This window comes from Caballeronia sp. PC1, from assembly GCF_021353155.1.
Classification (GTDB): domain Bacteria; phylum Pseudomonadota; class Gammaproteobacteria; order Burkholderiales; family Burkholderiaceae; genus Caballeronia; species Caballeronia cordobensis.
This window is the reverse complement of record NZ_JAJUBH010000003.1, coordinates 228,263-342,894: the sequence shown is the minus strand read 5'-3', so window position 1 is coordinate 342,894 and position 114,632 is coordinate 228,263. Positions and strand designations below refer to the sequence as shown.

At 63.7% G+C, this 114,632-nt stretch carries 101 protein-coding genes and 3 pseudogenes (1 of these 104 cut by a window edge); 51 read left to right on the top strand and 53 right to left on the bottom strand.

The window, feature by feature from the left end; all coding sequences use genetic code 11:
* Positions 1-72: 72 nt before the first annotated feature.
* The 8 genes from LY284_RS26205 to LY284_RS26170 are packed head-to-tail and all read right to left on the bottom strand — an operon-like array spanning position 73 to position 8,308.
* The gene (locus tag LY284_RS26205; protein ID WP_233388908.1) at positions 73-1,710 is read right to left on the bottom strand and encodes an AMP-binding protein; all 1,638 of its coding nucleotides are present in this window, start codon (positions 1,708-1,710) and stop codon (positions 73-75) included.
* Between the two features lie 13 nt (positions 1,711-1,723).
* Positions 1,724-2,119, bottom strand: coding sequence for a RidA family protein (locus LY284_RS26200; RefSeq protein WP_233388905.1), 396 nt, complete (start codon positions 2,117-2,119; stop codon positions 1,724-1,726).
* Complete coding sequence (locus LY284_RS26195) at positions 2,116-2,568, bottom strand: thioesterase family protein (RefSeq protein WP_045459692.1); 453 nt, start codon at positions 2,566-2,568, stop codon at positions 2,116-2,118. Before LY284_RS26195 ends, LY284_RS26200 begins: the two co-directional genes overlap by 4 nt.
* Entirely contained in the window at positions 2,565-3,743 is a 1,179-nt protein-coding gene (locus LY284_RS26190; protein ID WP_233388903.1) for an acyl-CoA dehydrogenase family protein, read from the bottom strand. The genes LY284_RS26195 and LY284_RS26190 overlap by 4 nt, the downstream gene beginning before the upstream one ends.
* Before the next feature lies 1 nt (position 3,744).
* Positions 3,745-4,590, bottom strand: coding sequence for an enoyl-CoA hydratase family protein (locus LY284_RS26185; RefSeq protein WP_233388901.1), 846 nt, complete (start codon positions 4,588-4,590; stop codon positions 3,745-3,747).
* Positions 4,591-4,604: 14 nt separating this feature from the next.
* Entirely contained in the window at positions 4,605-5,162 is a 558-nt protein-coding gene (locus LY284_RS26180) for a MarR family winged helix-turn-helix transcriptional regulator (protein ID WP_014251809.1), read from the bottom strand.
* Positions 5,159-5,920 (bottom strand): SDR family NAD(P)-dependent oxidoreductase, encoded by a 762-nt coding sequence (locus LY284_RS26175; RefSeq protein WP_233388900.1) that lies wholly within the window; start codon positions 5,918-5,920, stop codon positions 5,159-5,161. Before LY284_RS26175 ends, LY284_RS26180 begins: the two co-directional genes overlap by 4 nt.
* Before the next feature lie 3 nt (positions 5,921-5,923).
* Positions 5,924-8,308 (bottom strand): bifunctional salicylyl-CoA 5-hydroxylase/oxidoreductase, encoded by a 2,385-nt coding sequence (locus LY284_RS26170; protein ID WP_233388898.1) that lies wholly within the window; start codon positions 8,306-8,308, stop codon positions 5,924-5,926.
* A 209-nt stretch (positions 8,309-8,517) separates the two neighbouring features.
* Between LY284_RS26170 and LY284_RS26165 the strand changes: the two genes are divergently transcribed.
* The 3 genes from LY284_RS26165 (at position 8,518) to LY284_RS26155 (ending at position 12,809) form a co-directional block, all read left to right on the top strand.
* A complete protein-coding gene (locus LY284_RS26165; RefSeq protein ID WP_233388896.1) occupies positions 8,518-10,611 on the top strand; it encodes a pyridoxamine 5'-phosphate oxidase family protein in 2,094 nt (697 codons plus the stop codon).
* Between the two features lie 138 nt (positions 10,612-10,749).
* Positions 10,750-12,315 (top strand): methyl-accepting chemotaxis protein, encoded by a 1,566-nt coding sequence (locus LY284_RS26160; protein ID WP_233388893.1) that lies wholly within the window; start codon positions 10,750-10,752, stop codon positions 12,313-12,315.
* A gap of 23 nt (positions 12,316-12,338) precedes the next feature.
* Complete coding sequence (locus tag LY284_RS26155; protein ID WP_077160517.1) at positions 12,339-12,809, top strand: bacteriohemerythrin; 471 nt, start codon at positions 12,339-12,341, stop codon at positions 12,807-12,809.
* A gap of 22 nt (positions 12,810-12,831) precedes the next feature.
* Here the strand turns inward: LY284_RS26155 and LY284_RS26150 are convergent, their stop codons facing one another.
* On the bottom strand, positions 12,832-13,137 hold the full coding sequence (locus LY284_RS26150; protein WP_233388891.1) for a DUF2681 domain-containing protein: 306 nt from the start codon (positions 13,135-13,137) through the stop codon (positions 12,832-12,834).
* A gap of 135 nt (positions 13,138-13,272) precedes the next feature.
* On the opposite strand from LY284_RS26150, the gene LY284_RS26145 reads away from it, so the two are divergent.
* The 8 genes from LY284_RS26145 (at position 13,273) to LY284_RS26110 (ending at position 23,270) form a co-directional block, all read left to right on the top strand.
* Positions 13,273-13,992 carry a FadR/GntR family transcriptional regulator gene (locus LY284_RS26145; RefSeq protein ID WP_053571924.1) on the top strand — a complete coding sequence of 240 codons (720 nt, stop codon included), beginning with the start codon at positions 13,273-13,275 and terminating at the stop codon, positions 13,990-13,992.
* Between the two features lie 99 nt (positions 13,993-14,091).
* Positions 14,092-14,859: an SDR family oxidoreductase gene (locus tag LY284_RS26140; RefSeq protein WP_233388889.1), complete on the top strand. Its 768-nt coding sequence runs from the start codon at positions 14,092-14,094 to the stop codon at positions 14,857-14,859.
* Positions 14,860-14,887: 28 nt separating this feature from the next.
* Positions 14,888-16,198, top strand: coding sequence for an MFS transporter (locus LY284_RS26135; RefSeq protein WP_233388887.1), 1,311 nt, complete (start codon positions 14,888-14,890; stop codon positions 16,196-16,198).
* Between the two features lie 4 nt (positions 16,199-16,202).
* Positions 16,203-17,450 carry an enolase C-terminal domain-like protein gene (locus tag LY284_RS26130; RefSeq protein WP_233388885.1) on the top strand — a complete coding sequence of 416 codons (1,248 nt, stop codon included), beginning with the start codon at positions 16,203-16,205 and terminating at the stop codon, positions 17,448-17,450.
* A gap of 188 nt (positions 17,451-17,638) precedes the next feature.
* The gene (locus LY284_RS26125) at positions 17,639-19,984 is read left to right on the top strand and encodes an alkaline phosphatase family protein (RefSeq protein ID WP_077160520.1); all 2,346 of its coding nucleotides are present in this window, start codon (positions 17,639-17,641) and stop codon (positions 19,982-19,984) included.
* Between the two features lie 168 nt (positions 19,985-20,152).
* Entirely contained in the window at positions 20,153-21,619 is a 1,467-nt protein-coding gene (locus tag LY284_RS26120) for a cytochrome-c peroxidase (RefSeq protein ID WP_233388883.1), read from the top strand.
* 80 nt (positions 21,620-21,699) lie between these two features.
* Positions 21,700-22,368 carry a hypothetical protein gene (locus LY284_RS26115; RefSeq protein ID WP_233388881.1) on the top strand — a complete coding sequence of 223 codons (669 nt, stop codon included), beginning with the start codon at positions 21,700-21,702 and terminating at the stop codon, positions 22,366-22,368.
* Positions 22,369-22,376: 8 nt separating this feature from the next.
* Positions 22,377-23,270, top strand: a complete 894-nt coding sequence (locus tag LY284_RS26110) for a 2OG-Fe(II) oxygenase (protein WP_233388879.1) — start codon at positions 22,377-22,379, stop codon at positions 23,268-23,270.
* A 23-nt stretch (positions 23,271-23,293) separates the two neighbouring features.
* Here LY284_RS26110 and LY284_RS26105 read toward each other — a convergent pair whose 3' ends face one another.
* Positions 23,294-24,064, bottom strand: a complete 771-nt coding sequence (locus LY284_RS26105; protein ID WP_233388877.1) for an IclR family transcriptional regulator — start codon at positions 24,062-24,064, stop codon at positions 23,294-23,296.
* A 163-nt stretch (positions 24,065-24,227) separates the two neighbouring features.
* Here LY284_RS26105 and LY284_RS26100 point away from each other — a divergent pair, with 163 nt between their 5' ends.
* The 4 genes from LY284_RS26100 (at position 24,228) to LY284_RS26085 (ending at position 29,006) form a co-directional block, all read left to right on the top strand.
* Positions 24,228-25,211, top strand: a complete 984-nt coding sequence (locus LY284_RS26100; RefSeq protein ID WP_233388875.1) for a hydroxymethylglutaryl-CoA lyase — start codon at positions 24,228-24,230, stop codon at positions 25,209-25,211.
* Positions 25,208-26,482, top strand: coding sequence for a CaiB/BaiF CoA-transferase family protein (locus LY284_RS26095; protein WP_233388872.1), 1,275 nt, complete (start codon positions 25,208-25,210; stop codon positions 26,480-26,482). Before LY284_RS26100 ends, LY284_RS26095 begins: the two co-directional genes overlap by 4 nt.
* An 83-nt stretch (positions 26,483-26,565) precedes the next feature.
* Entirely contained in the window at positions 26,566-27,873 is a 1,308-nt protein-coding gene (locus tag LY284_RS26090; RefSeq protein ID WP_014251826.1) for an MFS transporter, read from the top strand.
* A 2-nt stretch (positions 27,874-27,875) separates the two neighbouring features.
* Positions 27,876-29,006: an amidohydrolase gene (locus LY284_RS26085; RefSeq protein ID WP_233388870.1), complete on the top strand. Its 1,131-nt coding sequence runs from the start codon at positions 27,876-27,878 to the stop codon at positions 29,004-29,006.
* A 15-nt stretch (positions 29,007-29,021) separates the two neighbouring features.
* Here the strand turns inward: LY284_RS26085 and LY284_RS26080 are convergent, their stop codons facing one another.
* On the bottom strand, positions 29,022-29,912 hold the full coding sequence (locus tag LY284_RS26080; protein WP_233388867.1) for a LysR family transcriptional regulator: 891 nt from the start codon (positions 29,910-29,912) through the stop codon (positions 29,022-29,024).
* A gap of 149 nt (positions 29,913-30,061) precedes the next feature.
* On the opposite strand from LY284_RS26080, the gene LY284_RS26075 reads away from it, so the two are divergent.
* Together LY284_RS26075 and LY284_RS26070 are read left to right on the top strand one after the other, a co-directional pair.
* Complete coding sequence (locus tag LY284_RS26075; protein ID WP_233388864.1) at positions 30,062-31,504, top strand: amidase; 1,443 nt, start codon at positions 30,062-30,064, stop codon at positions 31,502-31,504.
* A gap of 57 nt (positions 31,505-31,561) precedes the next feature.
* Positions 31,562-33,011 (top strand): annotated as a pseudogene (locus LY284_RS26070) (short-chain fatty acid transporter).
* A gap of 76 nt (positions 33,012-33,087) precedes the next feature.
* Here the strand turns inward: LY284_RS26070 and LY284_RS26065 are convergent.
* The 4 genes and pseudogenes from LY284_RS26065 to LY284_RS26050 all read right to left on the bottom strand — a co-directional run bounded on the left by LY284_RS26065 (position 33,088) and on the right by LY284_RS26050 (position 38,146).
* A pseudogene (locus LY284_RS26065) lies at positions 33,088-34,394 on the bottom strand (MFS transporter).
* On the bottom strand, positions 34,391-34,909 hold the full coding sequence (locus tag LY284_RS26060; protein ID WP_233388862.1) for a GAF domain-containing protein: 519 nt from the start codon (positions 34,907-34,909) through the stop codon (positions 34,391-34,393). The pseudogene LY284_RS26065 and the gene LY284_RS26060 overlap by 4 nt, the downstream one beginning before the upstream one ends.
* 27 nt (positions 34,910-34,936) lie before the next feature.
* On the bottom strand, positions 34,937-36,334 hold the full coding sequence (locus tag LY284_RS26055) for an MFS transporter (RefSeq protein WP_233388860.1): 1,398 nt from the start codon (positions 36,332-36,334) through the stop codon (positions 34,937-34,939).
* A 27-nt stretch (positions 36,335-36,361) separates the two neighbouring features.
* A complete protein-coding gene (locus LY284_RS26050; protein WP_233388858.1) occupies positions 36,362-38,146 on the bottom strand; it encodes a gamma-glutamyltransferase family protein in 1,785 nt (594 codons plus the stop codon).
* A 159-nt stretch (positions 38,147-38,305) separates the two neighbouring features.
* Here LY284_RS26050 and LY284_RS26045 point away from each other — a divergent pair, with 159 nt between their 5' ends.
* Together LY284_RS26045 and LY284_RS26040 are read left to right on the top strand one after the other, a co-directional pair.
* On the top strand, positions 38,306-38,992 hold the full coding sequence (locus LY284_RS26045) for a FadR/GntR family transcriptional regulator (protein WP_014251835.1): 687 nt from the start codon (positions 38,306-38,308) through the stop codon (positions 38,990-38,992).
* Between the two features lie 41 nt (positions 38,993-39,033).
* Positions 39,034-39,198, top strand: a complete 165-nt coding sequence (locus tag LY284_RS26040) for a hypothetical protein (protein ID WP_233388854.1) — start codon at positions 39,034-39,036, stop codon at positions 39,196-39,198.
* 95 nt (positions 39,199-39,293) lie between these two features.
* Here the strand turns inward: LY284_RS26040 and LY284_RS26035 are convergent, their stop codons facing one another.
* The 3 genes from LY284_RS26035 to LY284_RS26025 all read right to left on the bottom strand — a co-directional run bounded on the left by LY284_RS26035 (position 39,294) and on the right by LY284_RS26025 (position 44,159).
* Positions 39,294-41,003 (bottom strand): alpha-keto acid decarboxylase family protein, encoded by a 1,710-nt coding sequence (locus LY284_RS26035; RefSeq protein ID WP_233388852.1) that lies wholly within the window; start codon positions 41,001-41,003, stop codon positions 39,294-39,296.
* Positions 41,004-41,031: 28 nt separating this feature from the next.
* The gene (locus LY284_RS26030) at positions 41,032-43,095 is read right to left on the bottom strand and encodes a DUF4387 family protein (RefSeq protein WP_233388850.1); all 2,064 of its coding nucleotides are present in this window, start codon (positions 43,093-43,095) and stop codon (positions 41,032-41,034) included.
* A 125-nt stretch (positions 43,096-43,220) separates the two neighbouring features.
* Entirely contained in the window at positions 43,221-44,159 is a 939-nt protein-coding gene (locus LY284_RS26025; protein WP_233388848.1) for a LysR substrate-binding domain-containing protein, read from the bottom strand.
* 232 nt (positions 44,160-44,391) lie between these two features.
* On the opposite strand from LY284_RS26025, the gene LY284_RS26020 reads away from it, so the two are divergent.
* Both LY284_RS26020 and LY284_RS26015 read left to right on the top strand, forming a co-directional pair.
* Positions 44,392-45,087, top strand: a complete 696-nt coding sequence (locus tag LY284_RS26020; RefSeq protein ID WP_233388846.1) for a response regulator transcription factor — start codon at positions 44,392-44,394, stop codon at positions 45,085-45,087.
* Between the two features lie 45 nt (positions 45,088-45,132).
* Positions 45,133-45,699, top strand: a complete 567-nt coding sequence (locus LY284_RS26015) for an FcoT family thioesterase (protein WP_083973283.1) — start codon at positions 45,133-45,135, stop codon at positions 45,697-45,699.
* A 35-nt stretch (positions 45,700-45,734) separates the two neighbouring features.
* On the opposite strand, the gene LY284_RS26010 is transcribed toward LY284_RS26015, so the two are convergent.
* A complete protein-coding gene (locus tag LY284_RS26010; protein WP_233388844.1) occupies positions 45,735-46,175 on the bottom strand; it encodes a type II 3-dehydroquinate dehydratase in 441 nt (146 codons plus the stop codon).
* A gap of 4 nt (positions 46,176-46,179) precedes the next feature.
* The gene (locus LY284_RS26005) at positions 46,180-47,523 is read right to left on the bottom strand and encodes an MFS transporter (protein WP_375294296.1); all 1,344 of its coding nucleotides are present in this window, start codon (positions 47,521-47,523) and stop codon (positions 46,180-46,182) included.
* A gap of 126 nt (positions 47,524-47,649) precedes the next feature.
* Between LY284_RS26005 and LY284_RS26000 the strand changes: the two genes are divergently transcribed.
* Positions 47,650-48,435 (top strand): IclR family transcriptional regulator, encoded by a 786-nt coding sequence (locus tag LY284_RS26000; RefSeq protein ID WP_233388842.1) that lies wholly within the window; start codon positions 47,650-47,652, stop codon positions 48,433-48,435.
* A gap of 12 nt (positions 48,436-48,447) precedes the next feature.
* Here LY284_RS26000 and LY284_RS25995 read toward each other — a convergent pair whose 3' ends face one another.
* Positions 48,448-48,960: an SRPBCC family protein gene (locus tag LY284_RS25995; protein ID WP_233388840.1), complete on the bottom strand. Its 513-nt coding sequence runs from the start codon at positions 48,958-48,960 to the stop codon at positions 48,448-48,450.
* A complete protein-coding gene (locus LY284_RS25990) occupies positions 48,938-49,306 on the bottom strand; it encodes a helix-turn-helix transcriptional regulator (RefSeq protein WP_041733191.1) in 369 nt (122 codons plus the stop codon). Before LY284_RS25990 ends, LY284_RS25995 begins: the two co-directional genes overlap by 23 nt.
* 189 nt (positions 49,307-49,495) lie before the next feature.
* Between LY284_RS25990 and LY284_RS25985 the strand changes: the two genes are divergently transcribed.
* Entirely contained in the window at positions 49,496-50,242 is a 747-nt protein-coding gene (locus tag LY284_RS25985) for an SDR family oxidoreductase (protein WP_014251847.1), read from the top strand.
* A gap of 61 nt (positions 50,243-50,303) precedes the next feature.
* Positions 50,304-51,218: a transcriptional regulator GcvA gene (gene gcvA, locus LY284_RS25980; protein WP_233388838.1), complete on the top strand. Its 915-nt coding sequence runs from the start codon at positions 50,304-50,306 to the stop codon at positions 51,216-51,218.
* A gap of 3 nt (positions 51,219-51,221) precedes the next feature.
* Here the strand turns inward: gcvA and LY284_RS25975 are convergent, their stop codons facing one another.
* On the bottom strand, positions 51,222-52,313 hold the full coding sequence (locus LY284_RS25975) for a LacI family DNA-binding transcriptional regulator (RefSeq protein WP_233388836.1): 1,092 nt from the start codon (positions 52,311-52,313) through the stop codon (positions 51,222-51,224).
* A 238-nt stretch (positions 52,314-52,551) separates the two neighbouring features.
* Here LY284_RS25975 and LY284_RS25970 point away from each other — a divergent pair, with 238 nt between their 5' ends.
* The 10 genes from LY284_RS25970 (at position 52,552) to LY284_RS25925 (ending at position 61,662) form a co-directional block, all read left to right on the top strand.
* Positions 52,552-53,412 (top strand): ABC transporter permease, encoded by an 861-nt coding sequence (locus LY284_RS25970; protein WP_231927997.1) that lies wholly within the window; start codon positions 52,552-52,554, stop codon positions 53,410-53,412.
* 69 nt (positions 53,413-53,481) lie between these two features.
* A complete protein-coding gene (locus tag LY284_RS25965) occupies positions 53,482-54,489 on the top strand; it encodes an ABC transporter substrate-binding protein (protein WP_233388834.1) in 1,008 nt (335 codons plus the stop codon).
* 13 nt (positions 54,490-54,502) lie between these two features.
* Complete coding sequence (locus LY284_RS25960) at positions 54,503-55,027, top strand: MaoC/PaaZ C-terminal domain-containing protein (RefSeq protein WP_233388832.1); 525 nt, start codon at positions 54,503-54,505, stop codon at positions 55,025-55,027.
* The gene (locus LY284_RS25955) at positions 55,024-55,875 is read left to right on the top strand and encodes an ABC transporter ATP-binding protein (protein WP_053571956.1); all 852 of its coding nucleotides are present in this window, start codon (positions 55,024-55,026) and stop codon (positions 55,873-55,875) included. The genes LY284_RS25960 and LY284_RS25955 overlap by 4 nt, the downstream gene beginning before the upstream one ends.
* 22 nt (positions 55,876-55,897) lie before the next feature.
* Complete coding sequence (locus LY284_RS25950; protein ID WP_233388829.1) at positions 55,898-56,692, top strand: enoyl-CoA hydratase/isomerase family protein; 795 nt, start codon at positions 55,898-55,900, stop codon at positions 56,690-56,692.
* Between the two features lie 16 nt (positions 56,693-56,708).
* Positions 56,709-57,449: a hypothetical protein gene (locus tag LY284_RS25945; protein WP_233388827.1), complete on the top strand. Its 741-nt coding sequence runs from the start codon at positions 56,709-56,711 to the stop codon at positions 57,447-57,449.
* 31 nt (positions 57,450-57,480) lie between these two features.
* Positions 57,481-58,332 carry a fumarylacetoacetate hydrolase family protein gene (locus tag LY284_RS25940; RefSeq protein WP_233388825.1) on the top strand — a complete coding sequence of 284 codons (852 nt, stop codon included), beginning with the start codon at positions 57,481-57,483 and terminating at the stop codon, positions 58,330-58,332.
* A gap of 69 nt (positions 58,333-58,401) precedes the next feature.
* On the top strand, positions 58,402-60,024 hold the full coding sequence (locus tag LY284_RS25935; protein WP_233388823.1) for an acyl CoA:acetate/3-ketoacid CoA transferase: 1,623 nt from the start codon (positions 58,402-58,404) through the stop codon (positions 60,022-60,024).
* Positions 60,021-60,824: a shikimate dehydrogenase gene (locus LY284_RS25930; RefSeq protein ID WP_233388821.1), complete on the top strand. Its 804-nt coding sequence runs from the start codon at positions 60,021-60,023 to the stop codon at positions 60,822-60,824. Before LY284_RS25935 ends, LY284_RS25930 begins: the two co-directional genes overlap by 4 nt.
* A gap of 22 nt (positions 60,825-60,846) precedes the next feature.
* Positions 60,847-61,662, top strand: coding sequence for an IclR family transcriptional regulator (locus LY284_RS25925; RefSeq protein ID WP_233388818.1), 816 nt, complete (start codon positions 60,847-60,849; stop codon positions 61,660-61,662).
* A 20-nt stretch (positions 61,663-61,682) separates the two neighbouring features.
* Here the strand turns inward: LY284_RS25925 and LY284_RS25920 are convergent, their stop codons facing one another.
* From LY284_RS25920 to LY284_RS25880, 9 genes are all read right to left on the bottom strand, one after another.
* Positions 61,683-62,519, bottom strand: a complete 837-nt coding sequence (locus tag LY284_RS25920) for a 3-ketoacyl-ACP reductase (protein WP_233388816.1) — start codon at positions 62,517-62,519, stop codon at positions 61,683-61,685.
* Positions 62,498-64,105, bottom strand: coding sequence for an acyl CoA:acetate/3-ketoacid CoA transferase (locus LY284_RS25915; protein ID WP_233388814.1), 1,608 nt, complete (start codon positions 64,103-64,105; stop codon positions 62,498-62,500). The genes LY284_RS25920 and LY284_RS25915 overlap by 22 nt, the downstream gene beginning before the upstream one ends.
* 79 nt (positions 64,106-64,184) lie before the next feature.
* A complete protein-coding gene (locus LY284_RS25910; RefSeq protein ID WP_233388811.1) occupies positions 64,185-65,054 on the bottom strand; it encodes an aldo/keto reductase family oxidoreductase in 870 nt (289 codons plus the stop codon).
* Positions 65,055-65,261: 207 nt separating this feature from the next.
* Complete coding sequence (locus LY284_RS25905) at positions 65,262-66,566, bottom strand: MFS transporter (protein WP_053571963.1); 1,305 nt, start codon at positions 66,564-66,566, stop codon at positions 65,262-65,264.
* Positions 66,567-66,650: 84 nt separating this feature from the next.
* The gene (locus tag LY284_RS25900; protein WP_077161305.1) at positions 66,651-67,520 is read right to left on the bottom strand and encodes a class II aldolase/adducin family protein; all 870 of its coding nucleotides are present in this window, start codon (positions 67,518-67,520) and stop codon (positions 66,651-66,653) included.
* Positions 67,521-67,633: 113 nt separating this feature from the next.
* Positions 67,634-68,542: a LysR family transcriptional regulator gene (locus LY284_RS25895; protein ID WP_077160552.1), complete on the bottom strand. Its 909-nt coding sequence runs from the start codon at positions 68,540-68,542 to the stop codon at positions 67,634-67,636.
* A 116-nt stretch (positions 68,543-68,658) separates the two neighbouring features.
* Entirely contained in the window at positions 68,659-69,096 is a 438-nt protein-coding gene (locus LY284_RS25890; protein ID WP_233388809.1) for a hypothetical protein, read from the bottom strand.
* A gap of 1 nt (position 69,097) precedes the next feature.
* The gene (locus LY284_RS25885; RefSeq protein ID WP_233388807.1) at positions 69,098-71,062 is read right to left on the bottom strand and encodes an RICIN domain-containing protein; all 1,965 of its coding nucleotides are present in this window, start codon (positions 71,060-71,062) and stop codon (positions 69,098-69,100) included.
* Positions 71,063-71,085: 23 nt separating this feature from the next.
* Positions 71,086-71,691, bottom strand: a complete 606-nt coding sequence (locus LY284_RS25880) for an SCO family protein (RefSeq protein ID WP_233388805.1) — start codon at positions 71,689-71,691, stop codon at positions 71,086-71,088.
* 454 nt (positions 71,692-72,145) lie between these two features.
* Between LY284_RS25880 and LY284_RS25875 the strand changes: the two genes are divergently transcribed.
* Positions 72,146-73,807: a PQQ-binding-like beta-propeller repeat protein gene (locus LY284_RS25875; RefSeq protein WP_053572149.1), complete on the top strand. Its 1,662-nt coding sequence runs from the start codon at positions 72,146-72,148 to the stop codon at positions 73,805-73,807.
* 170 nt (positions 73,808-73,977) lie between these two features.
* A complete protein-coding gene (locus LY284_RS25870) occupies positions 73,978-76,725 on the top strand; it encodes a DUF2235 domain-containing protein (protein WP_233388804.1) in 2,748 nt (915 codons plus the stop codon).
* Positions 76,726-76,736: 11 nt separating this feature from the next.
* Here LY284_RS25870 and LY284_RS25865 read toward each other — a convergent pair whose 3' ends face one another.
* The 15 genes from LY284_RS25865 to tssG form a co-directional block, all read right to left on the bottom strand.
* Positions 76,737-77,552 (bottom strand): amidohydrolase, encoded by an 816-nt coding sequence (locus LY284_RS25865; protein ID WP_233388802.1) that lies wholly within the window; start codon positions 77,550-77,552, stop codon positions 76,737-76,739.
* Positions 77,549-78,556, bottom strand: coding sequence for a hydroxyacid dehydrogenase (locus LY284_RS25860; protein WP_233388800.1), 1,008 nt, complete (start codon positions 78,554-78,556; stop codon positions 77,549-77,551). Before LY284_RS25860 ends, LY284_RS25865 begins: the two co-directional genes overlap by 4 nt.
* Positions 78,553-79,614 (bottom strand): LacI family DNA-binding transcriptional regulator, encoded by a 1,062-nt coding sequence (locus tag LY284_RS25855; RefSeq protein ID WP_233388798.1) that lies wholly within the window; start codon positions 79,612-79,614, stop codon positions 78,553-78,555. The genes LY284_RS25860 and LY284_RS25855 overlap by 4 nt, the downstream gene beginning before the upstream one ends.
* A 19-nt stretch (positions 79,615-79,633) precedes the next feature.
* Positions 79,634-81,529, bottom strand: a complete 1,896-nt coding sequence (locus LY284_RS25850; RefSeq protein ID WP_233388796.1) for a TRAP transporter large permease subunit — start codon at positions 81,527-81,529, stop codon at positions 79,634-79,636.
* Positions 81,530-81,545: 16 nt separating this feature from the next.
* Entirely contained in the window at positions 81,546-82,577 is a 1,032-nt protein-coding gene (locus tag LY284_RS25845; protein WP_233388794.1) for a TRAP transporter substrate-binding protein, read from the bottom strand.
* A 168-nt stretch (positions 82,578-82,745) separates the two neighbouring features.
* The gene (locus LY284_RS25840; RefSeq protein WP_233388792.1) at positions 82,746-83,735 is read right to left on the bottom strand and encodes a HEAT repeat domain-containing protein; all 990 of its coding nucleotides are present in this window, start codon (positions 83,733-83,735) and stop codon (positions 82,746-82,748) included.
* Entirely contained in the window at positions 83,732-84,592 is an 861-nt protein-coding gene (locus LY284_RS25835; protein ID WP_233388790.1) for an ABC transporter ATP-binding protein, read from the bottom strand. Before LY284_RS25835 ends, LY284_RS25840 begins: the two co-directional genes overlap by 4 nt.
* The gene (locus tag LY284_RS25830; RefSeq protein WP_233388788.1) at positions 84,589-85,401 is read right to left on the bottom strand and encodes an ABC transporter permease; all 813 of its coding nucleotides are present in this window, start codon (positions 85,399-85,401) and stop codon (positions 84,589-84,591) included. Before LY284_RS25830 ends, LY284_RS25835 begins: the two co-directional genes overlap by 4 nt.
* A 7-nt stretch (positions 85,402-85,408) precedes the next feature.
* Entirely contained in the window at positions 85,409-86,827 is a 1,419-nt protein-coding gene (locus LY284_RS25825; RefSeq protein ID WP_233388786.1) for an ABC transporter substrate-binding protein, read from the bottom strand.
* Positions 86,828-86,841: 14 nt separating this feature from the next.
* Positions 86,842-87,087: a ferredoxin family protein gene (locus LY284_RS25820; protein WP_014251881.1), complete on the bottom strand. Its 246-nt coding sequence runs from the start codon at positions 87,085-87,087 to the stop codon at positions 86,842-86,844.
* A gap of 11 nt (positions 87,088-87,098) precedes the next feature.
* Positions 87,099-88,838, bottom strand: coding sequence for a fumarate reductase/succinate dehydrogenase flavoprotein subunit (locus LY284_RS25815; protein ID WP_053571976.1), 1,740 nt, complete (start codon positions 88,836-88,838; stop codon positions 87,099-87,101).
* A gap of 160 nt (positions 88,839-88,998) precedes the next feature.
* The gene (locus tag LY284_RS25810) at positions 88,999-89,778 is read right to left on the bottom strand and encodes a GntR family transcriptional regulator (protein WP_053571977.1); all 780 of its coding nucleotides are present in this window, start codon (positions 89,776-89,778) and stop codon (positions 88,999-89,001) included.
* Between the two features lie 79 nt (positions 89,779-89,857).
* The gene (locus LY284_RS25805) at positions 89,858-90,328 is read right to left on the bottom strand and encodes a VOC family protein (protein ID WP_233388784.1); all 471 of its coding nucleotides are present in this window, start codon (positions 90,326-90,328) and stop codon (positions 89,858-89,860) included.
* A 32-nt stretch (positions 90,329-90,360) separates the two neighbouring features.
* Positions 90,361-91,488 (bottom strand): aminotransferase class V-fold PLP-dependent enzyme, encoded by a 1,128-nt coding sequence (locus LY284_RS25800; protein WP_233388783.1) that lies wholly within the window; start codon positions 91,486-91,488, stop codon positions 90,361-90,363.
* Positions 91,489-91,795: 307 nt separating this feature from the next.
* Complete coding sequence (gene tssG / locus LY284_RS25795; RefSeq protein ID WP_233390949.1) at positions 91,796-92,851, bottom strand: type VI secretion system baseplate subunit TssG; 1,056 nt, start codon at positions 92,849-92,851, stop codon at positions 91,796-91,798.
* Positions 92,852-93,029: 178 nt separating this feature from the next.
* Between tssG and tssF the strand changes: the two genes are divergently transcribed.
* The 3 genes from tssF to LY284_RS25780 are packed head-to-tail and all read left to right on the top strand — an operon-like array spanning position 93,030 to position 96,921.
* The gene (tssF, locus tag LY284_RS25790; RefSeq protein ID WP_309243214.1) at positions 93,030-95,690 is read left to right on the top strand and encodes a type VI secretion system baseplate subunit TssF; all 2,661 of its coding nucleotides are present in this window, start codon (positions 93,030-93,032) and stop codon (positions 95,688-95,690) included.
* On the top strand, positions 95,671-96,654 hold the full coding sequence (locus LY284_RS25785; RefSeq protein ID WP_233388778.1) for a hypothetical protein: 984 nt from the start codon (positions 95,671-95,673) through the stop codon (positions 96,652-96,654). The genes tssF and LY284_RS25785 overlap by 20 nt, the downstream gene beginning before the upstream one ends.
* A 12-nt stretch (positions 96,655-96,666) precedes the next feature.
* Positions 96,667-96,921, top strand: a complete 255-nt coding sequence (locus LY284_RS25780; protein ID WP_233408745.1) for a PAAR domain-containing protein — start codon at positions 96,667-96,669, stop codon at positions 96,919-96,921.
* Between the two features lie 693 nt (positions 96,922-97,614).
* On the opposite strand, the gene LY284_RS25775 is transcribed toward LY284_RS25780, so the two are convergent.
* Positions 97,615-98,589 (bottom strand): helix-turn-helix domain-containing protein, encoded by a 975-nt coding sequence (locus LY284_RS25775; protein WP_233388773.1) that lies wholly within the window; start codon positions 98,587-98,589, stop codon positions 97,615-97,617.
* Between the two features lie 109 nt (positions 98,590-98,698).
* Between LY284_RS25775 and LY284_RS25770 the strand changes: the two genes are divergently transcribed.
* Entirely contained in the window at positions 98,699-99,943 is a 1,245-nt protein-coding gene (locus tag LY284_RS25770) for a DUF1479 domain-containing protein (protein WP_233388772.1), read from the top strand.
* 29 nt (positions 99,944-99,972) lie between these two features.
* Here LY284_RS25770 and LY284_RS25765 read toward each other — a convergent pair whose 3' ends face one another.
* Positions 99,973-100,119 (bottom strand): hypothetical protein, encoded by a 147-nt coding sequence (locus LY284_RS25765; protein ID WP_156903251.1) that lies wholly within the window; start codon positions 100,117-100,119, stop codon positions 99,973-99,975.
* 349 nt (positions 100,120-100,468) lie between these two features.
* Between LY284_RS25765 and LY284_RS25760 the strand changes: the two genes are divergently transcribed.
* Positions 100,469-100,858, top strand: coding sequence for a hypothetical protein (locus tag LY284_RS25760; protein WP_045459836.1), 390 nt, complete (start codon positions 100,469-100,471; stop codon positions 100,856-100,858).
* Between the two features lie 43 nt (positions 100,859-100,901).
* Positions 100,902-102,002, top strand: coding sequence for an AI-2E family transporter (locus LY284_RS25755; RefSeq protein WP_233388769.1), 1,101 nt, complete (start codon positions 100,902-100,904; stop codon positions 102,000-102,002).
* Between the two features lie 28 nt (positions 102,003-102,030).
* Here LY284_RS25755 and LY284_RS25750 read toward each other — a convergent pair whose 3' ends face one another.
* Complete coding sequence (locus LY284_RS25750) at positions 102,031-103,782, bottom strand: SulP family inorganic anion transporter (RefSeq protein WP_233388767.1); 1,752 nt, start codon at positions 103,780-103,782, stop codon at positions 102,031-102,033.
* A gap of 225 nt (positions 103,783-104,007) precedes the next feature.
* On the opposite strand from LY284_RS25750, the gene LY284_RS25745 reads away from it, so the two are divergent.
* The gene (locus LY284_RS25745; RefSeq protein WP_233388766.1) at positions 104,008-104,691 is read left to right on the top strand and encodes a CBS domain-containing protein; all 684 of its coding nucleotides are present in this window, start codon (positions 104,008-104,010) and stop codon (positions 104,689-104,691) included.
* Positions 104,692-104,718: 27 nt separating this feature from the next.
* Here the strand turns inward: LY284_RS25745 and LY284_RS25740 are convergent, their stop codons facing one another.
* Complete coding sequence (locus LY284_RS25740; protein ID WP_233388763.1) at positions 104,719-105,210, bottom strand: GNAT family N-acetyltransferase; 492 nt, start codon at positions 105,208-105,210, stop codon at positions 104,719-104,721.
* Between the two features lie 94 nt (positions 105,211-105,304).
* Here LY284_RS25740 and LY284_RS25735 point away from each other — a divergent pair.
* Positions 105,305-106,222 (top strand): annotated as a pseudogene (locus LY284_RS25735) (LysR family transcriptional regulator); the annotation flags it as partial.
* Here LY284_RS25735 and LY284_RS25730 read toward each other — a convergent pair.
* Entirely contained in the window at positions 106,137-107,570 is a 1,434-nt protein-coding gene (locus LY284_RS25730; RefSeq protein ID WP_233388761.1) for an LLM class flavin-dependent oxidoreductase, read from the bottom strand. The pseudogene LY284_RS25735 and the gene LY284_RS25730 overlap by 86 nt on opposite strands.
* A 349-nt stretch (positions 107,571-107,919) precedes the next feature.
* Between LY284_RS25730 and LY284_RS25725 the strand changes: the two genes are divergently transcribed.
* From LY284_RS25725 to LY284_RS25705, 5 genes are all read left to right on the top strand, one after another.
* On the top strand, positions 107,920-108,867 hold the full coding sequence (locus tag LY284_RS25725; protein ID WP_077160573.1) for a TauD/TfdA family dioxygenase: 948 nt from the start codon (positions 107,920-107,922) through the stop codon (positions 108,865-108,867).
* A 14-nt stretch (positions 108,868-108,881) separates the two neighbouring features.
* Positions 108,882-109,895: an ABC transporter substrate-binding protein gene (locus LY284_RS25720; protein WP_233388759.1), complete on the top strand. Its 1,014-nt coding sequence runs from the start codon at positions 108,882-108,884 to the stop codon at positions 109,893-109,895.
* A gap of 19 nt (positions 109,896-109,914) precedes the next feature.
* The gene (locus LY284_RS25715) at positions 109,915-110,715 is read left to right on the top strand and encodes an ABC transporter ATP-binding protein (RefSeq protein ID WP_233388757.1); all 801 of its coding nucleotides are present in this window, start codon (positions 109,915-109,917) and stop codon (positions 110,713-110,715) included.
* Positions 110,716-110,736: 21 nt separating this feature from the next.
* Positions 110,737-111,528 (top strand): ABC transporter permease, encoded by a 792-nt coding sequence (locus tag LY284_RS25710; protein ID WP_233388755.1) that lies wholly within the window; start codon positions 110,737-110,739, stop codon positions 111,526-111,528.
* A 107-nt stretch (positions 111,529-111,635) separates the two neighbouring features.
* On the top strand, positions 111,636-111,986 hold the full coding sequence (locus LY284_RS25705) for a DUF3088 domain-containing protein (RefSeq protein ID WP_077161312.1): 351 nt from the start codon (positions 111,636-111,638) through the stop codon (positions 111,984-111,986).
* A 53-nt stretch (positions 111,987-112,039) separates the two neighbouring features.
* Here the strand turns inward: LY284_RS25705 and LY284_RS25700 are convergent, their stop codons facing one another.
* Positions 112,040-113,029, bottom strand: a complete 990-nt coding sequence (locus LY284_RS25700) for a sulfonate ABC transporter substrate-binding protein (protein ID WP_233388751.1) — start codon at positions 113,027-113,029, stop codon at positions 112,040-112,042.
* Between the two features lie 266 nt (positions 113,030-113,295).
* Between LY284_RS25700 and LY284_RS25695 the strand changes: the two genes are divergently transcribed.
* On the top strand, positions 113,296-114,117 hold the full coding sequence (locus LY284_RS25695) for an ABC transporter substrate-binding protein (protein WP_233388749.1): 822 nt from the start codon (positions 113,296-113,298) through the stop codon (positions 114,115-114,117).
* 32 nt (positions 114,118-114,149) lie between these two features.
* A protein-coding gene (locus LY284_RS25690; protein WP_233388747.1) for an amino acid ABC transporter permease crosses the window boundary here: on the top strand, positions 114,150-114,632 show its 5' portion. It continues 249 nt past the right edge of the window; the window shows 483 of its 732 coding nt (coding positions 1-483); the start codon lies at positions 114,150-114,152; its stop codon lies beyond the right edge, outside the window.

Genomic DNA, 114,632 nt, shown 5'->3' with positions numbered 1-114,632 from the left:
GCTCGGAAGAGTGGGCGAGCCGCCTCGCGGCGGGCGTGAGCCATACTCTACCAAGCAAACATTTTTTCGGCGCTACAGGGCGCGCAATGCGAAGCGCTTGAGCTTGCCCGTCTCCGTGCGCGGCAATGCATCGAGGAACGTGACGAGACGCGGATACTTGTACGGCGCGACAGTGCGCTTCACGAACGCCTGCAACTCGGCGATCAGCGCGTCGTCGCCCGTGAAGCCCGCATTGAGCACGACGAACGCTTTCACGACTTGCCCGCGCGTGTCGTCGGGCACGCCGATCACGCCGCACTCCGCGACCGCTTCATGCTGCATCAGCACGCTTTCGACTTCCGGCCCGGAGATGTTGTAGCCCGCCGATACGATCATGTCGTCGGCGCGCGCCTGATAGAACACGTAGCCGTCCGCATCGATCATCACGGAATCGCCCGGCAGGTTCCAGCCGTCGCGCACGAACTTCGACTGGCGCTCGTCGGCGAGATAACGGCAGCCGGTCGGGCCGCGCACCGCGAGCTTGCCGAGCGTGCCGGGCGGTACCGGCTGCATGGCGTCATCGACGGCCTGCACGATGTAACCCGGCACCGCGCGTCCGATCGCGTGTTCGCGCACGTCCGTTCCCGCCGACGCGATGAAGATGTGGATCATCTCCGTGCCGCCGATGCCGTCGATCATCTCGATGCCGCTCGCCTCGCGCCACAATGCGCGCGTCGAGTCCGGCAAAGCCTCGCCGGCCGATACGGTCTTCGCGAGACTCGATATGTCGAAGCGGCCGACGAGCGGGGCCATTTGCCGGTAGAACGTCGGCGCGGTGAACATGATCGTCGCGCGAAAGCGTTCGACGGTCTGCAGCAAGGTCTCGGGCGTGAGCTTTTCGAGCAGCACTGTCGAGGCCCCGGCACGCAGCGGAAAGCACAGCAGGCCGCCGAGCCCGAACGTGAACGCGAGCGGCGGCGTGCCGCAGAAGACATCGTCCGCCGTGGGCTTCAGGATGTGACGCGGGAAGAGATCGCACATGGCGAGCACGTCGCGATGAAAATGCATGCAGCCCTTCGGCGCGCCCGTGGTGCCGCTCGTGAACGCGATGAGGCAGACATCGTCGGCGGCGGTATCGCAGGCATCGAAACGATCGGGCTTCGACGCCGCAAGCGATTCGAGCGAACCGGGCGCATCGTCGTGAAAATAAAGCACTTGCGCGAGCGCTTCGCAATGGAACTCGTCGCCTGGCTTCGTGCAGCGCGCGAGCTCTTCGGTCAGGCGCACGTCGCATAGCGCCGCCGTGATCTGCGCCTTGTCGGCGATCTGCTTCAGTTCCTTCGCGCGCAGCAGCGGCATGGTCGGCACGACGACGAGACCCGCCTTCAGCGCCGCGAAGAACGCGACGGCCATCTGCAGCGTGTTCGGGCCGCGCAACAGGATGCGGTTGCCGGGGCGCAAGCGCATCTCGTCGACAAGCACATGCGCGCTGCGATTCACGAGCGCGCGCAATTCGCGATAACTCGTGGCGTGCGGCGTGCCGTTGACATCGGACCAGATCGCGGGGCGATCGCCCTGTCCGTTTTCGATCGCGCGATCCAGCAGTTCCGTCGCGCAATTGACGCGCGCGGGATAGGTCACGTCCGCGTTGTCGAGCATCAATACCGGCCATTGCTCCTGCGGCGGCAGATGATCGCGCGCGAACGTATCGACGTGTGCTGACCGTTCCATCGTGCTCTCCGCTTCAGTTGGGGATGACAGCCGTGGCTTCGATTTCCACCAGTGCGTCGTCTTCGATGAGCGCGACGACCTGCACCGCGCTCATCGCGATGTCGTAATCGCCGATCAGTTCGCGAAACGCCGCGCCGATTTCCTTCGCCGCCGCGAGATAGGCGCGCTTGTCCGTGACGTACCACGTCATGCGCACGAGATGCGCGGGCTCGCCGCCCGCTTCGCGCAGCACCGCGACGACATTGCGCAAGGCCTGCGCCGCCTGCGGGCCGAACTCCTCGCTGACGAAGCGCGCCTGTTCGTCCCAGCCGATTTGCCCCGCGATATACACCTGCGTGCCGCGCACGGCGACGCCGTTCGCGTAGCCGCGCGGCTTGATCCAGCCCGAAGGCAGAAGCGTTTTTTTCATGAGCGTGTCTCCTCTTGCATGACGCGGCTCGTGCCCGGCGCGAACTGCTCGATTGCGCGGGCGATGTCGCCGGGAATGTCGATCGAACGGCCATCGTCGAGCGATGTCGTCACCAGAACCTGCTTTGCGCGAAAGCGCACTTCGCCGCCGCAATGACAGACGATGTCGATGCGGATCGAGCGCTGGCCGACCGTATCGACGGCGAGCGCGAGCGTCACCGTTTCACCCATGCGGCTCGGCCGCGAGAAGTCGCAATTGAGCTTCACGATGGGAAGCCCGACGCGGCGCGCCGAAATCATGTGCGCATAGTCGATGCAGAGCGCCTCGTTGAACCAGTCTTCGACGAGCGCATTCGTCATCACGAGGTATTGCGGGAAATAGACGATGCCGGCCGGATCGCAATGCCCGAAACGGATGCGCACCGGCATGTCGAAGGTGGGCTTCGTCATCGACGTTCCCCGTGCGCTTTCAGCAGGTCGCGCCCGACGATCAACTGCTGAACTTCGGTCGCGCCTTCGTAGATGCGCAACGCGCGAATCTCGCGATACAGCGATTCGACCGCCATGCCGCGCGTCACGCCGAGACCGCCCCATAGCTGCACGGCCGCGTCGATGACCTGTTGCGCGCCTTCGCTCGCGTGCCACTTCGCCATGGCGGCTTCGCGCGTCACGCTTTCGCCCTGATCGCGCAGCCACGCAGCGCGATAGACGAGCAGCGCGCTCGTGTCGATGGTCAGCGCCATCTGCGCGAGCTTCGCCTGCGTGAGTTGAAAATCGCCGAGTGTCTGGCCGAACATCTTGCGCGATGCGGCGCGATCGAGTCCTTCCTGCATCGCGCGGCGTGCGAAGCCGAGCGATGCGGCCGCCACCGACGTGCGGAAGATATCGAGCGTGCGCATGGCGATCTTGAAGCCTTCGCCCGCCGCGCCGAGCATCTGGCTGCGCGGCACGCGCGCGTTGTCGAAATGCAGGCGCGCAAGCGGATGCGGCGCGATCACGTCGATGCGTTCGGCGATCCGCAAGCCGGGCGTGTCGGCATCGACGGTGAACGCGCTGATGCCGCGCGCGCCCGGCGCTTCACCGGTGCGCGCGAACACGACGTAGAAGTCGGCGATGCCGCCGTTCGAAATCCACGTCTTGTCGCCGTTCAGCACGTAGGCGTCGCCGTCGAGGCGCGCATCGACCGACATCGCCGCTACATCGGAACCGGCGTCAGGCTCCGACAAGGCGAACGCCGCCAATGCCGTTCCCTTCGCGACACGCGGCAAATAGCGCTCTTTTTGCGCATCGGTGCCCGCAAGCGAGATCGCGCCCGAGCCTAAGCCTTGCATCGCGAAAGCGAAATCGGCGAGGCCGTCGTGCTTTGCGAGCGTTTCGCGCAACAGGCACACGGCGCGCGTATCGATGGTGTCGTTCGATGCGCCGTAGCGCGTGCCGCCGATGCAATGCGTGAGCCAGCCCGCATCGCCCAGCATGCGCACGAGGCGCTTGCACGTGGCGTCGGTGTCGGCGTGATCGACGTGCTTCAAGTGTTCGGCGGCCCATGTATCGACGGCGCGCGCGAGTTCGCGATGCCGTTCGTCGAAGAACGGCCACGCGAGCGCGCTATGAAGATCGGCGTTCAATTCAGTCTCCTTCGAACACGGGCCGTGACTTTGCCGCGAAGGCGCGATACGCGCGCTCGAAGTCGCGCGTGCTCATGCAGATGGCTTGCGCCTGTGCCTCGGATTCGATCGCTTCGTCGATGCTCATGCTCCATTCCTGATGCAGCATCTTCTTCGTGATGCCGTGCGCGAAGGTCGGCCCCGCGACGAGTTCGGAGGCGAGTTTCGCGGCTTCGTCGAGCAAGGTTTCAGGCGGGCAGAGACGGTTATAGAAGCCCCAGCTATGGCCTTCGTCTCCGCTCGCGGCGCGACCCGTGTAGAGCAGTTCCGCCGCGCGTCCCTGGCCGATGATGCGCGGCAGGATCGAGCACGCGCCCATGTCGCAGCCCGCGAGACCGACGCGCGCGAACAGGAACGCGAGCTTGCTGCGCGCCGTGCCGAGCCGCATGTCGGCGGCCATCGCGAGGATCGCGCCCGCGCCCGCGCACACGCCGTCCACGGCCGCGATGACGGGCTGCGGGCAATGACGCATCGCCTTCACGAGATCGCCCGTCATGCGCGTGAAGAGGAGCAGTTCCGGCATCGGCAGATCGATGAGCGGCGCGATGATTTCATGCACGTCGCCGCCGGAGCAGAAGTTCTCGCCCGCGCCGTGAATCACGATGGATTTCACATCGGTCGCATAGGCAAGCTGGCGAAACAGGTCGCGCAACTCCGCATACGATTCGAAGGTCAGCGGATTCTTGCGCTCGGGCCGGTTCAGCGTGATGGTCGCGACGCCGTTCGCCGCGGACCAGCCAAAATGCTTCGCGCGATAGCCGGCGAGCGTCGTTCTGTTTCCGGCAAGAAGGGCATTCGATGATGTCATTGTCGTCGTCTCCTTCAGTCTTTCAGCGTTTTCAACAGATGCTGTTTCAGCTTGCCGAGCCGCTGATGCGTCTGCGATTTCTCGTTCAGTTCGAGGCCGCCGAACATTTCGACGACCCATTGCTCATGCGCGGTCGCCATCTTGTCGAACGCGGCGCGGCCTTGCGGCGTTAAGCGCACGCTGATCGAGCGGCGGTCGTTCGGATCGGTATAGCGCGATACGAGGCCTTCCTTTTCGAGCTGATCGGTGATGCCCGTCACGTTGCCGCCCGTGACCATCATGCGGCGCGAGAGCTCGGTCATCTTCAGACCTTCGGGATGGCGTTCGAGCTGCGCCATCAGATCGAAGCGCGGCAAGGTCGTATCGAACTCGGTGCGCAGGCGCTTGCGCAGTTCGGCTTGCACGAGGTTCGTCGTGGTCAGCATGCGCAGCCACAGGCGCAGTCCCATGTGGCTGTCGACGCCCGTGCTCATCTCCAGATCGACGACGTTGTCCGCCGGTTTTTCGACACCCTTGCGCGGCGTCTTCGGCTCGGCGGCGGCCGTCTTTTTGTTGCGTGCGGCGTGGGTCACGTGACTTCTCCACCTGATACGGAAATGGATTGGCCGTTCATCGCGCCAGAGCCGGGCGCGCATAGCCAGAGCACGGCATGGGCGACTTCTTCCGGCTGCACGAAGCGGCGTTGCGGGTTGTGGCGCGCGAGCGCATCCCGTGCGTCCTGCTCGCTGCGCGATGTCTTCGCCATGATCTGATCGAGCGATTCGCGCAGCAGCTCGGTTTCGGTATAGCCGGGGCAGACCGCGTTGACCGTGATGCCCTTGGTCGCGACCTCGAGCGCGAGCGCGCGTGTCAGACCGATGACGCCATGCTTCGCCGCGCAATAAGCGGCGACATAGGCATAGCCGATTTGCCCCGCGGTGCTCGCCACATTCACGATGCGGCCATAGCCACGTTCGAGCATCGAAGGCAAGGCGGCGCGGGTGCAGAGGAACACGCCGGTCAGGTTCACGTCGAGCATGTTTTGCCAGAGCGCGGTGTCGGTCTGCGTGAAGGGCGCGGCGCGCGCGTGGCCCGCGTTGTTCACGAGAATATCCACCGGGCCTGCGCGGGAGAACGCTTCGTTCACGGCGGCTTCATTCGTGACATCGACGCTGATACACGCGACATCGCGAAACGCATGCATCGCGTCGCGCTGCGCTTCGAGACGCGCGATATCGCGGCCCATCAGCGTGACGCGCGCGCCCGCTTGCGCGAGCGCCACCGCGCACGATGCGCCGATGCCGCTGCCGCCGCCCGTCACCACCGCATGTTTGTTGGCAAGCGCAGTCATGGCTTATACCGTTCCTTCGGCGCGTTGCGCCCGTTCTTGCGGCGTCAGGCGCGCGTTGTCGGCGGCCATTGCGCGTTCGCGTTCCAGATTGCGTTCGAGCTGCGATTTGGCGGCGGCGTATTGCTTGGGCCACGCGATATCGAAGAAGCCGATTTTCGCGGCTTCGTTCAAGGTCCACGCCGGATTCGCGAGATGCGGACGCGCCACCGCGCATAGATCCGCGCGTCCCGCCGCGATGATGCTGTTCACGTGATCCGCTTCCGATATCGCGCCGACCGCGATCGTCGCAATGCCCGCTTCGTTGCGGATGCGATCGGCGAACGGCGTCTGGAACATGCGGCCGTACACGGGCTTTTCTTCCTTGCTGACCTGACCGGACGACACGTCGATCATGTCCGCGCCCGCGGCCTTGAATGCGCGTGCGATCTCGACGGCATCGTCGGGCGTGGTGCCGCCATCGACCCAGTCGTGCGCGGAAATGCGCACCGACATCGGCTTGTCTTGCGGCCAGACTGCGCGCATCGCCTTGAAGACTTCGAGCGGATAGCGCAGCCGATTTTCGAGCGAGCCGCCGTATTCGTCGGTGCGATGATTGGTGAGCGGCGACAGGAAGCTCGACAGGAAATAGCCGTGCGCGCAGTGCAGTTCGAGCCAGTCGAAGCCGGCCTGCGCGGCCATTTCCGTGGCGCGCACGAATTGCGCCTCGATCTCGCGCAACTCGTCGCTCGATGCCTCGTGCGACCACTGGCTCACATCACGCAAGTACTGTTGCGGCGATGCGGAGACGAGCGGCCAGTTGTTATCCGCAAGCGGCTGATCGATGCCTTCCCAGCTCACGCGCGTCGAAGCCTTCGCGCCCGCATGACCGAGCTGCATGCCGATCTTCGCGTCCGATTGCGCGTGCACGAAATCGACGATGCGCTTCCACGCGTCGAGATGCGCCGGCGCATACATGCCGGGGCATCCCGGCGTGATGCGCGCTTGCGGCGACACGCATGTCATCTCCGTCATGACGAGCGCCGCGCCGCCCATCGCGCGCGCGCCGAGATGCATGAGGTGATAGTCGCCCGCGACGCCATCGAGGGCGGAATACTGCGCCATCGGCGAGACGACGACTCGGTTCTTCAGCGTGATCCCGCGCAGCGTGAAGGGCGTGAACATCGGCGGAACGGAACGTTGCTGCGCGTTGCGTTCGATGCCCGCGCGCGCGGCGAGCCAGTCTTCGAACGAGGCGAGATAGCGCGCGTCGCGTTCGCGCAGGTTTTCATGCGAGATGCGTTGCGAGCGCGTGAGCAGCGAATACGCGAACTGCTCCGGCGCAAACGAGGCGTAGCGGTCCACATGCTCGAACCATTCCGTCGAATTGCGCGCGGCGTTCTGAATGCGCAGCACGTCGATGCTGCGCACTTGCGTGTAATGCGCAAGCGCGCCTTCGAGATCGCCGGACTGCTTCGCGAACGCCGTGTCGATGCTGTTGGCGAGCTCGATCGAGTCTTCGAGCGCGAGCTTCGTGCCCGAGCCGATGGAGAAGTGCGCGGTGTGCGCGGCATCGCCCATCAGCACGATGGGGGTGCGCTTGCCGGTCGCGTTGTCGCGCCAATGCACCCATTCGCGGTTCACGACGCGCGGAAAGCGAATCCATTGCGCCGAGCCGCGCAGATGCGTGGCGTTGGACATCAGCGCGTGGCCGTCGAGATACTGTGCGAATAGCTTTTCGCAGAACGCGATGCCTTCTTCCTTGCTCATGTCGGCGAGGCCTGCCGCGCGCCATACGCGCTCGGGCGCTTCGACGATGAACGTCGATGTGCTGTCGTCGAAACGATAGGCATGCGCCTGAAACCAGCCCCATTCGGTCTTTTCGAACGCGAAGGTGAAGGCGTCGAAGCATTTGTTCGTGCCGAGCCACACGAAGCGGCAATCGCGCATATCGATGTCGGGCTGATATGTCGAGGCGTATTTCTGGCGGATGGCGCTGTTCGCGCCGTCGCTCGCGATGATGAGATCGGCTTCGTAGTCCTCGTCGTTCACGACATGTGTTTCGAAGACGAGCTTGACGCCGAGTTCTTCGCAGCGCGCTTGCAGAATGTTCAGCAGACGCTTGCGGCCGATGCCGCAGAAACCGTGACCGGACGAGCGGATCGTGCTGCCGCCAATATGGACTTCGATGTCGTCCCAGTGGTTGAAGGCATCGAGAATGGCGTCGGCGCTTTGCGGGTCGGCTGTGCGAAGGTTGCCGAGCGTCTGGTCGGAGAAGACCACGCCCCAGCCGAAAGTGTCATAGGGGCGGTTGCGTTCTACGACGATGATGTCGTAAGACGGGTGGCGGCGCTTCATTAAAAGGCCGAAATACAGGCCCGCCGGGCCCCCGCCGATACAGACGATACGCATGGTTGATCTCCGACCGTGTCTCCTCGAATCGATAATTTAGGTTTAGATAGTTTAGATGTCAAGTAAATGATTTCGTATGCGGATTGAATGAGTGACTTTTCGTCCCGTTTGTTCTCGAATGCAGAAGAATGAATTCTTCGGAGCGGCCGTTCTATCCGGAAGCCCGGGTCGTTAGAGTGGCTCCATCTGCTGAAATCCGGGAGTCAAGCATGTCGAACGTGCCATCATCGCCAGGTTGGGGACTGGATCAATCTCCGTTCCATGAGGGAGAGTTGGCCGTCCAGGAACGGGTGGGTGTCCGCGAAAAGATGGCAGCGGTAAGCCGGCACGTCGTAAGGCACTACCTGACCGAGCAGCACCGCGAATTCTTCGGCCTGCTTCCTTATATCTTCGTTGGCTCTGTGGACGCGCAAGGACGGCCGTGGGCTTCGATCCTGCTGGGGAACGCGGGGTTCATGCACGCAAGCGAACCCACGACGATCACGATCGAGGCGCAGCCGCTCCATGGCGACCCGCTCGTCGAGAACCTTCGCATGGGAGCGGAGATCGCCATGCTCGGCGTGCAACTCCACACGCGCAGACGCAATCGATTTTTCGGCACGGTCACGAGCTTGAAGGATGGCGAATTCACGATCGGAGTCCGGCAGACGCTCGGGATTTGCCCGCAATACATTCAGGGGCGCGAGCCCGTCTTTCACCGCGATCCGTCGGTAAGCACGGCTTCGCCCGTGCATCGCAATCAGCGCATCGATAAAGCGGTGCGGGCGATCATCGAAAGCGCCGATACCTATTTCGTTGCGTCGGCCAATTTGCGCGAGAGCGATGGTGTTGCCCGTGGGGCCGACGTATCCCATCGCGGCGGCCGGCCAGGCTTCGTGCGTATCGATGACGACATGACGCTCACGGCCCCCGATTTCGTGGGGAATTTCCTCTTCAATACGCTCGGAAACTGGCAGCTCGATAACCGCGCCGGTCTTCTGTTCATCGACTTCGAAGGCGGCGACCTCGTGTACATTTCCGCCCGCGCCGAAATCATCTGGGACGGACCGGAGGTGAAGGCCTTCAATGGCGCGCAGCGACTGGTTCGCTACCACATCGAGGAAATCATTCGTGTGGAAGCCAGCCTTCCAGCCCGCTTTTCGGCGCCGGAGTACTCGCCATTTCTTGCTCGTACCGGAAGCTGGGGCGAAGCGGAGAAAAGGCTCGAAGCCGAGCGCTTTCGCAACGAATGGAGACCGTTGCGCATCTCGCGCATCGAGGAGGAGAGTTCGACGATTCGATCGTTCTATCTCGTACCCGCCGATGGACGCGGTCTGGCAGGCTACGAGCCGGGTCAGTTCTTGCCGATTCGCGTGCAGCCGGATGCCTGGACGGAACCGGTGAACCGCACCTACACGCTCTCGAGCGCGCCGGGCGGCGCATCGTATCGAATCACGGTGAAACGTGAAGGAACGGGCGGTGTGTCGGATTGGCTTCATGACCACGTGACGGTCGGCACCGTGATCGAGGGGATGGCGCCGCGCGGCTCGTTCGTCTTCAATGCCGATGCGCGCGCGCCGGTCGTTTTGATCTCCGCCGGGGTCGGCATCACGCCGATGATTGCCATGATCGACAGCCTGCTCGTGAACAACGGCAGAACGCTTCATCACGCACCGATCTGGTTCGTGCATGGCGCGCGCAACTCCGCCAGTCATGCTTTCAGCGCGTTCCTGAATGACAAACTCAGCAGGCACGGCAATTTGCATGCGCATGTTCGCTACAGCCGCCCGTTGCCGGACGATCGCTTGGGGGTAAAGCATGACAGCGAGGGCATCGTTGACATCGACCTGCTGAAGGCGATCCTGCCCTTCGACAATTACCAGTTCTTCCTGTGCGGACCGGCGGCGTTCATGCAGTCGTTGTATGACGGACTCATCGACCTGGGCGTGCGCGATACGTCGATTCACCTGGAAAGCTTCGGTCCTGCTTCGGTGAAGCGTCGTATCGAGCGTGCCGCGTCAGACGAGGCCGAGGAATCGATCGTCGTGACTTTCGCCAAATCGGGCAAGACGGCTCGCTGGCGTCCTGAACATGGTTCGCTTCTCGACCTGGCGGAGCGGGCCGGCATTCCGGCGTTATCGAGTTGCCGTGTCGGAAGCTGCGGTACGTGCTCGGTCAAAGTTCTGAACGGCTCGGTTGATTATGCCCAGCCGCCGGGCCATGAGATTCCTCCCGGCGAGGCGCTCATCTGTTGCGCTACGCCGCATCCTGGCGTACATCTCGCGGATTCGCTGGACCGGGAGGGCGTATCGCTCGACTTATGAGCGGCGGCAAGAGACAGCGAGACGTAAGCGCGCGCCAACACGGCGCGGACAAGGCCGCCCTTCAGTTTGCGACCGGGTTTGCCGATAACGGGCGTACCACGCGCGAATCCCGTCACCTTGTCTATCCACAGTTTCCCGATGAAGCTCAGCCTCAAGATACCCCTCGCTTTTGCCGCGGCGCTCGTGCTCATGTTCGCCGGCGCCCTGTACGGCATCTTCGCGCTCAATGCCTCCATCGATGCCTATCGCGATGAAGTCGCGAACAACGTAGCCAACGAGCGGATGGTCTCGGCAACGCTCGTCACGTTCAAGCTGCAGGTGCAGGAGTGGAAGGACACGCTCTTGCGCGGCAAGGACCCGGCCAGGCTCCAGAAGTACTGGAGCGCCTTTCAGACCCGCGAAAGTGCGGTCGGCAAGCTGGCCGACGAACTCAAGCACAGACTTCCGGCAGGCGAAAGCCGCGACCTGATCGAGCGTTTCGCTTCCGCGCATGTCGCTATGGGGGAAGGCTACCGGCGCGGCTTCGAGGCGTTCAAAGCGGCTGGCTTCGAGCCTTCGGCGGGCGACGACGCCGTCGCGGGCGTCGATCGCCAACCGGCCGCACTGCTGGAGCAGGCGGCGAAGAACATCGCGGCCGATAGCGCGCGCGTGTCGGAAGAGGCCGATCGCGGCGCCCGGCGCGCGTCCATCGCCAGCGTCGCGCTGATGCTCCTCGTGCTTGCGCTCGCGCTGATCGGTGGCTACCTGTTCAGCCGCACCGTGTCGCGGCCGCTGGCGCGGGCGCTCGGCTGTGCGCAGGCCGTCGCGACGGGCGACCTGTCACTCGAATTCGAGGCGCGCGGCAAGGACGAAATCGCTGAATTGCTCGCAGCGCTCAAGCACATGCAGACGAGTCTCGCGCAGGTCGTGTGCAAGGTGCGGGACAACGCCGAAGGTGTTGCGACGGCGAGCGCGCAGATTGCTTCGGGCAATCTCGACTTGTCATCGCGCACCGAGGAACAGGCGGCATCGCTGCAAGAGACGGCCGCCAGCATGGAGGAAATCACCGCGGCCGTGCGTCAGAATGCCGATCATGCCGCTGACGCGTCGTCGCTGACCCAAAATGCGTGGCAAACTGCAACGAGCGGCGGAGTCATGATGGAAAAGGTCGTCGAGACGATGCACGGGATTTCCGACAGTTCGAGCAAGGTCGGCGAAATCATTTCCGTCATCGATGCGATTGCGTTTCAGACGAACATTCTGGCGCTGAACGCGGCCGTGGAGGCTGCGCGTGCCGGTGAAGAAGGACGCGGCTTCGCGGTCGTGGCGGCCGAGGTCCGGTCGTTGGCGCAGCGCAGCGCCTCGGCGGCGAAGGAGATCAAGGCGCTCATCGAACAGTCGGCCGGGCGCGTTCAGACGGGCTCCGTGCTCGTGCGGGACACGGGAGCGATCATTGCCGACATCGTCGGCTCGGTGCAAAGGGTCGCAGGCGTCGTGAACGGGATCTCGGCGGCGTCGGAAGAGCAGCGCAGCGGCATCGAGCAAGTCAATCTGGCCGTCACGCAGATGGACGAGGTGACACAGCAAAACGCGGCGCTGGTCGAGCAGGCCTCGGCGGCGGCGCAGGCGCTGGCGGGCCAGGCTGCCTCGCTGCGCGACGCGGTGGCGGTGTTCAGGTTGCGCGAAGATGCGGCCTTGCCCCGGCAAGCGGCACTGCCGGCTTAACAGGACACGCGGAGACAACGAAGATGAGCGAGCAAAACGTTACGCGCCCACCGGCGCCGCCCAGCGACACGAGTTTCGCCTGGTCCGACGCACGGCTCCTGGGCTTCACGCAGATGGACGAGGTGCACAAGGAGTTTTATACGGTCGCGCGCAAGCTCGTGACCTGCACCGACGCCACCGCCGCGGACGCGATCGACGAGTTCGAGAAGCACGCCGTCAGCCACTTCGAGCAGGAAGACGAGTGGATGCGTTCGACGAATTTCCCGCCGCGCGACTGCCACCTCGACGAACATGCCGCCGTCCTGAATTCGGTCCGTGAAGTCAAGGAAGCGGTCGGACTCGGGCACGCCGGCGCCGAGCTGGTTCGAGATCTCGGCATGCACCTCTTCGACTGGTTCCCAGGGCATGCGGACTACCTGGACTCAGCGCTGGCGGCATGGATGACCAAGCAGACGATGGGCGGCAAGCCGGTCGTGATCAGACGAAAGATCTGATCAGGCTCGGGGCCGCGGGGCGTCAGCGTTTCGCGGAATCCTCCTCGGGCGACTCCTTCTGAACGATCTCGGCGTCGATCGTGCGGCCATCGTCGCCGAAGTCGCGCGCTTGCCGGCGCAGCGCGCGCGTTTTCCACCATAGATAGCCGACGACGATCGCGCCCACGCCGAACAGCACGGCGAGCAGCACCAGCGAGAGCATCGCGGCTGCCACGAGCACGATCACGCTCACAATCGTAGCCGTCACCCGGCCGAACCATCCGGAACCGCCTGCCGGCACTCCGTCCTCATACGTCACGCGCCGTGGCGGCACTCTGCCGTTGTCCATCACTCAATCTCCTTCCTTGCGGCAATGAAAGGGCAGCTTCGCCCGATTCGCCCCTCCGGGTCAACCCGGATTGATCATGGCCGAGCATCGCTGATACCTTCCAGATCATACGTATGACCTAGAGAAGGATAACGCATGCCGACTTTACACAGGCAGGTCTTGAACCGGATGGGCGAGCAGATCTGCGCCGGCCGGTTCCAGCCGGGCGACATCCTGCCCGCCGAAGGCGAACTCGCGGAAGAGATGCAAGTGAGCCGCATCACCATCCGCGAGACGATGAAATCGCTGTCCGCGAAGGGCATGCTTCAGGTGCGCCGCCGGCACGGCACCATCGTGCTGCCGCGCTCGCAGTGGCAACTGTTCGATCCGGACGTCATCACCTGGCGCGCGCGCGCCGGCGCGGTCGATGCCGACCTCATTCGCGACCTGATGGAGTTGCGCACGATCATCGAGCCGAACGCCGCCAGGCTGGCCGCAACCCGCGCGACGCCGGAGGATCGCGTGGCGGTGCGGCGCGCCTTCAAGGCGATGGAGCGCGCTGTCGCGGGGCAGGGCGAATACGTGCCCGCCGACCTCGCGTTTCACGGCGCGATCCTGACGGCGTGCCACAACCAGTTCATCCAGCAGATGCAAAACGCGCTTTCCGCGATCCTGCGCACGAGCTTCGAACTGAGTTCGGAGATCGAAGGCGGGCCCGCGCGTTCGCTGCCGATGCACGAAGCGCTGTGCGTCGCGATCGAACAGGGCGATGCGCAAGCGGCCGCGAACGCCGTGCTGACGCTGATCGAGCGCGCGGAAAAGGACTTCGACGATCGCGCGGCCCTTACCCGCACCGCGAACGACCAGCCGCTGTAACACGCTTTCAGTGATGCGAAGACCAGGCCGCAGCCTCCCGACGAGGCTGCGCGGGCGCGCTCGCGCCCACGATTTCAACCTAATCGACAGGAACACGGCATGACCACGTTATTCGATCTGAGCGGCCGCACGGCGCTCGTCACCGGCTCGGCGCGCGGCATTGGCTACGCGCTGGCGCAAGGGCTCGCGGCGGCGGGCGCGCGCGTCATCGTCAACGGCACGAAAGCCGATACCGTCGATGCCGCGGCCGGCCGTCTGCGCGCGCAAGGCTTCGACGCACTCGGCCGCGCATTCGACGTCACCGACGAGGCATCGGTGGCCGCCGCGTTCGCGGCGTGGGACGCGGAGGGCATCGACGTGGATATCGTCGTGAATAACGCGGGCATCCAGTTTCGCAAGCCGATGATCGAGCTTGCGCTCGCCGACTGGCAACGCGTGATCGACACCGATCTCACGAGCGCGTTCATCGTCGCGAAGGAAGCGGCGCGGCGCATGATCGCGCGCGGCCGCGGCGGCAAGATCATCAATATCGGCTCGCTCACGAGCGAAGGCGCGCGCGCGACCGTTGCGCCTTATACGGCGGCCAAGGGCGGCGTGAAGATGCTCACGCGCGCGATGAGCGCCGAATGGGCCGTGCACGACATTCAGGCCAACGCGATCGGCCCCGGCTACATCCTCACCGACATGAACCAGGCGCTCGTCGACAACCCGAGCTTCGACGCGTGGGTCAAGAGCAGCAATCCGTCGCAACGCTGGGGCAGGCCCGAAGAACTCGTCGGCACGGCGGTGTATCTGGCGTCGCCCGCATCGAGCTATGTGAACGGCCAGATCATTTACGTCGATGGCGGCTGGCTCGCCGTCCTCTGATCACCTCGATACGATTTCCGGAGACATCATGGATCACGTCAAAACCGTGGCGCCGCAGAGATGGTGGTATCTCATGCCCATCATCTTCATCACTTACAGCCTCGCCTATCTCGACCGCGCAAACTATGGCTTCGCCGCCGCCGCGGGCATCGACCGCGATCTCGGCATCACGCATGCCACGTCGTCGCTGATCGGTTCGCTGTTTTTCCTCGGCTATTGCCTGTTTCAGATTCCCGGCGCGATCTACGCGCAGAAGAACAGCGTCAAGAAGCTGATCTTCGCGAGCCTGCTGCTGTGGGGCGCGTGCGCCGCGCTCACCGGCATGGTGAGCAATATCCCGATGCTGATGGCGCTGCGCTTCATTCTCGGTATCGTCGAAGCGGCCGTGATGCCGTCCATGCTGATGTACATCAGCCGCTGGTTCACGCGCACCGAACGCTCTCGCGCGAACACTTTCCTCATTCTCGGCAATCCGGTCACGGTGCTGTGGATGTCGGTGCTTTCGGGCTATCTCGTCAAGAGCTTCGGCTGGCGTGAGATGTTCATCATCGAAGGCGTGCCGGCGATCGCATGGGCGATCGTGTGGTGGTTCACGGTGAAGGACAAGCCCGCCGACGCGCCGTGGATGACCGACGCCGAGAAGGCCGAACTCGATGCGCGTCTGAAAGCGGAGCAGGCGCATATCGCGCCGGTGCGCGACTACAAGGCGGCGTTCCGTTCGTCGATCGTCCTCAAGTGCTGCGCGATCCATGCGCTGTGGAGCGTCGGCGTGTACGGCTTCATCATGTGGCTGCCGTCCATTCTGAAGTCGGCATCGGCAATCGATATCGTCTCGGTCGGCTGGCTCTCGGCCGTGCCGTATCTCGCGGCCATCGTGTTGATGCTGCTCGCATCCTGGCTCTCCGACAAAACGCGCAACCGCAAGCTCTTCGTCTGGCCGCTGCTGCTGATCGGCACGATTGCGTTCGTCGGCTCTTATCTTGTCGGCAGCTCGAACTTCTGGCTGTCGTTCACGCTGCTCGTGATTGCCGGCGCGACCATGTATGCGCCATACGGCCCGTTCTTCGCGCTCGTGCCGGAACTGATCCCGAGCAACGTGCTCGGCGGCGCGATCGGCTTCATCAACGCGAGCGGCGCGCTCGGCGCGTTCCTCGGTTCATGGGTCGTCGGCTATCTGAACGGTGCGACCGGCAGCCCCGCGGCGTCATACGCGTTCATGGCCGCGGCGCTCTTTGCCTCCGTCGTTCTGATGATGCTCGTGCCGGCGCACTCGGGCGAACGTTCGACGCCATCCGGCAGCGCAGGCAAGAAACCCGTTCCCTCGGCTCTCGCGAAATAAAGCAATGGCAACTCTGATTACCGACATCAAAGTCATCCTGACCGCCCCTGAAGGCATCAATCTCGTCGTCGTCAAGATCGAGACCAATCAGGATGGGCTCTACGGGCTGGGCTGTGCGACCTTCGCGTATCGGCATCTCGCCGTGAAATGCCTGATCGAAGAATATTTGCGGCCGCTGCTCATCGGGCGCAATGCGGAAGCGATCGAGGAACTCTGGCAGTTGATGCACCAGAACGCCTACTGGCGCAACGGGCCGATCGAGAACAATGCGATCTCCGGCATCGACATGGCGCTATGGGATATCAAGGGCAAGCAGGCAAACATGCCCTTGTATCAGCTCTTCGGCGGCAAGGTGCGCGAAGGCGTGCCCATCTACCGTCATGCCGACGGGCGCGATCTCGCTGAACTCTGCGACAACATCCAGCGTTATCGCGAGCAGGGCATCACGCATGTTCGCTGTCAGAGCGGCGGCTACGGCGGGGGCGGATTCGGCTCCGCGCCCTCGAACGCGCCACGGGGCGCGCCCGATGGCATCTACCTCGACAGTCGCAAGTACATCCGCGAAACGCTCAAGTTGTTCGATGGCATTCGCAGCAAGATCGGCTTCGATGTCGAGCTTTGTCACGACGTGCATGAGCGATTGAAGCCCGTGGAAGCGATCCGCTTTGCACGCGAACTCGAGCCGTTCGAGCTCTTCTTCCTCGAAGATGCGATTGCGCTGGAAGAGGGCGAATGGATGCGCCAGCTTCGCGACAAGACGACGACGCCGCTCGCGCAGGGCGAGTTGTTCAATAACCCGTATGAATGGCGTTTCCTGATCAGCGAGCGGCTGATCGATTTCATTCGCGTGCATTTGAGCCAGATCGGCGGCATCACGGCGGGGCGCAAGCTGCAGATATTCGCCGAACAATTCGGCGTGCGAACCGCGTGGCATGGACCGGGCGATATGTCGCCGCTCGCGCATGCCGCGAATATACACATCGACCTGACATCGCGTAATTTCGGTGTGCAGGAATGGTCGGGCACGGAGCCGCCGAACTTCGTGATTCAGGAACTCAAAGGGCCGCGCGCCGCGTTGCTCGATGTCTTCCCTGGCCTGCCCGAATTTCGCGGCGGCTACGTCTATGCGAATGACAAGCCCGGTCTGGGCGTAGACCTCGACGAGAACGAAGCGGCGAAGTATCCGTGCGAGTCGAATGTCACGCGTTGGACGCAGACACGTTTGATGGATGGCGGATTGCAGACGCCTTGATGCAATTTCAACGACCTATCACTGCGCGTAATCTTCAAGGAATATGTAATAAGTCAGCGACATAACGTAAGGAGGCAGTCACAGCAGATGCATGAAGGGGTCTGATAATTCCGCCGGCAGAAAGATTCACGAGTCCATTACTCGTGAAAACAACAAGAGTGCTCTCCAAACCAGCCGGGTTCCCCACAATGTCAGTCAGCTCGAAGCAACGCATTCCCCTTGTTCTCACATCCCTTGCGATGGCGTGTACGCTGGCCGCCTGCGGCGGCAGTGATTCGACCACGGCGTCGTCAGGTTCCAGCGCACCCGCGAGCAAGACGTTGTCCGGCGTAGTCGCCGCGACGGCGTTTGCGCCGGGTAGCGCCACGGGCGACCCGGTCATCAAGGCGGGCTATTACAGCGGCGCCACGGTGTGCGTCGACGCCAACAGCAACGGCAAGTGCGACGACTCGGAAGTCACCGCCACGACCGACGCGCAAGGCAAGTTCGCGTTGAAGGTCGATGCTTCCGCGAGCGGCCAGTTGCTCGCCGATATCGGTAACAAGGCGAGCAATTCGGCGAGCGGGACCGCCGTTGCGAACCATCTGATCCTGCGTGCCTCGGCTGCGCAAATCGCCGACCAGGGCGCGGCGAATGTCGTGATCAGCCCGATGTCGACCGAAGTGCAACGCCTCGTCGAAGCAAACGGCAGCGACTACGCGACCGAGAAGGCGAATCTCGCCACGCGCCTGAGCGGCCCGGGCGTCGCGGCACTGCAGGCGACCGTGCCTGCCGCCGACGTGCTCGCCGACGTGAACAAGCTGTCGGGCGCGGAACAGTCGGCCATTCTCTATGAAGACAATGCGCTCACGAGCCGTTACGCCTATGCGGCCACCAAGCTCGATCGCGGCGATCTTTACCCGGACAACCTCGCGATGGCGGGCGGCGACCCGTCGCTGATCGGCGCGGCGGGCGTCTCGACGGCGACGGCAGTCAAGACGAACCAGACTCAGGCGCCCATCACGTTCGCCCAAGCGCAACAGGCTGCGTTCAACCTCGAAGGCATTCCGCGCTACGACGCCGTGTTCATCGTCATGCTCGAGAACCGCTCGATCGGCACGACGGCGAAAGGCACGATCGGTATCGAAGGTTCCGGCGACGCACCGTATATCGCCGGCAACCTGGACTTCAGCACCGGCAAGTGGAATCAGGCGACGACCTACTATTCGACGGGCAATCCGTCGGAGCCGAACTACACGGCGCTCGGCGGCGCGGACGACTGGGGCATCACCGACGATAACTGGTGGGGCTGCGGCATGGATGCATCCGCGCTCAAGGACACCGCTTTCGCGGGCGGCAAGGCGTCGGACGGGCAGCCCCTCGTGGCGTTGCCGGCCGTTCCGGACAACAGCAAGGGCAATCTGTCGGGCTATGGCAAGTGCCCGGTCGGTGCGGATGCCGCGCATAACATCGTCGCGTCGAACCTGTTCACGCAGCTTTCGGCCGCGGGCCTCTCGTGGCGCACCTATAGCGAGTCGATGAACCCCGGACAGGACGTGCGTGCCGACAGCATCGCCGACCCCGCCGTGGTGGCCGGTTACAAGGGCCTGGCGGGAACCGTGACCGCAGGTCTGACCAGCGCGCCCATGGCGATGCCTTCGGCGCTGTACAAGACCAAGCATCATCCGGGCATGGCCTACCAGACCGCGCGCTCGCTGCCGGAGTTCTACGCCAGCAACCGGACGATCTTCGGTACGCAGTACGCCACGGCGATGCAGGCCACGTCCGTCTACCCCATTCCCGCGGGCTATGACTACGATCAGTTCGGCACGGACCTGAAGAACGGCGATATCGGCGCGATCAACTTCGTCGTTCCCGACCAGTGCGACGACATGCACGGCACGGGCAGCGATGCGACCTGCACCGGCGACGCCCTGGTGAAGCGCGGTGATGCGTATGTCCAGCAAGTCGTGACGAAGATCCAGTCCTCGCCGATCTGGAACAACCCGAACCGCCAGGTCGCGATCGTCGTGATGTTCGACGAAGGCGAAGGCAGTTCGACGTCGTGCTGCGGCTGGAATCCGTCGCAGACCAGCGGCGCGGAACCGCTCACGTATTCGAACGGCAAGTATTCCCCGGTGACGACCACGGTGTACAACCATGGGAATCACGGTCACGGCAATTCGATCTTTGGCGTGGTCACGAACCACGGTCCGCAAGGCGTTCAGGATAGCGACGCGTACAGCCACTTCTCGTTCGTGCGCACCCTGCAGGACATGTTCCAGCTTGCCGATCCGGCGCCGGGCCAGGAGTTCACGTACATCGGCCGTTCGAAGTACACGGAGAAGTTCATCACGGCCAACGTCCTGAACCTGCCGGAACTCGCGGGCAGCGCCGATACGCACTTCGATTCGGTGCGCCCGATGAACCATGCGTACATCACGCCGGCCGGCTACACGCAGCGGCTGAATCCGGCTGACATCATCGGTACGCAGGAAGCCAACCGCCAGCCGGGTCCGGACAAGACCCAGACGAATATCTGGGCGGTCAAGTAAGGCGCGTGCCGAAGGGGAAAGGGCTCGCTCTTTCCCTCGGGCATCCGCGTTGGCATGCCGGGTGGCGCGCGCGTCACCCGGCGACTTCTTTAAGCATCCTTCCAGCTTTCCGGCCGGCCGGATCCCCGGCACACGTATCGAAACCTCGGCCAGAAGACGACATCCGCCATGCGTAAGCTATTTCTCGCTGCACTCTGTTGCACTACTCTCATGCTCGCCGCTTGCGGGGGCAGTTCGTCCGACAACGGGACATCGGCGGCGTCCGGCGCTTCGGCCCCGATGCAGGCAAGCGCCCCGGCGGCATCGACGTTGAGCGCGAAAGCGCAGCTCGGCGAGAAGATTTTCTTCGACAAGGGCCTGTCGGGCAACAAGAACATGGCGTGCGCCAGTTGCCACGACCCGGCTTTTGCCTACGGTCCGCCGAACAGCCTGTCGGTGCAGCTTGGCTCCGATCCGGCGCAGGCGGGCGTGCGCGCGGTGCCGTCGCTGCGCTACAAGTCGATGACGCCGCCCTACGACGACAATGCCGACAACCCCGATGGCGTGACGCAGAACGCGCCCGGCGGCGGTTTCATGTGGGACGGCCGGGCGACCTCGCTCGCGACGCAGCCTGCGCTGCCGCTCCTGAATCCGATCGAGATGAACAACAGCTCGCCGGATGCGGTCGTCAAGGCCGTGCGAAGCGCGTCGTACGCCGCGCTGTTCCAGCAGGTCTACGGCCAGGCGGTGTTCGGCGACACGACGACCACCTTCAACGATATCGGCGACGCGCTCCAGCAGTATCAGATCGAGGACCCGTCGTTCGCGCCGTATTCGAGCAAGTTCGACCTTTACCTCGGCAACAAGATCGGCGGCACGCTGACAGCCGCCGAGCTGCACGGTCTCCAGCTATTCAACGACACGACCAACGGCGCCGGGTGCGCGGCCTGCCACTTCGTGGGCGCGAACTTTCACGGCTCGGTCGGCCTGATGACCGACTTCACGTATCAGGCGATCGGCGCGCCGCGCAACGATGCGTCGATTCCGAACAACCCCGATCCGATTCCCGCCAACGCGAGCGCATCGTTCATCGACATGGGTCTGTGCGGACCCTACGCGACGCTCCATGTTCCCGGCTCGGCCACGAGCGGCGCGGGACCGGATCCGCTCACGGGCGTGAACGTGCCGGACCCGTACTGCGGGCGCTTCAAGGTGCCGACGCTGCGCAACGTGGCGTCGCGCAATGCGTTCTTTCATAACGGCGTGTTCCATTCGCTGGTGCAGGTCGTGAATTTCTACAACACGCGCGATACGAACCCGGAGTTTTGGTATCCGTCGACGGGCGGCAGCGGCGCGGTCGTCAACAATCCGGGTTTCGCGCTTCAGCCGACCTATACGCCGGGCGCGAAGATCAACCGGTTCAACGACCTGCCTGTCGCGTATCAAGGCAACATCGACGAGGAATTGCCGATGGGGCAGGGCCAGACCGATGCCGGCGGCGCAACCGCGGCGGACGGTGCGAAAGCGCGGCCCTTTCACGGCGCGACCCAGCTCACGCAGAAGGACGTGTCCGACCTGATCTGCTTTCTCAAGACGCTCAGCGACGGCTATCAGCAGCCCGCGCAGGCAGCGAGTTCGGGCGATTGCGTGAACTAATCGAAGCGGGCACGGTCCGGCCCGGCAAAGGCTGGACGGACCACGCAAACATTCATCTATTTTCTTGTGTTCTTCTATTCATGATTCGACCTGTCTTCGCCGTTCTCTTTGCCTTCACGCTTTCCGTATCGATGCACGTCAATGCGGCCGCCCGCGACACGAGCCATCTTCAGGAAGCCAATCGCGATAACTTCACTAGCGCCGTCAACGATTTTCTCGCGAAGCGGGGGCACCTGTGTCTCGGGAAATACAACTGGCCCGTCTATGTGATCGATGCGGACAAGGCCGCTCGCACGAACGATTCGTTGCAGATGCCCGTACTCGAAAAGCTCGGCCTCGTCACGGGGAAGGACATGACCGTGCAGGGCAAAGACGGGGGCAAGAAACTGATCGCCCATGCGCGTCAATACTCGCTGACGAGTGAAGGCGAGAAATACTATCTGCATATCCCCGAAGTCACCGCGACGGGGACGACCCGCGTCACGCATCCCGCCGACTTTTGCGTCGCGACGCTCACGCTCGATAAGGTGGTCGGCTGGGAAAAGCCGGTTCAGCGCGACGGCGACACGATGACATCCGTGCTCTACACATACAAGATCGAGCCGGCACGATGGGCGCGGGACCCTTCCTTCTTGCGCGTGTTCCCGATGGTGCAGCGCGTGATCGAGGGCGAGGGCACGCAGCAGTTGCGCGAAGGCATGCATCTCACGCGCGACGGCTGGGTCGCCGACGAGATCTTCCCGCGCTGAAATAACCTATGCCTCTGACCGTCGATTTCCCTGCTCCGGTGCGCGACTGGATCGCCCTGAACCTCACGCGCGGCGTGCAGCCCGACCATCTCAAGCGCGATCTGGCCAGCCGAAACAATTCGATGAAACTGTCTTCGGCCATGGTCGATGCGGTTGCGGCCGCCTTTCTCTATGGCGTGCCCATGCCGGGCGAGACGCTGGACCTCGGCGCGCCCGCCATTGCTTTCGAGCCGGATCCGCTGCGGGTGCCTGTGGGGCCCTCCATCCATCTGGCCGAGCGCAAGACGCGCGTGATCGCGCGATTGCAGCGCCCGGCCGCCGTCCTGCTTGACGAGTTCCTCACGGGCAGCGAGTGCGACCAGTTGATCGCCCTCGCGCGACCGCGTCTGTCGCGCTCGACCGTGGTCGATCCCGTGACCGGCCGCGACGTTGCCGCCGGTCATCGCAGCAGCGACGGCACGTTCTTTCGTCTAGCGGAGACGCCGCTGGTGGCGCGCCTCGAAATGCGGATCGCCGCGCTCACCGGCCTCGCCGTGGAAAACGGCGAAGGGCTGCAGTTATTGCGATATCAGCCGGGCGCCGAGTCGACGCCGCATGTCGATTATCTGGTGGCTGGCAACGAGATGAATCGCGAGTCGATTGCGCGCAGCGGGCAACGCGTCGGCACCTTACTCATGTATCTGAACGATGTCGAGGGCGGTGGCGAGACGGTGTTTCCGCAAGTGGGCTGTTCGGTCGTGCCGCGTCGCGGCCAGGCCTTGTATTTCGAGTACTGCAACCGCGCGGGGGTGTGCGATCCCGCGTCCCTGCATGCGAGCACACCGTTGCGTTCGGGCGAAAAGTGGGTCGCGACGAAATGGATTCGCGCCCGCCGCTTCGTGCTGGGCGGGAATGGGCGCTAGCTGGCGATGCGGCGCCCGAAGCCTCATTGAGGAGGACGATCGAACCTGGCGATGCTCGCATCGTACCGGGCGCCCTGTCCGCCGAGAGCGACCGTTGCGCGTCGGGCGCTATCCAGCAGCATCTTCAAAGCCGTGTCGATCGTCGACGCATCGTCGAATCTTCCGCGTGGGCCGGACAAAGTCAGCGCGCCCAGCAACGCGCCGGTCGAGTCGAACACGGGTACGGAAGCGGAAGCCGTCTCCGGATCGCGTTCGCCATACGAGACCGCCCACAACTGCCCGCGTACGTCGTCCCACCTCGAATCGCCGGGTTCCGTGAAGGCGAGCAGCACCTTCCCGGACGCGCCTTTATCGATCGCGAACTCCTCGCCGATCCGGATCGACACTCTCACGCTTCTCGTTGGCTCGACGCGGTACAGCACCAGCCGATGATCGCCCTGACGCACGTAGAAGGATGCCGTTTCGCCCAGTTCGCGGCTCAACTGCTGAAGCAGCGGCTCCACGACAGGACCAACCTGAAAAGACCGTTGATACAGCGTCGCAAGCCGTAACGGCTGATGACCGACCGCGTACTGCCCGTCGCTCAGCTTTCTGATGTAGCCGCCATGCTCCAGCGCGCCCAAGAGCCGCAGGACCGTGCTTTTGTACAAGCCGGTCCGCCGCGACAGTTCCGTGAGCGTCAGTCGATCGTCGTTCGAGCCGAAGGCGTTGAGGATCGCGAAAGCGCGATCCAGCACCGCGACGCCGCTGGACGCCTCCTTCGCATCGGCTGAACTCTCCGTCGTCTCTCGCACCGTTCTCCCCCCGTGTCGTCAGTGTCGTCACTATACTGTTCTATCCAGCAGAACTCAAGTTCTATTTGACGGGTTAACCCGTCTTTCGCAGGGCCGCTGTTCGTTCTATTGTTCTCTTCAACAGAATTGTGGTCTATCAGATAGAACTTTAGCGAGGTGACAGATGAATTCTTCAGGTCCCGGTGTACTGATCAGCGAGGTCGGGCCGCGCGACGGTCTGCAAAGCATCAGAACCGTCATGCCGACGGCGGCCAAGCTGCAATGGATTTCCGCGCTCGCCGCAGCCGGACTCAGGGAGATCGAAGTCGGCTCCTTCGTTCCGCCGAGACTGTTGCCGCAGATGGCCGACATCCGCGAGGTGGTGACGCATGCGCTCTCGATTCCGGGGCTACATGTCGCGGTTCTCACGCCCAACTTGCGCGGCGCGCAAAGCGCCTTCGAAGCGGGCGTGCACAAGATCACGCTGCCGGTGTCCGTGACCAATGAACACGCGACGGCCAACATCAGGAAGACGACGGAGCAGATGATCGACGAGGTGCGCAGCATCGTGGCGTTGCGCGACGCGCAGTTCCCGGCGGTGCAGATCGAGGCGGGCGTGTCGGTGGCCTTCGGTTGCACGATCGCGGGCGTCGTCACCGACGACCAGACCATGCGCATGTGCGCCGCGATGGCCGACTGCGGCGTCGATGAAATCGGTCTGTCGGATACCAGCGGCTATGCCAATCCGGTGCAGGTGCGGCGTCTCTTTCGCCGTCTGCAATCCGAGTTCGGCGGGAAGGCGGGCGGCGCGCACTTCCACAACACGCGGGGTCAGGGTCTCGCCAACGTTCTCGCGGCGCTCGATGCCGGCGTCACGACGATCGATTCGAGTCAGGCCGGTCTCGGTGGCTGCCCCTATGCGCCGGGCGCGACCGGCAACATCGTGACGGAAGACCTCGCGTTCCTGCTCGAAGCGATGGGCTATGACACGGGCGTCGATATCGACAGACTGGCCGCCGCGCGCGCGATTCTCGCGCAGGCGCTTCCGGGCGAAGCGCTGTACGGGCATGTGCAGGATGCCGGCCTGCCGAAAGGCTTTATCTATGCGGACGGGCGCGCACCGAGTGCGCCCCAGCCGGAAGGATGTCTGCTGGGAGTGGCGCAATGAGCGAAGTGCAAGCGAACCAATCTCTGCCGTACAGCGGCGTGCGCGTCGTCGAGATGACGCATATGGTCATGGGTCCGACGTGCGGCATGGTGCTGGCGGACCTGGGCGCCGAAGTCATCAAGGTCGAGCCGATCTCGGGTGACAGCACGCGCACCCTGCGCGGCTCCGGCGCGGGCTTCTTCAGCACGTTCAATCGCAACAAGAAAAGCATTGCGGTCGATGTGAAGGACCCGCGCGGCGTCGAGATCGTGCACAAGCTTCTCGCGGGCGCCGATGTCTTCAGCGAAAACTTCAAGAGCGGCACGATGGACAAGCTGGGCCTCGGCTATGCGGCGCTGTCGAAGCTCAATCCCCGGCTGGTCTACGTCTCGCACAAGGGCTTCCTGCCTGGCCCTTATGACCATCGCACGGCGCTCGACGAAGTCGTGCAGATGATGGGCGGTCTCGCGTATATGACCGGACCGGAAGGCAAGCCGTTGCGCGCGGGCACGAGCGTCAACGACATCATGGGCGGCATGTTCGGCGCGATCGGGGCGATGGCGGCGCTCGCGCAACGCGAGCGCACCGGACGCGGCCAGGCCGTGCAGAGCGCCTTGTTCGAGAACAACGTTTTTCTGGTCGCCCAGCACATGATGCAGTTCGCCGTGACCGGCAAGGCCGCCGCGCCGATGCCGAGCCGCATTTCCGCATGGGCGGTGTACGACGTGTTCTCCGTGAGGCACGGAGAGCAGATTTTCCTGGCGGTGGTGTCGGACACGCAGTGGGCGTTGTTCTGCGACGCATTCGGTCTCTCGACGCTGAAAGCCGACGAGCGAATCGCCAGCAACAATCAGCGCGTGCAGGCGAGGAGCTGGTTGCTGCCGCAGCTTCGCAAGCACATGGAGCAATTCACCGCCGCCGAGATCAGCGCAGTCTTCGAGCGCTGTGGCTTGCCCTATGCGCCGATCACGAGGCCGCAAGACCTGTTCGACGATCCGCATCTGCTTGCAACCGGCGGGCTCGCCGACGTGACCTTGCCACCCGACGCGAGCGGCGCCGAGCGGCCGGTTTCGACGAAGACGGCCTTGCTCCCGTTGACACTGGACGGCGAACGCCTGCAACTGCGCGCCGCTCCGCCTTCACTGGGGCAGGACACGAGAACGCTGCTCCAGCAGCTCGGGTATTCGTCCGAGGACGTGAGGCAACTGACCGGGGCTGGCGTCATCAAGTGCCAGGAGCGAAAGCCCGGCGATGCGGCGAGTCCATCGGCCAACGAAGTAGCCAGCGCCTGAAATCGATAAAACAACCGGGAAGCGCGACGTCGTGCGTAACGGCATGACTTCGCGCGCCCCGGTGATCCGTCCGGAGACGACAGATGACATCCTTATCCTCGAATGTGACGGCCGAGAGCCCCGTTTATTCGACGCTCGAACAGCAGGCGGTCAGAAAAGCCGCATGGCGATTCATTCCGCTGCTGGCGCTCGCCTACTTCTTCAACTATCTCGACCGCACGAGCGTCGGCTTCGCGGCGCTGACGATGAACCGCGATCTCGGTCTCACCGCGACGCAGTTCGGCTGGGGAGCGGGCATCATGTTCGCGGGCTACTGCCTGTGCGAAGTGCCGAGCAATCTCGCCATGTATCGATTCGGCGCGCGCCGCTGGCTCGCCCGCATCATGATCACGTGGGGCTTCTTCGCGGCGGCGACGGCGCTCGCCGTGGGCCCGACCAGCTTCTATGTGATCCGCCTGCTGCTGGGCATCGGTGAAGCCGGCTTCTTTCCCGGGGTCATCTTCTTTCTCGCCGTATGGTTTCCGGCGAGCTACCGCACGCGCGTGCTCGCGTGGTTCACGGTGTCCACGCCGCTCTCGTCGCTCATCGGCGGGCCCTTGTCGGCGTGGCTCCTCAAGATGGATGGGTTGCTCGGTCTGGCGGGCTGGAAGTGGATGTTCATCATCGAAGGTCTGCCTGCGTGCGTCCTGGGTGTTCTCGTGTTGAAGATGCTCGCCGACAAGCCGGCCGATGCGACATGGCTCTCGCCGGAAGAACGGCAGGCGCTGCAAAGCGCGTTTGACCGCGAGGGCGCATCGAGTCAAAAGAAGAAGCACTTCGCGGCGGCACTGAAGGATGTGCGCATGTATATCCTCGCGATGATCTCGTTCGGCTTCACGATGGGCTCGTACGGGATCGGCATCTGGCTGCCGCAGATGCTCAAGGCGCACGGCATGAGCGTCACGCAGACCGGATGGGTGTCGGCCGTGCCGTACTTCTTTGCGACCATCGCGTTGCTCTGGTGGGCGAAGCGCGTGGATCGCCGTGGCGGGCATATCGCGAATCTCGCGGCGGGACTCTTCATCGGCGCGGTCGCGCTCGGGGTGTCGGCCTACTTCCAGCAACTCGTTCCCGCGATGACCGGCATCACGCTCGCGCTGATCGGCACGATCGCGGGACGCACGATCTTCTATACGCTGCCGGCGCGGTTTCTCTCCGGGCAGGCCGCCGCGGGCGGATTGGCGCTCATCAATTCGATCGGTGCGCTGGGCGGGTTCGCCGGTCCGTATCTCGTAGGCTTCCTGAAGGACAGCTTCGGCACGTTCACGGCCGGCATGATCGGCTTGTCCATCGTGCTCGTCGTCACGACCTTGCTGACGCTCTCGCTGTTTGCTTTCGACAAGGGAGAGTGACGATGGATTCGCTTCTTTCCCCCCAACGCCGCCGGTTGCTCGGCGCGGCCGCCGCATCGGTCATGATCCCGGCGCTCGCATCGCGCGGGGCCATTGCAAAAGAGGAGCCTCGCAGCATGAGCACGACCAGCAACTATCTTCCGGTTCGAGCGCAGTGGCTCGCATCCGGCACCGAGGCGGCGCTCGAACCGGAGATGCCGATCATCGACGCGCATCACCATTTCTATGAACGCACGGGCTGGACTTACCTGCTCGACGACTATCTCGAAGACGCGCGGTCAGGGCACAACATCACCGCCTCCGTGTATATGCAGGCGCTCACGCATTACCGGAAGGACGGGCCCGAGCCCATGCGCCCGGTCGGTGAGATCGAGTACGTCACCGGCACGACCGCCGCATTGCAGAAGGGAACGCCGCAGGTCGCGAAAGGCATCGTGGGCTATGCGGATCTGCGTCGCGGCGCCGCGATTCGCGACGTGCTCGAAGCGGAGCTTGCGGCCGGCGATGGCCGGTTGCGCGGCGTGCGTCACCTCGTGACCTGGGATGCGGACCCGACGCTCGTCAATCCGCTCTCGGCGGCGCCGCGCGGGCTGCTGCTCGATCCCGCGTATCGCGCGGGCGTTGCGCAACTCGGGTCGCTCGGACTGTCGTACGACGCCTGGCTGTTTTTCCCGCAGCTTCCCGAATTGTTCGATCTGGCGAAGGCGTATCCCGATACGCCTTTCATCGTCAATCATTGCGGCGGCGTCGTGCGAATCGCGAGTTATGCGGATCACCGCAAGGACGTGTTCGACACATGGAGCCGCTCGATGCGTGAGCTTGCGCAGTTGCCCAACGTGTTCGTCAAGGTCGGCGGTCTGGGCATGCGCATCAACGGCTTCGAATTCGAGAAGGGCGAGCGTCCGCCCGCATCGACCGAGCTTGCGGATGCATGGAAACCGTGGATGCACACGTGCATCGAGGCGTTCGGCGCCGATCGCTGCATGTTCGAGAGCAATTTCCCTGTGGACAAGGGCTCGTACCCGTTCAGCAACGGCTGGAATGCGTTCAAGCGCCTGACCGTACAGGCGAGTCCGCAGGAACGAGAAAGCTTGTTCCGGGGAACCGTGGCGAAGGTCTATCGTCTCGCGTGAGCGACCGCATGCGCCTCAACTCGTGCCGCTGATCTGCCAGATACGATCCAGCACCTGCGATACGGCCTGAATAGCCGGGTCGCCGCTGCGTCCTTCGGCATAGACGAACGCCACCTGCGTGCTCGCGCGGTGCTCGCCGAAGAACACGGCTTCGCCGGCATCGCGCGCTTCGTTCGCCAGCGCCTCGCGCATCAGACCGACGCCGACGCCCGCCGCGACGAGCGCGCGCATCAACTGCTCGTGATCGGCTTCGACGGTTTCGACCGGCTTGATCGCCGCGCTTTGCAGAATCTCGTTCAGCACTTCCTGATGCCCGCTGCGCGGCGCCATGCGGATCCACGGCTTGTGCGCGAGGCGTTCCAGCGCGAAGTCCTCGAAGGGCTCCCACGACGCGGGCACCACGAGGCGAAACGTCATTTCATCCAGCACCTTGACGTGCGCGCCTTCGGGCCGCTTCTTGCAGACCAGCAGGGCCGCGTCGATTTCCGCGCTGCGCAACGCGTCGATCAGCCAGCTCGTGCGGCCGACCTGCAAGTCGATCTTCAGGCCCGGATGCTGCGCAACCATCTCCGCGAGCAGCGGGCCGACGCGCAGCGCGGCGGGATCGAGCATCACGAAGCCGATGCGCAAACGGCCTTCGATCTGGCCGCGAAAGCCACGCGCCGCGTGAACGAACTCGCCGAACGTTTCGATGGCTTTTTCCGCGCGGCCGAGGAGCGCCTCGCCGCATTGCGTGAGCGTGACCGACGATGTCGTGCGCGACAGCAGGCGCACGTCGAGCTCTTCCTCAAGACTGCGAAGCTGGCCGCTCACGGCCGGCTGCGTCACGTGCAGCGCTTCGGCTGCCTTGGTCACGCTGCCGAAGCGCGCGACGGTCACGAAGGTTCGAAGCTGGCGAATGTCCATCTGATTCTCGCGTCCTGCCTCAGAAGAGGCGCTTATGAGCTTTATCCGGGAAAGTGATTTCCGCGGGCCGACCGACGCGACTATTCTCGATCACACCACATGAGCCGGGCAATCCGCTTCGACACCGACTGACCCACACGGAGACACGCATGACTTCATCCATCCTTCCCCGACACGCGGCCGAAGGCCTGTGCGCCCTGAGCGCGACGCAGGCCGTCGAGATGTTGCGACGCCGTGAAGCCTCGCCGCTCGATTTCGTCGATGCCGCCATCGCGCGCATCGAGGAAGTCGATCCGCACATCAACGCGCTGCCGTTGCGTCGCTTCGATGCGGCCCGCGATGCGGCGCGCCGCTTCCCGAAACCCGACGACGCAACCCTCGCGATGCCCGGCTATCTCGCGGGCCTGCCGATCGCCGTGAAGGACCACAACGACCTCGCGGGCGTGCCGACCACCTACGGCTCGCCCATCTTCCGGGACAACGTGGTGCCGGCGTCCGATCTGACCGTGGCGAATCTCGAACGTCACGGCGCGATTCCGCTCGCCAAGTCCAACGTGCCGGAGTTCGCGGGCGCGAACACCTTCAACACCGTGTTCGGCGCGACGCGCAACCCGTGGAACACGCGGCTCTCGGTCGGCGGATCGTCGGGCGGTTCGGCGGCGGCGCTCGCCTCGCAGATGGTGTGGCTCGCGACCGGCAACGATCTCGGCGGCAGCCTGCGTATTCCCGCGAGTTACTGCGGCGTGGTCGGCATGCGGCCGAGCGTGGGGCGCGTGCCGCGGCCCGTGTCGCCCGTGCCCTACGATCCGCTGTGGGTCGAAGGTCCGATGGGCCGCACGGTCGCCGATGTCGCGCTGATGCTGGACGCACAGGCGCATTTCGATGCGCGCGATCCGCTGTCGTGGCCGCGCAATCCGGTGCCGTTCGTCGAAGCGGTGCGCCGTCCGCGCGCGCCGCGCCGCGTCGGCTTCACGCCGGACCTGGGCATTGGCCGGGTGGAGGCGGAGGTCGCGCGCATCTGCGAACGGGCGGCACGGCGTTTCGCGGAGCACGGCGCCGCGGTCGACGACGGCTGCCCCGATTTCAGCGGCGGCTTCGAGGCGTTCCAGACCTTGCGCGCCAATCTCGTCGCGGCGGTGCGCGCGCCGCTGCTCGACGCCGCGCGCGATCGCATCTGCCCGGAGATCGTCTGGAACATCGAAAAGGGCCTTCGGCAGAGCGGCGAAGATGTCGCGCGCGCCGAGCGTCTGCGCGGCGCGCTGTTCAATCGCGTGAGCGCGTTTTTTGGGCAGTACGACGTGCTCGCGTGTCCGACCGTCGCGGTCGCGCCGTTTCCGGTCGATCAGCGCTTTCCCACGGAGATCGACGGCACGCCGCTCGATTCGTACATCGACTGGATGTATCTCACTTTCGTGCTGACGCTGACGGGTTGCCCGTCGATCTCGATTCCCGCCGGCACGACCGATGATGGCCGTCCGGTCGGCCTGCAACTGCTGGGCCGTCCGCGTGGCGATTTCGAATTGCTCGGCGCCGCGCAACTGCTCGAAACGACGCTCGGCGTATCGGCGTTCGCGCAGCGGGCGCTCGCCTGAGGCGCGCGCCGGTCCTCACGTTCCACGAGAGAACACAGACAGAGGAAGGAGACAGACATGTCGGTCGACAGCAGAGATGTAGTACCCGCGCACGCGCGCAGCGACGATGCACCCATGCTCGAACGCTTCGCGCTGCGCGTCACGGCCTGGTGCGAGAAGTGGTATCCGGATGCCTTCGTATTCGTCGCGTTGACGGTGCTGGCGGTCGCGCTGGGCGCGCTCGCGATCGGCGCGTCGCCGCGCGCGGTGGCGGTGTCGTTCGGGGACGGCTTCTGGAGCCTCATCCCCTTCACCATGCAGATGGCGATGGTCGCGATCACCGGTTACGTGATCGCGAGTTCGCCCCCGGTTGCGCGGCTCGTCACGCGCGCGGCGCGCGCCCAAAAGCGGTCGCGCCGCCGTGGCCTACGTCGCCTTTCTCAGCGTGCTGACATCGCTCCTGCACTGGGCGATCAGCCTCGTGTTCGCGGGCCTGCTGGTGCGCGAACTGGCGCGTCGCTCGGCGTTGCGCATGGACTATCGCGCGGCGGGCGCGGCGGCGTATCTGGGCATCGGCGCGACCTGGGCGCTGGGTCTCAGTTCGTCGGCCGCGCAATTGCAGGCGAATCCGGCCAGCATTCCCGCGACGCTGCTGCCGATCACGGGCGTCATTCCCTTCAGCGAGACGCTGTTTCTCTGGCAGAGCCTCTGCATCGCCGGCGCGCTCATCGCCGTCTCGACGCTGATCGCGTGGTGGACCGCGCCCGGCCCGGCGCGCGCGAAGACCGCCGCCGATCTCGGCATCGCGCTCGACACGATCGAGGATGCGCTGCCCGCCCGCGAGCGCCCCGGCGAGTGGCTCGAATACAGCCCCGCGCTGATTCTCGTGCTGGTGGCGCTTGGCGGCGGCTGGGTCATCAACGAGTTCGCGAGCAAGAACTGGCTCATCGCGATTTCAGGGCTCAACACGTACAACCTGATCTTTCTGCTGCTCGGCATGCTGCTGCACTGGCGGCCGAAACGCTTTCTGCGCGCCGTGTCGAAGGCGGTGCCCGTGACGGCGGGCGTGCTGATCCAGTTTCCGCTCTACGGCGCGATTGCGAGCATGCTGACTTCGGCCAGGGGCGCGGCGGGCGATTCGCTGACGCATCATCTGTCGACGCTGTTCGTGAGCATCGCATCGACGGATACGTTCGCGCTCGTGATGGGCGTGTATTCGGCGGTGCTGGGCTTCTTCGTGCCGTCGGGCGGCGGCAAGTGGATCATCGAAGCGCCGTATGTGATGCAGGCGGCCAACGACCTGCACGTGCATCTGGGCTGGGCCGTGCAGATCTATAACGCGGCGGAGGCGCTGCCGAACCTGATCAATCCGTTCTGGATGCTGCCGCTGCTGGGCATTCTCGGACTGAAGGCACGGGATCTCGTCGGATTCACGTTCGCGCAGTTCATCTGCGGCACGGTGCTCGTGCTGACCATGCTGTGGCTGCTGGCGCCGACGCTGGCTTATCATCTGCCGGTCATGCCGTAGGCGTTTCGGCACCGGGCGCGGCGGAGTCGGGAATATGCGATCAGTTCCTTGATCGTTGCCCGGCGACGCCGTCTCCTCAACGCGGATTAAGCGCCTCCGTTGCGCCACCAGTCACATCACGCGAGGGCGTCGAAACATCGGTATCGTCAGGCCGCGCGCTGGTGTCGTAAAGCCGATCCGGAATGAAGGCCGCGCAGATTCCGCTCAGGAAAAACACCACGCCCACCAGCAGGAAACTCACCCCGAACGAGAACTGCGTAGCGATAAACCCGATCGCCACGGGCGCCGCGCCCGAGCAGAATCGCCCCACGTTATACGAGCCGCCGACCGCCGTGCCGCGAACACGCGTGGCGAAGCTCTCGGACATGAACGCGCCCATCGTGCCGAGCGGCACGCCATAGAGAAAGCCGAAAAACAGCATCAGCCAGACGATATTCTCGCGCGTGTGAAGAAACACGATGACCGGCAAAAACAACGCCGCGCCGATGCAGCCGATCACATACACGCCGCGCCGGCTCCATACGTCGCCGAGCCAGCCCGCGACGATCTTGCCCATGAAGGCGACCACATACGTGCCGATCATGTAACCCGCCATCGAGCCGAAGCGCACGTGCAGTTCTTTCTCGAGATAAGTCGGCAGCCAGTTGTTCAGCCCGTAAAAGCCCGACAACGCAAACACGGATGCGAGCGCCCACAGGATGAACATCTTGCGCGCCTCGCGATCCGAGAAGATCAGGTAATAACGGTTCTCGCGCCATGGACGGCGCACGCGCGGCGCGCCTTCCCGCAGCGCCATGCTTGCGCGCCAGCCGGGCGGCTCAGGCACGAACCAGTGAATCGCGAACGCGAGCACCACCGGAATCGTCGCGACATAGAAGAGCATGCGCCAGCCGTAGTGCGGCAAGATCCAGTTGGCGAGCGAGATCACGACGATGTAACCCGCCGAGATCCCCGTTTGCAGAATGCCGAGAATCAGCGAGCGCCGCTCGGTCGGCACATATTCGGCGACGAGCGTGCTCACGAGCACCATGCAGCCAATCCCGAGCGAACTGATGAAGCGCACGAGCGCGAACTCGGCGAAGGTATGCGTGAGTCCGAGCAGGCCCGCGCCGAGCGAGAAGAGCGCGAGCGCCCACACGACGACGCGCACGCGGCCGAGCGTATCGCTTGCCCAGCCGCCCAGAATGCCGCCCACCGCCATGCCGACGAGCGTCAGGCTGCCGAGCGCGCCCGCCTCGACATTGGTGAGCCCGAATTCGGCCTTGATGCGCGTGAGCGTGAGGCCGTACATCATCACGTCCGGCCGTCGACGAGCAGCGCGAGATAGCCGAGCGCGAAGACGATCAGCCAGCGTCCGGTTTCCGGAGACGATGCGCGGTTCATGCGCGCGGCTCCGCATCGGCGTAAAGCGGCATGCGCGCAACCAGCGCGGGCGCGAGAAACGAGCCGAGCAGCACGCCCGCGTCTTCATGCTCGCGCGTGTACCAGTGCTCGACGTGCGTGAGATTCATCGTGCCGATGCACTCGCCGTCATAGGCAATGGGAATGTTGAGGATCGAGCCGAGGCCCATGTTCGCCATTGTCATGTGATCGTCGAACGCATTGCGGATGTCGTGCGCGGTCTCGCCGCGAAACGGCCGCATTTCCTGGAGGATTTGCGTGGCCCACGCGGTGCCGCGCTTCTTCTTGCGGCCGCCGGTCGGGTAGACGTCGGGCATGTTGGTGTAGACGCGCTCCACTTCGTGATGGCGCGCGTCGTACGCCATGATCGTGAACAAACGAAAGCCGATGGTCTCCCCGGCAACGGCGGCGACCGCATCGAAGAGCGTCGCGGGTTGAGCCGGTTCGCGCATCGCGTGCGCGAGGCGTTGAAGATCGGTCAGTTGCATGGAGCGCATGATGTCGTTGTCGTGTGAGTCGCGTGACTAGCCGCGTGCGAGGCGATCGCGTGCATCGCCTTCGATCGCGCCGTTGACTTCGATGTCTTCGAGCGAGCGGTTGCGCGTCTCGATGCCGAGGAAGAACACCACGCACGCGCCCGCGAGCAGCACGGCGGTCGTCATCGCGAACACGCCGAAGAAGCCGAACGCCGGATACACGATGCCGACGAGAATCGGCGCGCTCACCGAGCCGATGCGCCCGAAGGAAGACGACGATCCCGTGCCCGTGGTGCGCACCGAAGTCGGGAAGATTTCCGGCGTGTAGGCATAGACGCCCGCGAACGCGCCGTTCATGAAGAACGACAGGCAGATGCCCGCCGCCATGATCTGCACGCCGGTATGCGAGAGCGACAGCATGATCGCCGCGATGCCGCCGAGCGTCATGTACGACGCCACCACGCCCTTGCGGCCGATCTTCTCGTTGAGCCACGCCGCCGAGAAATAGCCCGGAATCTGCGCACCGTAGATGGCGATGGAGAAGCCGAAGCTCTTCGTGATCGTGAGGCCTTCCTTGACGAGCAGGCTCGGAATCCACGAGAAGAACGAGTAATACGCGAAGGCGACGGCGAACCACATCAGCCAGCTCACTGCCGTCGTGCCCGCGAGGCGCTTGCTCCACAGCGTCTTCACATTGCGCCACGCGCTGCCGCTGCCCTTGGCGGCGGACGGAATCGCGCCCACGGCCGACAGCGGCGCAAGCTCGAAGCCGCGTTTCACGTACCACGCCTCGATATCGTCGACGATAACGTTCGCTTCGGCGACGCGGCCCTGGCTTTCCATCCAGCGCGGCGATTCGGGTAGCGTGCGGCGCCACCACAGCAGCATCACGACCGGCAGCGAGGTGATGACCGCGAGATAGCGCCAGCCGTCCGGGAAATTGCGCACGACGGTGTAGCCGAGAATCGACGAGCTCAGATAGCCGAACGACATGAACCCGACGAGCGCGCCGCAGAACATGCCGCGATAGCGCCGCGGCACGAACTCCGCGAGAAACGGCGCGATCACGACGGTCTCCGCGCCCGAGCCGAAGCCCGCGATGATTCGCAGCGCGAAGAACGTGTGCCAGTCTTGCGCGGTGGCGCTCGCGAGCGAGGCGACGCAATAGATCGCGAGCGCGCTCATCATGATGCGGCGCCGGCCGATGATATCCGCGAGCACGCCGGACAAAAACGCGCCGAAGAAATAGCCGATATACGTGCTGCTTGCCACCAGCCCGGTCTGCGCGCTCGTCAGGTTCCACAGCTTGCTGACGACGGGAAGCAGGAACGCGAGCGACGACGAATCGAGGCCGTCGAACAGATAGCCGCATCCGCCGATGATGAGCAGTTTGCGATGAAAGCCGGATAGCGGCAGCCGTTCGAGGCGGGCGGCGATAGCGGACATGATCGATGTTCTCCGGTGAAGTCGGCGTCAGCGCCCGATCGCGTAAGCCTGCATCTGGCGCGGCGTGGCGGCCCCGCGCATCAGGCCGTTGCGAATGCCGACGGCGCACACGCGCCCCAGCGACCACGGCTCGGCGACGGTGAGATCGTGGCCGCGTGCACGCAGGGCGTCGAGCGTCGCTTGCGGAAAGTTGCCTTCCGCAGACATCTTGCCGAGCTGAATGTCGCGCGGATAAAACGAGCCGGGAAAATGCGCGGTCTGAAACGACGGCGCATCCACCGCCGCTTGCAGGTTCATGCCGAAGTGCGCGTGCCGCAGCAGCAGTTGCAGCGACCATTGATCCTGCTGATCGCCGCCCGGCGTGCCGAGCGCGGCATACGGCTTGCCGCCGCGCGTGACGAGCGTTGGCGACAGCGTGGTGCGCGGGCGGCGTCCCGGTCCGAGCGACGAGGGCAGGCCTTCTTCCATCCAGAACATCTGGCCGCGCGTGGTCACGTTGAAGCCGAGGCCCGGCACCGCGGGCGACGCCTGCAGCCAGCCGCCTGACGGCGTCGCGGACACCATGTTGCCCCAGCGATCGACGACATCGAGATGCACCGTGTCGCCGCGCAATTCCGGCAGCGGCGCGAAGGTGGGTTCGCCCTGACCGAAACCGCCCGGCTGCTGGCGGCCCGCGTTGGCGAGAATCTTCTCGGCGCGCGCTTCGCTGTCGAGCAGGCGCCCCGGACGGAATTCGAACGACGCGCGCCGCGGATCGATCTCTTTGCGGCGCGCGTCGTTGTAGGCGTCGCTGAGCAGCGTGTCCATCGGCACGTCGGAGAAGTTCGGGTCGCCGTAGAAGACATCGCGATCGGCGAACGCGAGCTTCGAGCACTCGATGACCGTATGCACGAAGTCCGGCCCGAGCGGGTCCATGCTCGCGAGATCGAAACCCTTCAGCAACGCGAGCTGTTGCAGGAACATCGGGCCTTGCCCCCACGGTCCCGTCTTGTGGACCACGAGGCCTTCGTATTCGTAGGAGACCGCGTCTTCGTAGGTCGGCTCCCAGCGTGCGAGATCGGCGGCGTCGAGCAGGCCGCGATTGCGCTGGCCCGAGGTATCGAGAACATCGGTCGAGCGGAAGTACTGATCGATCGCATCCGCGACGAAGCCGCGATAGAACGCGATGCGCGCCCGTTCGCACTGCTCCGCGCGGTCGCTTCGCGTGTTCGCCTCGCGCAGGATGCGCTTGTACGTTTCCGCAATGGCGGGATTCGCGAACAGATGATTCGGACGCGGCGCTTCACCGTCGCGCAGCCATTGCTCGGCGGACGTGCGCCATTCGCGCCTGAAGAAATCCTGGATCGCGAGAATGGACGACGCCATGCGCGGCAGCACCGGATAGCCGTGCTCCGCATAGCCGATTGCATAGCTCAGCACGTCTTCGAGCGGCAACTGGCCATAGTCGCGCAGCATCGCCATCCAGCCGCCGAACGCGCCGGGCACGACGGCGGGCAGCAGGCCCGTGCCGGGCATCACGGTGAGGCCGAGTTCCTTCATGCGCCCGATGGTCATGGCGGCGGGCGTCACGCCCTGGCCGCACAGCACGCGCACGCGGTCTTCCTTCGCGCTATAGAACACGGCGGGCAGTTCGCCGCCCGGCCCGTTCAGATGCGGCTCGACGATTTGCAGCACGAAACCGGCCGCCGCCGCCGCGTCGAAGGCATTGCCGCCTTTTTCGAGCACCGCCATCGCGGACGCGCTGGCGAGCCAGTGCGTCGATGCCACCATGCCGAATGTGCCGATCAGCTCGGGTCGTGTCGTGAAACTCATGGCTTTCGTCCGTTTTTGCGAACCAATTCAGATTGGTTCGGATCGATGAAATACAAAATATGTGTGCAGCGTACGCGAACAGAAAAAGTAAAGCAATGCCGCGCGGCCGGGTCGCGTTTCTGATACATTGAACCAATGTTTATTGGTTCACATCCGATCATGGAAAAACCCGCGCTCGACAGGCTGCTCGATTACCTCGCGCAGCACAATCTGAAGGACGGCGATGCGCTGCCGCCCGAACGCAGCCTCGCCGAAGCGCTCGGCATGAGCCGGCGCGATCTGCGCGCCGCGCTGGCGTCGATGGAAGCGGCGGGGCGGGTCTGGCGCGGCGTCGGACGCGGCACGTATCTGGGCGCGCGGCCGCTGAAATTTTCGGCTTCGCTGCGCAGCCTGCGCGCGGGGTCGAGCCCGGCCGACATCGCGGAAATGCGGCTCGTGCTGGAACCGGCGTTCGTCGAGCTGGCGACGCTCAAGGCGAGTCCCGACGATCTCGCGGAACTGGAGAAATGCGCGCGGCGCAACGCCACGGCGAAAGACGACGACGAGTGGCAGCAGTGGGATCATCGCTTTCATTTGCTCATTGCGCAGGCCACGCGCAATCCCGCGATCATCGCGCTGATGGACGTGGTCAACGGCATGCGCATGAAGCCGAACGCGCGCGAAAAGACGGCCGATCAGGACACGCGCCGTCATTTCGCCATGCAGCATCAGGATGTCGTGAAGGCGATGCTCGAACGCGACGGCGCCACCGCCGCCGCTCGCATGCGCGACCATCTGCTGAACGTGCAATGGCGCATACCCTCGCAGCGGGAAAGAGGCGACGACGCCGTCCGGCAGCCGGAGTAGACTGAAATTTCGCGGCGCGCACGCTGCGAAAGGAGGTTGCAATGAAACTCGCTGAAATGTTCAGGCACGCGACGCGGAGCATCACCGCCGGGCATGGCGACGCGGAGCACCATCACGAGGAAGGCGCGAAGTCGGCGCAGAAAGAGTCGAAAAGGCTGTGGGACGTCATTGGCCGCAATCGCCATAAAAAGGCGAAATGGCAATAGCGGCGGCGCGGGCGCATCGGCTCGAATGACAAGGCCCGGGAATGCACATTCCCGGGCCTTGCCGTTTCATCACGCGTACCGCGAGGAAAGCCCGCTCAACCCGCTGCTTCGGCTTCGGTGGGCGCATGACCCGCCGGCCCCTCGTTGACCGCGCCCGCGGCTTTGCCGAGCTCGCGCAGCAACGGCGGAACGTCCATGCCCGGCACGACGGCTTCGATGAGCGACAGCCGGTCGCCCGACGCGCGCGCGCAAGCGAGCGCTTCGCGTAACTCGGCGGGCGTCGAAGCACGCGCGCTGAAGCTGGTTCGGCCTTTGCCCAGCGCGGCGGGCAAGGCGGTCCAGTCCCAGCGGGCGATATCGTTGTAGGCCGCGTCCGCGCCGTGAATGGCGCGCTCGACCGTGTACCCGTCGTTGTTCACGACGACGATGATCGCGTTGACGTGTTGCCGGATCATCGTGCCGAGTTCCGCGATCGTCAGTTGCGCGGAGCCGTCGCCGATGAGCAGCACGGGACGCCGCCGCGGCGCCGCCAGCGATGCGCCGAGCAGCGCCGGCAGCGTGTAGCCGATCGACGCCCAGAGCGGCTGGCCGATGAACAGCACGTCGTCGGGCAAGCGGTGCGCGCCCAGTCCGTAAAACGACGTGCCTTGCTCCGCGATCAGGAGATCGCCCGGATGCAGCGCTTCGCTCACCGTTTGCCAGAGCGTCGATTGGGACAGCGCCGCGCTGGCGTGGGCTTCGTCATGTCGATGCCCGGCGACCCGATGGCGTTCCGTGCGCGGCAACGGCGCGCGGTCCACGAAGATCGCATGCAAGGCATCGAGCGCGTCGGCGAGTTCGATCGGACCGTATTGCCTGCCGGCCACGCTCGACGCATGCGGTCCGATGTCGATCAACCGGTCGATGGCAAGATGCTGGCTGAAAAAGCCGCTCGTCAGGTCCGTGAAGCGCACGCCGGCCTTGATCAGCACCTCCGCTTCCTCGATGGCTGCGCGTACCGCGGGCTCGCTCGCGGCGCCGTTGTACGTGCCGAGATACGCGGGATGCTCTTCGTTCACGACCCGGCGACCCGAGAGCAGCGTGGCGTGCGGAATGTCGCCGGCATCGATGAGCGAGTGCAGATTCGGCTCCGCGCCCATTCGTTGCACCAGCACGTCCGCGAGAAGCGACACGCTCGATGCCTGTTGCAGCAACGCGCGGGCGTCGCGTGAAAACTGACGCAGCGCGTCGGGATCGGTCGTATCGCTCGACCGCGCGAGCGGCGCTTCCGGCGCGCGCACCGGAAGGTCCGCGAGATCGGAAGGCATCACGATATAGCCCGGACGACGCTGCGACATGACGGTACGCAATACCCGGTCGATCTCGGCGCAGGCGTCGTGTTCATCGAGCGTGGCATGGGCGCAGACCACTTCGTGCGCCATGCGCTCGAACACGCCGAAATCGCCCGTGCCCAGGCTGTGATGCGTGCAATTGCGCGCGGCCTGCACGGCACGCGACGGCGCGCCCACGACATGCACGACGGGCACGTATTCCGCGAAGCTCCCGGCAATCGCATTGATGGCGCTCAGTTCGCCCACGCCGAATGTCGTGCAGAGGACGCCGATTCCGCGAACGCGAGCATAGCCGTCGGCGGCATAACCCGCGCCCAGTTCGTTGGCGCAGCCCACCCATTGAAGACGGCCGTCGCGCCCGATATGGTCGAGCATGGAAAGGGTGAAGTCGCCGGGTACGCCGAATACGCGATCCGCGCCGAGTTCGCGAAGACGCTCCAGAAGATAGTCGGTCAGGGTGAATGCTTTGGACATATGAAACTCCATCGATTGAGCGTGTGGCTTACAAGGCGCCGGCATACGTCGGGATGACCATGCGTTCCAGCAGCGACTGCTGCTGTGCGCCGAACACATCCCGTTCGTTGCGCGAGGCGGAAATGATCGGCCGCTCGATGGTCACTTTGATCCCGTTGCAGTTATCGACGAAGTAAGCGCCGACGATGGAGGAAACGTCGTACGCGAGTTCCTCGGCGAGATTGCGCGCGCAGAACATGTTCGAGTACAACGCCGTCTCGTACATCTCTTTCGATACGAAGAGCACATCGAACGTGATCCGGTTCACGCCCGCGTTCTTGCTGCGAATCACGCGCGCCATGTCGAGCAGGCGCCGCTTTCCGACGGCCTCTCGTTGCGGCGGCACGTCTTCGATCGACGACAGGCTCCGGTCGTCGAGATTCACCGTGCCCGCCGGCTCGCCGATGTCGAAGTACCTTGCGCGCGTTTCGCCCGCTTCGGTCCATGCGCTTCCGTTCGCAAGGTAATGACGGATGGGGAACATCTGCTCGCGGATCACCGCTTCGTTTTGCAGCAGATGGAAGAGGGTCCATTCATAGGCGTCGGCGGCATCGAGCGCGAGCAGCGAACCGGCGCCCATCGGCGCGACGGATGCAATGCGTTCGATCTCCGCCCGGTGCAGCGTGTCGAGCGCGGCGGCATCGTCGTGAATCGTGCGCAGCAATGCCACCGGACGCTCGGCGTCCGCTTCGACGAACTCGTACTGTGCATCGGCGAGCGCCTCCGGAAACTCGCGGCGAACGAGTTCCACGACCTGCTGCCGGATCGTTGCGTACTTTGCAATGAAGATCGGGTCGCGCGTGCCGCTCGGCACGATCGCGCCATACGTGCCGTTTTCATAGCGGAAGCTGACCAGATTCGGCGAAAGCGGATAGGCGATGTTGCCCGCAGTCGATTCGCGTCCGGCATAGCCGTAGTGGATCAGATAGTGCGTGAGCAGACTGGCCAGCATGGTTGCCGCCTCGGGCGTGCGCGCACGCGTCTGCACGATGATGCCGAGTTCGCGTTCGTTCGACCCGGCGGGCCGCTTCTCCACGCCGTTGCGTCCATAGACGAGGACATCGGCGGGAATGTGGTGCATATCGCCCGGGCGCAGATGAATCAGCGAGACTTTTCGCATGCCGACGCGGCGCGAGCCTTCCAGCTTGATGCTGAGCGGCCACGGCTTGCCAGTGCGATAGAAGCGGCTGTCGCGGATGCCCGCGCTGCGTGCATCGACGGCGAAGAATGCCGTGCTCGCCATCGCCAGCACGCCTTCCGGATAAAACTGCAATTGCGGATGAGATTCCTCATACAGCGAATGCGCGGCGATCGAATACGGCGTGCAGCGGCGGCTGTCGTTCGGCGCGGTGAACACGGCGCTGCCGTCGTCGTAGATTTCGGCGACGAGGCAGTCGGACGGCGAGCCGGGGTCGCACGCCAGCGCGCCGCATTCGAGCACGTGGCCGACGTGATACGCGAGCCCCGGCGCGATGCCGCGGCGGATCATGTCGGCGGCGAACAGCGCCACGTCGCATGAACGGCCGGCGAAGATATACTTCGCACCGCTTTCGAGCGCGGCAAGAATCGGATGGATGCCCATCTGACCGACGATCGTGCTGTCGCGCAAGGACGCTTCGCTCAGTTCGGGACCCGCGCCGACAGGGCGCAGCCGGCCCGCGCGCAGTTCGTCGATGACGACAGCGGGATCCAGTTCGCTATGGATCACGGCGACTTTCGCGTCGCGCACGTCCAGTTCCTCGAACACTTCGCGCGCGACGTCGAGCATCCATTCGAGGTTGCGGTCGCCGCCCGCCATGCCGCAACTGCCGAGTATCACGGGGCCGTCGATCCGCGTGCCGGCTTCGACCATCTGACGAAAATCGTTCTTGACGGCCTCGCGCTCGAAATATTGCGTGCCCGCGCCGAGATAGTACGGGCCCGCATCCATCGAGCCGGCGTCGGAGATCACCGCATCGACGCGGCCTGTCATTGCCGTTTGCAGCGATTCCTTCGGAAATCCATATCCCAGCGCGCCGCAGGCCGACACGATGCGGTAAATCAGCTTTGCCATTTCGCTTCTCCCGTTGCATCGGACCACGACATGTGGTCCTTCCGATGCGTTGGGAGCAAGTCTGCTGTTTTTCGACGAGCGGGAAAAATACCGTCTTTCAATGGCGGTATACGCGGCCGATATAGCTAATCGTCGGAACCTTCGTCGTCCGATGGCGTCGCCTCGGCGGGCTGGCCGCCCGAATGCTTGCCGATGAATTCAACGATGAAGTCGCGCACCGCTTCGCCCGCCGCACCGAGCGGTGCGTCAGCGGAGGACACGATGCAGGCCGCCATCCAGACCGCGGGCTCGATGACCTGCGAGACGAGACCGGCCTTGCCCGGCAGTTCATCCGTGCTGTCCAGCGGCAGGATCGTCGCGCCGACCCCGGCCTGCACGGCGGCCAGCATGTCGCTCATCACGTCCGCTTCCGCGGCGACGAGGGGTTCGATCTTCGCCTGCTCGAACATGCGATCGACGACCGTGCGCGCGACATTGGGCGGGCGCGCCAGCACGAGCTGGAGATCGGCCAGTTGTTCCTGACGTATCGATGCCGGCATGACGCTTCCGCTTGCGCGACGCACGAGATAGAGGCGTCGCTGAAGCAGCGGGACGGTGACGTAGTCGGGAGAAGGCGCGCACTCGAACAGCACGGCGAGATCGAGCGAATGGTCGCGCAGGCGTGCCGCGAGCCGTGCGCTGCCCGCGGACGAAAACGTGAGCCGCACCTTCGGCAAGGCATCGCGGCACGCCGCGATCAGCGGCCCGCTGAAACGCGCAGCCAGCGTCGACGACATGCCGATATGCACGCTGCCTTCGATGTCCTCGCCCTGACCGAGCGCCACCTCGCGCAAACGATCGATGCGCCGGAGGATCGCCGTGGCTTCGAGGTACACCCGCTTGCCCGCGGCGGTCGCGTTCACGCCGCGCGGCGTTCGTTGCAACAGCACGACGCCAAGCGCTTCCTCGAGATCGGCGATCTGCAGACTCAGCGCCGGCTGAGCGACGTGCGCGATCTGGGCCGCGCGCGAAAAACTGCCGGCATCGACGACGGTGACGAAGTACCGCAATTGTCGAAGTTTCATGGCGGCCTGTAGGTGAACAAGCTGCGAGCCGTTGAGAGAGGCAAGACGGCTCACCTTCGCCGCGAAGCGCCTCTTTGTCAACCGCCTTTCAGGAACCGAGCCGCATCGCACGACAAAAAGTTCAGACGATTAGCTATATCGGCTGCGTATACGGCCATTGAAAGACGGTATTTTTCCTGCGTTGGCGAAGCCGGCAGACTGTGTTCTCGAAAGCTCATGCATAGAGGGAAACATGCGAGTCCTGCTGATTGAGAACGATCTCGAAGCGGGTCGTAAGCTGCTCTCCGCATTGCGGGGCGCGGAGTACGGCGTCGACTGGGTGCGCGATGGCGAGTCCGGCCGGAACGCGATGGCGTCCGCCTATTACGCCGTCGTGCTGCTGAACGCGTCGGTTCCGCGGCTGGGCGGCATCGACTTCCTGAAGGCCTCGCGTGCCGCCGGAAACCGCATTCCCGTGCTGCTGCTCACCGCGCACGACGACCCCGGAATGCGTGCACGCGCCCTGGATACCGGCGCCGACGATTGCCTGCTCAAGCCGCTGGACTCGCGCGAAGTGCTCGCGCGCATTCGCGCCGTGCTGCGTCGCGCGGCAGGCTATGCGACATCGTGCATCGGCGACGGCGTGCTCAATCTCGACCTCGACAAGCGAACGATCCGCCATAACGGCATCGAATCGACGCTCTCGGCGCGCGAATTCGCCTTGATGCATGCCTTCCTGGAGCGGCGCGGTTCCATTCTTTCGCGCGGTCAACTCGAAGAGCGCCTGTATAGCTGGGGCAGAGAAGTGGAAAGCAATGCAATCGACGTGCTGATCCACGCGATGAGAAAGCGCTTCGGCCGCGATCTGATCCGTAACGTGAGAGGCCTTGGCTGGACGCTGACGCAGCACGTTCCGGCCGGCGATGAGCGGGCGATCATTTCCGGCTAATTCTCCGCACCTACATTTTTCCTGTACGAACCAGGAGAAAACATCATGCTCGCGCCACTTAAACCGCTTGGCTCTCACGCATTCCAGTCCGATAACTTTCGCGCTATCCCTGCATATCTGAGAGATAACATTCTCGAACCTTATAAGCCCGAATGCGTGTATATCGGCCGAGCGTTCCGCGATATGTCGTTCGACAAGGAACTGGTTGCACTCGCCGAAGTCTGCGTGCCTTACACCTTCTATGGATCGCAGACGGGTCACTTCAACGCGGTGGAATCGCTGCTCTGTCTCAATCAACTCGCCTTTCTGACGATAGCCGATCTGGTCGTCGACGATGAACCTCACGCATTTCGCCAGGCGATCAAGACGACCGATCTTCAGGACTTCAAGGAGCAGGTGCTGAGCCGGACATTCATCACGTCCGTGAAGACGCAGTTCAGGCGCACGCTCGACGGCCAGCATGTCGTCATGCGCCTCGCGTTCACGACGATGCGCAAGCACGCCGGCATGGTGTTTCTCGCGTCGGAGTTTGCGTTCATCGACGGGACGCGTTCCCTCGACGCACCGCCCGCGTTCTTTGGCCAGGCGACCTTCGCGATTCCGGCCATGTGAAATATCGCGGGCGGTGGTTCATACGTGACGCCGGATCAGCCTCTCCAGAGATCGTCGGCGGCGCGGATCGCCAGCAAGTAGCCATTCGCGCCGGCCCCGCAGATCACCGCGGTGGCGGCCACCGAGATCGTCGAGTGACGGTACTCTTCGGAGCGCCGGTGAATGTTGGTGATGTGCACTTCCACCACCGGGCGGCGGATCAGCTTGACTGCGTCGAGCACCGGAATGCGTCCGAACGAAAAGCCCGCCGGATTGATGATCAGCGCGGCATCCTGAAGGAATGCTTCCTGAATCCAGTCGATCAACTGGCTCTCGCTGTTGGTCTGTCGGAAGACGCAATCGAACTTGAGATCTTCGGCGAGCGCGAGGCAGTTCTGTTCGATGTCCTTCAGCGTCGTATTGCCGTAAATGTGCGGCTCCCGCACGCCGAGCATGTTCAGGTTGGAGCCGTTGAGAATGTAGAGTTTGCGAGTCATGGTTTCAGTGGGTAGCGCTACGTTCGAGGGCCGTGTCTTTGGTTTCCCGCGACGTCGCGATCATGATGAAGGAGAGCAGGTTCAGCGAGCCGCACACCGCGACGATGGCCCACGGCGAACCGTGAAAGGCATTGAGCAGCGCCACGGCGACGATCGGCATCGGCCCGCCGGTCAGCAGATTCGCGCCCGAGTACGACAGCGCGGAGCCCGTGTAACGCGCTTCGGTCGGGAAGGACTCCGCGAACCACACCGGCTGGATGCCGCTCTGAAACTGCGTGAAGCCGAGGAAGGCGCCCATCACGGCCATCGTCATGGCGACGGAGTGTTGCTGGAGGATCGGAAAGTAGATCAGGCAGCAGACGAGCGTGCAGAACGAGCCGATCAAGAGCGCGCGCTTGCGCCCGATCCGGTCGCTCAGATAGCCGCCCGCCAGCGCGCCCACGATGGCGCAGACATTGGCGACCATCAGAAGCATGAAGCCGGTCTGCTTGGGCACGCCGAGGTTCTTCGTGAGATAGCTGAGCGAGAACACCACGATCAGGTAGAACAGCGCAGCCGGGCCGCAGAAAAACAGCGTGAGACGCAGCGCGGTGCGCCAGTGAAACTTGAAGACGACGCCGAGCGGATTCGCGGCGCGCGCGCCTTCGCCTTTCTGCTTGAGCGCCTCGAAGGCCGGCGTCTCACTGACCTTCATGCGGATATAAATGCCCAGCAGCACGAGCACGAAACTCGCGAGGAACGGGATTCGCCATCCGAACGATTCGAAGTCGTCGGCCGAAAGCAGACTGGACAGCGCAAAGAGGGCGAAATTGGCGAGGATCTGGCTGAGCGGCGAGCAAATGCCGAGCAGGCCCGAATACAAGCCGCGCTTCTTCGCCGACGCATGCTCGACCGCCATCAGTTGCGCACCCGTCGATTCGCCGCCGAGCGCGAAACCCTGAACGATGCGAAGCGAGACAAGCAGCGTCGGCGCAAGAATGCCGACTTGCTGGTAGGTGGGCAGCAGCCCCATCAGGAACGACGACACGCCCATCACCGATACCGTGGCTAGCATCAGGTTGCGGCGTCCCCAGCGGTCGCCGAGCATGCCGCAGATCACCGCGCCGAGCGGGCGCGCGGCAAGCCCCGCCCAGAAGCTCGCCAGCGACGCCAGCAGCGAGGCGGTCGGATCGAGCGACGGGAAGAACAGCTTCGGAAAGATGGTGGCCGCGACGACGCCGTACAACGCGAAGTCGAACCATTCCAGCGCCGTTCCGACGGTGGCGCCCGCCACCGCGCGGCGCGCCATCAAGTGAGTGTGCGCGGATCGTGTGCCCGCGGCGAGGTCTGAGTCAGCAGGAACTGACATTGGCGTCTCCCATTTTTTAGATATGAAGCGTTCGTTTCCGGCCACGAACAGGTGATATTGTTTGCGCTTCGAGGGCGGAGCGTTCCGCACCGGAACTGCATTTCACATCTTGAAAACCCACTGGCGATGTCGCTTAGAAACGGCCTGAGAATTCTCGATTTCCTCGCGTCGCAAGGCGAAGGCGCGGGCCTCGTGGCCATTGCCGACGCTTTGAGCCTGCCGCGCAGTACATGTCATCGCCTGCTCGCCGATCTCGTCGAAAGCGGCTATGTCAGGCAACTGGTCGATCACAGCCGCTACATCCTGACCATGCGCATGACGTCGAACGGGCTGGAATTCCTGAGCCTCACCGGCATCGCGGATATCGCCCAGCCGATCATCGAACGCGTCGCGGCGCAGACCGGCGAACTGGCGCGGCTGTCGCTGGTGGACGGCGAAGCGATCATCTGGGTGGGGAAGGCGGACGGACAGCGCACGGGCTTTCGCTACGATCCCGACATGGGTCAGGCGGCGCGGCTTTCATGCACGTCGACCGGCCACGCGTGGCTCATGACGATGACCGACGAACAGGCCGTCGCGCTGGTGCTGAAGCAGGGCTTCGGTGAGCCGAACGAGTTCGGACCCAATGCGCCGACGACGCTCAAGGCGCTGCTGGGTTTTCTGCACGCCGCGCGCGTGCGTGGCTACGCGATGATCGACGAGGTGTTCGCCCCGCGCATGTCGGCGGTGGCGGCGCCCGTGTTGAGCGGCTCGCGCTGCGTCGGCGTCATCAGCCTGGCCGGTCCGCGCAAGCGGCTCACGGCCGGGAAGATTCACGAATACTCGGCGCTGCTGCGCGAGGCGGCCAACGAACTGGCCCAACTGAGCAATATGGCCGGCTTCCCGAGCCGGCCGCCGCTTGGCAAGGGCTGAGTTTTAGCCTGGTTACGCGCCCGCGCCGCGCGCAAGCAGGAACGCGTCGAGTTGCTCGAAGGTCTCGGGCATCGCCTCGTCCATGCCTTCGATGGCGGCGTCGAGCGCTTCCTTCGACGGATACAGTTCACGCATCACCAATAGCGTCTTGCCATCCTGCTCTTCGAAGGTCACCGTGGTCACGGCGCCGTCTTCGCTTTCCTCGTTGGTCCAGACGAGGCGGGCGTTCGGCACTACGTCGAGATATTTGCCGAAGAACGCCAGGGGCGCCGCGGCCTTCGGGTGCGCGAATTCAAGGCGATAGCCGCCGCCGACGCGGACGTTCTGTTCGCACGAAAGCAGGGTCGCGCCGCTCGACTTCGGCACCCACCACTGCCTGAATAGCTCGGGCGTGGTCCACGCTTCGAACACCAGCCGCGGCGGGGCGTCGAAGACGCGCGTGATGACCATTTCCCGATCGGACTTGCGTTCCGACGTCGTGCGGTTGCGCGTGGGGGAGGGTTCATTCTCTCTTTTTGCGACCATCACGTTGCTCCTTGCGTTTGAGTTCCTCGATGACCGTGTCCAGCGCGTCGAAGCGCGCGGCCCACATCTGGCGGTAGTTTTCGATCCAGGCCGACTCCTCTTCCAGACGGCGCGAACCCAGCTTGCAGGTGCGCACGCGCCCCACTTTCTCCGTGGTGACGAGTTCCGCCCGCTCCAGAATGCCGATGTGCTTCCTCATGCCGGTCAGCGTCATGTGGAAGCGCTCGGCGAGGTCAGTGACGGACGCGTCGGCGCGCATCAACTGCTCCAGCACGCCGCGCCGGGTCGGATCGGAGAGCGCGGCGAAGGAGACGTCGAATCGATCTGTTTGAGAATACTGAGCCATTTGGTTCAGTATTGCACACGCATGGGCGACAGGCAAGCAGACAACCAGCGCCTTCTCGCCGGATAGTTTTTCTATTCCGGCGGCGCACTTCTTCTCGTTTGCTTCGGCGTCTTGGGAGACCGATCATTGAGTCACCGGAAAGCAGCGTTGCTTCCGATTTTTCCTCAACGACATCGAAGGACGGACATCATGAAACTCGCAAACAAGGTGGCACTCGTCACGGGCGGTACGTCAGGCATCGGCCTCGCGGCGGCCAGGCTGTTCATCGACGAAGGCGCGAAAGTCATCGTCTTCGGCAGCAACGAGAAGCGCCTTGCCGACGCGCAACGCGAACTCGGCGACGCCGCCACGGTGCTGCGCGCCGATGTGCGCGATCCGGCGCAGATCGACCGCGCGGTGGCGGAAGCGATCGAAGTCCACGGCGCGATCGATATCGTGTTCGCCAACGCGGGCGCGGGCACAGCGGCGCCGTTCGCCGACGTAACGCCGGCGCAGTTCGACGAGCAGTTCGCCTTGAACGTGAGCGGTCTTTTCTTCACGATCCAGAAGAGCGCGCCGTATCTTCGCGATGGTGGCAGCATCGTCGTGACCACCTCGTTTCTCAACAGCGTCGGGACGCCCGGTCTCTCGGTGCTGTCGGCGACCAAGGCGGCGGTGCGCTCGCTGGTGCGGTCGATCGGCGCCGAGCTCGCGCCGCGCGGTATTCGCGTGAACGCGGTCAGCCCCGGCCCGATCGATACGCCGTTCGCGAGCAAGCTCGGCCTCGGTGAAGACGAACTGCGCAAGACCGGCGAAGCGCTCGCCGCCGCCGTGCCGCTCAAGCGTGTCGGCCGGGCGGACGAGATCGCCCGGGCCGTGCTGTTCCTCGCAAGCGATGACGCGTCGTACATGACCGGCGCGGAACTCGTGGTCGATGGCGGCCTGTCGCAGATCTGACGCGCGCGCCGGGCGTGTCGCAGAGTAAAGTGGCCGCATCGAATCCATTGCCCCGATCTGCATGCGCGCGCCCACCAATCTCAACGCACTGCGAGCTTTCGAAGCGGTTGCGCGTCACCTCAGCTATGCGGCGGCGGCCGCGGAGCTGAACGTGACGCCCGCCGCGGTTGGCCAGCTGGTTCGCGGGCTGGAAGATTATCTGGGCGTGGAGCTGTTTCATCGTTCCAAATCGGGCGCGTCACGGCTGACGCTCACCGATGCCGCAAGCAGTGCGCTCGCCGATCTGCAGGGCGGATTCGATCTGCTGTCGAGCGCCGTCGAGCGGCTGAAGGCGAGCAAGTCGCGCATCACCTTCACCGTCACGGTGCCTCCGGCGTTCGCGGATAAATGGCTGCTATGGCGCGTCGAGCGGTTTCAACGCAAGCATCCTTATTACGATCTGCGCATCGATACCAGCGGGCATCTGGTCGACTTCACCGCCGAGCGTATCGACGTCGGCATTCGATACGGCGACGGCAATTGGCCCAAACTCGTCTCGACCTTTCTGTTGCGCGACGAGTTCTTTCCCGTCTGCAGTCCGACGCTGCTCAAAGGACGCGGCGCGTTGAAGACCCCGCTCGATCTCAAGCATCACCCATTGATTCACGACACGTCGATGCGCGAGTCCGGCGTGTTTCCGACATGGCGTTCGTGGCTCCTGCACTCCGGTGTGCGCGATGGCGTGGACACCGATCGTGGACTCCGGCTGAACGACTCGGCCATGAGCATCCAGACGGCGATTTCCGGCAACGGCGTCGCGCTCGGCCGCACGACACTCGTGGCGCGCGATCTCGCGGAGGGCCGTCTCGTGCGGCCATTCGACGCCGTGCAGAGCTGTGAACTGACGTACTACCTCGTCCATCGAAAAGAAAGCAGCGAGAGCGCGGCGGTGATCGCCTTCAAGGACTGGCTGCTCGAGGAAGTCGCGATCGGATGAATGTTATCGGTCCGCCACGCCGCGTTTTCGACGCGCGTTCGGCGGCGCGCCGGAAGACGCTCTCACGATGATCTCCGCCTCGCATTTGACGCTGCGCGCGCTGCCCTTTTCCGCCAGCTCCGCGAGGATCATCCCGGCGGCGAGCGTCCCGATTTCGGCGCTCGGAACGCGCACGGTGGTGATCGGTATGGGCAGTTCCGACATCAGTTCGAAATCGTCGAAGCCGACGAGACTCAAGTCGCGAGGGATGTCGTAACCGCGTTGCATGGCTTCGAGCATCGCGCCCATCGCAAAAGAACCGTTGCCGCAGATCACCACGGTCGGCGGATGCGGCGTGCTCATCACTTTCGAAAAAAGCTGCCGCCCGACTCGCGCGCCCCAGAAGCCCTCGACCATGTGAGCGGCGGATATGCCCAGTCCATGTTCGGCGAGGGCATCGCGCACGCCTTCGCGCCGGGCGCGCACCCGGTCATTGGTATCGGAGTCTTGCGAAAGCATTGCAAAACGACGATGCCCCAGGCCGACGAGATACGTGGTGAAGTCGAAAAAGGCCTGATGGTTGTCCACGCCGACGCACAACGACTCGCTGCCTTCCCGATACACGAACGTGTTGACGAAGGGAATCCGCCGCTGCGAAAGCAATGGTTGCAAATCCTGATGATGCGCTTCGCCCACGAGCACGACGGCGTCGACGCCGCGTTCGAGCATCGTTCTGACCTGCCGATATTCGCGTTCGAGGTCGTACTCGGAACACGCGAGCAGCAGCGTATAGCCCGCCCGTTCGAGCGACTCCTGCAGCTTCTGAATCGCGGTGGCGAAATGCTCGTTCGCCAGGGTCGGAAACACCGCTCCGATCGTGCCGGTCCGGTGCGTGGCGAGCGCGCGCGCGGCCGCGTGCGGCACCCAGCCGAGGTGATCGATCGCGACCATGATGCGCGCGCGCAGTTCATCCGATACGACGTCCGGGTTGTTCATGACCCGCGAAACCGTTGCGGATGACACGCCGGCAAAGCGCGCGACATCGCGCAAGGTCACGCCCGATGCGCGTGAACGCTTCCCGGCTTCTTCTGTTGGTGCAGCTTTCTTCTTCGCCATGGATAGGAATGGTCGGGCGGGCGCGGGGTGGTCGAGTATATCAACGGCCATACCGTCGATTGCTTACGCGGGTAAACCCTATAGAAATGGGCGATACGGGAAATTCCCTACCCATCAAATATTCAAGATGGAATACAGTTCAATCAACGAACGACGTAAGATCTTGCCGCGTTCGCCGCCTCAGAGCGGTTTGAACGAACGTTTTGCACGCCACTCGCAGAAGGAGACACCGATGTCCATGAAGTTATCTTCGCGCCAGGTCGACGGTCTACAAAGCCGAAACGCGGGGCAGCCAGCAGCCGATGAACGCCCCGTGCCGCGTCGGTCCTCCGGCATGCGCAAGATCAGGCGCATCGGCTGGAACATGCTGCCGCCGCTGACGTTCGTCGCGATCATCGCCATCTGGGCGGCGGCGGTCCGTCTCTTCGACATTCCGCCCTATGTCATGCCGGGACCGGGCCTGGTTTTCTCGCGGCTCGTCGAGGAATATCCGCAGCTCTGGACCAACTCGATCGTCACGGTGACGGAAATCGTCTGGGGCTTCGGATTGACGATCGTGACCGCGATTCCCGTGGGGCTCGTGATCGCGTTGTCGCCGCTCGCCAAGCAGGTGGTGTATCCGCCGCTCATGTTCCTGCAGCTCGTACCGAAGATCGCGGTTGCGCCGCTGTTTCTCGTGTGGCTTGGCTTCGGCATGGAGTCGAAGGTGCTGCTGACCGTGCTGATGACCTTCTTCCCGCTGCTGCTGGCGAGCATCAGCGGCTTTCAGATTCTCGACAACCGGCTGCTCTACCTCACGCAGTCCATGGGCGCCAGCTCGTGGCAGACGTTCCGCTACCTGCGCTTTCCCGCCGCGCTGCCGGTGATCTTCTCGGGCATCAAGACGTCCGCCACCATCGCCGCCACGGCCGCGATCGTCGCCGAGTTCGTCGGGGCGAACAAGGGGCTGGGCTATGTGCTGCTGCGCGGCACGAGCACGCTGGATATCGGCCTGACCTTCGCGGTGATCGCGGTCCTCACGTTCATCGGCATTGCGATCAACTACATCGTCGAGTTCGCCGAATGGGCCATGACGCCGTGGCAGCGGGACAAGAATTGATGCGCGAATCGGATTGAATGCACGGCCGGAAACGGCCGATCCCATATCGGAAGTCAAGGAGACTAAAAGATGCGTCGTTTCATCAGCCGCCTGCTGGTCGCAAGCGCTGTGTCGTCAGCGTTGCTTATCGGCGTCGACGGCGTCGCGCTCGCCGCGACCCCCGTCACGTTTCAACTGAACTGGGTCGCGGGAGGCGCGAATGCGGGATTCGCAGCCGCGCTCACCGAGGGCTACTACAAGGAAGCCGGTCTCGATGTGACGCTGGTCGAAGGCAATGGGTCGGGCACGACCGCCCAGCTCGTCGCCACGAACCGCGTGCAGATCGGTTATGCCGATGCCGTCGCGGTGAGTCAGCTCATCGCGAAGGGCGCGCCGATGAAAGTGATCTCGACGATCTATCAGTCCAATCCCAACGAAGTCTCGGCGCTGAAGAAGTCGAACATCAATTCCATCAAGGATCTCGTCGGCAAGAAAGTGGGCGTGCCGTCGGGGTCGTCGCAGACGACGATGCTCCCGCTCTTCCTGAAAGCCAACGGGCTCAAGGAATCGGACGTCAATCTGACCAATATGCCGCTGACGTCGATGGTGCCGACGCTGCTTCAGGGCCAGGTCGATGCCATTCTCGGCTCGATCGACTCGTACCAGATCCAGCTCGAAGCGCAGGGCGCGCAACTGACGAACTTCCGCTTTGCGGATTACGGCGTGCCGACCGTCAGCACGTCGATTTTCGCCAACGACGCCTACCTCAAGGACAACGCGGACGTCGTCAAGAAGTTTATCGCCGCGAGCCTGAAAGGCTGGAGCTTCGCGCTCGATAACCCCGCCAAGGCCGTCAAGGATCTGAAGGCGGTGTTCCCGAATATGTCGGAAAAGACGGCCACGGCCGAAATGGCGGCGATCACGCCTTTGTTCTGCAGCGGCGGCGCGAAATTCATCGGCAAGGCGGAAGACGCGCAATGGGTGAAGACGCAGGATCTGCTCTCGCAGGTCGGTCTGCTGCCGGCGGGGCGCGACCCGAAGTCGTACTACACGAACGACTTCCTTCCGCCGGCATCGGCAATGCGTCCCTGCAAGTGAATCGAGGATTGACATGACTGAATATCGAAACACAGGCTTGCGCTATGCCGATCTCGAAGTCGGGCTCACGTTCCGTAGCCCTGGGCGCACGATCACCGATGCCGACCTCGTCGGATTCGCCGGGCTGACAGGCGACTTTTCCGAACTGCATACGAGCGACGTCTACGCGAAGGCCAGTCAGTTCGGCCGCCGCGTGGCGCACGGCATGCTCGGACTGGCCTACGCCCACGGCCTGATGTGGGCGCGCACGGGTGAGTTGCGCGAAACGGCGATCGCGTTTCTCGGGATCAGCGAATGGAAGTTCCTCAATCCCATCTTCGTCGGGGACACCATCTTCGTGAACTACGAGATCAGCGAGCTTCGCGAAAGCAAGTCGCGGCCGACGCAGGCCATCGCAACCTTCGACGTCTCCGTGGTGGATCAGGACGATCGTGTCGTGCAAAAAGGGAAGAAGGCATTGCTGCTGTCCAAGGTGCCGCTTTCCGCCGTCGCCGCAAGCAACGCGTCTGACGGAACCAGCGAGGAGCGCAAGTCATGAGCAGTCAGACCGCAGAACAGCAGGACGTCGCGGCCCGGTCGGGCGTGCCGATCAGTATCCGGCACGTCGCGAAGACGTTCGGCGAAGACAGCGACAAGCCGTTTCAGGCGCTCAGGGAAGTCAGTATCGACATCCATCCGGGCGAATTCGTCTCGATCGTGGGCCCGTCGGGTTGCGGCAAGAGCACCCTGATGCTGATGGTGGCCGGACTGCTCAAGCAGAGCCAGGGCGACATTCTGGTGGGCGGCAAACCGGTCACGAAGCCGATCACCGATGTCGGCATCGCGTTCCAGGATCACCTGCTGCTCGAATTCAGAACCGCGCTCGAGAACGTGATGCTGCAAGCCGACATTCGCGGCTTGCCGAGGAAGAAGATCGAGGCGCGCGCCAAAGATCTGTTCGAGCAACTGCGTCTGACGCATGCGATGCAGAAATATCCGCGCCAGCTCTCGGGCGGCATGCGGCAGCGCGTTTCGCTCGTGAGAACGCTGGTGCACGAGCCGTCCGTGATTCTCATGGATGAGCCGTTCGGCGCGCTGGACGCCTTGACGAGACTTCAGGTGCGGATGGATCTCGAGGCGCTGTGGCTGCGTCGCCGGCCTACCGTGGTGTTCATTACGCACAGCGTGGAAGAGGCCGTGGGCTTGTCGGACCGCATCTTCGTGATGAGCCCGAACCCCGGCGAAGTCGTCGACGAGATCACGGTCGATCTACCGCGCCCGAGGCCCATCGTGCTTGGCGATGCGCCGGAATTCGCGGCCTACGTGGACCGCATCTACGGGCATTTCGAGCGCATGGGCGTGCTGCACGGCATCGAAGTGCCCAAGGCCAGCACCGCCGCATCGTGAACCCAGCCATCGACAGGACGACATGAGCACAGCAACGCACACGCGCGACCGGCTGGTCACGACCGAAGTGGAGGGCTTCATCGCCACGGTGGGCATCAGTCACGGGCCGCTCAATCTGGTCACGGCCGACTTGCTGCGCGAGTTGAACGAAGCGTTTTCGGCCGTTTCGGCGCTGCCCGATGTTCGCTGCCTGATCCTGCACGGCAGCCAGTCGCGGGCGTTTTGCGCGGGAAGCGACATCCGGGAATTCGCCCAAATCCGCGAGCATGCCAGCGAAAAGAAGATCCTTTTCGAAGACATGGTGCTGCGTCAGCTCGCCCGTCTGCCGATGCCGACCATCGCGGCGATCGATGGCGCGGCGCTTGGCGGCGGTCTGGAACTCGCGCTGGCCTGCGATCTTCGCGTCGCGCGACACGGCGTGACGATGGGCCTCACCGAATCGCGTCTGGGCGGACTGGCCGGCAGCGGCGCGCTGAGGCTCACACGCCTGGTGGGTCCGGCCCGCGCGAAGCAGATGTTGTTCGCCGGCGAGATCATCGAGTGCGATCAGGCGCTGTCGTGGGGATTGATCAATCAGGTGGCGAAGGACGGATCGGCATTCGACGCCGCGCTCGAACTCGCCCGGACGATCGCCGCGCGCGGGCCGGTGTCGAATCGCCTCGCGAAGCAGCTCGTCGATGCGGCGCAGGACTATCCGCTCGATGCCGGCCTGTCGATGTCGACCGTCGCGCTTCAGAAGATCTTTGACAGCCGGGACCTGCACGAGGGTGTCGACGCGTTCTTCGCGAAACGCGCGCCGTCCTTCGAAGGTCACTGAACGTCAGGCAAAAATCATGAGCGAACTGAACTCTGAAATTGGTACTACTGAAAACGTTCGAGCGGCCGACCAAGCGCTGCTCGGCGAAGGCGCCGTGCTCGTCTGGAACGACGTGGTGTCCGCGGGACGCGAGCAGTTCTACGAATGGCACGACAAGGAGCACATTCCCGAACGCCTTGCCATTCCGGGCTTCCGGCGTGGACGCCGCTACGTGCGGCCGGGGCATTCGCCCGAATGGCTGACGATGTACGAGGCCGCCGATCTCGATGTCGTGGTGTCGCCGGCCTATCTCGAACGCCTGAACACGCCGACGCCCGCGACCGTTGACACGTTGCGTTACTTCCGCAACACCTCGCGCGCGGTCTGCCGGATCGTTCATTCGGTCGGCTCCAGCAGCGGCGGCCATGTGCTCGCCTTGCGCCTGGACGTGCCCGCGCAGCAGGCCGAAGCGATGAAAGCCTATTTGTGTGCGGAGGCGTTTCCCCGCGCGGCGGCGCTCACGAGCGTCGTCGCGTGTCATCTGTATATGGCGGATCAATCCGGCAGCCATATCGACACGGCTGAGTCGAGCACGCGCGCGTTCGACGTGCCCGCATGGGTCGTGCTGATCGAAACCACGACGCCGCAGGCGGCCGAAAGCGCGCGTGCGCTGCTCGACACGCAAAAGCTGGCGTCACTGGGCGCGAAGGTGCGCGCCGACGGCACGACGTATTCGATGGAGATTTGCCGGCTGGCGACCGCCACGGCAGCGCTTTGACCCTTCCCGATAACCTGAAAGAGAACCTCCCATGAAACTCGTCAGACACGGACAACCCGGCCAGGAGCGCCCGGGCATCATCGACGCTCAAGGTCAGATCCGCGATCTCAGCGCGCACTGCAAGGATTTCGATGCGGCCTTCTTCGCCGCCGATGGCCTTCAGTCATTGCAATCGATCGACACGCAGAGCCTGCCGGTCGTAGCAATCGGCACGCGGCTCGGGCCGTGCGTCGGCCAGCCGGGGCTGTTTCTCGCGATCGGGCTGAACTACGTGCAGCACGCCATCGAAACGAACGCGCCGATTCCGACCGACCCGATCATCTTCAGCAAGGCGCCGTCCTGCGTTTCCGGTCCGAGCGATCCCGTATTGCTGCCCAAGGGTTCGACGAAAACCGATTGGGAAGTGGAACTGGCTTTCGTGGTCGGCAAGCGCGCGCACTACGTGGCGGAATCGGAGGCGCTCGATTACATCGCGGGCTATTTCATCTGCAACGATGTGTCGGAGCGCGAGTTCCAGCTCGAACGAAGCGGGCAGTGGCAAAAAGGCAAGATGTGCCCCACGTTCGGCCCGATCGGTCCGTGGCTCGTCACCTCCGATGAGATCGCGGACGTGCAGAACCTGGGCCTCTGGCTCGAACTGAACGGCAAGCGTATCCAGGACTCCTCGACCAGCGACATGATCTTTTCGATCGCGAAGATTCTCGCGGACGTGAGTCAGTACGTGGTCCTGCAGCCGGGCGACATCATCACCACCGGCACGCCTCCGGGCGTCGGGCTGGGCATGAAGCCGGAAGCGTATCTAAAGCCCGGCGACGTCATGCGGCTCGGCATCGACGGGCTCGGTGTGCAGGAGCAGCGCGTGCTGCGCTGGGGCGAACAGTGAATGACGCGCGGGCGGCTTCACGAAGGGCCGCCGGCACGTCTCGGGCGATCACGAAACACTGAGCAGATCATGGAACGAATAACAGCGGACGAAGCAGCGGGACTCGTCGAAGACGGCGATGCGATTCTCATCAGCGGATCGGGCGGCGGGCACGCGGTGCCGGAAGCATTGCTTGCCGCCGTGGAGCGGCGTTTCCTGGAAGAGAGCAAACCACGGGGACTCACGTCGGTCAGCGTCGTGGGCGTGGGCGACCGCGCGGCGCTGGGCGCAAGCCATCTGGCGCACGAAGGCCTGTTGCACCGGGCGATCACGAGCGCGCTCGTCGATTCGCCCGGACTGGTGCGTCTGGCCGCGGAAAACAAGATCGAAGCCTATACGTTGCCGCAAGGCGTGCTCTCGCAACTGATGCGCGATATGGCCGCGGGCCGGCCGGGCCTGTTGACCAAGACGGGTCTCGGCACGTTCGTCGATCCACGCCAGCAAGGCGCGCGGCAGAGTCCGTGCACGCCCGAAGACTTTGTCGAAGTCGTGAACCTCGCGGGCGAGGAGTGGCTGTTCTTCAAGCCCGTGCCGGTCAACGTCGCGTTTCTGCGCGGCACGACAGCCGACGAAGACGGCAACGTCACGATGGAAGAAGAGGCCGTTCTCGGCGAAATGCTCGCGATGGCGCAAGCGACGCGCCGCGCGGGCGGCATCGTCGTGGTGCAGGTCAAGCGCATGGCGAGACGCGGCACCTTGCCCGCCAAGCAGGTGAAAATTCCCGGCATTCTGGTGGACTTCGTGGTCGTGGATGCCGAGCAGCGGCAGACGTATGCGACGTACTACGACCCGAGCTACTCCGGCGAACTGCGCATTCCTGTCGAGGGCATCAAGCCGCTGCCGTTCGGTCCCCGCAAGGTCATCGTCAGACGCGCGGCCATGGAGCTGTTTCCGGGCGCGATCTGCAATCTGGGCGCGGGCGTATCGACCGGCCTCTCGACGGTGGCCGCCGAAGAAGGACTGCTCGATGCGGTCTATCTGACCAACGAACAAGGGATTATAGGCGGCGCGCCGATCACCGGACGCGATTCGGGCGGCGGGCAGAATTTCGCGGCCATGATCGAGCAACCCTCGCAGTTCGATTTTTACGATGGCGGTGGGCTGGATGTCGCGTTTCTCTCCTTCGCGGAAGTCGATGCGCAAGGCAATGTCAACGTCTCCCGGTTCGGCGAGAAGATCATCGGCGTGGGCGGTTTCATCAATATCAGCGCGAACGCCCGCTGCGTGGTTTTCAGCGGCACGCTGACGGCCGGCGATCTCGATGTGGGCTGGGAGCAGGGCCGCACGATCATCCGGCAGGAAGGGCGGCACCAGAAGTTCGTGCCGAAGCTGGAGCAGATCTGCTACAGCGCGTCGATGGCGCGCGCCAAGGGGCAGACCGCGCTCTTCGTGACGGAGCGCGCGGTGTTCACGATCGGCGAAGCGGGTCTCGAACTGATCGAGATCGCGCCCGGCATCGACGTGGAGCGCGACGTGATCGCGCACATGGGTTTCAGGCCCGCCGTGTCGCCGAAACTGAAGGAAATGGATGCGCGAATCTTCGATCCCTCGCTGATGGGGCTCGGCGCGCACTTGCACGCCAAGGCGCGGCGCTACCGGTCCGGGCGTGTTGCGCAATGGCATAATCAGCGCGATGGAGGTGCCCGGCGATGAGCATGCCTGCTATCACGGGGGCGACCCGTCTGTTTGCCATCGTCGGCGATCCGATCGTTCAGGTGCGCTCGCCGGAGGTGTACACGCAACAGTTCGCGTCCGCCGGGATCGACGCCGTTCTGGTTCCGATGCACGTACCGGCCGAGCGGTGCGAAGAGATCGTTCCGGCGCTCATGGCGTTGGGCAATCTCGACGGCCTGCTGGTTACGGCGCCTCTGAAAGCGCGCGTGGCGGCCTACGCGGACCGCCTGGGGCCCACGGCTTCCTGCATCGGCGCGGTGAATGCGCTGCGGCGTGAGCCCGACGGTTCGTGGACGGGCGACATGTTCGACGGCGAAGGCTTCGTCCGCGGCCTGCTCGCGAAAGGCGCGCGCGTGCGCGGCCGGCGCGTGCTGCAGTTTGGCGCGGGCGGGGCAGGCAGCGCGATCGCCTGTGCGCTCGCCAACGCAGGCGTCCAGTCGATCCGTATCGTCAACCCGGACCTCGGGCAGACGCACGCGCTCGTCGCAGCGATGTCGAAAGCCTTTCCCGAGTGCGACGTACAGCCCGCGGAGGCCGTTCGCGGCGATATCGACATGATCGTGAACGCGTCGCCCGTGGGCATGCGTCCCGGCGACGGCTTGCCGGGCGATCTGGGCGCCGTGACCGCGGACACCCTGATCGGCGACGTGGTGCTGTCCTCTTCTCCGACAGCGTTCATTCAACAAGCTCTCGATCGTGGCTGTCAGTGGGCGGACGGCCGGGACATGCATTCCGGCCAGATCGGCGCAATCATGAATTTCTTCGTTGCGCGCACCTAGTTTTTTCTTGACCGAGATTCATATGGCTCACATTCCCGCAGAGCGCTGCCTGGACATCATTGAACTGCTAGCCGACGGCGCCGTCGCGATGCCGCTAGGTGAGATCGCGACGCGGCTAAGCCTGGCGAAGAGTGGCGCGCACCGGTTGCTCGCGACGCTGGTCGATCTCGGATGGGCCGAACAGGACGCCGAGACCGGCTTCTACCGGCTTTCGATGCGCCTCGCGATACTGGGGCAGCGATTTTTCGTGGCGACCGGCATCCCGGATATCTGTCAGCCGCTGGTTGATCGTCTGGCCGGTGCGTCCCGCGAATTCGTCCGTCTGGCCGTGGTGGACGGTTCTTCGCTGACCTGGGTCGCGCACGCACAAGGCGCGACGGGCGGGCTGCTCTATCAGCCCACGCTCGACAGCAATACCGTCCCGCTGCACGCAACGGCGACCGGCAAGGCCTGGCTCGCGACCTTGCCCACCGAGCAGGCCGCGGAGAACGTGCTGCGCGTGGGATTCGGCGATTCCGACAAGTACGGGCCCAACGTCATCCGCTCACTGGATGCGCTCTTGCAGGAAATCGAAGCGACGCGGCGGCGCGGCTATGGCATTGCGGTCAACGAAGGCGAGCCGGGCGTCAGTGCGCTCGCGGCGGCCATTCGTCCGCCCGAGGGCGGGCCCGCGCTGGGCGTGGTGAGCGTGGCCGGGCCCGGCGCGCGGATGACGGAAGCGCGCATCGCGGAGATGGCGCCCTTGGTCATTCAGGCCGCGACCGAACTTGCGTCGTTCTGGCCGTTGCGCACGCGTTCGAGCAAGCTGCCCAGCGCGAACACGATGATCGCCGCGTGAGCCGCCAGTAAAGGGGCCGCTTACACGCGGTGAATGTGCAGCCCGCCATCGATATGAATCGCTTCGCCGGTGCAGAACGAGAAGCAGCCTGTCGCCAGCGAGGCGACCGCCTTCGCGAGTTCTTCTTCGCGCCCCCATCTCGCAACGGGTGAAAAGCCGCGCGCGATTCTCGCGTCGTAATCGGCCTTCGCGACTTCGGTCATGTGGGTCGGAAAGATGCCCGGCCGAACCTCGTAGACCGGAATGTCGAGCTCCGCCAGCCGGGCCGCGAACAGCTTGGTCAATGTCGTGATCGCGGACTTGGAAATGCAGTACTCGGCGCGATTGGTGGCAATCAGAAAGGCATTCGCCGAAGAGATGTTGATGATCGACCGCGAGCGATGACGAGGCGAGGTCTCGCGAGCAAAACGGCGCGCCAGTTTCTGCGACAGAAAGAACGTCCCTCGCAGGTTGACGTCGATGAGCCTGTCGAAACTCTGCGGCGTCACGTCCAGCAGATCGCCTCGCGTTTCTACACTGATCCCCGCGTTATTCACGAGGCAGGCCGTGTCGCCCAGCGACGCCTGAACCCTGTCCAGCAATGCATCATGCCGATCGATGTCGGCGATATCGGCTTCGAAGAAAGCCGCGCGACGGCCGTGAGATCGAATGGCCTGCAGCGTTTCTTTTGCATCGTCGTCGCACACCAGGTCTGCAATGGCGATATCGAAGCCGGCAACGGCCAATGCTTTTGCGATGGCGCTGCCGAGGCCGCGTCTGCCGCCCGTCACCAAGGCAACGCGGGACGATGCGTCTTCGTCGGTCTCGTGGATCCCGGTCACGTTATAGCCCTCGCTCAGGCATGCGTGCGCGACCATTGCGCCACGCGTTCGGAACGATAGCGCCGCGCCTTACGCGACATATCCTCGGCGAGACCCATGGGGCCCGCGCCGAAGATTCGAACATCCATCTCCCGCAAGTCGGGAGCGATCGGCGTCCTGAAGGCCATTTGGCCGAAGACATCGCGCTCGAGATCGATGCCGGGCGCGATCTCGATCAATTCCAGACCCGCTGCGCCCACCCGAAAAACGGCGCGCTCGGTCACGAACAATGCCGAATTCCCGCGCTGGTGGGCGAATGCCGCGTGATAGGAAATCTGCTCCAGCGCGCCGACAAACTTGCGGTGCCGTCCTTCCTGAATGATGGTCGCGCGGCCGTCGTTCCACCGCACGTCCAGACCGCCCGCGGTGAACGTGCCGCTGAAAATCACGCGCTTGGCGTTCTGGCTGATATTGACGAAGCCGCCCACGCCGACGATCTTGTCGCCGAAGCGGCTGATATTGACGTTTCCTTTCGCATCGACTTCGGCAAAGGAGAGGAACGCGAGATCGAGACCGCCGCCGTCGTAGAAATCGAACTGGGACGTTTGCTCGATCATGGCGGCGAAGTTCTGCGCACCGCCCGAGTCGCGGCCCGTGATCGGCGCGCCGCCGATGAGTCCTTGCTCGTTCGTGAGCACGACGGCGTCGAGCAATCCTTCTTCCGCTGCGACCGTCGAGAGGCCCGTCGAGACGCCCGCGCCGAGATTGCAGATGGCCGACGGATACAGCTCCATGGCCGCGCGCCTCACGATGACCTTGCGCGGGCCGAACGGAATCGGTTTGATCTCATCGACCGGCACGCGCAATTCGCCCGAATAGCTCGGGTCGTAGTACGTGGCATACGTCTGACGCTGTTCCGGTTCGACGACGACGAAGTCGACGAGAATGCCCGGAATCTTCACCTGCTTGGGGGGCAGCGTGCCGGCGCGCGCCATGCGTTTGACCTGCACGACGACCACGCCGCCTGCCCGGCGCGTGGCCTGCGCCATGGCCAGCATCTCGCCCAGCACGGCTTCCTGTTCCATCGTGACATTGCCGTCTTCGTCGGCTGTCGTGCCGCGCAGATACGCGATATCGATGGGAAACGGCTTGAAGCGCAGCCATTCTTCGCCGTCGAGATGCATGAGTTCGACGAGTTGCTCTTCCGTCCTCGGACTCTGCCGTCCGCCGCGCTGGCGGGGATCGATGAACGTATGGAGCCCGGTCTTGGTGATCAGCCCCGGCCGTCCGCCCGCCATTTCGCGCATGAGCTGCGAAAGCACGCCCTGCGGCAAGGTGTAGGCCTCGATGAGATCGTCCGCGGCCATCTTCAGGAGGCCGGGCGAGTCGATGAGCGCGCCCGAGATGGCACGCTTGATCAGCCCGGCCTGCGCGAGATGATCGGCGCCGAGGCAAACGCGGTCTCCAATGCCGACGACGCTGATCGATGTGAGGTCGCACGGCGCGTGCTCTGTTCGAAACCGCTGCCCGAGCGCGGCGAGCAAGGCCTCGGGCACGGCATGCCCGGCGCCCGATCCGCTGATCAGGACCGAGTCGCCAGTCCGCACGAGGCTCGCGGCCTCTTCAGAAGTCATTCGTTGCATGGAGGCTACCGGGTGAATGTAACCGGTAACATTATCGCGGCTTAACCGTGGCGCGCTCCATAAGGGTATTCGACTAGCTTCACAAAACGGGGCGGCCGCGCGCCGCTTCGAGGATCGCGTACCAGTCCTCGCGTTCCAGCGCGATGCCAAGCCCTTCGACGGCATACCGGAGCGATTCCATTCGCCGGCTACCGACCAGCACATACGGTGCGCAGGGAAGACGGAAGATCCAGGCGTAGACGATCGGCACCCAGCACGAGGCGCCGCAGGTCTGCGCCACTGAGCTCAACGTGGCGCGCAGCCGTGCCGCGGCTTCATCGTTCTCCGAGAAGAGCCGTCCGCCGCCGAGCGCGGACCAGATCATCGGCGCGACATTCGCCGAGGACAAAGTGGGAAAAAGGTCGCCTTCGAGCGCGCCGAGTTCGAAGGGCGAGAACTCGATCTGGTTGGTCGCGAGATCGATTCGGGATCGAAGCGATTCGAATTGTCGCGTGGAATAGTTGGACACGCCGAAGGCGCGGATTTTTCCTTGTTCGAGAAGGCGCTGGGCGGTATCGGCGATTTCATCGTCGTCGGCCAGAAAATCCGGACGATGAATGAGGAATAGGTCGAGATAGTCGGTCTTCAGGCGCTGCAAGGACCGCTCGACCGCCGCTTGCAGATAGGCTCGACTCGTATCGTAGTGTTTCACGCCGACGTTGGCGCCGCGCGGCCTGATTCCCGCCTTGCTCACGATCTGAATCGTCGCGCGCAGCGAAGGCGTTTCCCGCAACGCTTCTCCGAAAAGCGCTTCGACTTCGCCCGCGCCGTAGATATCGGCATGGTCGAAGGTCGTCACGCCCAAATCCACGCTTTCGCGGACAAAGCGGTTCAATTCCGCCGAGGACATCTGCCATTCACGCACGCGCCACATGCCGGCGACGACCCTCGAACAGCCGAGCGTGGTCATGGCGTTTCTCTTGTGTTCGCTTTCGCGTGAAGCAAGGGCGCTTTTCATCGGCTATCTCTCGACTCGGTGAGGGAACGCATCACAAGCCGATATGATACCGGTTACATCGCGTATTGGGGCGATGTAAAAAGCGCTGCGCCGGGCGCGGGCCGCACTTACGCGACTCGCATCCCGGCGCTCGTTACCGCGCGGCGGTTGCCCGGCCGATCAGCGATTGACCACCTTCTTCGGCATCGTCAGAACCACGCCCGCTGCGACGATCAGCGAGGCGGCCACGCAGTACAGGCCGACGTCGGTGCTGTGCGTCATATCCTTGATCCAGCCGACCAGATAGGGACTCACGAAGCCCGCGAGATTGCCGACCGAATTGATGAGCGCGATGCCCGCCGCAGCCGCGACGCCGCCGAGGAACGCGGGCGGAATCGCCCAGAACTGACACAGCGCGCCGAGAATGCCGATGGTCGCGACCGTGAGTGAGGCCACCGCCAGCGTGACGTTGTGCGGCACCAGCGTGCTCGCCACGAGACCGGCCGCGCCGATGATCGCCGGCAGCGCGACGTGCCAGCGCCGTTCCTTGCTGCGGTCCGAACTGCGCCCGAGCAGCACCATCGCGACGGCGGCCGCGCCGTAGGGAATCATCGTCAGAAGGCCGACGTTGAGCGCGTCCGATACGCCCGATGCCTTGATGAGCGTCGGCAGCCAGAAGCCGATGCCGTACAGCCCCATGATGATGCCGAAGTAGCACAGGCTCAGCACCCACACGCGGCGATTGGCGAACGCGCCGCTCGCGCTATGCACCTCGATATGCTCGGACTCGTTCGCGAGGCCCTTCTCGAGCAGCGTCTTCTCGTCGGCGCTGAGCCATTTCGCGGAACTGATCTTGTCGTCGAGATACATCAGCACGACGAAGCCGCCGATGATCGAAGGCAACGCTTCGAGCAGGAACAGCCAGCGCCAGCCGGCCATGCCGCCGACGCCGCCGAAGTTGTTCAGGATCCAGCCCGACAGCGGACCGCCGATGACGCCCGCGATCGGAATGCCGGTCATGAACATCGCCGTGATCTTCGCGCGGCGCGACGACGGATACCAGTACGTCAGATAAAGAATGATGCCCGGAAAGAAGCCCGCTTCCGCCACGCCGAGCAGGAAGCGCAGCACGTAGAACGCGGTGGGCGTCTTCACGAAGATCATCATGCCGGAGAGCACGCCCCAGCTCAGCATGATGCGCGCGATCCACTTGCGCGCGCCGAAGCGATGCAACGCGATGTTGCTCGGCACTTCGAAGATGAAATAGCCGATAAAGAAAATGCCTGCGCCCAGACCATAAACGGTTTCGCTGAATTTCAGATCCGCCAGCATTTGCAGCTTGGCGAAGCCGACGTTCACGCGGTCCAGATACGCAAAGACATAGCAAAGAAACAGGAAGGGGATGAGTCGCCAAGTCACCTTGGCATACGTTCGGTCCTCGGCGTCGGCTTGCGCGACGACATCGCCGTAAGTGGTTTTCAACATGGTTGTCTCCGTAAATCGTCACCGGCGTGCTACGTGGTCACGCCGGCCTGTGGCTCGCGGTGTATGACGGCCAATGCGGGCCGCTTAGTCGAACATGTCCGGGTTCGTCTGCACGAGTTGCTCGTAGATCGGCTGAAAATGCAGCCAGCCGATATATTCGCTGCCGACGTTATCGCGGCTGTAGCGCGAGCTATGCTCCGGCACCATGATGGGTTTGATGCCGGTTGCTTCGACGAGAAGCTGCTGCTGGCAGCATCGTTCCAGTGCGATGAACCAGAACGCCGCCGCTTCGATGCTATGACGGCTCACGGTCAGAAGACCGTGATTCTGATGAATGGCCGCCTTGACGTTCTTGAAGTAATCGGCCACGGACAAGCCCGCCTTTTCTTCCACCGCCACCGCGCCCGCTTCGTCCTTGATGACGACGTGATCTTCGAAGAATGCGGCGGCGTCCTGCGTGATCGGATCGAGCGGACGGCCGAGCGCCGCGAACGCGGTGCCGTAGACGGTGTGCGCATGGCACATCGCGACGATATCGGGATTCGCGTCATGCACGGCGGCGTGCAGCACGAAGCCCGCGCGATTCAACGCATACGCGCCTTCCACCACTTTGCCGGCGTGATTCGCGAGAATCAGGTTGGAGAGCTTGACCTGCGAAAAATGCACGGCCATCGGATTGGTCCAGTACAACTCGGGAAATTCCGGATCGCGCACGGTCAGATGGCCGGCGAAACCATAGTCGAGGTTATGCAGCGCGAACGCGCGGCATGCGGCGACGAGACGTTCCTTGCGATGCTGGCGCTCTTCCGCGAACGAGCTGAAATCGGGCAATTCGGGAAACTTCAGACCCGCCTGCTTCGGGCGATAAATCGAATTGTTAGACGGATGGGAGATCGTGCGGCGCAGTTCGGTTTGTTGCGCGCTGGTCTGCTGTTCGTCGGTGGCGGTGGTCATGCATGTCTCCTGTTCGAGCGGTATTGGCACGATCGCTACGATAAGGAAACCGGCTTCGACCATCTACCGGCGCCGGACAATAAGATCTATTACGCCCGCATATAAATGCCGTTTTACGCCGTCTGCCATGGCGGCGTGCGGAAGGCATCGGCGAAATGATCGATAAAGGCGCGAATGCGCGGCACCACTTGCCGCTCGGGAAGATAAACGATGTGGATCGCGGTATCGTCCTTCGCTTCGTATTCGCAGAGGAGCCGCACGAGTTCGCCGCGGCGGATGGCCGGCAGCGCGAGATGTTCGGCAAGCCGCATGATGCCCACGCCCGCCACGCACAACTGGAATAGCGTGGTGCCGTCCGTGCTGCGAAAACTGCCGCGCACGGCCACGCGTTCGAGCTTGCCGTTGATCATGAATGGCCACTGATTCAGATGCTCGCGCGGCGATTCCCACGTCAGACACGTATGTTTGGTGAGGCCTTGCGGCGTGACGGGCTGACCATGCGCGGCGAGATAAGCGGGCGAAGCCACGACGATGCGCTGAAGGTTGCACAACTTGCGGCTGCGCAGCGATGAATCCTGCAGGCGGCCCATGCGCACGGCGATATCGAAATTATCTTCGATCAGATTGACGTTGGAATCCGATAAGGAAAAGTGCACGCACAGCTTCGGATAAGCCGCGAGAAAACGCGGCAACTGAGGCACCAGTTGATCCATGCCGAACGCATGCGGCGCGCTGACGCGCAGATTGCCGGTCGGTTCGCTCGATCGTACTTGCGCCTCGGCTTCTTCGAGGGTTTCGAGAATCTCGTTGCACGAGCGGAGGAATCGTTCGCCTTCGCCGGTAAGGCGCATGGTGCGTGTCGAGCGATGCAGCAATTGCACGCCGAGCCTGCGTTCGAGATTGTTCACGCTCTGGCTCACGAAGGGCTGGCTGACGTTCAGGACATTTGCGGCCGCGGTGAAGCCACCGGTTTCCACTACGGTTTTGAAAACCCGCATTTCCAGCAATCTTTCATCTTTCATTAGCCTGGACGACTCTTGGAATTCTCACATCGACAGACTACAGTTTTCCGGTGGTGGGTGCTTATCGGTTGATCCTCGCACGCGGCTGAAGACATTGTTCTATACGGATGACGCGTTCACCGACCCACAACAAACCGCCAGAGCGCCACGCACTCCGCATCGGCGATCCGGTAGCGAGGCATCGACTTGCGAAGCAGAACGCTCGCCGGGTCGACACCCTCTCTGACCGCACGGCAGAAAGCCGTCTCATCGTAGGAACTGATCGGGCCTCCCCGGCGACTTGTCACGCCGAGCAGCGAGTCGCGTGTCAGCGGCGGCGCGAAAGCCGCCTCCTTCGACGTGCCGACATGGCAATTGACGCACCGTGTCGTCCAGGCCGGCAACGGGCGATCGTCGTCGCGCAGATGCGCCGCCATCGGATGTTGTCCGTTGAAAATGGCGCATCCAAGGTCGGACGGAGCGCACGCGGCCGCCGCGCGGGCAAGCGGCGTCATCGCGACGAGCGCAAGGCCGATCGCGGCGGCGCGCGTGGCGAAATGGCGTCGCCGGGCCATGTCAATGCACGAGCAGGACGCGCGAGACGCTCGGGACGCCGTTCGAATTCAGGGCGAACAGCATGTAATAGCCGGGTACCACCACGCCGGGATCGGAAGGGATGCGCAAGTGAAATTCGCCTGCGGTGCCGACCGTGAACGTCAGCGGCACGCGTCGTTGCTCGTTGTTCAGCGAATGCGTGACCGACGATGAACGCATCAGCGCAAACGCGCGAACGCTTCGGCTGGCCGTTACGACGATCGTCGTGCCAAGCTGCGCGTCGGAAGGAACGGACGAAAGACTCGGCCGGGACGCGGCAGAGCCGTCCGCGTTGAGCAAATAGGGCGGTGTCAGTATCTCCACATCGGTGTGATTGGTCGCGCATCCGCCGCACAATCCGCCGCCGCCGCTCAGCACGCGCCCGTCGTTCAGAAGCAGCGCGACGCTGTGATACGTGCGCGGCACGGCCTGACGCACGAGCAGGGAAAACGCGTTGGTCGCCGGGTCCCATAGTTCCGGGGTGAGGATCGCGTTGTCATCCGAGAAAGGCGCGGCGAAGGTCTGTCCACCGACCACGACGACCTGTCCGTTCGGCAGCACGACGCTGTTGCCGAACGCGCGCTGATAACTCATCGGCGCGATGGTTTGCGTCACTGCATTGCCGTTGCTGATGTCGATGAGCGTCGCATTGGACGTGGCCTGCGACTGGTCATAACTCGGCGCGCCTCCGACAGCGAGGATCTTGCCGATGTCATACATGACCGCGTTGCCGTTCATCGCATCGTTGTCGCTGCCCCGATTGCCCGCCGCGGTGACGCTGCCGTTGCCGGCCGTATCGAACCAGTGCATGGCGCGGCTGGGGCCCGCGTGAAAGACGCGTCCATTGCCGACCGCGAACATCCATGCGTGATTGTCGGCGCGAAATATGCCTGCGTTGTCGTGCGTGAGAATGTAATCGTCGAGGATGGCCCCGTTGATCTGCCAGCCCTGGCCCGGGCTCCACGTTTCGCCGTTCTTTCCGCCGACCCCGCCGCTCCAGGAGCCGCCCACCTGAAACACGTTGCCGTTGCTCAGCGTGACGCTTCCCTGATAGCCGCGTGGAATCTTCATGCGATCGCCCGGACTCCACGCGCCGGTCGAAGGCGAATAGATGCTGGTCGCTTGCGTGGTCAATCCGCCCGTCACGAGAATCCGGCCATCGGGCAGATTGACGATGCCTGGACAGAACATGTCATGTCCAGTGTTGCTCACGATCACCTGCCTGCTACTGCCGGTCGATGGATTGAAGATCGTGGTGTAGGTCCGGCCCGGCGGGTTGCTTGAGTTGGTGAAGTCGAGCGCGCTATCCGCCGACCAGAACAGCACATTGCCGTTGGGAAGATTGGCGGCTTGCACCGGAACGATCGGCAGCGTGATCGGCGCGGACCACTTCGAAGGCAGCGTCGGTTTCTGCGTGGGCAAGCCGCTCACTTTCCACGTCTGTGTCGCGCTTCCGTTGCACGCTTGCTGCGTCAACTGGACGCCCTGCGAGGTCGTGCTCGACGCGCTCACGCATAAGCCGCTATGTCCCGCGACGATTGCATAGCCGCCGCCTTGCGGCGTCAGCGAGAAGGCCTGATTCAAGCCGCCATTGCAGGTCCACTGGATGATGGGGCCGCCCGCGTCCATGGCCTGGCCCGACACGTCCAGGCACAGGTCGCTGTTCAGGTTGATGAGCTTGTAGCGCGCGCCGGTCGCAACCGGAAGCCATTGCTGATTAGGGCCGCCCCAGCAGGCCCAGGAAATTACGGGTGCGCCTGGCGTCACGGATTGACCGCTGACATCCGCGCACAGGCTGGTGCCATTCAGGGTGATGGGGGCCGAAGTTTGCGCGCGGACGGCGGGCGATAGACCCGCCAAAATCAGCGGTAACGCGATCGGCAGCAACAGGCGCATGCATCGGACGAGCAAGCCGCGCGCGTGCCTAGTCGAACGGATTCCTGGCATGGTTGCTCCCGTACATGAGCTGGTTATGCACGCGCAAGCGCGCCGAGCACATCGCAGAGATCGTTGACGCGAGGAAGGTCGGCGCTTCGCCAGCGCAGCATCGCGTTGGCATCGAAGCAATAGACCTGCGTGGAATGGTCCGCGATGTTGCCGAGAGGCGTCTTGCTGCCCGACAGCGCCATGCGCATCCGGTCTACATCGCTGAGTGCCGGCGTCGCCGCGTTCCATGCGGGACCGGCACGATAGCGCGCGAGCCAGGCGCGCAATGCCGAGGGTGAATCCGACAGCGGATCGATTCCTACCGACAACAAGTGCACGGAATGACGGGCGCGGATTGCCGGAAGCTGGTCCTGCACGGTGCCGAATAGCACCCCCTGCATGGGACATACCGTGCCGCATCCCGTGTAGACCGTCTGCAGCGCGGTAACGCCCTGGCGCAGCAAGTCGTTCAGCAGGCGTTTCCTGCCGGTCTGATCGACGAGCCATGTATCGTCGAGGCGAACCGGCGGCGTGACGAGGCCCGGTCCGCCATGCTGCGCGAAGGAGACGGGGCACACCGTGCCGAGCGCGAGGGCGGCCATGTCGCGTAGCAGGGCGCGGCGGGTGAACAAGGGAGCAAACGCACGCATACCGGAGTTCCCGCAGTCGGGCATGTCGGAGTCAAGGGGCTCTTGCGTATTGCAATACCATCGGATCAGAGATTAGCAGCCCAAATCGGCAATAAAGCTTCGACGCACGAAATGGATAGGTAGATATGTGCACTTGGCCACATTCGTTTTTGGCGACTGAACAACGGTGTCATCGAGACGAGATTTTCTCGTGGAAAATTGCAGCTTTCGAGACGATCGCCGGCGCGATGAAATCTTGCGAGCCTTATTGGATAATGTTCCCGAAGCAAGTCACTGGTAAGACGCGCTTAATAAAACCGTAATATCCTTGTCTGTCACCGACGCCGGATAGCGCCGCTCGTTGCGCTGTTCTAGGATGAAAGTCGCTTCGGAGCACGACGATTGCTTCATCGATACATCGTCGCCGCTCGACACCGCGTTGCCTGTTCCGGCCCTTCCGGAGAAGGAGACTGCAATGAATGCGCGTTTTTCCGCCTATGCCGCCGCAATCGGCGCCGTGCTGACCGCAATCATCATCGTCGCGTGCAGCGGCGGTGACTCCGGCGGCGATTCGACGGCGGCCGCGAGCAAGACGCCAGCGAGCGTGGCGAATGCAGCGACCCCCAGCAATCCGATGGATGTCGTCACGTGGCACAACGACATCGCCCGAACCGGTCAGCAACTGGCCGAAACGATCCTCACGACGGCGAACGTCCGTTCGAACACTTTCGGCAAGCTCGGCGTGTTTGCCGTCGACGGCCTTGTCGACGCGCAGCCGCTCTTTCTCGCGGGCGTTTCGATCGCGGGCGGCACGCACAACGTGCTGTACGTCGTGACCGAAAACGCCAGCGTCTACGCCTTCGACGCCGACAACGGGACCGTGCTCTGGAACGTGTCGACGCTCGGCAACGGCGAGACGCCGAGCGACGATCACGGCTGCAGTCAGATCACGCCGAAGATCGGTATTACGGCGACGCCGGTGATCGACCGTTCGCGCGGGCCGAATGGCGCGATGTATGTCGTCGGCATGTCGAAGGACGCGTCGGGCGGCTATCACCAGCGCATTCACGCGCTCGACATCGCAACGGGCGCCGAGCTTTTCAACGGTCCCACCGAAATCCGCGCGACCTATCCTGGCACCGGCGCGGGCAGCCAGAACGGCACGCTCACGTTCGATCCGGGCCAGTACGCCGAGCGCGTGGGGCTGCTCCTGCTCAGAGGCACCGTCTATACCGCGTGGACCTCGCATTGCGATTTCATGCCGTACACCGGCTGGGTGATCGGCTACGACGCCAACACGCTGCAGCAGGCGAGCGTGCTGAACGTGACGCCGAACGGCCAGATGGGCGCGATCTGGATGAGCGGCGCGGGACTCGCGTCGGACGGCGAAGCGATCTTTCTGCTCGACGGAAACGGCACGTTCGATCCGACGCAAAACGAGCACGAGATGCCGATCCACGACAATCATGGCAACGGCTTTCTGAGGCTCAACCTGGATCCGCTGCGGGTGCAGGACTACTTTCAGCCGTCGAACACGGTGCAGGAAACGAACGAGGACGAAGATCTCGGCTCGGGCGGCGCGATGGTCTTGCCCAATTTCACCGATGCGAACGGCATCGTGCGATATCTCGCGATCGGCGCGGGCAAGAACTCGACCATCTACGTCGTGAACCGCTTTTCGATGGGCAAGTTCGATTCGAACGGCGATCACATCTATCAGGAACTCGTCGGCCGTATCCGCGGACCGATGTTCGGCGCGCCCGCTTACTTCAACAACACGGTCTATTTCGGCGCGGTACGCGACACACTCAAGGCGTTCACGATTTCGAACGCCTTGCTCTCGCAAACGCCGACGAGCCAGTCGCAGAACACGTTCGGTTTCCCGGGTGCGACGCCCTCCATTTCCGCCAATGGGACGACGAACGGCATCTTGTGGGCGGCGGAGAATGGCACGGTCGGTGTGCTGCGCGCCTACGATGCGACCAACCTCGACCACCAGATCTACAGCAGCAACGACGCCGGCAGCCGCGATCAGTTCGGCCAGGGCAACAAGTTCATCACGCCGATGATCGCGAACGGCAAGGTGTATGTGGGCACGAGGAGCGGGGTCGCCGTGTTCGGGTTGCTGCAGAGATAGCGCAGGATGTGCTCGCTGATACGCGTCGGCGAGCACTATCGAGGATATTCATTGAATAAGGAATGCTTAATCACGATTCGCTATTGACGCTTGAAGCGCGACCGATTATTGAATGAAAGCTGCATCGGCGCGACGCGCACCGCAAAAAGAAGCAGAAGAGGGCGGCGAACATGAAGCGAATCGTTCTGCTTTCCGATGGAACCGGTAATAGTTCCGCCAAAGCTCAAAAGACCAACGTCTGGCGCCTGTTTCAGGCGCTGGATCAGACTGCGCCCGGCCAGTACGTCATGTACGACGATGGCGTCGGCACATCGTCCAACAAGTATCTCGCGCTGCTCGGCGGCGCGTTCGGCTGGGGACTCAAGCGTAACGTCATCGACCTGTACGAGTTCGTCTGCCGCAACTACTCGCCCGGCGATACCGAAATCAGCGGCTTCGGCTTCAGTCGCGGGGCCTTCACGATTCGCGTGCTCGTCGGATTCATTACGCATGAAGGGCTCGTCAGGTTTCGCTCCGACGAGGAACTCCATCGTTATGCGCGGGCTGCCTACCGGCACTATCGTTCGGAACGTCTCAAATCGAGTGTGCTCGTGAAGGCCGCGCGCGGCGTGAGAGATCTGGCGCTGGCCGCGATCACCAAGATACGCGGCCTCGAAAGCTACGAGAAAGTGCGTTCGACGAATATCCGCGGCGGCGATGGCGAGCAGATACCCATTCGCTTTCTCGGTCTGTGGGACACCGTATCGGCATATGGCGTGCCCATCAAGGAACTGAAAAAGGCCATCAGCAAAGCGTTCTGGCCGATGGAGTTCCATGAACTCTCCCTGTCGAGCAATGTTCAGCGTGCCTGCCACGCGCTCTCGCTCGACGACGAGCGCGCGACGTTTCATCCGGTACTCTGGGACGAGAAGCATGAAGCCTTGAATGACGGAAGAATCACGCAAGTCTGGTTCGCGGGAGTGCATTCGAACGTGGGCGGAGGCTATCCTGAAGACCGGCTCTCCTACGTTTCACTTCACTGGATACTGAGTCAGGCGCATGACGCGGGCCTTGCATTCATTCGTGCGGAAATCGACAAGATCGCGCGAATGAAGTCGCCTTATGCGCGCTTATACGACTCGCGCGCCCGCTTCGGCATGTTCTATCGCTACCGTCCGCGCGCGATTCCTGAATGCACGAGAGCCGATAGCAATGGCAAAAGGCACCCCATCCTGCCGATCGTCGACGAGAGCGTGATCTTGCGAATGGCGTTCGGCGGCGATCAGCATATCCCGATTCCGTTGAATGGCGATTTTTGCGTGTTGACGGCCGATGGAAAGCTGAAGCCATTCAAGCATGGCTTGCAATACACGAAGGCGGATTACGACCTTCCGCCATGTCATTGCGCGCCACTGCTCGGCGGAGAGAAGACCGCCGATGACAATACGAAATACACGCTCGACGAGGCGATGGATGCGCTCGATCATCCGGCCAAAGAGGCCGTCGATCTGGTTCAGAACACGGTCTGGTGGCGACAGGTTTTTTACTTGGTCACGTTGTTCTTTACGGTCCTTCTCGTTTGTTTTCCGCTGATCGGCGCATGGTTGTCGCATCGCCTGGATACGTACGAACGATCGAGTGACGTGACCAGGCGAGGGGTCCATTGGCTGGAAGATACCCTCGATACGGTGCTCGTGGCGCTCAAGAATTTGCTGCCCGCCGTGAGCACGCCATGGACGAGAGCATTCGGCGCACATCTCGATGCATTCGCGCTAGTCTCTGTCGGCCTTCTTATTTCTATCCTTGTGGGACGCGTTCTTAGAACACGAGTCAGCGATCGCGTGCGCATCGCGTGGCAAGAAAGAGGTTGGCCGCAATATATGGCGGTGCGGGCGCGCTCCGAGAGTGCCGGTTTGAGGGCGACGATCGTGGCCGCGGGAGCCGCATGGCTACTTGCGGCGATATCCTTTGCAGCACGTCACTTCGAACTTTCTATCTGGCCGATCGCGCTAGTCGCACTCGTACTTACGATCCTGGCGATGCTGCGGTCCCGTCGCGTGACGCAATTGCAGACGATCGTTTCCGATCTGAAAAACACTCAGGAAGCGCTTGCACGCCACAACAACTCGAATGCTCCGCGCGGCGCTTACATCGAAATTCTGAAGGGAAACAAGGCTGCTTCGCTTTCGCTTTGCATCGCGCAGAAACTCAGAATGACCCCATGGCTATGCAAAGGCTATGACCGCCTTCGCAAAGACGTGATTCCATGGGGCTTCGTGGTAATCCTATGCTTGGCCGCACTGTTCGTCGTGAACCGCGCGATCTTCGATAGCCTCAATTCGATCGGATTTGTGTGCGATGAAAAGATCAAGGCCGATGCCGCACCATTCAGCACCGACGAGACCTGCTGGAACTCCGGAATCAGACTGGAGCGCGATGCGCGCTATGAGGTCGTTATCGAAACGCAGGAGCCCTGGTTCGATCTTGCGGGCATCGCAGACGTCGGTGGGTTTGGTTCGCACGGCATCGCTCAGTACGCTTTCTACTTCCTCAAACGCTACTGGTTCGAGGACTGGTTCAAGCCAATCGTCAAGATCGGCAGCATGGGGCGCGATGAGTACGTGCTCGAACCCGTCGCGCCAATGCGCGAGCGAAAGGTGCCCACGATCAAATACGACGGACCGTCGTTAGAGAAAATACCTGACAAAATGGCCAACTCGCTAGCGAGCGAGCACCGCGTTCCCGACGACCGAAACGCGATACGCGCACAATTCACCGCGCGTACAAGCGGCCCCATGTATCTGTTCGTCAACGACGCCGTCATTCCGTGGCCCAAATCGCCGTTCTACAGGAACAATCGAGGGACTGCGAATGTGACGGTTTATCGCCTGTTGCCCGACGGAAGTTCCGTGCAAGTCCCGCCGAATGACGGTAAATGATCGCCGCCCTCTCAGAACCCATAAACCTCCACCGGATTATCGACAAAAACCCGCCTGCGCACCTCATCCCCATCCAGAAGCTGCAACGCCCAATCCAGCAGCCGCGCATCTTCAGGCAAGGGCCGAACGTTCGGATGCGGCCAGTTCGATGCCCACAATCCCCGTTCCGGATAACGCGTCGACAAGTCGCGCACGAGCCACGCGACATCGCCATACGCGGGTGGACCCTCGCGCGAGCTTTCATACGGCGCGGACAGTTTGACCCAGCAGCGCGGCCCATCGAGCAGACGGCACAACGAAGCAAAGCCATCGCTCTGCGCCGTAACAGGCGCGAGAAACTTGCCGAGATGATCGATCACGAGCTTCGACGGCAAGCGCGCGAGCATCGCTTCATGCTGCGGCAGCGTATGGCCGTCGAGTTGAAGATTGATGTTCCAGCCAAGCGGCGCGATGCGCGCCGACATGTCGGCCATCGCATCCCACGGCATCACGCCGCCGGGCAGCATCATGAAACGCACGCCGCGCACGCCGGCATCGTGCAGACGCTGCAACTCGTCATCGCTGACATCGGGCGGCACGACCGCGATGCCGCGCGCGCCTTCGCCGAGCTGTGCGATCGCCGACAGCGTGCAGCGATTGTCGAAGCCATATCCCGTCGGCTGCACGACGATCACACGCGACAGCCCCAGCGCGCGCTGCACGTCGCGATACGCCGATGCCGGCGCGCGCGGCGGCGTGAAGGTCGCGCTTGCGGCGAGCGGATAGCCGTCTTCGTACACGTGGATGTGGCAATCGCACGCGCCATCGAATGTGAGCGGCGTGCTCATCGCGCATCCGCCGATACATCGAAGCGCGTCAGCCTGAAGGCCTGCGCCGCATTCACCGCGCCCGCCGGGACGCGACCTTCAAAGAGCGCCTGGGTTTGCGCGACCGTTTCCATCGACTGATGTTCGATCGCACCCGGCGTCAGCCCGCCCACGTGCGGCGCCGCGATCACGCGCGGATGCGCGGCGAGCGCGGGCGAGGGCATCTGATCCGGCGCGCGGCCCACGTCGAGCGCGCATCCGGCCATGCGGCCGCTTTCGAGCGCATGCAAGAGCGCGGCGTCATCGACCAGTTCGCCGCGCGCGGCGTTGATGAAATACGCATCGGGCTTCATTGCGGCGAAAGTGCGCGCGTTCATCAGGTTCGCGGTCTGCGCGTTGGCGGGCGCGAGGCACACGACGAAATCGGCATCGCCGAGCAAAGCGTCCATGCTCACCTGACGCACGCGCGATTCGTCGATGCGCGTATAAGGATCGGACACGATCACGCGCATGCCGAACGCCAGCGCGAGATCGCACAGATAGCGCGAAATCTGCCCGTAGCCGATCACGCCGAGCGTGCTGCCGCGCAACTCGCGGCCCATCGCCGGCACGGGCGATTCGTGGCGGCGATACGCGGATGCATACGCCGTCGTCGAGCGAGCGAGATCGACCATCGCGCCGATGACCCATTCGGAGACCGCCGGCACGAAACCCGCGCTCGCCTGCGTCACGAGCACGCCGTGCTCGCTCGCGGCATCGACATCGACGGTGCGGATATCGACCGCGCAGCGCACGAACGCGGCGAGCTTCGGCAAGGCGTCGAACAAGGCGCGCGGCGCGGGCGTCTGACGATACGCGATGATCACATCGGCATCGCGCGCGGCATCGGCCAGTTCGGGGATCGTCAGTTCCCGGTCTTCGGTGTTGTAGGCGGCATCGGCGAACGTCGCGAGCAAAGCCGATGCGCGCGCGCCGAAGTAATGATCCAGCATGTGCCGGGGATGACTCACGAATACCTTGTTCATGTCTTCTTCCTGGAGGGTGTCGCCGGCCCCGCGACCGATTCGCGCTCGACGAGCGTGATATCCGTGAACAGCGCCTGCTCCGATGCGGGCATGGGCTCGTCGTGCGGACGCATCACGCGCTCGACCATCGCGGCAGCCATCGCGGGCACGGGAAGCTGAACGGTGGTCAGCGCGGGATTCGAAATTGCCGCGAGAAAGTGCCCGTCCATGCCGACGACGGATACATCTTCCGGCACGCGCAGGCCGGATTCGCGCAGGCCCGCCATCAGGCCGAGCGCCATCAGATCGTTGACGGCGACCACGCCGGTCGGACGTTCGCCGTCCGCCGCGAGCCGGCGCGCGAGGGCGCGGCCGTTCTCCGCGATCATCGAATCGCCGTATTCGTCGACCGGGCCGCTGTCCAGCACATGCGCGCTGTCCGACAAACCCGCTTCTCGCGCCGCGGCCAGAAAGCCGTCGATCTTGTCGCGGCGGCTCATCGTCAGGCCGGTCAGCGTCGCGAACGCGAGGCGTGTGTGGCCGCGCGCAATCAGGTGACGCGTCGCGAGCCGCGCGGCCTCGAAGTTGTCGGGCGTGACGTGATCGACGCGCGTCGTCTCGCCTTCGGTCGCGCGCCGGTCGTAACTCACGACGACCATGCCGCGCTCGGCGGCGGTTTCCAGATGCCGTTCGTTGGCAAGCGATGAAATCACGATCATGCGCCGCACGCCCTGCGAAAACAGATCCTCGAAAAAGGACGCTTCCTTCGCCGGATCGCGATACGTGTTGCCGATCATCACGCGATAGCCGTAGCGCTCCTGCGCGTAGGTCTCGACTTCGCGCGCGATATAGCCGTACATCGGATTGGCGATGGACGGCACCAGCAGCCCGACGAGCGGCGTCTGCCCGGTCTTGAGCTGGCGCGCGAGCGTGCTCGGCCGATACTGCAGCGTGCTCATCGCGGCCTGCACGCGCGCCAGCGTTTCCTGGCGCATCTGATCCGTGCGGCCGTTGAGCACGTTCGACACGGTGCTCACCGACACGCCGGCTTCGCGGGCGACATCCTGAATGGTGCTCATAAGGTTTTGCATCTGCCGGCTACAGGCCGAGCCGGGTCGGCAGCCAAAGTGAAAAGGACGGCACCAGAATCAGCACCACCAGTGCGACGAACAATACCAGCAGATATTTGAGCATAGGCCGCGCCACCGCCTTCATGTCCGTGCCGGTGATCGCGCAGGTCGCGAAGAGGCCGAGACCCACGGGCGGCGCGAAAAGCCCGAGCCCCATCGCGACGACGATCACCGTGCCGAAGTGCAGCGGGTTGATGCCGAGCTGCGTCGCGATCGGCGTGAGCAGCGGACCGAAGATGATGAGCGCGGGCGCGCCTTCCAGCACCGCGCCGAACACGATCATGATGAGCACCGACAGCAGCAGGAACATGGTCGGGCCGTATTGATGCGCGAAGGCGATCATCGAATCGGAGACGAGCGCGGGAATCTGCTCGATGGTCAGCGCGAACGACACGCTCGATGCCGCCGCGACGATGAACAGGATGCTGCTCGCCATCGACGCCGAGCGCACGAACACGCGCGCAATCGACTTCGGCGTAAGCTCGCGAAACGCCAGCCAGCCGACGACGAGCGCATAGACGACCGCGAACGCCGACACTTCCGTCGATGTCGCGATGCCCGACGTTACGCCCTTGCCGATCATCGCGATCATGACGAGCGCGACGAGCGCGCCGCCGGCGAGCGGCAGCCACTTGCGCGGATTGGTCAATGCGGCGGCGAGATCGATGCGGCGGCCGAAGATGACGGCGACGATCGCCAGCGCCACGGCGAGCACGGCTGCCGGCACCACGCCCGCGAGAAACAGCCCCGCGATCGAGATATTCGCGACGAAGCCCATGATGATCATGTTCACGCACGGCGGAATGGTCTCGGCCATCACGGCGCTGCACGCGAGCAGCGCCGCAGCTTCGTTCGGATCTTCCTTGCTCTGGCGCACCGCCGGCATCACCACGCCGCCGACCGCCGCGATATCCGCGAGCTTCGAGCCCGAGACGCCGGAGAAGAACGCCGTCGCCATGATCGTGATGAGGCCGAGGCCGCCGCGCACGCGCCCGAAGAGGCGCAGCAGCAGTTCGATCAGGCGCGACGACATGCCGTTCGTTTCCATCAACAGACCGGCCAGCACGAAGAACGGAATCGCGAGCAACACGAAGTGGTCGGTGCCGGCCATCACCTGCTGCGAATAGACGAGCATCGGCAGGGAGGGTTCGGCGAGGAAGTAGAGCAGCGCCGAGAAGGCGAGCACGAAGCCGATCGGCACGCCGAGCACGAGTCCGCCGATGAAACCGATCGCGAGCAGCGCGCCCGCCTTCACCGCGTGGCCCGGCACGAGCAGGTTCCACGCGTACACGGCGGCGGCGATCAGCGCGCAGCCGATCAGCGTGCCGATCACGGTCTTGCGCGCGCCGTTGAGCGCGTTGGCGAGCCCGAAGACCGCCATGAACACGCTGCCGATCACGAGCGGATACACGTTGATCCACGCGGGCAGGCCGCTCGGCGTCATCTGCCCGTAGGAATCGACGAGCAGCAGGCACGACGACACGCACAGATTGCCCGCGACGCCCGCGATGACCCAGTGCCCCGCATGCACGAGCGCCGGTTGCCAGCGCTTCGGCAGCATGCCGCGAAACAGATCGACGCCGACATGCTGGCTGCGTCCCAGCACGGTCGCGGCGCCGAAGAAGACGAGCACGATCATCAGTGCGCGGGCGACTTCCTCGGCCCAGTCGAACGGATCGTGCAGGAAGTATCGATAGATCACGGAGAGGAACACCACGAGCACATCGGCCGCGAGCACGGCCGCGCACAGATATTCGATGCCGTGCATCAGGCGCACGAGGCCGCGCGCGAGCAGGGTCTCGTGGCCGAAGCCGGGCGCGGCAAGCTGCGCTTCCGGTCCGGGCGTCGCGGAGAAAGTGGTCATGGCGTCCTTGCCTCCCTTAGCCGCGGGCCGTGGCGATGGCCGCGAAAAGCGGCGCGGTCGCGGGATACTGCTTCGAGAAATTCGCGTACAACTGCGTCTGCATTTCCTTGCGCGCGGTGTCGCGGTCGGCCTTCGACATCGGATAGAACGTCATGCCGCGCTTCCTGAGTTCCTGCTCGGCGCTGGCGGCGGTCTGGATGGCCGCGACGCGCTGCTTCACGGTCGCGTCCTGCGCCGCTTTCTGGAATGCGGGGCGCAGGTTTTCGGGAATCTTCGCGAGCGCGCGGCGGCCCATCGCGACGACGAGCGGGCTGAAGACATGCTGCGTTTGCCAGCACGACTTCACGACCTCGTCGTACTTGCTCGCGACGACGGTCGCGCAATCGTGCTCGAAGCCGTCCACCACGCCGGTCTGCGCGGCCATGTACAGCTCGCCGATGGGAATGGGCGTCGGCACCGCGCCCATCAGCTTGAAGGTCTCCATGAAGGCGGGCGTGGGCAGCACGCGCAGCTTCACGCCCTTGATGTCCGCGAGCGATTGCGTCGGCTTCTTCGTGAAGACGTTGCGCGCGCCGAACGAGTAGCCCCACGTGACGACCGAGCAGCCCGCGCGCTGCTGCAGCATGCTGTCGAACGATTTGCCGACGCTGCCGTCCATCGCGCGGCCGACGTGATCGAAGCTGTCGAACACGTAGCCGAGATCGAGCATGCCGAGCTCCGGCAGCACCGTCGCCCAGATCGACGAGCCGGTGACCATCATGTCCACCGCGCCGACCTTCACCTGCTGCACGACGTCGCTTTCCTTGCCGAGCTGGCTGTTCGGAAAATAGTCGATGCGGATCTGGTCGCCCACGCTCGCCTTCAGATTGGCGGCGAGATGCTGATACCAGACGTAGTGCGCGGCGTTTTCGTTCGCGGGCATCGAGGACGACAGCCGCAGCGTGACCGCCGGCTGCGCGCGGACGATAGCGGGCAATCCCGCGCCCGCCGCCGCGAGCGAAGTTGCTGAGACGGTCTGAAGGAACCGTCGCCGGGAAGTCGAATGCATGGTCTGTCTCCTGGATGCCGCGTGAGCGCGCGGGCGAGTTAGCGCGACGCGTGAACGGCGCCGCGTCACTGTATCGATTTAGTGTATCGATACAGTAGAGCAACCAGGAGATTCCGGCAAACGGGTGTAAACCCTTGCCTTCTTGATGACCGATGGAAAGCGCGCGCGTTAGCCGTGCCGCGTGCCAATCTGCGCGATCGCGATGCGCGCGGCCTTGCGCACTTCGGGATCGCCGTCCTGAAGCGCGGCTTCGAGCACGCGCAGCGCGTCGAGGCCGCCAAGCTCGCCGAGCGCGAGCGCCGCTTCCTTGCGCACGTTGCTGATCGGATAGGTGAGCAGTTCGGCGACCGCCTGCGAACTCGCGGCATCGCGCAAACGGCCCAGCGCGCGCGCCGCCTGGAGCGTCACCTGCCAGTAGTCGTCGGCAAGCGCAGCCTCGAGCGCGGCGCGCGCGGGCTTAAGACGCAACTTGCCGAGCGTGGCCGCCGCTTCCTCGCGCACGCGCCATGCTTCGTCGTGCAGCGCTGCGCTCAGCGTGTCGAGCACCGAATCGTCGGTGGCGAAGCCCAATGCGCCGATGGCCGCATGCCGCACATCCGCCGATGCATCGTCGCGCGCAAGCGATGCGAGCTGTGCGAGCGCCTCCGTATGCCGAAGCCAGCCGAGCACGCCGACCGCTTCGCGCCGCACCTGCTCCGATGCGTCGGACAGCGCTTGCTGCGCATGCTCCGCCGCGCCCGGCAGCCGCAACTCCCGCACGCCGCGCAGCAAGGCGGCCCGCGCGAACGGATCGGCGCCGGCGAAATGATGCAGCACACGCGCGCCCGCCGCGGCGTCCTTCAACGCGGTCAGGCTCTCCGCCGCGGCGTCGCGCGTGTCCGGGTCCAGCCGCGCATCCTTGATGGCTTCGCACAGCGCATCGACGACATCCGCCGATTCCCATGCGCCGAGCCGTTGCGCCGCCGTCCGGCGCACGGCGGCGTCGCTGTCGTGACGCAGCGCGTGGATCAGCGCGGGCAGCCACGTTTCGTCTTCGAGCTCGGCCGCTTCGATGACGGCAAGACGGCGCACGGCGGCGTCCGCATCGGCGAGGCGGGCGGCGAGGGCGGCATCGTCGGAATCGGTGAATGGGTCGAAAAGCGGGCTGGCGTGCGTCATGAGGCGGTCTGGATTGAGCGGTTGAATCGAACGCTCGCCGGGGCGTGATCGCCGGCGGCGGGCGTCGCAATGGGTGGATGCCGAAGCAGCGCGAGACAGCGGCGCTTCAGCGCGATGAATTCCGGCTCGGTGACGAGATCGCGCGTGTCGCCTCGCTCGCGCGGGCGCGCGAACGGCACGCGCAGTTCTTCCAGCACGGTGCCTGGGCTTGCGCTCATCACGAGAATGCGGTCCGCGAGAAACAGCGCTTCGTCGATGTCGTGCGTGACGAAGATCACCGTGGGCTTGCGCTCGCTCCAGACATCGAGCAGGAGCGCCTGCATCATCGCGCGCGTTTGCGCGTCGAGCGCGCCGAAGGGCTCGTCCATCAGCAGGATGCGCGGCGCGTTCAGCATCGCGCGGGCGATTTCCGCGCGCTGCTGCATACCGCCCGAGAGTTGCGCGGGATAGCGGTCCGCGAACGCGCCGAGGCCCACGCGCTCCAGCAGCGCGCGCGCCTGGCTGTGCCGCTCGCGCTTGCTCACGCCCTGCATCTTCAGGCCGAACGCGACGTTATCGAGCGTTCTGCGCCACGGCAGCAGCGTGTGTTGCTGGAACACCATGCCGCGTTCGGGATGCGGCCCGTCGATGGGCGCGCCGTCGAGCGTCGCCCGGCCCGCGCTCGTCGCGACGTGGCCCGCGAGCGCGGCGAGCAGCGTGGACTTGCCGCAGCCGGACGGCCCGAGAATGCAGACGAATTCGCCCGCCTCGATGGTCGTGCTCACATCGCGCACGGCGGTGAAGGCGTGCTCTCCATCGCCCAATGTCACGGCGACGTGTTCGAGCGTCACGCGGCCTTGTGTATCGCGTGAAGTCATCGGCGGCTCCCGCTTGCGAGCCACGGCGTGAGCCGCCTTCCCGCGATGCGCACCAGCGCGCTGCTTCCCATGCCGAGCAGGCCGATCAGCAGCATGCCGACGACGACTTGCGGATATTGCTGCACCGTGTACGACTGCCACGTGTAATAGCCGATGCCGAACTGTCCCGAGATCATCTCCGCCGTGACGAGGCAGAACCACGACGTGCCCATGCCGATGGCGAGGCCCGTGACGATGGCGGGCGCGGCGCCCGGCAGCACGACTTCGCGCAGAATCACGAAACGGCTCGCGCCAAGGCTCTTCGCGGACGACACGAGACGCGGCTCGACGCCTTCGACGCCATGTATCGTGCCGAGCAGAATGGGAAAGAACGCGCCGGTGAAGGTGATGAAGATCATCGACATTTCGGACGAAGGAAACATCAGAATGGCGAGCGGAATCCAGGCGACCGCCGGAATCGGGCGCAAGACTTCGAGCGGCGTGAGCAGCGAAAGCCGCGCGAACTGCGAGCGTCCGATCGCGAGCCCGAGCACGATGCCGCTTGCCGCCGCGACGCCGTAACCCGCCGCGATGCGCCGCACGCTGCTCAGCAAGTCAGCGAAGAGCTTGGGCGACTGCGCGAGCTCGACGATGGCCGCGAGCGTTTCGGCGGGCGTCGGCACGTTCTCGAAGGTGATGAAGCCGAGATTCCAGCGATGCGCCGTCGCGAGATGCCAGAGCAGCAGCGTCAGCGCGAGCGACGCCCACTGCACGCCGGCGCGCGTGCCGCGATGACGCAGCAGGGGAGCGGAAGAAACGAGCGTCGCCATGCGTGCCTCAACGATTCGCGAGTGCGGTGGGCTGGCGCGCGGCGGCGAAGTCGAGCACTTGCCCGCCGTGCTGCGCCGCCCATGCCTGCGCGCGATCCTTGAGCAGGAACGCGTTCAACTGGCCGTCGCCGTTCTTTGCGAACCACGCCTGGTTGCCGAGCAGCTTGATGCCGCTTTCGCGATCCTGCGCATAGAACGCGCGCACCTGCCTGCCTTCGCTTTCGAGCTTGCCGAGCTGCTGCAAGGCCTCTTCGGGCGAGGCATAGTTGCGCACCTTCGCCTCGCCGCGCACCCAGATTTGCGCGACGCGGTTCGTCTGCGCGATGGGCTTGCCGGTGAGCGCATCGTTCGCGACGAGCGGCGTTTGCGCGTAGTTGCGCAAGGCGGCCTCATAGTCGAGACGTTCGGCCTTGAATGCGGCGCGCAGATAGCTGTCGTCGATGAACGCGTTCGCGTTCAGATCGCCGTCGGCGCGCTTGAGCAGCTTGAGCGTATCGAACGATGTCTGCACCGCCTTGCGGTATTCGGGCTTCCAGGTGAGATCGCGCGTCTGCAAGCCGAGCGGCCCGTGAAACAGGTAATCGACTTCAGGCTCGATGCCCGTGACCTTCGCAATCAGTTCGCTGTATTTCTCCGGCTCCGCGGTGAGCAGCCGATTCGCTTCGATCACCGCGCGCAGATACGCGACCACGACTTCCGGATACTTCTGCGCGTAGTCCTTTTCGACGAGCGTGCCGTGCAGGGTAGGCGCATCGGCTTGCGAGCCGTCGTAGATCTTGCGCGCGAAGCCGCGATACGGGAACAGTTCGGCGAAGGGCACGAAGTCCGCGTGCGCATCGATCTTGTGCGTCTGCAAGGCGGGTCCGGCCACTTCGGGCGCTTGCGTGACGATGTTCACATCGCGTTCCGGGTCCCAGCCTTGCGCCGCGACCGCGCGCAACAGCATGCCGTGCGAGGTCGAGGCGAACGGCACGGAAATGGTCTTGCCCTTGAGATCGGCGATGGACTGCACCGGCGAATTCACCGGTACCACGATGCCGTTGCCGCTGCCGCGCACGCTGCCCGACAGCACGCTGATGAAGATGCTGTTCTTGCCCGCTTTCTGGTTCGCGACGCCGTTGAGCACGCCGGGAAAATCGGCCATCGAGCCGAAGTCGAGCTTGCCCGCGACCATCTCGTTCGTGATCGGCGCGCCGCTCGTGAAGTTCTTCCATTGAATGTCGTATTGCGCGTCCTTGTACTTGCCGTCATGCGGCAGATACTTGTCGAGCAGATGCAGTTCGCGGATCAGCGAGCCGCCTGCCGCGGTGTTGATCGTCGTGTCCTGCGTGCCAATGGCGACGCGAATGGTTTCGGCCTGCGCATGCGCGCCAAGGAGCGCCATGCCCAGCACGATGCCAGGCGCAAACAACAGCGTTCGTTTCATGATGCGGGTCCTTGTCAGCGAAGTAGATACGGAATGTCGACATGCACGGCGTTGGTCGGGCAATCGCGTTCGCAGGGCATGCAGTACCAGCATTCGTCGAACTTCATGAAGGCCTTGCCGGTGTCGGGATCGATCGCAAGCAGGTCCATCGGACAGACATCGATGCAGACCGTGCAGCCTTTATCGGCGATGCACTTGTCTTCGTCGATCATGACGGGAAGGCTCGTGCGCAAATGCGCTTCGCGAGGAACGAGGGCCATGCAGTCTTCTCCTAGGCGGCGACCGGCTGTTCGGTCGGGCGGGCAAGGCGCAGACGCGAGTAAGCGCCGCGCTCGGTTTCGTCGATGGGAACCACGTAAGGCTCGATGGCCTTCTTGAACGACGTCATGCGTCCCGACGCATCCTTCTTCAGATGCGCGTGGCAGAACCATTCGTCATCGTTTCGCTCGGGAAAATCCACGCGATGGTGATAGAGACCCCACCGGCTCTCAGTGCGATACAGCGATGCGCGTGCGGCCATCTCGGCGCAATCGAGAATCGCGGAGACTTCGGCGGCGCGCATCAGTTCGTGCGCATCGGCGGCGCGCAACTGCGCGAGGTCTTCGCGGATTTCATCGAAGCGTTGCAGGCCGATCTCCATGCGGCGCGTGGCTTTCGGCGGCTGAAGATAGTCGTTGACGAAGCGGCGCAGCTTGTATTCGACCTGCGCGGGCGGCAGGCCTTTATCGCGTTCCAGCGGCGCGAAGACGCGATTGCGTTCCGCTTCGACCTGCGCTACATCGAGCGCTGGCAAGTCGCGGCCTGCGATAGAGGCGGCGGCATCGACGCCCGCGAACCATCCGTAAGTGAACGCGCCGAGCATGTAGTTGTGCGGCACGGCGGCCATGTCGCCCGCTGCATAGAGCCCTTGCACGGAGGTGCGCGCGTGTTCATCGACCCATACGCCCGATGCGCTATGTCCGCTGCACAGGCCGATTTCGGAGATGTGCATTTCGACCATGCGCGTGCGATAGTCGTTGCCGCGCCGTGCATGAAAGCGTCCGCGGCTCGGGCGTTCGTTCGTGTGCAGGATCGTTTCGATCGTTTGAATCGTTTCTTCTGCGAGATGGTCGAGCTTGAGAAACACCGGACCGTTGCCGCTCTGGAGTTCCTGATAGAACTCCCACATCATCTGGCCGCTCCAGTAATCGCATTCGATGAAGCGCTCGCCCTTGCCGTTCGCCGTATAGCCGCCGAGCGGGCCCGTCACGTAGGCGCAGGCAGGGCCGTTGTAGTCCTTGATCAGCGGATTGATCTGGAAGCATTCGAGATTCGCCAGTTCCGCGCCCGCGTGATAGGCCATCGCATAGCCGTCGCCGGCGTTGGTCGGGTTCTCGTACGTGCCCATCAGATAGCCGGATGCGGGCAGGCCCAGCCGGCCGGCCGCGCCGCAGCAGAGAATCACGGCCTTCGCGCGAATCACGTAGAAGTCCGCGCTGCGGCAATCGAAGCCCATCACGCCGGCGATTTCACCGTTCGCGCCGGTCAGAAGGCGCGTGGCGACGACGCGATTCGTGATCTCGACGCGCGTGCGCTTCAGTTGCCGGTAGAGCACCTTCTTGACGTCGTGGCCTTCGGGCATCGGCAGCACATAGGCGCCCATGTGATGCACCTTGCGCACGGCGTAGTCGCCCGTCGGGTCTTTCTCGAACTTCACGCCCCAGCGATCGAGCTCCTCGATGGTCGTGAAGCTATGCTTCGCATACGCGTAGATCGTGGCCTGATTGACGATGCCGTCGTTCGCCACGGTAATTTCCTTGACGTACTGCTCGGGCGTCGCGTGACCGGGGATGATGGCGTTGTTCAGGCCGTCCATGCCCATCGAGATCGCGCCGCTGCGTTTGACGTGCGCTTTATCGATGAGCAAGACGCGCAGGCTCGGGTCGTGCTGCTTCGCCTTGATGGCGGCCATCGGTCCGGCAGTGCCGCCGCCGACCACGACGATGTCGTATTCGAGTTCGTGTGTCTGCATGCTCGTGAGGACGTGACGCCGCACCGAGCGGGAGTGCATCGGCTGGCTGGCGTATCTTGTTATGACAAGTTAGGACCAGATTGTAGGAGCCGATGCGAAGGCGGGGAATCAATCGTTTCTGCTTTGCTTTTGCCTGCGTCGAATAATGCGAAGCCGGCGCTCAGGCGCGCCGCCGCCGCGTCGCGCTCGCGGCATGCGCGCGATCGATGCGCAGCCGGTACTGGAAGGTGTCGCCGCGAAAATACAGGTACTCGAAGTCGATGGGCTGTCCGTCGGCATCGTGCGTGAGGCGCTCGATGCGCAGCAGCGGTTCGCCCGCGCCGATGGCGAGCGCACGCGCGATGCCGGGCTTGGCCGCGACGGCATCGATGGCGAGGTCCGCGCTGCCGAGCGGCAGGCCGCAGTCGTTTTCGAGGATGAGGAAGATATCGCGCGTCACGAGATCCGCGCGTTCGAGCTGACGGCCGAACGGCTCCGGCAAGTACGTTATTTCATACGAAACCGGCGAGCGGTTGAGCAGGCGCACGCGATGGATCTCGGCGACCTGCGTGCGCTCCGCCAGCGACAGGCGCGCGGCCACTTCGGCGGGCGCGGGCACGAAGCGGAACTTCACGACACGGTTGATGATCTCGTGGCCGCTGCGCGACATCGCCTCGGCGAAGCCTTGCAGCGACGTGATGTTCTGGAAGGCCTTCGGCTGCGAGACGAACGAGCCTTTGCCGTGCACCTTGAAGATGAGCCCTTCTTTCTGCAGGTCGCCGAGTGCCTGACGAATCGTGATCCGGCTGACGTCGAACATCGCCTGCAATTCGCTCTCGGACGGCATGCGGCTGTGCGGTGGATAGCGGCCATCGAGAATGCCCGAGCGCAGCGCATCCTTGATCTGGGTATAGAGCGGAACGTGCGAGTCGGGGGAAACGGAAGGGCGGGGCGGCGTCATGGATGGCTGCGGCGCGCGGGCTCGAAGCGAGCTCGCGCGTGATTTGAATTACGCGGATTATAGCCACGCGCGCGGGCGGCTAGTCGAGCCGTTCGCGCGTGGTGAGGCCGCTCACCGCGTCCCACTGTGCGGGCTTCATTCTCTGCAGCAACACGCCGATGATCCACATATGCCCTTCAGGATCCTTCGCGCGATACGTCCGCTCGCCGTAGAACTGCGTTTCCGGTTCCATGAGGATCGACGCGCCCGCGGCGCGCGCGTGCTCGCAATGCGCATCGATGTCTTCGCCTTCCGCAAGCTGAACATGGACCGATTGCGTGTTCTTGCCGTCGATGGAGCGCGGGCTGCGATGATCGTCGCTCCATTCCCGGCCGATCATGACGACCGAATCGCCGAAGGTCATTTCGCCGTGCACGAATTCGTCGGCGGCATCGAGGATCACGAAAAGCGGCTTGAAACCGAACGCCGCCTCGAGAAAGCGAAACGCGGACTTGGGATCGCGATAGGAGAGCGCACTGGACAAACCTTTATTGCGGATAAGTTCGTTCATGGCGATTCGCTCCCGATCGATGCTTCAACGCGTTACATAAAGCTGTCCAGCGCCTTCGCGAACCTGGCGACTGCGGCATCGACGTCATGCAGTTTGTCCAGCCCGAACAGGCCGATACGGAAGGTCTTGAAGTCGTCCGGCTCGTCGCATTGGAGCGGCACCCCCGCCGCGATCTGCAGGCCGGCATCGGCGAATTTCTTGCCGGAACGGATGCCGTCGTCGTCCGTGTAGCAGACCACCACGCCCGGCGCCTCGAAGCCCGCGGCCGCCACGCTCTTGAAGCCCTTTTCGGCCAGCAGCGCGCGAATGCGCTTGCCGAGTTCGAGTTGCTCGGCCTGCACTTTGTCGAAGCCGTAGGCCTGGGTTTCCTTGATGACGTCGCGCAGTGTCGCGAGGCTGTCCGTGGGCATCGTGGCGTGGTATGCGAACCCGCCGCTTTCGTAGGTTTCCATGATCTGCAGCCATTTGCGCAGATCGCAGGCGAAACTCGTGCTGGTGGTCGTTTCGATTCTTTCGCGGGCGAGGGCGCCGAGCATGACCAGACCGCAGCAGGGCGACGCGCTCCAGCCCTTCTGCGGCGCGCTGATGAGGATATCGATACCGCTCGCCTGCATGTCCACCCAGACGGTTCCGGAGGCGATGCAGTCCAGCACGAACATTCCGCCGACGGCGTGCACCGCATCCGACACCGCGCGCAAATAAGCATCGGGCAGCATCATGCCGGAAGCGGTTTCGACATGCGGCGCGAACACCAGATCGGGCTTCTGCTCCTTGATCGCCGCGACCACTTCGTCGATGGGCGGCGGCACATAGGCGGCCTGCCTGCCTTGGGCGGCCGGGCGCGCCTTCAGTACGATGGATTCGGATGGAATGCCGCCCATGTCGAAAATCTGCGACCAGCGAAAGCTGAACCAGCCGTTGCGGATGACCAGGCACTTCTTGTTCGTCGCGAACTGCCGCGCAACGGCTTCCATGCCGAAGGTCCCGCTGCCGGGCACGACGATGACCGATTTCGCGTGGTAGACCTCTTTGAGGGCGTCGGAGATATCGCGCATGACGCCTTGAAACAGCCGCGACATGTGATTGATCGACCGGTCTGTGTAGACGACCGAATATTCGAGGAGCCCCTCGCGGTCGACATCGGGAAGTAATCCTGGCACGCTCGCCTCCTGTGATGGACGGATGTAACGATCGAAGAAACACTATTTGTCCGTAAGCCTTGAAGCATAGCGGATAAAGGCTTAACGAGCGTGCTCAAGGGACACAACGCCGTTCGATAGGTCGCAACGGGTTGGAAATTTGCGCGTAGCGCTCTGCTGACTCGGAGGCGTGCAGGGAGAGTTCCTGGGATAGGCGCACCCTGGTTCGCTGTAGTGTCATCGCGCTGCAAGGTCCGCGGCCTCGGGTACGGCCGATGAGCGCGACGGCGACAGGCTCGGGCGGACTTCGACAGGACGAAGTCGATTGTCAGTCAACGAGACTGTCCTGCATATACCGCTCAGGCTCGAAGCGCATGCCCGTCACCGGCACGTCCTGCGCCGATTGTCCGAGCCAGGTCGTCCAGCCCAATTGCTGCGGCCCGCCCAACGAGGCGGGCGGCGCGCTTTGCGCACGAATGCGCAGGTCCAGTTCCCAGTCGAACTCATAGCCATAGAACCGACGCACCCAATCCACCAGCGGCGGCAGGTTCTTGCCGCGGGGCGTGAAGGCCAGGAAATCATCGATTTCGAGCGGCCCCATCACGATGCGGAAGCGATACTGACGGTCGGGAACCTGTTCGCCCAGCATCGCGCCCGCCCCCATGATCGTGGTGGCGCGCCCTTGCCCCAGACGGCTGCGTTCGTGTTCCGTCATCTCGATCCAGTGAAACACATATTCGTCGATGGCCACGGCGACACCGAAGTACCGCTCCAGGGTCATGCGCAGACCATCGGGATCGCGCGATTCGCGTAACAAGTGAGCGGAGGCGGCGAGCTGCGGGTGAATGGGCAACGCGCGCTGGTCAAGTTCAGCCGGATCATGACCGCCCAGTGAGCCGATGTAGAACGAGAAACGCTCCGCACCTGCGCCGGGCCGATCCAGTCCCGCGGTCGACTGTGCGTTGGCCCAGGCCCGATACAGCAGCGACATGGACCGATGATGAAACACATCCAGAAAGGCGACCAGTGTTGAATCGTGGCGCACTTCCTCGCGCTCGCGCGCGATCTCCGTCACGTGAATGGGCAAGGGGCCGTTCGGTCCCAGCATCCCGAGACCGAGCAGGCGCACGCGCAGCCGGCCATTGATCCGATCCACGCTTCCTATCTCGCGCGGAGCGAAGGTGAGGCTCGGCTGCTGGCCCAGTCGAAACGGCTCCGTGCGCGGCCGTTTAGCTGTGCCGATGGAATCGAGCTCGGGGGCTGCGCCGAGTCGGCGCATGAGCGGCAGAAAGCCGTAAGTCCACGGCTGGGTCTGCAGACGCTCGATGGTCTCAGGCGACAGCGCTTTGTCATGCAACCTCGAAGTCAGTGCTGCCCGTTCCATCAACGATCGTCCATGCGAAGCCAGGGAGGGAATTAGACCACGGCGGCATTTCAAACGTCCATCCTCAATGCCCATTCCTTGACGGCCTGTGATGGGCAGGGAAGTGCTCGAATGAAATTAGGATTTCTCTGTTTGTACAAACGTTAGCTAACAAATATAAAGTCACCCATCGTCTGTCATGGGGCAGGCATCCGCCGATCGAGCAAGGGATGACATAAGCACGATGGATTCAGATTTCCTGACGCTCTACAACCAGGAGGCTGTGTACATGCGCGAACTCGCCGGCGAGTTCGCGAGGCTCTATCCCAAGATCGGCCGTCGCCTGGGAATGCAGGTCGAAGGCGACATTGGCGATGCATATGTCGAGAAGCTGATCGAATCCTTCAGCTTCGTTGCCGCGCGCACGCAGTCGAAGCTCAACGGCGCATTCCCGGCATTCACCGGGCCGCTGCTCGAAACGATCTATCCGAACTTCAATGCGCCCACGCCCGCTGTGGCGGTGGCCCGGTTCTATCCGGGGCAGTTCGAGGGTAAGGCGGGGGCGGGCTTCAGGATCGCGCGCGGCACGACGTTCACGAGCGCGGTGCTGCCGGGCGAGCAGTCTCAATGCGTGTTCGTGAGCAGTCAGGATGTCACGCTGTATCCGCTCGAAATCGTCAGCGCGCAGTTCACCGGCATCCCGGCCATTCCCTCGCTCGAACGACGCCTGCCCGAGCACAGCCAGATCAAGGGCGCCTTGCGGCTCAGGCTGCGCGCAGGCGACTGCGATATCAGCAGCTTGCAGGATCTGGACCGTCTGCCCATCTATCTCACGGGCGATGAGGCGCTCGCCTCGCGGCTGTTCGAGTTGCTGCATGTGGCCGCGCTTGCGACCGTGATCGGCGAGCCAGGGCAGTTAGGCCAGGGCGACGCATCGTTTCATGTGGTCACGCGCGAGGCCGTCGTGCACGAAGCGTTGGAACCGGATCAGGGTCTGCTGCCGCTGAACTGGTCCAAGTTCAACGGTCTCAATCTGATTCAGGAAGCCTTCAGTTTCGCGAATCGATTCTATTTCTTCACCCTCACGGGACTGGGCCGCGGCCTGCGTGAGATCGCGGAACGCGAGGTCGAGATCGTCGTGCTGCTCAGCCAGTCGGCTCATGAGTTGGCCGATCAGGTCGATGCCAGTCATTTCAGTTTGTTCTGCACGCCTGTCATCAATCTCTTTCCGCTGGAAATTGATTCGCTGGAGTTGTCCACGCAGAAGCTGCGCGTTCAGGCCGATCACGAACTGCTGATGCGTCCCGCGCCGCTGCTGCCGATGGACTATGAAGTGTTCCGGATCGATCGTCTCTGCGGCCATCTCGAAGCGAACTCCGAGAAGCTGGAGTTCAAGCCGCGCTATCACGCGCTCAATCACGACGAGGGCAGTCACGGGCGTTACTACACGATACGGCGCGCCGAACGCGAGGAGACCGACCCCACGCGGCGTTACGGTAACCGGTACTACGCTTACGCCAACCAAAGCGATGCAGCAGCCGACGGACGAGGTTTTGTCAGGAACGCCTGGGTCACCCTGACCACCGATAGCGACTGGGTCGCACGCGGATGGCAGGCGTACGACGACAAGGACTTGAATGGCGCGGACGATGCATTCATTGAAGATGATGACGCGGTCATGCGGAAGATTCTCGATGCCGCGCATAAATCCACCGCTGCGCTGAATCTGGATGACTTGCACAGCGAGGGCGTGGACGCGATTCTGCGTAACGTTGCCGTTCGCTTTCATACGGAATGGGATAGTGACGTTGCAACAAAGCGCTATCAAAAATTGAAGACCGGCGAACACCCGCCGTTGCCTCAATTCACCGATGCGCAGTTCAGTGCGTTCATACAGGACTCCGGCAAGCAACAGTTCTGGGGCGATGCGCGCGTTCGAACGGATGGTGTGAATGGTCCGGCGCTTACGCCTCTCGATTCGCGCATGAAGCCACAGAACTGGCATTTCCACCCGATCGGTTTTTTGGCGCAGATGCGCGAATGCCTGACGACGGATGCAGCGTTGTCGGAAGAAGCGTTTGAAACGGAAATCCGCCGCAACTGGATCACGGGTCTGAAGTTCATCGAGAAGCGCCTGGAGCAAATTGAGCCGTGGAAAAATCCGAACAACCTATTGCCCTCGCCACCGGCACAGTTACCGGTAGTTCTTCGCGAATATGCAACTACGCATGCTATCCAGAATCGCCGGCACACGACGTTTTGGGAGAACTTCATCTATTGGTTCGGCGTCGATCCCAACACGATTGTCACGCCGGAGACGAATAACCTGCCACGCGACGCCGCGCCCGCCGGCCATCATGTGTACGTCTACATGAAGGGCATGAGAGATGCGTTCAAACACATTTCCATGCAGCAAGTGCTCAAAGCCGCGCTTGGATTTGAAGCGGGCGCCTATGTATGGCAAGGACGTCGCCCCGAGCGGCCTCCGGTTCCAGCGCAAGGCCAATTCCAGATGGAGTGCGTGAACATCGCGTGCCAGCATGGACTGTTCTTCAAACGGTTTGTTCGCACGGATCCTGTGGATCAGAACAGGATGCAGGTTCAACTGCATGAGATATCGCATATGGTGGGCACGACGTGCTCGGATGACAAGAAAGTCACGCTGCCCGACGGAACGGTCGATCCGCGAGGATTCAAGAATTCAACGGCGTATGGAGCGGAGGCTGCGCGAGTCCTGGCGGAGTTCCATCCGGAACACGCATTGGCGAATGCGGAAAACGTGGCATTTTTTATTGTGAGCGCGAAAGATGAGGTTGCGGGAGATGGGAAAAATAATCCGAATGTCAGGCAACAAGCTTAAAGGTAGCCAGCAGGCTATTGCGCGGTGGGTCTTCGTTGCGTTTGCAGCGTGTTCGTCTGCCGCAATGGCAAGTGCAACCTCTCAGATCGGTGATGGAAATAACACTATGAGCAGCAACGCGTCTTCTAACAATTCCGCCAATCAGACCGGCATTCCCGATGGTCGTATCAACTGGATGAAGAATCCGCTGATTACTCGTATTGGATTTATTGATGCGAAAGTCAGGCAGAACAGCATCAAATTGCGCTATTCGCTCTCGTTGGAGAATCCGACTGCTTCGGAGGTGAAGGGAACTGGAAAGTCGACTCCAGATGAAGATCCTATTAGACTGTACTCCGAAGGAAATAAGATCGATCTGCGTGCTCCTCGGAATTCAGGTGGTCTTATGGCAAGCAAAGTTCCGCCTCGTGATGACGAGATCAAGCAATATCGGTTTGTTATGAAAGGTCGCGAAACATGGACAGGGGATATTCCAGCGCAGTTCTCAATCGAAAGCAGTCAGCTTCTTCCCGGCACGCATATCTACGAAATCGTCTACTGGCAGAACCAGCTTGACTGGATCGATGTTCGGGAAATGCTACAGCGATCGGACGCTCAAGGCCCGGGCCGCATGGTCTATCCGCTAACCGACAATGCCCCGTCCAATCGCCTGTACTTCAAGGTCTACAAGCCAACCGAGGAAGAAGCGGCGAAGGGCCACCAGATCGAATTCCTGGGCGAAGTCGATGCGAAAACGCAGGTTCCGGCGCTTCCGTACGCCCGCCCCGGTGACTATTCCCCGAAGACCGGCTACTGGCAGGCAGTGGGGGAGACCATCGACAAGATCGGCGGCTACCACGAAGTGTTTGTCAAGGAAGGCAATTCGATGCCGAATCTGCCCGGCAAGGTTGGCGTCGATCCATTCAGCTTCAGATGGAAGTACGTCGGCGAGCAATCCATGGCATCGGGTCGCCAATCTAATTGAGGAAACTGCTTCATGCGTCCAGTCGTGTTGGTGGGTCATCGTCACCTGTGCCCGATTCACGGAATGGGCACGGTCGTGTCAGGGACGAGTGGCGTGACCGTCAGTGATCGCGCCGTTGCCCGCATGGGTGACGTGACAAGTTGCGGAGCGGTGATCGTTTCCGGATCGGCATCGGAGTTCGGTGGAGCGGGTGTTGCCCGAATGGGCGACACAACGGATCATGGCGGTACGCTCATCGAAGGCGAGAGCGGTTGGCTGATCGAATAGTTGGCAATGCTCCTGACGGGTGCTCAAGGTCATTGCGAGCGGCGGGGGCGTGTTTTATCGGAAGATCGATGCCATCTGTCTGGCGGTGAGGTTTGTCCACGAGGTGTCGGGCCACGGCGACAGAGTGTTCAGTCGTGGCCGCCGTTATATTGGCGCCATTCTAGATTTTGTATAAATATCGAGCATTTCCTTGCATGCCTTGTCTCGTGCGCACATTCGTGCAGTTCGACGCGTGAGGCATGCACAAGGAACAGGTAGCTTGGTCGAGTATGAGCATCTGCCGGGAACGGAGGATGAGATGTGTCATACCAAGGGTTTGTCTGGCGAAATTGCCGAATGACCCGGCTGCGACAGTTTTGAGGCGTGCCTTATACGCTTATCGAACTGCCTTGGAGAACGAAGGCTGCGAAGCCGATGAGGACCAGCCCGGACGTGTCGGTTGGCCTGGCGCTAGTTTTACGGCATCTGCGGGGCTGATCTAAGGCCTGGTGTTCTGCGCTCGCTGTCGGGAGTTGTTCAGGAAAATGTCTAGGGACAGGCGAGGGGGCCTGCAAGGACGCGCCGCGGTATAGCCGGTAGCGCATAGCAGTCCATGACGAGACACTCTCAGGAAGAGTGCGAGGACAACGTCAGGGGCGACGATAAGGTTCAATCACGGATTGTCTTTAGCGCGCGGAGCGCATAGATGGTGGCCTACACTGCATCTCTTTCGATCTTGCGCCGCCGCCCACCCGTGCGCTTCTGCTCCAGCGAAGAAGGCCGTTGCGTCAGGCTGCCCGACGCGCCCTTCTCCGCGACGCCCGCCGCCGGAAACCGCCGCCGGTATTCCGCGGGCGTCGCCTGCTTCGCGGCCTTGAACTGCCGATTGAAGTTGGCGACATTCGCAAACCCCGAGCGCGCGGCGATGACCGAAACGGGCAGCGACGTGTCGCCGAGCATCCGGCACGCATGGCCGATGCGAACGCGGGCGATATATCGTCCGACGCTCTCGCCGATATGCTGCACGAAGTAACGCGTGAGCGTGCGTTCCGACAGGCTCGCGGCGGCGCACAGTTCCGAAATGCGTAGCGGTTCGGCAAAGCGGGCATCGATCATCGAAAGCACGCGGTTGATCCGCTCGGGCTCGTGACCGGAAGGCCCCGTGTCAGTCCGATTGAAGGCGCTCGGCGACGCGAGCGGATGGCCGGGCGCGTCGCCGAGCGCGCACAGAATGTCGAGCGCGGCGCTCAGGCGCTCGCGCGGCGCGTTCGAGAGCAAGGGCTCAAGCCGGCCACGCATCCATGCTCCCGCGGGCGGCTCGAATGCCAGCCCGCACGCGGCGCGGCGCAGGAGCTTGCGAAGCGGTTCGAATTCGCGGCAGCAATCCGCCATGCGTCGCGCCCATTCGCCGTCGAACCAGATGACGATGGCGACCTGCGGCAAGGACGGATCGATCGACCGGTTCGACGACCACGTATGCGGCAAATCGGGCGGCACGAGAACGAGATCCTCGGCGCGATAGTCGCTGACCGAGTCGCCGATATAGCGCTTGCCGTGGCTGTTCATCGTCAGCGTCAGCTCGTATTCCGGGTGGTGATGCCATTCGAACGGAATACGCGAAAGCCGCCGATGGTAAACCCGGACCGAGCAGTCCTCGCCGAACTCGACATGTTCGTAGGCCGGTTTCATGGCGGCTGGTTAATGTCCGAAAACGCAAATGAATTGCCTGAATAGTATCACCCGGCTTCCCGCGGGCGTCTTATGCTTTTCGCATGGAAATCAAAGGGAGACGACGATCATGGCACTGAGCATCGATGACTTGCCGGGCGCAATCCGGCAGGCGAAAAAGGCACTGCGCGCGGAGCTGCCGAATTACCGCGAGGTTTTCGCCGAAGTCGAAAAAGCGATCGGCGACGAAGCGAAGCGGATCGCCGCGCAGCGCGATGCGGGCGAGAGCGTGATTCCCGAAATCCGGTTCGCCGATATCGTCGAAGGACGGGTGAGCGCCGACGCGATCGCGCTCGTCAGATCGCGCGGCGCATGCGTGATTCGCCAGGTTTTTCCTCGCGAGCAGGTGCGAGACTGGGACGAGGACATCGCGCGTTACGTCGAGCGGAATCATCTCGACAAACGTCTCGAAAGCCGTGCCGAAGACAAATACTTCGGGCAACTGGCATCGAGCAAGCCGCAGATCTACGGTGTGTACTGGTCGAAGCCGCAAGTGCTGGCTCGCCAGTCGGCATCGCTGACCCACGCGCGCGTCTTTCTCAACAAGCTCTGGCGCAACGAAAGCGAAGGGCGCGTTCACTTCGATCCGGAACGTGTGCCCGCCTATGCGGATCGTCTGCGTCGCCGGCCGCCCGGTTCGGCCTCGCTCGGCCTCTCGGCGCATTGCGACGGCGGCTCGGTCGAGCGCTGGATCGAAAGCAACTTCCGCAAGGTGTATCGCCATGTGTTTTCCGGCAACTGGCGCGCTTACGATGCCTTCGACGCCGCTTTCCGGCACGACGTGGAAGAGATCGCATCGCCTGCCGTCTGCTCGATGTTCCGCACGTTTCAGGGCTGGACGGCCCTGACGCCGCAAGGCCCGGGCGACGGCACGCTGCAACTCGTGCCCATTGCCAACGCAATGGTGTATATCCTGCTGCGCGCGCTTCAGGACGATGTCGCCGACGACGACCTGTGCGGCGCCATGCCCGGACGCGCGCTTTCCATCAAGCCGGAGTTTCATGCGCCGCTGTTCGAAGCGCTGTCGTCCATCCCGAAGATGGAAGCGGGCGACACCGTGTTCTGGCACAGCGACGTGATCCACGCGGTCGAAGACGAACACAAGGGCGCGGGTTACAGCAACGTGATGTACATCGCGTCCGCGCCCGCGTGTGCAAAGAACGACGCGTATCTCGCGCGTCAGTTGCCGAGTTTCATGAAAGGCGAAAGCCCGCCCGACTTTCCGGCGGATCACTTCGAAGTCGATTTCACCGGCCGCGCGACACTCGACGATCTGACGCCGCTTGGCCGAGCTCAACTCGGTCTCGACGTGTAGCGATTCAGCGCAGGCGATCGTTTCGATAATCACGGGTCCGTCGTGGGATCGACCGCGGGCGCGTTCGCAGCCGGCGCTGCGGGCGCGGTCGCCGCCGGCGGGTTCTGCGGGACGGCAGCCTTGAAAAGATATCCGGACGACGTGAGGAAGATGGCAAGCAACAGGACGAATTCCATGGCGTTCACCTTGCCGTGCATGCGCCGGCGAGGCTGCCGGCACGCGTTCCTTTCGAGTTGAATCGAAAGCGGCGTCGGACGAGCATCGCGGTCGCGACTTCATCCGATTACTCCCTACGATATGTAACGGATGCTTCGCATACAAGGGGATTCACCCTGACGGCGCGGCACTCGAACGGCTGAATGGACAAGCTACTGAGTTCGGGCACGCCGATATCCGACTTTCCTGAAACGGAGCTATTGCGCGGATCGCATTCTAGAGGTATCGATGATGCGATGGCGTGCGTGTCCCAGGCTTCCACCTCCAACGGCAGTTATCGGCCGCTTTTGAATGGCTTGAGGGATTGTCATGTTCAATCACGCTCCACTGACCGTGCTGGCCCTGGCCGTTCTCGTCGCGGGTTGCAACACGCCGCCCATTCCGCCGGGCAAGGCAGTCGACATACCCACGGCGCTGCAGAATGTCCTCGACGGTCTCTGCGACTTCAAGCAGGCTCAGGCAGGCAAGCCGGATCATGGCGTCAGGATCGACTCCGTGACGGTGGAACTGAATCTCACGGTCGATGGCGCGCAGACCCCGCCTGTCGCCGTGGCGCCGGATATCAAGTTCATTCCGACCGTCAGTTACGGTCACATCATCACGGCGAACACCGGAAGCAGACTGCTCGTTTCGCTGAAGAACGTCGATGGCCCCAACGGCTCCGGCATGAAGTGCGGTTCTTCGGGGCCTGCAAAATAGCGCGCTGACCGAATCTTCGAGAAAAGTTGCGAGGAGGCATGAGATGCTATCGCCGACTTCCGAACGCACGCTCTCCAGAGAGCTGCTCGACGTTCTGATCCGCGCCGGGCTCGTCGCCGTGCTGGCCGTTTTCTGTTTCCGCGTCTTCGTGCCGTTTCTCGATCTGATGGTCTGGGCGCTGATTCTTGCGGTCACGCTGTATCCGCTTCAGGTTCGGTTGCGCGGTCCGTTCGGCGGCAGGGATGGACTCATCGCCACGCTCATCATCCTGGTTGCGTTCGTCGTGATTCTCGTGCCGACGTATCTGCTCGGCGTTGCGGTAGCCGAATCGATTGAGCGCGGCATGGTCGTGTTCAGAAGCGGAAGCTTTCGCATTCCGCCGCCCGCGGAATCGGTGGCCGCATGGCCGCTCGTGGGGCAGCGCGTGTACGACTTCTGGGCGCAGGCATCCTCCGATATGACGGGCCTCGCCCAGAGGTTCGCGCCGCAACTCAAGCATGCCGGGCTGGCGGTGCTCGGCACCGTCACCGGTCTGGGCGCCGGGATGCTCGTGTTCTTCCTCGCGCTGATCGTCGCGGGGATTTTCATGGCGCACGGCGAGAAGGGCTATCAGAGCGCAGTGCAGATCGCCGCGCGCATCTCCGGGCCCGAGAACGGCCAGCAGATCGCCGACCTGTGCACGGCCACGATCCGTGCCGTGGCGCAGGGCGTGGTCGGCATCGCGTTCATTCAGATGCTGCTCATCGGTATCGCGTTCGTTGTCATGGGCATTCCCGGCGCGGGGCTGCTCGCGCTCGCGGTGCTGCTCATCGGCATCATGCAGTTGCCGGCCACGCTCATTACGCTTCCGGTCATCATCTTCGTCATTATGACGAACGGCGTCAGCGCGTCGACGATCGCGTTTTCGGTCTACGTTTTCATCGCGGGTCTGGCCGATAACGTGCTCAAGCCGCTGTTGCTGGGACGCGGCGTGGCGGTGCCGATGCCCGTCGTGCTGATCGGCGCGCTCGGCGGCATGGTGACGGGCGGCGTGATCGGCCTGTTCATCGGTCCCGTGATGCTGGCGGTGGCTTACAAGCTCTTCTGGCGCTGGGTGAAGGATCAGCCTCAGACCGCCCTGCCGGCGGAGCCGAAGCAGCCCTGAAGGATCGCGCGCCGACGATGCCATGCGGTCATGCATGAGCCTCGCGTTCGTCGGGTTCCACGCCGAGCCACGCATCGACGGCGCTGCCTAGCGTGGGGTGGAAGCATGCGTCGGGAAAGATGGATGTCAGTTCGAAGCGCCTGAGCTTGTCGCGGACAGGGTCCTTCATTTCGGCGAAATGCAGTTCGATGCCGCGCTCCTTCAATGCGCGATGCAGGTCGCGCAGCATGTCGGCGGACGTGACATCGACGCTCGTCACCGGCTCGGCGGCCACGACGACGCGTTTCACGGGCGTGGGCGCCTGCGCCGCGGCCTCGATCACACGTCGCTGAAATAGCTCGGCATTCGCGAAGAAGAGCGGCGCATCCCAGCGAAACAGCAGCAGCCCCGGAATCTGCGCGGCGTGCGGATAGCGCTTCAGGTCGTGATAACCGCGCAGGCCTTCGACGCGGCCGAGCACGGCGTAATGCGGACGCCATCCGTCCCACAGGAATTCGATGACCGCGATCACCACCGCGATGAAGATGCCGGGAATCGCGCCGAACACCGCCACGCCGACGAAGCAGCAGATCGACAGCCAGAATTCCCACTGCTGGATGCGATAGATGCGCTTCAGGTCCCGGAATTCGAAGAGGCCGATGGCCGCGGCGATCACGACAGCGGCGAGCGCGCTCGTCGGCAGATAACGCAGCAGGTTCGGTCCGGCCAGCAGCACGGCCGCGACCGCCAGCGCGCCGACGATGCCCGTCACCTGCGTCTTCGCGCCCGCCGCTTCGGCGACGGGCGTGCGCGACGAACTGCTGCTGATCGGAAATCCTTGAAAGAAGCCGGTCGCGAGATTGGCGACGCCGAGCCCGATCATTTCCTGATTCGGATCGACGCGCCGGCTGGCGCGCGCCGCGAACGTGCGCGACAGCACGCTCGTGTCCGCGAAGGAGATGAGCGCGACCGCGCAGCCGCCGAGCACGATGCGCACGAAGTCGGCGTCGCTCAGCCAGGGCAGGGAGAACGCGGGCAGCCCTTGCGGAATCGGCCCGAGCACTTTCACGCCGAAGCGGTCGAGGTCGAACGCCGTCACGCACAGCGTCGCGAGCACGACGGCGATGAGGATGCCCGGCACCTTGTCGAAGCGCTTGAGCAGAAGAATCAGCGCGAGACTGCCCGCGCCGATGGCGAAGCTCATCCAGTTGGCCTGGCCCGCCGCGACCGCCTTCGCGAGATCGAGCATGTCGCGCAACGGGCCGTGATCCTCGATCGGAACCGCAAACAGCTTCGGCAACTGGCTGATCAGCACGGTCAGCGCTATGCCGTTCATGTAGCCGTAGCGGATCGGCTTGGACAGCAACTCCGTGACGAAGCCGAGCTTCAGCAGGCCGAACACGATGCAGACGAGGCCCGAGACGATCGCCATCAGGCTGGCGACGGCAATCGCGCGCGACGGATCGTCCGACGCGCTCAGCACGACGACCGCGAGCACGGGCGCGGCGAGCGCCGAATCCGGACCGAGCACGAGAATGCGGCTGGGGCCGAAGATCGCGTAGGCGAGCAGCGGGACGATCGTCGCGTACAGGCCGCAGACGCCCGGCACGCCCGACGCCTCGGCATACGCGACGCCCACCGGCACGAGCATCGTCGTGAGCACGAGCCCGGCGACGATATCGTTCCTCAGCCACGCCGCGCGATATTCCCGGAACATGGCGAGGACCGGCACATGCCGTGACCAGCCTTGCGCGATGCCCTTGCCGCGTTCGCGCGCGTGCGCGGTTCGATCGGATGACATGGTTCGGTGCGCGTGAAGCATCCAGTGAAGGAACTGCCCGACTGCCGGGATTTCTTAGCGAATTGCGCGCCTGCGCGCCAGCTTCTTGAATTCACTAAAGTGATCGCATACTGTGATCAGAGCAACCGTCGATTTTCTTGCGTCGCCATTCAAGGCCCAGTGTGCACTGAAAGCCGTGCGCGTGGCAACGTCCGGCGGCGGCCCGCCACTTATCAGGAGATGACCGTGCGAGCTTGCGACATCATGACGACCTCCATCATCACCGCCAGCCCGGACATGACCGTCAGGCACGCCGCGGGCACGATGGTGTTTGCGGGCATCAGCGGAATGCCCGTGGTCGACGAAAGCGGAAAGCTGCTCGGCATGATCACGGAAGGCGATCTCATGCATCGGGCGGAGATCGGAACGGGCGTCAAGCATCGCGCCTGGTGGCTCGACATGGTCGCATCGACGAGCGAACTCGCGAGCCAGTACGTGAAGGAGCACGCGAAGACCGTCAAGGACCTGATGACCACCGACATCACGACGGTGACGGAAACCTGTCCGGTCGGCGAGATCGCGGAGCTGCTCGAGCGCCGCCGCATCAAGCGCGTTCCCGTGATGCGCGACGGAAAAGTGGTCGGCATCGTCAGCCGCTCGAACCTGATCCGCGCGCTCGTGACGATGGCGCCCGAGGTGCCCGCCACGGCGGAAAGCGGCGACAACGCGATTCGCGAGGACGTGCTCGCCGCGATGGAAGGGCATCCCTGGGCGATGGCGCGCGAGAACGTGATCGTCGAAAACGGCGTCGTGCATCTTTGGGGCCCTGTCGTCGGCGCGGACGAGGGCAATGCGATCCGCGTCGCGGCGGAGAACACGCCGGGCGTCAAGGAGGTCGTCGCGCACTTCGGGCGGCCGCCGGCCGCCTGATCGCGATCGAGAGCCTGCCGCGTGCGCTCAAAGCGCCATGTCCATCTCATGCCACGCCATGCCGCCGTGATCCGAGCTCGACGGCCGCGCGTAGCGAAAACCGAATCGTTCGTAAAGCGCGACGTGCCGTTCCTTGCACATGAGATGAATTGTTTTCTTGCCCATCGAAGCCATTCGCGAGACGAAGGTTTTCATCATCAGTGAGGCATAGCCGCGCCCTTGATACGCCGGGTCGATCACCACCGACATGATCACGACGTTCGGCGCGGCGGGATCGTGGCCGACGAGTTCCTTGAACGCCTCGTCGGACATGACGACTTCATGCGCGCACCCGCCATTGATGAAGCCGATTGTCCGGCCCTCCAGTTCCATGACGAGAAATCCCTGCGGATATTGTTTGATCCGCGTGGCGATTTTCTCGCGGGTCGCGGCTTCATCGCCTTCGTAGGCGGATATTTCGATCTCGAAGCAGCGGTCGGCGTCTGACGGGACGGCCTGACGGAAAGTGGGCGTGCTCATCGGCGTACTGGCTCGAAAAAAACAAAAGAGCCTCGATGATAAAACCGATGCTAATCTGCATGTACTGCAATATTTTCATCGAGTGCTGCACGCCATGCATGATGTTCTCAGGCGGGTCGATCTGAACCTGCTTCTCGTTTTCGACGCACTCTACCGGCATCGCAGCGTGGCCGCGGCGGCGGATGAACTCGCGCTGAGTTCATCGGCGTGCAGTCACGCGCTCTCGCGCCTGCGCGATGCGCTCGCGGACGAACTCTTCGTGCGCCACGGCAACGGCATGCAGCCGACCGCGCGCGCCGGGCAATTCGCGCCGGGTATCCAGGACGCGCTGCGCATGCTGTCCGGCACGCTGGACGCGGCCGGCTCGTTCGATCCATCGACGAGCGATCAGCTATTCACCTTCAGCGCCACCGATTTCACGGCGTTCGCATTGCTGCCGTCGCTCATTGCGGCGCTCGAACGCTGCGCGCCGCATGTTCGCGTTCGCGTGGTGTATTCCACGCATCGCGAATCGATCGACGAACTCGCGTCCGGCCGGGTTCAGTTCGCGCTCGGCTTCTCGGATGAAGGTGAGGGCGCGCAAGCGGGCCTGGCATCGCTCGATTGTTTCGCGGACGATTATGTCGTCGCGTTTCGGCACGGGCATCCGCGCATCGGCAAGAAGCTCTCGTTGAAGCAGTATCTTGCCGGACGCCATGTCGTGGTGACGCCGTGGAACACGGAAGGAAGCGTCGTCGATGCGGCATTGCAAAAGCTCGGGCTCGAGCGCGATGTGGCCGTGCAGTTGCCGAGCGTGATGGCCGCGCCGTTCATCGTCGCGAACTCGGACCATCTGATCACCTTGCCGCGCCGCGCGGTGCAACAGCTCGCCGCCGCCGTACCGCTCGCGTTCCGTTCCGCGCCGTTCGAGCTTCCGCGTTACGTGCTCAAAGCGTATTTTCATCGACGGCATGCGGCCTCGCCCGCGCATCGCTGGATGTGTCAACAGATCGTTCTGGCGTTGCGTGCGAATCGCGGCGGGCGAGACTCGCCGGCTTCGCGTGCGCGGGACGCCTGAGGCCGAGATGCTCGCGCAGCGTGCGGCCGGTGTAGTCGGTGCGAAAGAGGCCGCGCCGCCGCAGTTCGGGCAGCACCAGCGCGATGAATTCTTCGAGTCCGCCCGGAAACCACGGCGCCATGATGTTGAATCCGTCCGCGCCGCCTTCCTCGAACCATTGCTGCAACTGATCCGCGATGCTCGCGGGCGTGCCCACCACCTGCTGATGACCGCGCGCCCCGGCAATGCGCTGATAAAGCTGGCGGATCGTGAGCCTGTCGCGCCGCGCGAGCTCGACGAGCAGATGCTGGCGGCTTTTCGGTCCGTTCGTTTCGGGCAACGCGGGAATCGGCCCGTCGACGTCATAGCCCGACAGATCGACGCCGCCGATCACCGTCGACAGCAGCGCCACGCCGACCACGGGGTCCACGCGGGATTGCAGCGCCTCGAACTTCTCTTCGGCTTCCGCCTGCGTGCGGCCCACCACGGGGAAGATGCCCGGCATGATCTTCACGTCGTCGGGGTCGCGCCCGTACGCGGGCAGGCGGCCCTTGATGTCTGCATAGAACGCCTGCGCTTCGCCGAAGGTCTGATGCGCGACGAAGATCACCTCGGCGGTGCGGGCGGCGAGCGCGCGGCCATCGTCGGAGGCACCCGCCTGCACGACCACCGGACGCCCTTGCGGCGAGCGGTTCACGTTGAGCGGGCCGCGCACCTGAAAGTGCTTGCCGCGATGTTCGAGCACGTGCAGCTTGTCCGCATCGAAATAGAGGCCGCTTGCCTTGTCGCGCACGAAGCTGTCGTCCTCCCACGAATCCCACAGGCCCAGCACGACGTCGTGAAACTCGGCGGCGCGCTCGTAGCGCTCGGCGTGATCGGGCAGCGCATCGCGGTTGAAGTTCTGCGCTTCCGCCGACGTGCTCGACGTCACCAGATTCCAGCCCGCGCGCCCACCGGAAATCTGGTCGAGCGTGGCGAAGCGGCGCGCCACGTTGTACGGCTCGTGAAACGATGTGGACACCGTTGCGATTAGGCCGATGCGTTCGGTCACGGCCGCGAGCGCCGCGAGCAGCGTGACGGGATCGAAGAAGTCGCTGCGGGCCGTGCGCGCAAGCGATGGCCGATGCGTCGAGCCCACGCCCGACGTATCCGCGAGAAAGATCGCATCGAATTTGGCGGCTTCCGCGAGTTTCGCGAGTTCCACGTAATGGCGGAAGTTGCTGCCGGCATCGGCTTGCGCATCGGGATGCCGCCAGCCGGCGATATGGTGCCCCGTCTGCATGAGGAATGCGCCGAGCGCGAACTGTCGGGTGCGTCGAGTCATGGATGGCTCACTGAACTAGGCGTTGCGCGTTGGGTGTGATGTGGCGGTGCTTGAGACGTGCTGGCAGAACGATACGTCCGCCGGTTCATCGCGCAAACGAAGGGATCATGCGAACGTTATCAGCGCGGCTGCGTCGAGCTTATGACGCATGCGGCGCGCGTCGGAAGCGCAACCTCAAAACATAGGACATGCACGGTGGATGCGTAAATAACGCATTGCGCGAAGCATTCGAGCGCACGGTCGAAGAAGATCATCGACGATGCGCTCATACGCTTGCTCGTATTGCTTCGTTGCGAAGCACCGCTGCCCGATGGTCTGATGGACCCACTCAACGACCACGGAGAAACTCATGAGCACGGTGCTGGACAATCGGGAAGCGCAGGCGCACAAGCAAGCCGAAGGCCATCAGGATCTGCGCGTGCGGCGCTACAAGCCGCTCGTCGGCGCGGTCATCGAGAACGTCGATCTTGCCGCGCCGCTCAGCGAGGACAATCGTCGAACGCTGCGTCAGGCGCTCGTCGATCATGGCGTGATCTTTTTTCGTGAACAGACGCTCACGTCCGAACAGCACGTGGCGCTCGCGCGCATCTTCGGCAACCCGATCCGCAAGAACGTTTATCTGCCAGCCGTCGCGGGTTTTCCTGAGATCGAGGTCATCGCTCACGGCGGCGATACGACCCGCTCGGGCGGCACGGACAACTGGCATGTCGATGTTTCGTGGCAGCATCAGCCGCCCAAGGCCACCGTCCTCCATGCCCAGGACATTCCCGAAGGCGGCGGCGGGGACACGATCTGGGCCTCGTCGGCGGCGGTCTACGACCTGCTGGATGCCGATCTGGCCCGCTACTTCGACAAGCTGACGGCGGTGAACACGTTCATCGCGTCGCCGAAAAAAGGCGCGCTCGCCGATCTGCTGAGCGGCTATGAGATTCCCGAAGGCACGGAGGAAACCAGCGTCGAAGCCGGACTCGCGCGCTTTCACGATGCCGCGCTGAAGTATCCGCCGATCGAAGTGCCCGTCATCAAGACGCATCCCGAGAACGGGCGCAAGCTCGTGTTCGTGAACGAAGGTCATACGAGCCATATTCTCGGCGTGTCGAAGACGCAGAGTCAGAGCCTGCTCAACTATCTCTACGATCTCATCAAGACGCCGGAAGTGCAGGCGCGCTTCGAATGGAAGCAGGGCGACGTCGCGATCTGGGACAACCGGCAAGTGCAGCACTACGCCGCGCGCGATTACGGTGCGGCGAAGCGGCGGATTCATCGCATCACGCTCGAACACGACGGCGTGTTCTGACCGGAGGCGAACGCGTGACTGTCATCAAGCGAATCATTCATGCGACGCTGCCCGCCGCCGCGTTCGCCGCGAGCGCGACGGCGGCTCTGGCGCAAACGCCCGAGAAGCTCGAATTGCGCTATCAGGGCTGGGCGAGCAAGGTGCTGTATCCCGAGCTCGCCGAAGACCTGGGCTATCTCGGGCCCGTCAAACTCAAGTGGGTCGGCAATACGACGAGCGGCCCGCAGGACATTCAGGCGGCCGTGACCGGCGACGTCGATTTCGGCGGCGCGTTCAACGGATCCATCGTCAAGCTCGTCGCGGCGCATGCGCCCGTGAAGGCGGTGATTTCGTATGTCGGCACGGACAAGGAGACCAACGGCGGGCTTTTCGTCGTGCAGGACAGCGCGATAGAGGGGCCGCGCGATCTCATCGGCAAGAAGATCGGCGTCAATACGCCGGGTGCGTATCAGCAGTATCTCGTGACCGCGTACCTGCAGAAGTCGGGACTCTCGCAGGCCGACATCGAGAAGGTGACGTTCGTGCCCGCGCCGCCGGTGAACCTCGCGCAACTGCTGAAGCAAAAGCAGCTCGATGCGGTTTTCCTCGAAGACATCATCAAGGACAAGCTGCTCGCGGATGGCGGCGCGCGCCTGCTCACGACCGATTACGCGCAGTTCGGCTCGTATGGCTACGCGAGCTATCTGTTCACGAACCGCTTCATCGCGCAGAACCCGAACACGGTGCGCAAGTTCGTCGAGGGCACGGCGCGCGCGATCGAGTGGACGCGCACGACGCCGCGCGCGGAAGTGGTCGCGCGGCTGAAGAAGATCGTCGAGGCGCGGCATCGCAATGAAGATACGTCGATCGTCAACTACTGGAAATCGCCGGGCGTGGGCGGCAAGGGCGGCGTGATCGCGGCCGAGGACTTCACCACCTATATCGACTGGTATGTGAAGAACGGCGTGCTCAAGCCCGGACAGGTCAAGCCGGACACGATCTATTCGAACCAGTTCAATCCGTTCAACCAGGCCGTGGCCAGCCATTGACGCTTCGGGAGGCGCAGCAATGAGTGCATCGATCGACGTGCGCAACGTCGCGAAGGGCTATCGCGTGAACCCGCGCGACCGCTTCACGGTCCTCGACGACGTGTCCTTTCACGTCGCGGCCGGCGAGTTCGTCTCGCTCGTCGGCCCGAGCGGATGCGGCAAGACCACGCTGCTCGACCTGATCGGCGGGCTCACGCAGAGCGACCGCGGCGAGATTCTGATCGATGGCCGCAAGGTCGAAGGGCCGGGGCTGGATCGCGGCATCGTGTTCCAGCAGTACGCGCTGTTTCCGTGGAAGACGGCGCTCGGCAATGTCGCGTTCGGGCTGGAGGCGAAGGGCATCGAGAGGAACGAGCGCTACGCGAGGGCGCGGCGCTTTCTCGAACTCGTGGGCTTGAGCGAGTTCGCGGACCGCTATCCGCATCAGTTGTCGGGCGGCATGAAGCAGCGCGTCGCCATTGCGCGTTCGCTCGCCTACGAGCCCGATGTCCTCCTGATGGACGAGCCGTTCGCCGCGCTCGATGCGCAGACGCGCGAGTCCTTGCAGGACGAATTGCTGCGCATCTGGAAGCGCACCGGGACGACCGTCGTCTTCATCACGCATTCGATCGACGAGGCCATCTATCTCGGTCAGCGCGTGCTGGTGATGGCGGCATCGCCCGGACGCATCACGCATGTGCTGCCGGTGAACGTGCCGAAGGACGATAGCGGCGAAGACGTGCGCGCGACGCCCGAGTTCGTGCGCTTGCGTCACGAGATCTGGCAACTGATCCGTTCGCGTCGCGGCGCGCAACATTTGCAGGTCGCGCACGCGGCCTGATCCACTTTCGAAGGAGCTTGGATGAGTACGGTCATCGCAGCGCCCGCGCGCGTCGCGTGGGGTGTGCCGCGCGCGGTCCGGTCGAGCATCGCCATCGTGGCGTTCGTGGCGCTGTGGGAAGCGCTGCCGCGTCTCGGCTGGGTCGATGCGACCTTTCTGCCGCCGTTTTCCGTGGTGCTTCGCGCGCTGTACGACATGACATTGTCGGGCGAACTGGGGATACATCTGCTTGCGAGCACGCTGCGTGCGTTGAGCGGCTTTGCGATCGCGGTTGCGCTCGGCGTGCCGCTGGGCTTGTTCATCGGCTGGTATCGGACGCTTGCCGAAGTGCTCGATCCGCTGCTCGAACTCTTCCGCAATACCGCGCCGCTTGCCTTGCTGCCGGTGTTCGTGCTCGTGCTCGGCATGGGCGAAACATCGAAAGTGTCGATGGTCGTCTACTCGTGCATCTGGCCCGTGGTGCTCAATACCGTGAGCGGCGTGCGCAACGTCGATCCGCTCCTGATCCGCTCCGCACGATCGATGGGTCTCAGGCCGCTGCAACTCTTCGTGAAGGTCGTGTTGCCGGCGTCGGTGCCGTCGGTGTTCACGGGCATTCGCATCGCGGGCGCTTATTCGATTCTCGTGCTGATCGCGGCGGAAATGGTCGGCGCGAAGGCGGGGCTCGGCTATCTCGTCAACTATTCGCAATTCACCTTCGAGATTCCGAAGATGTATGCGGGCATCATCACGCTCGCTTTGCTCGGGCTTGCGTTCAACCAGGCGGTGCTCATCGCCGAAAAGCGGTTCGCCGCATGGAAAGAGCAGGCGTGACGCAGCGGCGTCATGCGCGCCGCAGATTTCGATATCAGATGCAATTGGTTTGCATCGGCATGGCTCATGGCTACGCTGATGCCGTCTCAACCACGCACGCACCCATCATGACCCAACGCGATTTGCTGATTCTGCTGGAACCCGGCTTCACCGATCCGGAGCGTCCGGGCGAAGTGTTCATCTGTCCCGACGGCGCGCCGATCGAAGCGCTGCTCGCGAGCGATCCCGCGCGGGCGGCGCGGCTCGATATCCGTCGCGTGCCGTTCGAGCGTCCGCGGCGCGCGGCCATCGAAGCGCTGAGCGAAGCGCATCAAAGCCTGCCCGTGCTGGTGTTCGGCGGCGATTTCCCCGCACCGCCCGATGCGAACAGCCTGGGCGAGAAACGCTTTATCACCGATACGCGCCGCATCCTCGCGTCGCTTGCGGAGCGGCACGGCTTTCCCAAGCTGCATGACTGAGCATCTACAACGACACGCGGCCGGCGCGCCGGCCGCGCTCGCCGGCTCGATGCTCAGGCCAGATTGGGCGGCGCGGCCTTCAGCACATCGACGTGTTTCGGTATGAGCCCGAGCTCGACGAAGGTATCGGCGATCTGCTGCTGCTCCGCGATGATGGATCGCGTGATGGCTTCGGTGCCGAACACCTGCCGGCTCACGGCGAGATCCACGACGGGTTTGGGCAGGCCCCACAGACGCGCCAGTTCGCTCGCGAGTTCATCGCGATGCTGTCTGCCCCACTGATCGACCGCCTTGATCTCCTCGATGACGATACGGATCACGTCCGCATTCTTCGCCACATAGTCCTGCGACGAAAAATAATAGGCGCGGTTGCCGACGACACCGCTTGCATCGGCCAGCACGCGCGCGTTCAGGGACGTCTGCGCGGCGGAAAAGTACGGGTCCCAGATGACCCATGCATCGATCGAACCGCGCTCGAACGCGGCGCGCGCATCGGCCGGCGCGAGAAACGCGAGTTCGACGTCGCGATACTGAAGTCCGTGTTGACGCAGCAGCTTGACGAGAAAGTAATGGACGTTGCTGCCCTTGTTGAGCGCGACGCGTTTGCCCTTCAGATCCGCCACCGTCCTGACCGATGATTGCGCCGGGACCAGCACGGCTTCGGACTTCGGCCGCAAAGGCGTGGCCGCGACATAGACGAGCGGCGCGCCGGCAGCTTGCGCGAAGATCGGCGGCGCTTCGCCCACGTCGCCGAAATCGATCGACCCGACATTGAGCGCTTCGAGTTGCACCGGTCCGGCGGAGAACTCGGTCCAGCTCACCGAGACGTTGAGCGGCGCAAGCCGCTTCTCCAGCGTTCCGCGGCCCTTGAGCAGATTCAGATAGCCTTTCTGATTGCCGATGCGAAGCACGCGCGGCTGTGCCTGAGCGCCAGACTGCGCGAACGAGGCGGGCACGGCGGCGAGCGCGGCGGCGCCGGCTGCCGCGCGCACCGACAAGGACAGGAACGCGCGGCGCTCGGTGAGACTGCTTCTTTTGGACATGGCGGAAATCGAGGTCTGTGAAAGCTTCCGATGCTAAGGCCCGCCAGCGTTGCGGCCAACGTAGCGATGCGCATAACGCTATCGCGGGCGGCGTCATATCCTTCTTCGTGCGGCGGCTGTGCGCGCATCCGCCTAAATCGCCGCGCCTTCTTTCTACGTGACGAATACTTCGTTCCCTCCGGCACGCCGCGCCGATAGAGTGCGAGCCTCGCCATCGTGCCGGCGCTTCGCGGCACGGAGCGGCGCAACGAACAAGGAACTCACCAATGAAAATCAAGACCTGGGGCGCGGTGCTCGCGGCACTGCTGGTCGTGGCGTCGAATGCCGCGCATGCGGACCGGCTGGACGACATCAAGAAGGCGGGCGTGCTGCGCGTCGCGGCATTCGACAGCAACCCGCCATTCGGTTTCGTCGATCCGAAGGACAATCAGATCGTCGGTCTCGATGTCGACTATGCGCGCGCCGTGGCGAAGAGCCTGGGCGTCAAGCTGGAAGTGCAGCCGACCAATCCGGCCAATCGCATCGCGTTCCTGAAGTCGGGCAAGGTCGATCTCGTGTTCGCGAACTTCACGATCACGGATGAGCGCAGGAAGGAAGTCGATTTCAGCACGCCGTACTTCGCATCGGGCACGCAGTTCATCGCGAAGAAGGGCGTGCTCAAGTCGCCCGATCAGATCAACAGCCTGCGCATCGGCGCGGACAAGGGCACGACCAACGAGCAGCAGGTGCGCGCGAAATTCCCCAACGCGACCATCGTCGCGTACGACGACACGCCCTTTGCGTTCGCCGCGCTGCGCACCGGCAACGTGCAGGCGATCACGCAGGACGGACCCAAGCTCGTCGCGCTGCTCGCGCGCGTGCCGGACAAGGCCAGCTACGAGATCCCCGCGTTCACGATCTCCAACGACTATGAAGGCGTCGGCGTGCCGAAGGGCGAGACGCGCCTGCTCGATGCCGTGAACGGCACGCTGACGCGGCTCGAAGCGGACGGCGAGGCCACGCGCATCTACGACAAATGGTTCGGGCCGACGAGCGCCGCGCCGCTGCCGCGCCTGTTCAGGATCGGCGATCCGCAAAAGAACGGTTGAGCTTCGCCGTTTCCGATTGATGTCGATCGATCATGCAGAACTGGCTTGAGCCGAAATACCTCGCGTGGCTGGAGCAGGGCTTCGTCGTCACGCTGATGCTCTCCGCCTGCGCGGGATGCTGCGCGACGCTGCTCGGCTTCGCGCTGGCCGTCGCGCGCACGGCGCGCCATGCCGTGCTCGCGCGCGCCGCGGCGACGTATGTGTTCGTGTTTCGCAATTCGCCGTTGCTCGTGCAATTGCTGTTCTGGTATTTCGGCGCGGCGGCCTTGCTTCCGGCCGACTGGATGAGCTGGCTCAACACGCCGCATGCCATGACACTCGGACCGCTCGCGTTGCGCTGGCCGAGCTTCGAGCTGTTCGCCGGCTGGATCGGCTTGACGTGCTACACGACGGCGTTCATCGGCGAGGAGTTTCGCGCGGGCATGCGCGGCGTGAGCGTGGCGCAGGAGCAGGCCGCCGCCGCGCTCGGCATGAGCCGCTTCGCCGCGCTGCGCCATGTGATTCTTCCGCAGGCG

What these genes read in the sequence shown, in the direction of transcription:
- LY284_RS26205 (WP_233388908.1), bottom strand. Translation starts at nt 1,710, where the DNA reads ATGGAACGGTCAGCACACGTCGATACGTTCGCGCGCGATCATCTGCCG.
- LY284_RS26200 (WP_233388905.1), bottom strand. Translation starts at nt 2,119, where the DNA reads ATGAAAAAAACGCTTCTGCCTTCGGGCTGGATCAAGCCGCGCGGCTAC.
- LY284_RS26195 (WP_045459692.1), bottom strand. Translation starts at nt 2,568, where the DNA reads ATGACGAAGCCCACCTTCGACATGCCGGTGCGCATCCGTTTCGGGCAT.
- LY284_RS26185 (WP_233388901.1), bottom strand. Translation starts at nt 4,590, where the DNA reads ATGACATCATCGAATGCCCTTCTTGCCGGAAACAGAACGACGCTCGCC.
- LY284_RS26175 (WP_233388900.1), bottom strand. Translation starts at nt 5,920, where the DNA reads ATGACTGCGCTTGCCAACAAACATGCGGTGGTGACGGGCGGCGGCAGC.
- LY284_RS26170 (WP_233388898.1), bottom strand. Translation starts at nt 8,308, where the DNA reads ATGCGTATCGTCTGTATCGGCGGGGGCCCGGCGGGCCTGTATTTCGGC.
- LY284_RS26165 (WP_233388896.1), top strand. Translation starts at nt 8,518, where the DNA reads ATGTCGAACGTGCCATCATCGCCAGGTTGGGGACTGGATCAATCTCCG.
- LY284_RS26160 (WP_233388893.1), top strand. Translation starts at nt 10,750, where the DNA reads ATGAAGCTCAGCCTCAAGATACCCCTCGCTTTTGCCGCGGCGCTCGTG.
- LY284_RS26155 (WP_077160517.1), top strand. Translation starts at nt 12,339, where the DNA reads ATGAGCGAGCAAAACGTTACGCGCCCACCGGCGCCGCCCAGCGACACG.
- LY284_RS26150 (WP_233388891.1), bottom strand. Translation starts at nt 13,137, where the DNA reads ATGGACAACGGCAGAGTGCCGCCACGGCGCGTGACGTATGAGGACGGA.
- LY284_RS26145 (WP_053571924.1), top strand. Translation starts at nt 13,273, where the DNA reads ATGCCGACTTTACACAGGCAGGTCTTGAACCGGATGGGCGAGCAGATC.
- LY284_RS26140 (WP_233388889.1), top strand. Translation starts at nt 14,092, where the DNA reads ATGACCACGTTATTCGATCTGAGCGGCCGCACGGCGCTCGTCACCGGC.
- LY284_RS26135 (WP_233388887.1), top strand. Translation starts at nt 14,888, where the DNA reads ATGGATCACGTCAAAACCGTGGCGCCGCAGAGATGGTGGTATCTCATG.
- LY284_RS26130 (WP_233388885.1), top strand. Translation starts at nt 16,203, where the DNA reads ATGGCAACTCTGATTACCGACATCAAAGTCATCCTGACCGCCCCTGAA.
- LY284_RS26125 (WP_077160520.1), top strand. Translation starts at nt 17,639, where the DNA reads ATGTCAGTCAGCTCGAAGCAACGCATTCCCCTTGTTCTCACATCCCTT.
- LY284_RS26120 (WP_233388883.1), top strand. Translation starts at nt 20,153, where the DNA reads ATGCGTAAGCTATTTCTCGCTGCACTCTGTTGCACTACTCTCATGCTC.
- LY284_RS26115 (WP_233388881.1), top strand. Translation starts at nt 21,700, where the DNA reads ATGATTCGACCTGTCTTCGCCGTTCTCTTTGCCTTCACGCTTTCCGTA.
- LY284_RS26110 (WP_233388879.1), top strand. Translation starts at nt 22,377, where the DNA reads ATGCCTCTGACCGTCGATTTCCCTGCTCCGGTGCGCGACTGGATCGCC.
- LY284_RS26100 (WP_233388875.1), top strand. Translation starts at nt 24,228, where the DNA reads ATGAATTCTTCAGGTCCCGGTGTACTGATCAGCGAGGTCGGGCCGCGC.
- LY284_RS26095 (WP_233388872.1), top strand. Translation starts at nt 25,208, where the DNA reads ATGAGCGAAGTGCAAGCGAACCAATCTCTGCCGTACAGCGGCGTGCGC.
- LY284_RS26090 (WP_014251826.1), top strand. Translation starts at nt 26,566, where the DNA reads ATGACATCCTTATCCTCGAATGTGACGGCCGAGAGCCCCGTTTATTCG.
- LY284_RS26085 (WP_233388870.1), top strand. Translation starts at nt 27,876, where the DNA reads ATGGATTCGCTTCTTTCCCCCCAACGCCGCCGGTTGCTCGGCGCGGCC.
- LY284_RS26080 (WP_233388867.1), bottom strand. Translation starts at nt 29,912, where the DNA reads ATGGACATTCGCCAGCTTCGAACCTTCGTGACCGTCGCGCGCTTCGGC.
- LY284_RS26075 (WP_233388864.1), top strand. Translation starts at nt 30,062, where the DNA reads ATGACTTCATCCATCCTTCCCCGACACGCGGCCGAAGGCCTGTGCGCC.
- LY284_RS26060 (WP_233388862.1), bottom strand. Translation starts at nt 34,909, where the DNA reads ATGCGCTCCATGCAACTGACCGATCTTCAACGCCTCGCGCACGCGATG.
- LY284_RS26055 (WP_233388860.1), bottom strand. Translation starts at nt 36,334, where the DNA reads ATGTCCGCTATCGCCGCCCGCCTCGAACGGCTGCCGCTATCCGGCTTT.
- LY284_RS26050 (WP_233388858.1), bottom strand. Translation starts at nt 38,146, where the DNA reads ATGAGTTTCACGACACGACCCGAGCTGATCGGCACATTCGGCATGGTG.
- LY284_RS26045 (WP_014251835.1), top strand. Translation starts at nt 38,306, where the DNA reads ATGGAAAAACCCGCGCTCGACAGGCTGCTCGATTACCTCGCGCAGCAC.
- LY284_RS26040 (WP_233388854.1), top strand. Translation starts at nt 39,034, where the DNA reads ATGAAACTCGCTGAAATGTTCAGGCACGCGACGCGGAGCATCACCGCC.
- LY284_RS26035 (WP_233388852.1), bottom strand. Translation starts at nt 41,003, where the DNA reads ATGTCCAAAGCATTCACCCTGACCGACTATCTTCTGGAGCGTCTTCGC.
- LY284_RS26030 (WP_233388850.1), bottom strand. Translation starts at nt 43,095, where the DNA reads ATGGCAAAGCTGATTTACCGCATCGTGTCGGCCTGCGGCGCGCTGGGA.
- LY284_RS26025 (WP_233388848.1), bottom strand. Translation starts at nt 44,159, where the DNA reads ATGAAACTTCGACAATTGCGGTACTTCGTCACCGTCGTCGATGCCGGC.
- LY284_RS26020 (WP_233388846.1), top strand. Translation starts at nt 44,392, where the DNA reads ATGCGAGTCCTGCTGATTGAGAACGATCTCGAAGCGGGTCGTAAGCTG.
- LY284_RS26015 (WP_083973283.1), top strand. Translation starts at nt 45,133, where the DNA reads ATGCTCGCGCCACTTAAACCGCTTGGCTCTCACGCATTCCAGTCCGAT.
- LY284_RS26010 (WP_233388844.1), bottom strand. Translation starts at nt 46,175, where the DNA reads ATGACTCGCAAACTCTACATTCTCAACGGCTCCAACCTGAACATGCTC.
- LY284_RS26005 (WP_375294296.1), bottom strand. Translation starts at nt 47,523, where the DNA reads ATGTCAGTTCCTGCTGACTCAGACCTCGCCGCGGGCACACGATCCGCG.
- LY284_RS26000 (WP_233388842.1), top strand. Translation starts at nt 47,650, where the DNA reads ATGTCGCTTAGAAACGGCCTGAGAATTCTCGATTTCCTCGCGTCGCAA.
- LY284_RS25995 (WP_233388840.1), bottom strand. Translation starts at nt 48,960, where the DNA reads ATGGTCGCAAAAAGAGAGAATGAACCCTCCCCCACGCGCAACCGCACG.
- LY284_RS25990 (WP_041733191.1), bottom strand. Translation starts at nt 49,306, where the DNA reads ATGGCTCAGTATTCTCAAACAGATCGATTCGACGTCTCCTTCGCCGCG.
- LY284_RS25985 (WP_014251847.1), top strand. Translation starts at nt 49,496, where the DNA reads ATGAAACTCGCAAACAAGGTGGCACTCGTCACGGGCGGTACGTCAGGC.
- gcvA (WP_233388838.1), top strand. Translation starts at nt 50,304, where the DNA reads ATGCGCGCGCCCACCAATCTCAACGCACTGCGAGCTTTCGAAGCGGTT.
- LY284_RS25975 (WP_233388836.1), bottom strand. Translation starts at nt 52,313, where the DNA reads ATGGCGAAGAAGAAAGCTGCACCAACAGAAGAAGCCGGGAAGCGTTCA.
- LY284_RS25970 (WP_231927997.1), top strand. Translation starts at nt 52,552, where the DNA reads ATGAAGTTATCTTCGCGCCAGGTCGACGGTCTACAAAGCCGAAACGCG.
- LY284_RS25965 (WP_233388834.1), top strand. Translation starts at nt 53,482, where the DNA reads ATGCGTCGTTTCATCAGCCGCCTGCTGGTCGCAAGCGCTGTGTCGTCA.
- LY284_RS25960 (WP_233388832.1), top strand. Translation starts at nt 54,503, where the DNA reads ATGACTGAATATCGAAACACAGGCTTGCGCTATGCCGATCTCGAAGTC.
- LY284_RS25955 (WP_053571956.1), top strand. Translation starts at nt 55,024, where the DNA reads ATGAGCAGTCAGACCGCAGAACAGCAGGACGTCGCGGCCCGGTCGGGC.
- LY284_RS25950 (WP_233388829.1), top strand. Translation starts at nt 55,898, where the DNA reads ATGAGCACAGCAACGCACACGCGCGACCGGCTGGTCACGACCGAAGTG.
- LY284_RS25945 (WP_233388827.1), top strand. Translation starts at nt 56,709, where the DNA reads ATGAGCGAACTGAACTCTGAAATTGGTACTACTGAAAACGTTCGAGCG.
- LY284_RS25940 (WP_233388825.1), top strand. Translation starts at nt 57,481, where the DNA reads ATGAAACTCGTCAGACACGGACAACCCGGCCAGGAGCGCCCGGGCATC.
- LY284_RS25935 (WP_233388823.1), top strand. Translation starts at nt 58,402, where the DNA reads ATGGAACGAATAACAGCGGACGAAGCAGCGGGACTCGTCGAAGACGGC.
- LY284_RS25930 (WP_233388821.1), top strand. Translation starts at nt 60,021, where the DNA reads ATGAGCATGCCTGCTATCACGGGGGCGACCCGTCTGTTTGCCATCGTC.
- LY284_RS25925 (WP_233388818.1), top strand. Translation starts at nt 60,847, where the DNA reads ATGGCTCACATTCCCGCAGAGCGCTGCCTGGACATCATTGAACTGCTA.
- LY284_RS25920 (WP_233388816.1), bottom strand. Translation starts at nt 62,519, where the DNA reads ATGGTCGCGCACGCATGCCTGAGCGAGGGCTATAACGTGACCGGGATC.
- LY284_RS25915 (WP_233388814.1), bottom strand. Translation starts at nt 64,105, where the DNA reads ATGCAACGAATGACTTCTGAAGAGGCCGCGAGCCTCGTGCGGACTGGC.
- LY284_RS25910 (WP_233388811.1), bottom strand. Translation starts at nt 65,054, where the DNA reads ATGACCACGCTCGGCTGTTCGAGGGTCGTCGCCGGCATGTGGCGCGTG.
- LY284_RS25905 (WP_053571963.1), bottom strand. Translation starts at nt 66,566, where the DNA reads ATGTTGAAAACCACTTACGGCGATGTCGTCGCGCAAGCCGACGCCGAG.
- LY284_RS25900 (WP_077161305.1), bottom strand. Translation starts at nt 67,520, where the DNA reads ATGACCACCGCCACCGACGAACAGCAGACCAGCGCGCAACAAACCGAA.
- LY284_RS25895 (WP_077160552.1), bottom strand. Translation starts at nt 68,542, where the DNA reads ATGAAAGATGAAAGATTGCTGGAAATGCGGGTTTTCAAAACCGTAGTG.
- LY284_RS25890 (WP_233388809.1), bottom strand. Translation starts at nt 69,096, where the DNA reads ATGGCCCGGCGACGCCATTTCGCCACGCGCGCCGCCGCGATCGGCCTT.
- LY284_RS25885 (WP_233388807.1), bottom strand. Translation starts at nt 71,062, where the DNA reads ATGCCAGGAATCCGTTCGACTAGGCACGCGCGCGGCTTGCTCGTCCGA.
- LY284_RS25880 (WP_233388805.1), bottom strand. Translation starts at nt 71,691, where the DNA reads ATGCGTGCGTTTGCTCCCTTGTTCACCCGCCGCGCCCTGCTACGCGAC.
- LY284_RS25875 (WP_053572149.1), top strand. Translation starts at nt 72,146, where the DNA reads ATGAATGCGCGTTTTTCCGCCTATGCCGCCGCAATCGGCGCCGTGCTG.
- LY284_RS25870 (WP_233388804.1), top strand. Translation starts at nt 73,978, where the DNA reads ATGAAGCGAATCGTTCTGCTTTCCGATGGAACCGGTAATAGTTCCGCC.
- LY284_RS25865 (WP_233388802.1), bottom strand. Translation starts at nt 77,552, where the DNA reads ATGAGCACGCCGCTCACATTCGATGGCGCGTGCGATTGCCACATCCAC.
- LY284_RS25860 (WP_233388800.1), bottom strand. Translation starts at nt 78,556, where the DNA reads ATGAACAAGGTATTCGTGAGTCATCCCCGGCACATGCTGGATCATTAC.
- LY284_RS25855 (WP_233388798.1), bottom strand. Translation starts at nt 79,614, where the DNA reads ATGAGCACCATTCAGGATGTCGCCCGCGAAGCCGGCGTGTCGGTGAGC.
- LY284_RS25850 (WP_233388796.1), bottom strand. Translation starts at nt 81,529, where the DNA reads ATGACCACTTTCTCCGCGACGCCCGGACCGGAAGCGCAGCTTGCCGCG.
- LY284_RS25845 (WP_233388794.1), bottom strand. Translation starts at nt 82,577, where the DNA reads ATGCATTCGACTTCCCGGCGACGGTTCCTTCAGACCGTCTCAGCAACT.
- LY284_RS25840 (WP_233388792.1), bottom strand. Translation starts at nt 83,735, where the DNA reads ATGACGCACGCCAGCCCGCTTTTCGACCCATTCACCGATTCCGACGAT.
- LY284_RS25835 (WP_233388790.1), bottom strand. Translation starts at nt 84,592, where the DNA reads ATGACTTCACGCGATACACAAGGCCGCGTGACGCTCGAACACGTCGCC.
- LY284_RS25830 (WP_233388788.1), bottom strand. Translation starts at nt 85,401, where the DNA reads ATGGCGACGCTCGTTTCTTCCGCTCCCCTGCTGCGTCATCGCGGCACG.
- LY284_RS25825 (WP_233388786.1), bottom strand. Translation starts at nt 86,827, where the DNA reads ATGAAACGAACGCTGTTGTTTGCGCCTGGCATCGTGCTGGGCATGGCG.
- LY284_RS25820 (WP_014251881.1), bottom strand. Translation starts at nt 87,087, where the DNA reads ATGGCCCTCGTTCCTCGCGAAGCGCATTTGCGCACGAGCCTTCCCGTC.
- LY284_RS25815 (WP_053571976.1), bottom strand. Translation starts at nt 88,838, where the DNA reads ATGCAGACACACGAACTCGAATACGACATCGTCGTGGTCGGCGGCGGC.
- LY284_RS25810 (WP_053571977.1), bottom strand. Translation starts at nt 89,778, where the DNA reads ATGACGCCGCCCCGCCCTTCCGTTTCCCCCGACTCGCACGTTCCGCTC.
- LY284_RS25805 (WP_233388784.1), bottom strand. Translation starts at nt 90,328, where the DNA reads ATGAACGAACTTATCCGCAATAAAGGTTTGTCCAGTGCGCTCTCCTAT.
- tssG (WP_233390949.1), bottom strand. Translation starts at nt 92,851, where the DNA reads ATGGAACGGGCAGCACTGACTTCGAGGTTGCATGACAAAGCGCTGTCG.
- tssF (WP_309243214.1), top strand. Translation starts at nt 93,030, where the DNA reads ATGGGGCAGGCATCCGCCGATCGAGCAAGGGATGACATAAGCACGATG.
- LY284_RS25785 (WP_233388778.1), top strand. Translation starts at nt 95,671, where the DNA reads ATGTCAGGCAACAAGCTTAAAGGTAGCCAGCAGGCTATTGCGCGGTGG.
- LY284_RS25780 (WP_233408745.1), top strand. Translation starts at nt 96,667, where the DNA reads ATGCGTCCAGTCGTGTTGGTGGGTCATCGTCACCTGTGCCCGATTCAC.
- LY284_RS25775 (WP_233388773.1), bottom strand. Translation starts at nt 98,589, where the DNA reads ATGAAACCGGCCTACGAACATGTCGAGTTCGGCGAGGACTGCTCGGTC.
- LY284_RS25770 (WP_233388772.1), top strand. Translation starts at nt 98,699, where the DNA reads ATGGCACTGAGCATCGATGACTTGCCGGGCGCAATCCGGCAGGCGAAA.
- LY284_RS25765 (WP_156903251.1), bottom strand. Translation starts at nt 100,119, where the DNA reads ATGGAATTCGTCCTGTTGCTTGCCATCTTCCTCACGTCGTCCGGATAT.
- LY284_RS25760 (WP_045459836.1), top strand. Translation starts at nt 100,469, where the DNA reads ATGTTCAATCACGCTCCACTGACCGTGCTGGCCCTGGCCGTTCTCGTC.
- LY284_RS25755 (WP_233388769.1), top strand. Translation starts at nt 100,902, where the DNA reads ATGCTATCGCCGACTTCCGAACGCACGCTCTCCAGAGAGCTGCTCGAC.
- LY284_RS25750 (WP_233388767.1), bottom strand. Translation starts at nt 103,782, where the DNA reads ATGTCATCCGATCGAACCGCGCACGCGCGCGAACGCGGCAAGGGCATC.
- LY284_RS25740 (WP_233388763.1), bottom strand. Translation starts at nt 105,210, where the DNA reads ATGAGCACGCCCACTTTCCGTCAGGCCGTCCCGTCAGACGCCGACCGC.
- LY284_RS25730 (WP_233388761.1), bottom strand. Translation starts at nt 107,570, where the DNA reads ATGACTCGACGCACCCGACAGTTCGCGCTCGGCGCATTCCTCATGCAG.
- LY284_RS25725 (WP_077160573.1), top strand. Translation starts at nt 107,920, where the DNA reads ATGAGCACGGTGCTGGACAATCGGGAAGCGCAGGCGCACAAGCAAGCC.
- LY284_RS25715 (WP_233388757.1), top strand. Translation starts at nt 109,915, where the DNA reads ATGAGTGCATCGATCGACGTGCGCAACGTCGCGAAGGGCTATCGCGTG.
- LY284_RS25710 (WP_233388755.1), top strand. Translation starts at nt 110,737, where the DNA reads ATGAGTACGGTCATCGCAGCGCCCGCGCGCGTCGCGTGGGGTGTGCCG.
- LY284_RS25705 (WP_077161312.1), top strand. Translation starts at nt 111,636, where the DNA reads ATGACCCAACGCGATTTGCTGATTCTGCTGGAACCCGGCTTCACCGAT.
- LY284_RS25700 (WP_233388751.1), bottom strand. Translation starts at nt 113,029, where the DNA reads ATGTCCAAAAGAAGCAGTCTCACCGAGCGCCGCGCGTTCCTGTCCTTG.
- LY284_RS25695 (WP_233388749.1), top strand. Translation starts at nt 113,296, where the DNA reads ATGAAAATCAAGACCTGGGGCGCGGTGCTCGCGGCACTGCTGGTCGTG.